Source organism: Mesorhizobium sp. M0029, from assembly GCF_040323735.1.
Classification (GTDB): Bacteria; Pseudomonadota; Alphaproteobacteria; order Rhizobiales; family Rhizobiaceae; genus Mesorhizobium.
Map to the genome: position 1 here is coordinate 169056 of NZ_JAMYVF010000007.1, position 112188 is coordinate 281243.

Below are 112188 nucleotides of genomic sequence, written 5' to 3' on the forward strand. Positions count from 1 at the left end.
GCGAGATGATCGCCGTGTTGATACCGATGACCTCGCCCAGGCTGTTGAACAGCGGCCCGCCGGAATTGCCGCGGTTGATGGCGGCGTCGGTCTGGATGAAGTCGTCGTAGGGGCCGGAATTGATGTCGCGGTTGCGGGCCGAGACGATGCCGACCGTCACCGTGCCGCCAAGGCCGAACGGATTGCCGATCGCCATCACCCAGTCGCCGACGCGCATCTTGTTGGAATCGCCGAACTTCACCGCCGTCAGCTTGTGGCCCTTCGGGTCGACCTTGAGCACCGCCACGTCGGTCTTGGTGTCGGTGCCGACCAGCGTCGCCTTGAGCGTCACGCCGTCGGAGAAATTCACCTCGATGTCGTCTGCATCGGCGATGACGTGGTTGTTGGTGACGACAATGCCTTGCTCGGCGTCGACCACGAAGCCGGAGCCCAGCGACTGCACCTTTTGCGCGCCGCCATCCTTGTCGCCGCCACGGTTCTTGAAGAAGTCGTCGAAGAAATCCTGGAACGGCGAACCCTCCGGCAGCTGCGGCATCGGCACCGCGCCCGGACCTTCCGTGCCCTTCACGGTCTGCGAGGTCGAGATGTTGACCACCGCACCGAGCAGGCCTTCGGCGAGGTCGGCAACCGAAGCCGGTCCGTCCGCGGCCACCGTCGGCGTCACCAAAGCCGGAACGGCAAGCGCGCCGACCATAAGTGCCGCAGCACCTGCGATGAACGTCCGCCGCGCCGCGCGCAGAAGGGTGTTGGATGTCATCGAAAGCCTCCCGGAATCTGAAAAGAAAAAGCGCTTCGGCAAAACGCCGCGTCGCGTCATGTTGGCAAGAAATACGGCACGTTTGCGGCTATGGCCACATCAGGAGGATAAATCCTCCGTTACACCTTAGAGCGGTTCGCCGTTTCGCGGAAACGGCGAACCGTTCAATCCCTTTGCTTTTACGCAATTCCGGACGGAAAACCGCTCACACTTTCCTGGAATTGCAGATCAGCGGTCCTCAGCCACGCACCAACCAGACGATGCCGACGCCGATGGCGATCGCCACCAGCCCGACGATGCGCAGCGCAATTTCCGGCGTCGACAGCACTTCGCCGGCAAGACGTTTGGCAAGGCCGGGAAAGCCGCCATAGACCAGACCCTCTACGACGAGGACCAGGCCTATTGCCGCAAGGAAATCCTGCACCGCCCTACTGGGCGGGTGCAGGTTGTGCAGCCGGCGCGGCAGGTGCCGTCGCCGGCGCGGCAGGTGCCGTCGCCGGAGCCGCAGGTGTCGCCGGCTTCGCGTCCGTACCGTCCGGATTGCGGAAGAAGCGGAAGAACTCCGAGTTCGGCGAAAGCACCATCGTCGTCCCGGAGTTGTCCAGCGCCGTGCCATAGGCATTCATCGACCGGTAGAAGTCGAAGAACGCCGGATCGCGTTTGTAGGCGTCGGCAAAGGTCGCACTGCGCTGGGCTTCACCTTCACCACGCAGGATTTCCGATTCCTTGCGCGCCTCGGCGACGATTTCCACCACTTCGCGGTCGGCGCGAGCGGTGATGCGCTGCGCGGCCTCTTTGCCGCGTGCCCTCAGCCGTTCGGCCTCGGCTAAACGTTCGGCTTTCATGCGGTCGAAGGTCTGCTGCGAAACCTCAGCCGTCAGATCGGTCCGGCGGATACGCACATCCTCGATCTGCAGGCCGAGGGAAGTGGCGTCGGGCCGCAGTTGATCGCGCACTTCGCGCATCATCACGGCCCGCTCTTCCGAGAGCGCCGCCTCGAAGTCGCGCAGACCGTAGACACGGCGCAGCGCCGCATCGAGACGCGTCCTCAGTCGTGCTTCGGCCAGTGTGATCTGACCGGACACCGCGGAGCGGAACACCCGCGGATCCGAGATGCGGTACGCGATGAAAGCGTCGACCTCATAGAACTTGCCGCCCGAAACCTGGACGCGGATGTTATCGAGATCGAAGCGCAGCACCCTGTTTTCGATCAACTGCACGCTGTCGGCGTCGAAGAAGGCGAAAGGCGCCTTGAAATAGATGCCGGGTTCATTCTTGACGTCGACGATCTCGCCGAACCGCAGCACGAGCGCCTGCTGGCGCGCGTTGACCACGAAGACCGAGGAGTAGAGCAGGAACAGAAGCACGGCCGCGATGACCGCGATGATGGGAAGACGATTGGCCATCACTGGGCTCCTCCCGTGGTCGCGCCGGCAGGCGCCGGCGCCTTCGGCTGCAGTGCCGGCAGCGGCAGATAGGGAACGACGCCTTGTCCATTGCCCTGTTCGACGATGACCTTGTTGGAATCCTTCAGCACCTTTTCCATCGTTTCCAGATAAAGCCGCCGGCGCGTCACATCGGGCGCCTTGGCGTATTCGTCATAGACCGAGATGAAGCGCTGCGCCTCACCTTCGGCTTCCTGGACGACACGGTTCTTGTAGGCTGCCGCGTCCTCGCGGATCTGCGCCGCGGCGCCACGCGCCTGGCCGAGCTTCTGGTTGGAATACTGGTTGGCCTGCTCGACGAACTTGTCTTCGTCCTGCTCAGCGCGCTGCACTTCGTCGAACGCGTCGGCCACTTCACGCGGCGGCGCCGCGTCCTCGATCGAAACTGCGTTGACGTTCAGGCCGGCCTTGTAGCCGTCCAGCGTCGTCTGGATGATTTCACGCACCGACGCCGCAATGCCCTGACGGTCGTCGCGGAAGATGTCCTGGGCCGGTCGCCGGCCGACCGCTTCGCGCATGGCGCTCTCTGCGACCTGCTGCAGCATGCCTTCTGGGTCGGAGACGTCGAACAGATAGGCCCGGGGATCGGAGACCTGGTAGGCCACCGAAAACTGGACGTTGACGATGTTCTGGTCGCCGGTAAGCATCAGCCCCGACGAGTTGCCGCTCGTCGCGCCGCCACCACCGATATCGACGAGTTGTTCGGCGATGTTGGCCGTCTCGACGGTTTCGACGGGCCACCAATGGAAATGCAGACCTGGCTGCGACAGCTCCGCCTTCGGCTTGCCGAAGCGCAGCTCGACCGCAACCTCGTCCGGCTGCACGGTGTAGACCGCCTTGAACGCCCACAGCACGATCAGAGCCGCTGCGATCAGCGCAAACACGGCCGGGCTGGCGCCGCCGCCACCGGGCAGCGCGCGCCGCAGCCGGTCCTGGCCGCGGCGGATGATGTCTTCGAGATCGGGAGGTGACCCCGGCGGGCCGCTGGGCCCCTTCGGTCCCTGCCCCCAGGGTCCCTGATTGTTGCCGCCGCCACCACCCCATGGGCCGCCGCCACCGCCGCTCTTGTCGTTCCAGGGCATGAATGTCCTTTCGCTTGGAATTCCCTCGGCGCCGGCGTTGCGGCGCAAAATCCAGTTGTTCTTCTATAGGGATGCCGCGATGCGCTTTCAACGCGATCCGCTGCCGAGCATGTCCGTTTTGGACGTTCGCGACCCTTTTATCGTCTCAATGCACGCCGCGGCGTCGCTCGTAAACCGAATAGCGCGTCGCATGGCTGTCCTTTTCACCGGCCGGAACGTCCTGAGCGCTGACAAGGCGCCACAAATCCGGATCGATGTCGGGAAAATGCGCGTCGCCATCGACCGCCGCCAGCACATGGGTGACGTGCAGCCGGTCTGCCAGCGGCAGCGCCTGCGCATAGATCTCGCCGCCGCCGATGATGCAGATTTCGTCGACGCCGGCCATGCAACGCCCGCGCACCGTGGCCAGCTGGATCGCGGCCTCCAGGGAGTGCGCTACCTCGATGCCCTCGGCGCGCCAGGCCTTGTCGCGGGTCACCACGATGTTCAACCTGCCCGGCAGCGGCCGGCCGATGCCTTCATAAGTCTTGCGGCCCATGATGACGGGCTTGCCCATCGTATCGGCCTTGAAGCGCTTGAGATCGGTGGACAGCCGCCACGGTAAGCCGCCGTCGCGCCCGATGACGCCGTTCTGCGCAATGGCGACATAGATCGCGACGTCCATCAGTTGGCTCCCCCGGCGCCGTCATCCGACGGCTCCAAAAGCAATATGTCGATGTTGTGCTCGGGATAGAGATCCTGCGCCGCCGTCTCGAAGGTCGTCGGCCCGACCTTCTTGACATTGTCGCCGCAAAACGAGATCAGCGCTTTCGGATTGCCCTTGTCGACGGTTAGCTTGAACTTGCCGATGCTGCCATTGGCCCAGTTGCCGCCAGTGGTCAGGATATAGGCTATGCGGTTCTCGTAAAAATGCGGATAACCGTCGGCCTTGGCGGCCTGCCGCACCGCATTCTCGAAGCTGTCGTCCATGCAGTAGCGGGTCTTGTAGGTCGTGTACTGGCTGCCCTCGGTGAACTTGCCGTCATAGAAGAAACTCACCGATGACGTGCCGCCGACGCTCGGTTTGTAGCGGTGCGAGACGTGGACATCCTTGTTGGCCGGAAATATCGCGCGCCACCAATAGGTCGAGCGCAACTGCCACCACGGCGTATAGACCTTGTTCGCCTCGGTACCGTCGCTGCCCGTATCCTCGATGATGATGCCGCGGTTTTCCCAATCCTCGGCGACCGTTTTCGGCAGCTTCGCCAGGGCCGCCTTGGCCGCATCGCCGAACGGATTGAACGGCACGTTCTGCGCCTTCAGATCGGCGCCGATATCGATGCCGACAGCGAACACTTTCTGCTCGAGCTGCGGCTTTGCCGGCGCTCCGTCGATCGTCACCTCGAAGCCAAGGAAATTGTCGCTCTGGTTTTCCGGGATGGCCGGCATTTCCTCCGGATTGCCTTCGATGTCCGGCAGCGGAAAAGCGACGATGGCATTTACATCCTTGTCGGTGTTGTTGTGGAAGACGTAGTCGACCGTGATCTTTTCCGGCGAGATATAGAGATCCTCGCTTTGCATCGACACCGCGTCGCTACGCGACAGGATCAGGCCACCTGTGCCGAGTTCGGCGGTCGTATCATTGGCCAGCGCGGGCACGGCAAAAAGCGCCAGCGCTACGAACAGAACATATTGCAACATCGAAGCCCCTCGCCAAGAATGCCGCGACCCTAGCCGTTTCAATGTGGCGTTTCAAAGCCTTCCGTCTCCCAGCAGGACGCCACAGTGTCTGGACACGCCAATCGGCGGTCTGGACTAACAGGTTTCGATCGGGCAGGAGTTCGCGTCATGCGCAAGCTTCTCGTCATCGGCATCGGCGCCGGCAATCCCGACCATATGACCGTGCAGGCCATATCAGGCCTAAACCGGGCGGACGTCCTGTTTATCCCCGACAAGGGGGCGAAGAAGAACGACCTTGCCGAATTGCGCCGCCATATCTGCGACCGTTTCGTCAGCAATCCGAAATCGCGCCGCGTCGAGTTCGACGTGCCGGTGCGCGCCGAGCCGGCGCCTTCCTATCGCTCGACCGTCGATGACTGGCACGAGGCCATCGCCCAGATCTATGAGAGCCTAGTCCGCGACGAACTTGCCGAGGACGGCTGCGGCGCCTTCCTGATCTGGGGCGACCCCTCGCTCTATGACAGCGCGCTGCGCATCCTCGCGCGCGTACGACTGAGGGGCAATGTCGCATTCGAACTGGAGGTCATTCCCGGCATCACCGCCGTCCAGGCGCTAGCCGCCGGCCACAAGATGGCGCTGAACCGCATCGGCGACCCCGTGCTGATCACCACCGGCCGCCGCCTCGCCGAACAAGGCATGCCGCACAATGCCGGCAGCGCCGTGGTCATGCTCGACGGCAAATGCGCCTTCAACACGCTGGCAGACAAGGATCTGATCATCCACTGGGGCGCCTATCTCGGCACACCGGACGAGATCCTCGTTTCCGGTCGCCTGGGTGATGTTGGCGAAGAGATTGAGAGGACGAGAGAAGAAGCCCGGAAAAGAAAGGGCTGGATCATGGATACGTATCTGCTGCGAAAGCGGGAGTAGGCAGTAAGGTTCTTCAGTTCTTCAGTTCTTCAGTTCTTCATTTCCTCCCCTCACCCAGCATCAATCTCGGCCTGCAAGGCGTCCATATGCGTGGCCGCCGCTGCCGCCGCAGCGCGCTCGATAGCGCGAAAACGGCTGACGACTGCAAGGCCAACTGATGTCAGCTGCGCGCCGCCGCCCTTTTTGCCGCCGGTCTGCGCCGCGACCAGCGGCTTGCCGAACACACGGTTCATATCTTCCACCAGATCCCAGGCGTGCTTGTAGGACATCTCCATGCCGCGTGCCGCAGCCGAGATCGAGCCGAAAGTGGCGATCTGCTCCAGCAATTCGATCTTGCCCGGACCTATGCGCCCGTCCGGATCGAGATTTATCCGCAGGCTCAGCGACGGCATCTCTTGTCCTCTACGGTCACACTAGCCCCTCTCGACCCATAGCGCTATTCCAAAACGATATAGCGGCTATCAGCCATCCGCTTCGGCCGGCAGCCCGGCGCCGGTGTTGGCGCGGTCGAAACTGACCGTCTTGATCACCGCGAACACCTTGCCGCCGAGTTGAAGGTTCAGTACCTGCCTGGATTGTTCGGTAATGCGCGCAAGCACGGTTGCGCCATTGCAGTCGATGCCGATTTCGACCGTCGGCCCCTCGCCCGAGCCGATTGCGACGATGGCGCCCGGCAGGATGTTGAGCGCACTGAGACCTTTCGGCTGTTCGGTGGCGATCATCACGTCGCGGGCGCGGATTCGGATGCGCACAGGCGCGCCGACCGAGACCGCCAATTGCGGCACCCGGATTTCGCCCGCCGCCGAGCCGAGCACGGTCATCCCGAAGATCTCATCATGGCGCAGCACCTTGGTGTCGAGAACCGCGCCGCCCTCGCCGCGTTCCTCCGCCGGCAGCAATTCGAGCCGTTGCATGATCGCGCCGGTCGGGCCTGAGGCAGCGACCTTGCCTTGCGCCATCACCACCACGTCGCTGGCCAGCCGCGCCACCTCGGCGACGGAGTGGCTGACATATACGATGGGCAGCTTGGTCTCGTCGCGCAGCCGCTCGATATAGGGCAGGATCTCGGCTTTGCGCGCATCGTCGAGCGAGGCCAGCGGCTCGTCCATCAACAGCAGTTTCGGGCTGGCAAGCAGCGCCCGGCCGATCGCCACGCGCTGCTTCTCGCCGCCCGAGAGCTTTGCCGGTCGCCGGTCGAGCAGAGGACCGATGCCGAGCAGTTCGACGACCGCGTCGATATCCGCATAGCGCTCCGCCGGTGGCGTGAACCAGCGGCCATAGCGCAGATTGCCGGCCACGCTCATATGCGGAAACAGCCGCGCGTCCTGGAACACCATGCCGATCCGGCGCTTGTGCTTCGGCACGAAAATGCCGGCATCGGTGTCGACCAGCACACAGCCGTCGACCGCGATACGGCCCTTGGTCGGCCGGATCAGGCCGGCGATCACGTTGATCAGCGTCGTCTTGCCGGAGCCCGATGGCCCGAACAGCGCCGTCAGCCGCCCGGCGCTTTCGAAACGCGCGTCGACGGCGAAACCGCCGAGCCGATGGCTGATGTCCACCAGCACGCTCATTCGATGTCCATCCGCCGGCCGACGCGCCGCGCCAGCACTTCCGAGGCGACCAATGCGGCCATCGAGATGACGATGGAGATCAGCGTCAGCCTGAGCGCCCCGTCATCGCCGCCAGGCACCTGCGTGAAGGTGTAGATCGCCGAAGGCAGCGTCTGCGTCTCGTTGGGAATGTTGGAGACGAAGGTGATGGTGGCGCCGAACTCGCCCATCGCCTTGGCGAAGGACAGGATCGAGCCGGCGATCAGCCCGGGCAGGATCAGCGGCAGCGTGATGGTGGCGAAGACCCAAATCGGGTTGGCGCCGAGCGTTCCCGCCGCTGCCTCCATTTTGCGGTCGACCGCCTCGATCGACAGCCGGATCGCCCGCACCATCAGGGGAAAGCCCATGATACCGCAGGCCAGTGCGGCGCCGGTCCAGCGAAACGAGAAGACGATGCCGAAATGCTCGGCCAGGAACGCTCCCGCCGGCCCGCGCCGGCCGAAGGTAAGCAGCAAGAGATAACCTGTCACCACCGGCGGCAGGATCAACGGCAGGTGAACCACACCGTTGAGCAGCGTCTTGCCCCAGAATTTTCCGCGGGCCAGCAAAAGCGCCATCAAGATGCCCGGCGGCAGGCTGAACAGCATCGCCACCGTCGCCACCTTGATCGACAGCCGGACCGCATTCCATTCGTCGGGAGTGAGGTCCAGCAGCCAGTTCATGCGTCAGCCGCTACCTTAATTGCTCGGCGTGAGCACGGTGAAACCCTGATCCCTAAACAGCTCCACCGCCTTGGCGGACTGCAGGCACTTCAGGAAAGCCGGGGTATCCTTGTCCTTCGAATCGGTGGTCTGGGCAACCGGATAGATGATCGGCGGGTGCGAATCCTCCGGGAAGGTGCCGACCACCTTGACTCCCTTGTCGGCATGCGCGTCGGTGGCATAGACGATGCCGAGCGCGGCCTCGCCCGTTGAAACCAGCTTCAGCGCGGCGCGCACATTCTCGGCCTGCGCCACCTTGCCTTCGACCGACGACCAGACGCCGAGCGATTCAAGTGCCGCCTTGCCATACTTGCCGGCCGGCACCGCCTTGACGTCGCCCATGGCGAGCTTGCCGTCGCCGATCAGCTTGGCGAGGTCGAAGCCTTTCTCGATCCTGGTTTCGACCTTGGAATCCTTCGGCGCCACCAGCACGATGTGGTTGCCGAGCAGTTTCACCTCGGTGTCCGGCTTGGTCAGTTTCTTGTCGGAGAGATATTTCATCCAGTCGAGGTCGGCCGAGATGAACACATCGGCGGGCGCCCCGCTTTCGATCTGCTTGGCCAGCGCCGAGCTCGCGGCGTAGGAGACGGTCGCCGCTTCACCGACATCGGCTTCGCAGGCCTTGGTGACGGCGTCGAGCCCGTCCTTGAGGCTGGCTGCGGCAAACACGATCACCTTGTCTCCCGCGTGAGCCGCCGGCATCACGGCCATCAGAGCTACGGCAAAGCCGCCAATCGCGATCGCCCTCAAACCAAAACCTTTGTGCCCCAACATGAAAACTCTCCCTGGGCTTGAAATCTGCTGGCTCGACTCCTGCCGACCGATATATCTGGATGAATATAACAAGGGAAGGCCGCCTCCTGCGAAAGCGTATGTTCGGCATGATTGTTGTGGTTTGGACGTGCACCGAAATCCCGGAAAGGAACTCCGATGAAGATCAGCGCCCGCAACATCCTCAAGGGAACGATCGTCGAGATCGCCAAAGCACCTCGCCTGTCCGCGGTGATGTCGGCGGCTCAGTCGTCACCGCTTCGATCACCAACGAGGCCGTTGCCGATCTCGAGCTCGAAAAAGGCAAGCAGGCCTATGCCGTGATCAAGGCATCGGGCGTCATGGTCGGCATTGATTGAAGGTGGGCGGATCAGACCGCGATCGGCGCCTTGATCGACGCGTCGGCAAAATAGTTTTCCAGCCGGAAATCCTCGAAGCGGAAGGCGAACAGGTCCTTCACTTCCGGATTGATCCACAGCGTCGGCAGCGCCTTGGGCGTGCGACGCAATTGCTCGCGCGCCTGCTCGAAATGGTTGGAATAGAGATGCGCATCGCCCAGCGTATGGACGAACTCGCCGGGCTTCAGCCCGGTCACCTGCGCCACCATCAAGGTCAGCAGCGCGTAGGAAGCGATGTTGAAGGGTACGCCGAGAAAAATGTCGGCCGAGCGCTGGTAGAGCTGGCAGGACAGCTTGCCCTCCGAGACGTAGAACTGGAACAGGCAGTGGCACGGTGGCAGCGCCATCGCCTCCACTTCGGCCGGGTTCCACGCCGAAACGATCAGCCGGCGTGAATTCGGATTTCTGCGTATCTCCTTCAGAACATTGGCAATCTGGTCGATCGACCCGCCATGGCCATCCGGCCAAGAGCGCCACTGCTTGCCATAGACCGGGCCGAGATCGCCATTCTCGTCGGCCCATTCGTCCCAGATCGAAACGCCATGATCTCTAAGGTATTTGATGTTGGTGTCGCCGGCCAGGAACCACAGGAGTTCATGGATGATCGACTTCAGATGCAGCTTCTTGGTGGTGGTGACGGGAAAGCCGCGCGACAGGTCGAAGCGCATCTGGTACCCGAACACCCCACGCGTGCCGGTGCCCGTGCGGTCGCCACGGTCGGCGCCATTGTCCAGCACATGCTGCAAAAGGTCGAGATACTGGCGCATCGGCTTCGCCTCGATTCGGGGTTACCGTCATCATAACCGACTGGCCGCCGGCCGAACACAGCAAAAGGGACCAGAACGCGGCTTGCCCCATCTCTCAAGAGGTGGCGCTGCCCCTCACCTGCCTGCCGTCATCCTCTCCTCCTATAGGGACGGGGAGAGGGGCGCTGTCATCAGCGGTTTCGCCAAATCACAAGCGTTCGAGAGAGAGAGAGAGAGCCAAGGCTGCGGTCAGCCCTTTCTCCCCGTCACTATACGGGGAGAAATGCCCGGCAGGGCAATGAGGGGCGGTGCTGATCTCCGGTGAGGAGCAAAATCAAACGCGCGCTCTGCCTATCGGCAATAATCTCTACAAAGAGCCGAGCTTGCCCAGATCCTTGGCGACCAGATAGTAGAAAGTCACGCGGCTCTTGGAGCTGTCGGCGGCCAACGCCTTGCAGGTCTTCTCGATCGCAGAGTCGGCTTTCGCCCCGTCGGTCACGCCGAGTTTCTTGGCAACCCAGTTGGTCTTGACGCGCTCCAATTCCTTGGGGTCGGTGCAGGATACCAGCGAGGAATCGCGGTTGCGCAGCGCGATGCCCAGATGTTTTACAATCTTGGCAACCACATCGGCATTTGCGGCGGCGTCGTATTTCTTCACGTCTGCGAGATAATCGGCCATCAAATTTCCCCATGTCGGCGCCACGGGATCCGATCGATGAGGGCTGTGGCGCGCTGCCGCAACTTGTGCGCTCGGTCGATACTCCTCACCATCGCAAAGCTTCGGTTGAGACCGCGCGCGAGTCAACCCTCGGCGCCGCAGTTTGGTGCGGCCAAGAAGTGTCATTGCGGCCTTTCATTTTGTGCGCCCGCCCCCTATATTCGTTTTGTCGGCTTGACCGACTATGGCGATAAATGGGCGATGTAATAAGCCGTTCGGACCCGGGGGCGGTACCCGGCGCCTCCACCAAGAACCGCTCTGTGATCAGAGCGGCTGTTGCTGGGGGCGAAATAGGATCGACGAAGGTGTAAAGATCGTACTTTTGCCCGGCATGGTACCACCGTCATCGGGCTAAACCTGTAGTTGCAAATGACAACTATGCGGAAGCACGTCTCGCCGCGTAAGCGGTGCGATAGCTTCAAATCAAGCCCTAGAGGTTCGCACTTCTAGGCGGGGTTCGGAGGTACCTGGCAACAGAAACCTCCACTTCTCCCCTCCTCGATATCGTATGCTCAATGCCGGCTGCCGCTGGCCGGATTTCGCATGACGATGGGCCGCGAAGCCTACACCAAATTGAGCCATGAGCTGGTGCAATTTGCCGCTGGCGTCGGTCGAAGGCCGTGGTTCTGGCCGGGGCCGGATTACCCCAGACGTGAAAAAGGCCGGGATGACCCGGCCTTTCCGGTCGATTGCGGTCAGCTTACTCGGCCGGCGCTTCAACGGCTTCGCGCGAGCGGCCAAGCGTCAGTTTGGCCAGCGTGAACGAGATTACGGCGCAGAGCGTGATGCCGGCCACCATGGGCAGCGGGGTGCCGTCGAAGAAGATGCCGGCGACGCCCATCGCCAGAGCGCCGATGGCGAAGTGCAGCGTGCCCATCAGCGCCGACGCCGTGCCGGCGATCTCGCCATGCTCTTCCATGGCCAGCACCGACGTCGTCGGGATGACCAGGCCGAGGAAGCCGTAGCCGACGAACAGCAGTGCCGCCATCACATCGAGCCGGTCGACGCCGGTCGCCATGACTGCGAACAGCACCACCATCGTCGTGGCATAGCCGGTCACCGCCACCCAGACGACGCGCTTCAGCCCGAAGCGCTCCGACAGCAGTCCCGTCAGCTGCGACATGCCGATGAAGGCGACCGCATTGATCGAGAAGAACACGCTGTAGACGGAAGGCGACAGCCCGTAATGGTCGATCAGGATGAAGGACGAACTCGAGAGGTAGACGAAGAAGCTGGCGATGCCGAAGCCGGCGATCGCCACCAGGCCGAGGAAATTGCGATCACCCATGAGGAAGCGATAGCCGGCGAGTGCGGTTCCGAAGGAGGAACCGACGCGTTCTTCCGCCGGCCGCGTCTCCTTCAGCGAGGTCGCCAGCAGAATGGTGGCCAGCAGGGCCGCGCCCGTCACCGTCCAGAACACGGCGCGCCAGCCGAGATTCTCGATGATCTGGCTGCCGGTCAGCGGCGCCAGGATCGGCGACACCGAAAACACCAGCATCAGCAGCGACATCAGCTTGGCGGCTTCGGTGCCGGTGTGCAGGTCGCGCACGATGGCGCGCGGCACCGCCATGCCGGCGCTGGCGCCCAGTCCCTGCAGGAAGCGGAAGGCGATCAGCCATTCGATGGTCGGGCTCATGGCCGAACCGATACCGCCGACCATGAACAGCGCGAGGCCGCCGTAAAGCGGCAGCTTGCGGCCGACCATGTCGGAGATCGGTCCGACGACGATCTGGCCGAAGCCCATCGACAGGAAGAAGATCAAAAGGCTCATCTGAACGGCGGCGGTGCCGGCATGCAGATCCTCGCCGATCGAAGGCAACGCCGGCAGATACATGTCGATGGCGAAGGGGCCGATAGCGGACAACAGGCCGAGCACGACCGCGATGCGGAGGAATTTGGGACTCATGATAAAGGCTTCTTTCAAGTCTGGTTGGCGCCGCCAACGCGACGACTAACCCTAGGACGTTCCATCCCGTTGAAATCCGACGGCTCAGAGCGAGATTATTCGTCTCTACGGAGCGAATTCCCATTTATTGTGTCCACAAATTTAGACAGCCTTGTCTAATTCGTCAATCACCTCTATATAGATTTCTATGAAGCTTGCCGTTTCTCCTGACATTTTCCCGCCACGCGGCCACGAGGCCAAGCGTATGTCGATTATCGATGCGGCGGCTTCGGTCTTCTGCCGGGAAGGCTTTGCCGGCGCCAATATCGACCTGATCGCGGTGGAGGCCGGCGTGTCGCGCCAGACCATCTACAATCACCACCGCGACAAGGAAAAGCTCTTCATGGCTGTGGTGCGCGATCTGACGGAGCGCTGCAATGCCGGCATCTTCGCCACCTTCGCCTCTTTCCCAGACCAGCCGAAGGATCTGGAAGCCGACCTGATCGGCTTTGCCGTGCGCATGAATCAGAACTGCATCTGCAACCGCGACGGACGCTTCCTGCGCAAGCTGATCCAGACCGAAGGCGAGCGCTATCCCGAGCTCTTCGCAGAATGGCGCGACCAGGGGCCGGGCCGAACCTGGCCCGCACTTGCCGCCCGTTTTGCCCGCCTCGCCCATGCCGGCCATCTCGCAGTCGACGATCCGGATGTCGCGGCGCGCCAGTTCCTGGCGCTGGCCAACGCCGAACTGCAGACCACCTTCATGCTAGGCGGCATGCCGTCGGAAGACGAAGTGTTGCAATCCGCCACCCACGGCGTGCGCACCTTCCTGCGCGCTTTTGGCAAGCGCAGATCCGCGGCAGCGGTGGAAAAACAGCTGGCCAGCGCCTGAACGTCAAAGCCGGCGATCAAATCGTTCGTCACGGGCTTCGCTTCGGCGCATCAGCGATCTATATCCGGTTTACGCCGCGCTCAAGCTTGATTACAGCTATGCGGACGATTCAACGGAACCCGACCAGCACATGGCCGACGACCACATCCGCTACGACATTCTGGCCCAGGAGGCATTGCGCGGCGTCATGCGCAAGGTTCTGGCCGAAGTCGCGCGCACCGGCCTTCCCGGCAATCATCATTTCTTCATCACATTCCTGACCGGCGCGCCGGGCGTGCGGGTGTCCTCCAGGCTGCGCGAGCGCTATCCCGAACAGATGACCATCGTCATCCAGTTCCAGTATTGGGACCTCAAGGTGACCGATACCGGCTTCGAGGTCGGGCTGTCCTTCTCCGACGTGCCGGAGAAGCTGGAAATCCCGTTCTCGGCCGTACGCGGCTTCTACGACCCATCGGTCAATTTCGAACTCGAATTCGACGTCAAGACCGACGTCCCGGCGGAAGACGATGCAGCCGCCCAGCCGGCTCCAGAGCCTTTGGCTATCGTCTCCGAGAAAAAGCCGAAGGCCGAGAAGAAGGCAGCTGCCACCGAGGCCGAGAAAAAGCCCGCCGTGGCCGATGCCGCCGCCGGCAAGGGCGCCGACGTCGTGTCGCTCGACGCCTTCCGCAAGAAGTAGCGGGACGGTCGGCGCGACATGGGCGAAATCGTCAACCTTCGCCAGGTCCGCAAGCAGAAGGCGCGCACCGAAAAGGAAAAGCTCGCCGGCGAGAACCGCGCTCTGCACGGCCGTTCCAAAGCCGAAAGAACTCGTGACCGTCTGACATCGGACAAGGCCGAAAAATTCGTCGCCGGCCACCGCCGCGAACGCCCGGAAGACCAGGGCGATTGATGGACCGCCTGCGGTGAGCCCGGTCGAAAAACGCTCCGTGACCATCCGCGGCCATCGCACCAGCTATTCCCTCGAAAAACCCTTTTATGACGATCTCGTCGCCATCGCCGCCGCGCGCAAGCTGACGCTTGCTGCCCTGGTCGCCGAAATCGACGAAACAAGGCCGCGCGATGCGAATCTGTCGTCGGCCCTCAGGCTCCACGTGCTGGACTGGGCCAAGCGCGGCGCCAGAACTTCTTAGGCCTTTATGACCGCATCCTGTTTCTTGCGGCGGGTGCCAAATCCCAGGAGCGTCGAGCGATCACGTTCCTCGGCAAGCTTCTTCGACCGGACGCGCATCAGATCTTTCCAGCCGACATAGCCGACCAGCCGCGCGTCCTCGCGCGCGACAACCGGCAGATGCGAGACATTGGCCATCAGCAGCTTGTCGGAAAGACCCTCGAGATACTCGTCCGGATAGGCAAGCGTGAGCTTGCCGCCGGCAAGCAATTCGCCAAGCGTCGTGGTGCGGTGCTCGCCCGCGCGCCTCCAGCGCAGGATCGCCGGCGGATCGATGACGCCAAGCACCTGGCCGTCTTCGCTGACGACGGGAAAGCTCGGATGCCGCGTCTGGGGCGCGGTCAGGAAGGCGGCTGCGCCATGTAGCGTCATCGTCGCCGGCACGCTCTCCACCTGCGCGGTCATGACCTCGCGCACCCTGGTGAGCGCGAACGGATCGACACGATATTCTCGAACCAGATGATGCCCTCGCCTGGCAATCTTTTCCGTCAGGATCGACCGCTTCATCAAAAGCACGGTGACGGCGTGAGCGGCCGCGCAAGCGGCGATCAACGGCACCAGCACATGGGTGTTGCCGGTGAGTTCGACCGCAAAGAAGGTCGCCGTCAGCGGCGCGCGCATGGTGCCGCCCATGGTCGCCGCCATCGCCAGCAACGGCCAGAAGCCGGGCGTCGCCTCAGGCAGGATGCCGGCGAGAACCGCGCCCATGGCGCCGCCCATGATCAGCAGCGGCGCCAGCACGCCACCGGACGTTCCAGAACCGAGCGCCACCGACCAGATGATCGCCTTGACCACCAATAGGACAAGTGCGGCCGTGGCGATCAAGCGGCCATCGAGCATGTCGGCGATGTTGTCATAGCCGACGCCCAATGCCTGCGGCTCGATCAGTCCGCCAATGCCGACCACCAGGCCACCGATCATCGGCCACCACATCCAGTGTATCGGCAGCTTCTGGAAAGCGTCTTCGCAGGCATAGACCATCTGGGTCAGCAGGCCGGACAGGAGCCCGGCGCATATCCCGATCAGCACCCAGCCGCCCAGACCGGTGAACGAAGCCTCCATGCTGCCTTGGAACGGGAAGATCGGCCCCGGCAAATGCAGCATGGTGCGCTCGACCTCGGCAATGATGGCGGCAACGGCCACGGGGATGAAGCTGCGCGGCGTCCATTCGAAGAGCAGCAGTTCCACCGCCAGCATGATGGCCGCGATCGGCGTTCCGAACACGGTGGTCATGCCTGCCGCCGCGCCCGCCACGAGCAGCGTCTTGCGCTCATTGTCGCTGACCGGCAGCATCTGCGCGATCAGCGAGCCGATGGCGCCGCCGGTCATGATGATCGGCCCTTCGGCGCCGAACGGACCGCCGCTGCCGATCGAGATCGCCGACGACAGCGGCTTGAGGATCGCCACCTTGGCATCAAGCCGTGAGCGACCGAGCAGGATTGCCTCGATGGCCTCGGGGATTCCGTGGCCGCGGATCTTCTCGCTGCCATATCTGGCCATCAAGCCGATGATCAGCGCGCCGATCACCGGAACGACGACCGCGGCGTAACCGAGCGGCGTGTGCTGCAGCTTCAGATTGGCGAATGAGAATTGGCCGAAATAAGCGAAGTTGGTGGCAAGCTGGATCAGCTTAAGCAGCGCAATACCGGCAAACAGTCCTGCGGTTGCAACCACCACGGCGATCGCCGCGATGAGCAGCACGCGCGCATCGGTAGTGAAGTCGCGCAGGTGAGTTTCCGAGGATTTCATGTGGCGTCCAGCTTTCCGACGACGCCGAGCGCGCCATCCTGTTGTCGGGCCGCTATGTATCGTAACACGACATAAATATTCAAGGTCGTTCTCGACCGATTTACCGCGTCATTTTGGACAACGACTGCGCGCCGGCCGTTGAGCTTTTCAGACAAAGGGCGATAGAGATCGGAAATGACCGTGCCAAAGAACCCACGCCCCGCCATCTCGCAGGCCGACTACCAGCGCCTGTCCGAATTCCGTTACCTGATCCGGCGCTTCCTCGAATTCAGCCAGACGCAGGCCAACGATGCCGGCCTGACGCCGCGCCAGCATCAGGCGCTGCTGGCGATCAAGGGGTTTCCGGATGGCGGGCCGGTCACGGTTGGCGACTTGGCCGAGCGCCTGCGCATCCGCCACCACAGCGCCGTCGAGCTGGTCAACCGCCTAGGCGAGGCAGGACTTGTGATCCGGCATCAGGACAAACACGACCAGCGGCGCGTGTTTTTGCGCTTGACCGAACACGCCGAAGACCGTCTTGCCGAATTGTCCGCCGCGCATCTCGATGAGCTCAAGCGCATCGAACCGATGCTGGAACGCCTGCTGACCCGTCACAAGCAATAGTCCGCAAGTCGTGGACCGGTGCGCCGGCAATGCGGATGCCTAATTGCCCAGCGACTTCAGCAGATTGTCGACGGAGAACGGATTTGTCCTGGGCTTCGGCGGCGCCGGGGCCGAACCGTCACTGACACCGGGAAGTGAGCGGTCGACCTTCGGCGCCTGCTCCTGAGCCTTGCGCTCGGCCTCCAGCCTGGCTTTTTCCTGCGAAGCGATCCGAGCCTGTTCGGCCTTCTTCCGTTCGTCCTCGGCCTTGGCGGCGTCTTCGGCAGCCTGCTCTTCCGCCTGGGCTTTCGCGTCCGCATCTGCCTTGGCCTTTGCGTCAGCCTCTGCCTGCGCTTTCGCATCGGCATCGGCCTTTGCTTCGGCATCCGCCTTGGCCTTGGCATCCGCTTCGGCCTGTGCCTTCGCATCGGCCTGTGCCTTCGCCTTGGCGTCGGCCTCGGCTTTGAGCCGTGCCGCTTCCTCCTGCTTGCGCAATTCCTCGGCGGCGTTGTCGCGCTCGGTCTGCAGGGCGGCGTAGTAGCGCACCTCGCGCCGCAGCCGCTGCTTCTCGAGCAGTGCGGCCTGCATCGCCTCGACCCGCTGCTGCTCCTTTTCCAGCGCGCGCTGGGTCAAAAATTGCGCCAGCGGCTCGCTGTCGAACTGCTTCTTCAGCGCCCCGAACGGCCCATCGACGCTGAAATTGACCGTCGGATCGGAGCCGATCAGCGCCTCGTCGCCAGGCTTGTAGGTGACAGCGCCCTTGGTGGCGACGGTGCCGGTGTTGAGGTCGGCCGTGATGTCGGCAGACAGCGTCGCCGCCTGGTTTTCGAGTTTCATCGGTGGTGCCCGCAACGTGCCGCCGGCGACCGTGAAGGCCATGTCGGCATCGCCGGCTGCAAAGCTGCCGTCGCCGGCAATCTGCGGCGCAAAGCCCGCGGTCTTGGCCACGTCGATGTCGCGCCCGATCGCATCAGCCTTGGCAATCAACGCGCCGAAGGCATCGGGATTGACGCCGGCAATGGTGAGGCCTTTCAGCGCCGCCGTGCCCGAGCCGGAGAGTGCGGCAATCATCGCGTCGACCGATTTGCCGCTGGTCGACAGCCCTGTCGAGAAGTCGCCGCTGCCACTCAAGCCGGCAGCCGGCAGCACGGTCGCCAGGTCAGCGCCGGCAAGCCTCATCTGGCCGGAGAACAGCCCCGTGCCGTCTGTGTTCTTCAACTCGAACAATCCGGTGAGCGCGCCGCCGAGCAGTTTTGCCTTCAGGTCCGAAACGCGGATGCCTTCCTGGTCCAGTTTCAACGACAGCGACGCGTCATAGGCTGTCGCCAGCGGTCCGGCGGCAAGCGTCGCCGTCGTCAGGTCGAGATCGGCGCTGAACGGCAGGCTGGATTTCTGGCTGAATGGCGCCGTCGGCCAGTTCGCGTTGCTGCTGAGTAACGACTGGTCACCGAACAGCGCAACCGCAATCGGGTCGAGGTCCAGTTCGTCGAGCGCCAGCGCACCGGCAAAATGCGGCAGCCCCTGCTTCGCATCGATGTTGACGTCGCCCGAAATCTCCGACTCGTTGATGGATCCGCTGAGGCCGCTCAACACCAGCAGGCCATTGCCGAAATCGGCATCCGCGCTGAGCGAGGTCGAGGTGCCCGTGCCCATTCCCGGCAGGCCGGCGCCGGTGGTCATCAGCCACGGCTCTATATCGGAGGCGTCGAGGCCGATCTTGCCCTTGGCGGTGGCGCCTTGCGGTGTCTGAGCAACGGTGCCGTCGAACGTCGCCCTGAAGTCGTCGGCGGCGAAATTGAAGCTCGTCGCCAGGCCGCCGCCAAACGTGCCTTTGGCCGAAATATCGGTGCTTGCCTGGCCGAGCATGCCGAGCGGCAGCGCCGGCAGGCCGTAGAGCGCCAGCAGCACGGTGGCGTCGGGATTTTTGGCGTTGAAGGTCAGCGTCACCGGCGCGTCGAGCAACTGGCCGACGGCACCCTTGCCCGACAGCGACGCCGAAAAGGCCGAACCGCCGGCCTTGCCTTGTCCGCTCACCGCCAGCCCGGTCGTGCCGTCGCCATTGTCGGCGGCGCTCGCCACCAGATCGACGCGCGCGTCCTGGAACAGTTCAGGATAGGCGGCCGTGCGGCCAGCCAGTCCCTTCAGCATCAGATTGTCGGGATAGTGTTGCGCGGCAATGTCGATCAGCGGCTTCAGATCGACGGCGACCACCGAGGCATCGAGCTTGCCGGTCGGGCTTGCCGGAAAATCCTTGATACGGCCGGTGGCGCTGATCGAGACGCCGGCAAGGCCGCCAATCGACAGCCGGTCGATTTCGAGCAGCCCGTCGCGGAGCCGGAGCGCGGTATCGACCGTGTCGGCGGTGAGCCCGCCGGCATTGACCGGCCCTGCCTTGATCTGAAAATCGAGGTCACGGTCGGAAAAGCGGTTGGCGCCCTTGTCGCTGACGAAGATCGAGGCGAAGGCCGTCAGCCCGTCGACATCGAGTTCGCCGCCCTCGAGCCGCATCAGCACCGAGGACTTGGCGTCGTCGGGCTGGTTGGAATCGATGCGGCCGGTGAACTTCGACTTGCCGAGGATCAGTTCGAGATCGCTGAACGCCTGGCGCTTCTCCGACAGGTCCACCTTGGCCTTGAAGCCGGCGGCCGGCAGCCGGCGGATCGCCTCGTCGACATCTTTCGACAACCAGGCAGCAAAGCCGGAAGGCTGCGCCACCGCCAGCAGCATGGAGCCGCTGAAACCGAAATGATCTTCGACGCTGAGCATGCCGCTGGCTTCCAGCGTCGTGCGCCCGGGCAAGGTCGCGGCCAGCGATTTCACCGACCAGCCGCCCTCGACCGGCTCGGCCGAGAGATGCACGTCGCGCACCGTGGTGTCGCCAGCCACCACCGCCGGCAGCTTGACCTCGACAGTGCCGGGGATACTCGGCTTCGGCAGTTCGAGCAGCGCCTGCTCGATCCCGGCAATGCGCTGGTCCAGCGTCAGGCCGGCGCCCTTCTCAGCGCCCACCGCCTCGTCCAGTTGCACCTGCGCGCCATTGGCCTCGATGGCGAAGTTCGGCCTAAGGCCGAGATCGACCGAAGCCTTGCCGTCGGCTGTGTAGGGATTGTCGAGCGGCCCGGTCTCGAAGCGGAATTCGTCGACGCCAAGCTTCTGATGGTCGAGCGAGAACTTGCCGTTCAGCCTGAACCCCGGATCGGGTTTGCCGGCGCTGATTTTGACGCTCTCGCCATCGCCGCCGCGCAGTTCGGCGCTGTTTTTGTCGTTGCCGGAAATCTTGAACTGGCCGGAATAGACGGCAGCCCCATTGACGATGCCGGCATTGCCGTCGGTTTCGATGACCAGTGGATAGGCATCGGGATCGACCTTGAGCCTCAGCCGCATCTGGCCGCTGCCTTCGGCCTTGCCGGTCGAAGCCGCAACAGTCGAACGCAGTCCGTCGAGCAGCAACGTTCCATCCATGCGCCACGGCCCGGCCAGCGACTTGGCAGAGATGGTCGAATTGATCTCGGAAATCAGATGGCTGCGCCCGCCTGCGGCATGGCGGAGCGCAATTTCTCCCTCCGTCACCGTGAGCTTCTCGATCGAGATCTGGTTGAGATCGAAGGGCGAGGACGGCCGTATCGCCCAGTCGACCGTGCCGTTATCGGCGATGTCGATCGTCGCCTTCGGATGCACCAGCCGCATGTCGAAAATCAGCACTTCGCCACGCAGGAACGGCGCCAGTTCCGCGTCCATCGAAAAGGTCTCGACGGTCATTGCCGGCTGGCCGCCGGGGCCGCCGGCGACCGTGACGTTTGAGAAGGTCACCGAGGGGAACGGCAACAGCCGCGCCGTGGCGTCGCCTTGCACCGTCACCTTGCGGCCGAGAATGGCGCTCGCCTCGCGCTCGAATTGGGCGCGGTACCCGGTCCAATCGACAAAATACGGCACCACCAGCGCCGCAACCAGCACCAGCACAAACAAGCCACCGAAGATCACGAACAGGCGTGCGAGCATCAGCTCCGAACGGGTTGATTGAAAGTCAGCCGCACTCTACCCGCATCAGCGTGTCGATAAAGAGGCAATTCATCCAGAGTTGCTTGATCTCTGATGTATCTGGAAGAGCAGAGATTTTTGGACGCCTTTGACCGCGGTCCGGCCTGTGCGTAAGAGACTATCCTGCCATGGCCCGTCGGCGATATTCGTTCAGCAGCACCACCATCTCCTCGGGGGACAATGTCCAGCCCTGGGGTAATGCGGCTTCGGCGCCCAGGCTTTTGGTCACGCTGCCCATGACGGAGCTTTTCTTGACCCCCGGTGCGAAATTGTACCCGATCATATCGCCGATTCTGCGCCGGCGATGGACGACGAAGAAGCTTTCGATATCCTTCCAGGGGACCAGCTTGGGCGATCGAACAAGGCCTCCGCCGAGACTGAAACCTTGTCCGTTCAGCACCAGAATCTGCGGCCGCACAAGCTGCCAGGCAAACACCAACGCGACCAGCCCGAAAAAGGCCACGCACCACCAAAGGCCGGCGGTGTCGCCGTCCTCGGAGACATAAATCAGGAAAGCGCAGGCCAGGACAAAGAAGAGGCTGGCCGACAGCAATAACAGTGTCTTGCCAAGCGATGCCCTTATAATCAGGGTATCCATTGCCGCTCCTCACATTTCGGCTATGCAGGTAATATCTTGCCTGGGTTCATGATGTCTTGCGGGTCGAGCGCTTTTTTTATGGAGCGCATGATGTCGACACCATGGCCGAGCTCATGGCGCAGGAAGCCGATCTTGCCCTGGCCGATGCCGTGTTCGCCGGTGCAGGTGCCGTCCATGGCGATCGCCCGCATGTTCAGCCGCGAGACGAATTTCTCCGCCAGCGCGATCTCTTTGGGGTCGTTGACATCCATCAGCACCAGCACATGGAAATTGCCGTCGCCGGCATGGCCGACGATCGGCGCAACCAGGCCCATCTCGGCAATGTCGGCCTCGGTTTCGGCAACGCATTCGGCCAGCCGCGAGATCGGCACGCAGACATCGGTCGAAAGACCCTTGGCGCCCGGCCGTAGCGTCAGCGACGCCCAATAAGCATCGTGCCTGGCTTTCCAGAGTTTCGTGCGCTCCTCGGCGACGCTGGTCCAAAGGAATGGCCCGCCGCCATTGTCTTCAGCAATGGCACCGAAGGTCTCGGCCTGTTCGGCGACGCCGGCATCGCTGCCGTGGAACTCGACGAACAGGCACGGGCTCTCGGGATAATCGAGCTTCGAGTAATTCTTCATCGCCCGCATCTGCAGCCCATTGACCAGTTCGATGCGCGCCACCGGAATGCCCATCTGGATGGTCGCGATGACCGCGTTGCAGGCCGCCTCGAGGTTTGGAAACGGGCAGACGCCGCCGGAGATCGCCTGCGGAATGCCTTGCAGCTTCAAGGTCAGCGAGGTGATGATGCCGAGCGTGCCTTCCGAGCCGACCAGAAGCCGCGTCAGATCGTAGCCGGCCGAACTCTTTTTCGCCCGCTTGCCGGTCGTCACCGTCTCGCCATCGGCCATGACGGCTTTCAGCGACAGCACGTTTTCACGCATCGTGCCGTAGCGCACCGCATTGGTGCCGGAGGCCCGCGTTGCCGCCATGCCGCCGAGCGAAGCATTGGCGCCGGGATCGATGGGGAAGAACAGGCCGGTATCGCGCAGGTGCCGATTCAAATCCTCGCGCGTTACGCCAGGCTCGACCGTGCAGTCGAGATCCTCGGGGTTGACCGACAGGATGCGGTTCATGCGCGAGGTGTCGACCGAGATGCCGCCACCCGGCGCGTTGGTGTGGCCCTCCAGCGAGGAACCGACGCCGAAGGCGATGACCGGCACGCGGTGCGCGGCGCAGGCACGTACGATCTCCTGCACCTCTTCTGTCGTCTCCGGGAACGCGACACCGTCAGGCGCCTGCGTCGGAATATAGGTGGTGGTATGCGCATGCTGCGAGCGGATCGCCGCGCCTGTCTGGAAGCGTTCGCCGAGCTGCTGCTTGAGAATGCCGAGCACGGCGGCGATGCCTTCCTCGTTGCGTTCGACCGGATTGAGGTCGCTCAGAGCCATGAATTCCTCCGCGAATGGACCAGCGTCCACGCTTGTTATGCGATTATGGATGCGTAGTCTCGACTGCCGCGCTCTGTCCAGCACCAGAACAAGGAACTTTCCATGCCTGTTCCCGCCCCCTTCGTTTCCAAACAGATGGACATCGAGAAGGACTGGATCGACTACAACGGCCATCTCAACATGGCCTATTACAACGTGTTGTTCGACCGCTGCTCGGATGAGGCGTTCGAGGCGATGGGCATGGGGCTGGACTATGTCAAAGAGCGGCGCCTGACCATCTACACGGCCGAAGTCCATGTTTGCTATGTCCAGGAACTGCACCTCGAACACAAGGTCGTCGTATCCTTCCAGCTGATCGATCACGACGACAAGCGGCTGCGGGCCTACCAGGAAATCCGCCATGTCGATGGCTGGCTCGCCGCCACTTCCGAAACCCTGTCGCTGCATGTCGACATGTCCGGGCCGAAAGTCGCGCCCTTCCCCGCCGACGTGCAGGCCAAGGTGGAAGCGATGCGCGCCGCCCACTCTGCACTGCCGATGCCCGAGCGCGCCGGCCGTTCGATCGGTATTCGCCGCAGGACCGCTTGAAGCGCTGCTGCGCCCGCGTTAACCTTACCAAGGTTTTAACGTGAACAAGCCATTTGGGCCATTGAACGACTCAGCGGACCGTTTGAGAACGGTGCCATGCGAGTTGCGATGCGGGCGGCGGGCAACAGGCGGTTCGAGGAACGTGCATGAAAACCGACATCAAGGTCGAGGTGGACAGGCTGGCTGCCGATCCGCGCATCACCGACTATGATTTCTGGCGCTCGTTGAAGAACGTCAACAACGAGATCTTCCACATCGCCAACAACAACGAGCCAATCCCCTTCGACATGATCCGCTGGCGCGCCATCCTGAAGCAGGCGCGCATGAAGCGTGGCCACGCCTGACGTTTCCCCTGCTCTGAGAAGCCGACACTGGCGAGCGCCGCCACGGACAATTGCGACCTGATCATTTCTATAGGTCGGCGCCACCCCTGCTTTCAGCGAATCGGCTACATCCGACAACCTTCAAGCTCATTTATTTCAATCCGTTGTGGAACCGGCGATTCGGTTCCGCAAATGGCTGCCCGCGACAAGAAGATCAAGATTGAACCAATTCCACGTCTAAGCCGTTGTGACCCCTGAAAAACGGCTTGGAGTGAAAGCATGGACTGGAAAAGGACCAGGGAACCGGCCGACGCATGGCACATGACGGACAATCTGCATGCCGAGCACGGCAAGGGCGATCCGTTCGCGGCTGCCATCCGCGCCACCCGCATGTCGATGGTCATCACCGATCCCCGTCAGGCGGACAATCCAATCGTCTTTGCCAATGACGCGTTCCTGCGCCTGACCGGCTATGAGCGCGACGAGGTCATGGGCAAGAACTGCCGCTTCCTGCAGGGGCCAGAGACAGACAAGGCAGCTGTGGCTAGCGTCCGCGACGCGATAGCAGCGGGAACCGATATCGCCATCGATCTGTTGAATTACCGCAAGGACGGCTCGACATTCTGGAATGCGCTCTACATCAGCCCGGTTTCCAACGACAAAGGCGAACTCCTGTTCTTCTTTGCCTCACAGCTCGATGTCTCCGATCGCAAGCGCTCCGAGGATCGCATCACCGCCGACAAGAACCGCTTTGAAAAGGCTGTCAAGGAACGCACGCGCGAGCTTGAGGCCGCCCTTGAGGCGCAGACCACGCTGCTGCACGAGGTCGACCATCGGGTGAAAAACAACCTGCAGATGATCTCCTCGCTGATCATCATGCAAAGCCGGGCAATCAAGGATGAAGCGACGAAGCGATCCCTGACCACCATGCTGGAGCGCATCGAGGCGCTGAGCACTGTGCATCGCCGTCTCTACCAGTCAAAGGATGTCAGCCGCTTCGATGTCTCGGATTTCGCCAGGGATCTGGTCACCGACCTGCTGACCGCATCGGGGCGCGCCGAGATCAAGCCGACGCTGGACCTCGAACCCATCGTCATTCCGGCCGAAAAAGCCACGCCTGTTGCCTTGATGGTCAATGAGCTTGTCACCAACGCGCTGAAGCATGCCTTCAAGGAAAAGCCGGACGGCACCACCGCGGGGCGCATCGGCATCAAGATGAGCCAGCCCGACGGCCACTTCAACATCGAGGTTTCCGATGACGGCGTCGGCATGGCCGAGGCCAGTGGCGATGCTTTCTTTCGGCATGCGGCTGATCAAGTCGCTTGCCCGTCAGTTGCATGCCGACATCGAATGGCGCGACGCCGGCCCGGGCACAAAGGTCGTCATCTCGATGCCGAACCAACCGCAGCAGAAAGGGAAGCTGTCATGAACGAACCGCTCAAGGTCCTGATCGTCGAGGATGAGGCGTTGCTGGCGATGGAACTGGAAAGCCTCGTCGAGGAAGCCGGCCACAGCGTTGTGGGTTGGGCGACATCGTTGGCCGAAGCAAGAGGTATGATTGATACCGCCGATGCCGATATTGCCTTTGTCGATATCCACCTCGCCGACGGACCAACCGGGGTCGAGGTTGCCGAGCATATCCGCGAGGGTAACCGTTCCATGGTGGTGTTCATGACCGCCAATCCAAAACGCATCCCCGACCATTTCGCCGGCGCGATCGGCGTCATCGCCAAGCCCTACACGATGAACGGACTGGTGTCGGCGTTGCGCTATCTGCAGGAGGGCGTGCGGCGCCCGCCCCCGGTCTCGGTGCTGCCGGCCGGTTTTACGCTGTCGCCGGCCTATGAAAGCGTATGGGCGTCGTCGGCGGCCTGAAGCTTACGCCAGCTTCTCCTTGAGGAAAGCGATCGTCCGTCCCCAGGCGAGATCGGCTGCCTTCTTGTCATAGCGCGCGGCCGAGGTGTCGTTGTTGAAGGCATGGTTGACGCCGTCATAGACATAGACGGTGTATTCGACATGGGCGGCGTCGAGCGCCTTCTTGTAGGCATCGATGCCGGCGTCGATGCGCTCGTCCAGCCCGGCATAGTGCAGCAACAGCGCCGCCTTGATCTTCGCCACATCCTCGGCCTTCGGCTGCATGCCGTAATAGGCGACGCCGGCGGCGAGATCGGGCGCGTTGACCGCCAGATTGTTGACCGTGCCGCCGCCCCAGCAGAAGCCGACAGCACCGACCTTGCCGTTGCCGTCCTTCTCGCCCTTGAGATAGGCGATGGTCGCCACACCATCGGCGGTGACATGGCTGGCGTCGAGCTTGGTGAACATGTCGCGCGCCTTGTCCTCGTCGGCGGGCGTGCCGCCGAGCGGCGACAGGAAATCCGGGGCCAGCGCCACGAACCCCTCCAGCGCAACGCGCCGCGCCACATCCTTGATATGCGGGTTGAGCCCCCTGTTCTCATGCACCACGATGACGGTGCCGAGCTTGCCGGACTGGTCCGCCGGCCTGACAAGATAGCCCTTCATCTCACCGCTGCTGCCGGAATAGGTGATATCTTCAGCCTTCACGCGCGGATCGTTGTCGGCGACGATTGCCGCCTGCGCCGAATTCGCCGCAAGCAGCGGCGCGATCGCGGCCGCCGCCGCGCCCGATCCGGCAAGCCTGGTCAGCTGTTCCATGAAGCGGCGGCGGTCGAGCGTCAGATGCGTGTATTCGTCATAGGCATCGATCATCGCCTGGGTGATGGCAGGTTTGGCAGGTTTGACGGCTTCGGCGGTAGGTTTCGTCATGGCGTGCTCCTCGTTAGGAGATGATCTCACGGTCACTCCGGGATGACCTCATGGTCACTCCGGGATGACCTCGCGGTCACTCCGGGATGACTCGCGGATCAAGATAGGGTGCAAGCTCGCACGGTCCAGTCTCGGATGGGTGACGCTTGCGCCATCGAACGATGCGGCGGCCCCGCGGAACGCGCCCATCACATTTTGGTCATTTCAGAGAATGTCGATGGTGCCGCCACAATATGGAAGGAAGCTGATGATGGTCTCGCTCGTAGCGGCGAGCCCGACGAGAAGGAACAACGCCATGACCTTGTCTACTCCGATCCTTGCAAGCGCGCTCGTGCTTGCTGTTGCTGCCTTGCTGGCAATGCGCTCCGCTGCTGCCGCAGCCGCCGCTCGGATGGTGAAGGTCCGCGTCGACCGGCGTCGGCCGGCACCACGCTGATCCAGCAGGCCGAAACAGGGCCGCAGCTAACCAATGAAGTACTGGGCTCCATGCCCAGCCTCAAAGGCCATCTCTTACGCAAGCTGACCAAGGCTGGTGCTGCCCCTCATCGCCCTGCCGGGCCCCTTCTCCCCGTATAGATGCCGGCAGGCAGATGAGGGGCGGCGCGACATTGCCAGAATATCTGCCGGGCCGATCACCTACCTAAGTCGCATCGCTGCTACTTCGGCAGCGTATAGGCCATCACATAGTCGCCCGGCTTGGTGCCGACCGAGCCGTGGCCGCCGGCGACGATGACCACGAACTGGCGACCGTCGGCGACAGTGTAGGTCATCGGCGTCGACTGCCCACCAGCCGGCAGCCTGGCCTGCCAGAGCTGCTTGCCCGATGTCAGGTCATAGGCGCGCAGATAGTCGTCGACCGCCGCGCCCAGGAAGACGACACCGCCGGCGGTGATCATCGGCCCGCCAATGCCGGGAACACCGACCTTCAGCGGCAAGGGCAACGGCGTCATGTCATAGACGGTGCCGTTGCGGTGCTTGTAGGCGATCTTGCCGGTTCTGAGGTCCGCTCCCGCCACATAGCCCCATGGCGGCGCCTGGCAGGGCACGCCGAGCGGCGACAGGAACGGCCCCATCACCACCGCATAGGGCGCGCCCTCATTGCGGTTCAGCCCCTGTTCGCTGCCGCGCCCCTCATCCGGGGGCGGCACCTGGTCGCGCGGAATGAGCTGCGATTTGAACGCCAGATAGGTCGGCATGCCGAACATCACCTGCCGTACCGGATCGACGGCGACGCCGCCCCAGTTGAAGGTGCCGAAATTACCGGGATAGACCAGCGAGCCCTGCACCGACGGCGGGGTATAGCGACCCTCGTAGCGCAGGCCCTGGAATTCGATCCGGCAGGCCAGCTGGTCGAACATGGTGATGCCCCACATGTCGGCGCCGGTCAGCGGCCTCGGATTGAAGGAGAGATCCGAGACCGGCTGCGTCGGCGACGTGTGATCGCCCTCGACAGCGCCGCCCGGCGCCGGCACTTCCTTGATCGGGATGATCGGCTCGCCGCTGCGCCGGTCGAGCACGTAGAGGTCGCCCTGCTTGGTCGGTCCAACCAGGCCCGGAACGACGCCGGCAGCGGTGGTGATGTCGACCAGGGTCGGCTGTGCCGGCACATCCATGTCCCAGAGGTCGTGATGCACGGTCTGCCGCACCCAGCGCACTTGTCCGGTGGCCAGATCGAGCGCGGTGATCGAGGAGGAAAACTTCTCGACATTGGCGCTGCGGCCCATCCCGAGCTGGTCCGGCGTCTGGTTGCCGAGCGGCACATAGAGCAGGCCGAGCTTCTCGTCGGCGCTTGCCGTCGACCACATGTTGGGCGAGTTGTGGGTGTAGGTCTGGCCTGCAGCCAGCGGCGTTGTCTGGTCCGGATTGCCGGAATCCCAGTTCCACACCAGGGCGCCGGTGTCGACGTCGAAGGCCCGGATGACGCCGGACGGCTCTTGCGTCGAATAATTGTCGTTGACCGCGCCGCCGATGATGATCTTGCCGCCGGCAATCAGCGGCGCCGAGGTCGAGTAATAATAGCCCGACTTCGGATACGGCATGTTGGTCAACAGATTGAGCGTGCCGGCCTCTGCGAAGGACGCGCAGACCTGGCCGTTGGCGGCGTCGAGCGCGATCAGCCGCGCATCCGAGGTCGGCAGATAGACGCGTGTCGCGCAAGGCTGGCCGGCGGCGATCTTGGCATCGGCATAATAGGACACGCCGCGGCAGGTCTGGTGCTGGCGGTCCTTGTCGAGCTTGATCTTGGGATCGAAACGCCATTTCTCCTTGCCGGTGGCGGCATCGATGGCGATGGCGAAATTGTGCGGCGTGCAGATATAGAGCGCGTCGCCCACCTTCAGCGGCGTCACCTGATAGGTGGTTTCGCCGACATCGTCCGGCCCTTTCACGTCGCCGGTCTGGTAGGTCCAGGCCGGCTGCAATTTGGCGACATTTTCGGGCGTGATCTGGTCGAGCGGCGAATAGCGCTGGCCAAATTGCGTGCGGCCGTAGAAGTGCCATTCGCCCGGAGGCACGTTGCCGCCGAGATCGGCAGTCGGCGTCACCTTGTCGGCGCTGAGGTCGCCGGCGATGTCCTTGGGATCGGCCGTCATCGAATAACCGGCGACGGCGAGCGAAGCGAGCACGGCCAGAATGAGCGGCGCTCGCGCGTCGGGGCCGGTCAGGCCCCGCCTTGCCCAAGGCGTCAGCAGCCACAGCGCCAGAAGCACGATGATGCCGCCGCGCGGTCCGAGTTCCCACCAGTCGAAGCCGATTTCCCACACCGCCCAGGCCAGCGTGCCGAGCACGATCGCCGCGTAGAGCCAGAGCGCCGTCGATTTGCGCCGGAAGAGCAGCCATGCGGCGATCAGGAAGGCGAGACCGGTGACGACATAGTACCAGCTGCCGCCCAGCATCGCGAGCCAGACGCCGCCGCCGCCAAGTGCGAGGCCGATGAGGAACAGGATGAGGGAGGTGATGACGACAGCCAAGACGATACTCCTTCGACTGATGCGCATTCCGCGACGCGGCCATGGGCAAAGGTATGCCAATCCTGCCCCGGCGGTACAACCTTCTCCCGCCCGCCGTGCCTGTCAAGCCGCCGGGGAGCGATCCATGGCGAAACCAAAAGGCCATGCCGCAGGCTCCCTTGCGTAACAGGGCGTTTTTCGAGGCCACACGCCCAGGTGGCAACCCCGCCTTGCCGGCATCCGGGTTTTCCAGCAGTCTGCTTTGGACCAACCATCAGGAGCAACCAGAGTGACGTCATTCGCCTCGCCTCTGACGCGCGTAGTCCTTGTCCTCTGTAGCTTCGTCGCGCTCACGGCCGGCACAGTGGCCGCGCCGGCACAGACGCTTAGCGAGATCAACAAGGCAAACGGCTTTCACGAGATGCTGATGGGCATCGGTCCCGGCATCGCCGCAGCGACGAAATCCATACCCGAACCGTTACCGGCAAATTTCCAGGACGCCTTGTCGGTCGCGCTGGAAGGCGCCTTCGACGCAGTCAAAATGGAGACTGCCATCGAATCGCGGATGGCGGACAGGCTGTCGGCCACCGATCTGTCCGACCTCGCAGCGTTTTACGCTTCCCCGTTGGGCAAGCACGTCACCGCTTTGGAAATTCAGTCGTCTGGCCCGGAAGGCAGGCAAAGCAAGAAGACAGAGGGCAAGCAAATCCTCGCCGGGCTTCCGACCAAGGATCCAGCCCGGCTCGAATTGTACCGCAAGATCATCGACGATATCAGCGCTGTCGACACCGGCGAGGCGATAGCGCTGAACATGAGCTACGCGATGGTTACGGGGATGCTGGGCGCAGCCGGAAAGCCTCTGTCGGACGAACAGATCATGGCGCTGGTGCGTCAGCAATCCGTGAAAATTCGCCAGAACATCGAACAGAATGCCATGCAGGGTAGCGCTTATACGTACCGGGATCTCTCGCTAGGCGATCTCAGACTGTACTCGACATTCCTGGCGTCACCCGCGGGCAGCCGCTATTACGACCAGATGCTGACGGCCTTTGGCATGGTGATGACAGAGGAAGCGCGCTCGTTCGGACATCGATTGTTCGTCGCGCTCGGTTACCGAAAGGCCTGAGCCGCGGTATCGGGCACTTTAGCAGAACAAAACGTAGACACTTCTGGTCTTTCGCTCCCGAATCACTACATTCGGGGGAGATGTCCGGCTTTGCGGAAGACATGCCCTTTTTTGACGAACCCAATGCGCGGCCCGCGGCCCCGTCGGGCATAGCCGCGCGCGCCATGGCGGCCCGCAGCGGCCCCAACAGCGCGCCCGATTATCTCAACGGCCTCAACCCCGAGCAGCGGCTGGCGGTGGAAACCACCGAAGGCCCGGTCCTGGTGCTGGCCGGCGCCGGCACCGGCAAGACCCGCGTGCTGACCACCCGCATCGCCCATATCCTGGCCACCGGCAGGGCTTTCCCCTCGCAGATCCTGGCGGTGACCTTCACCAACAAGGCCGCGCGCGAGATGAAGCAGCGCATCGGCCATCTCGTCGGCGAAGCCGTCGAGGGCATGCCGTGGCTCGGCACCTTCCACTCCATCGGCGTCAAGCTCTTGCGGCGGCACGCCGAGCTGGCCGGGCTCAAATCCGATTTCACCATCCTCGACACCGACGACGTCGTACGGCTGATCAAGCAGCTGATCCAGGCCGAAGGCCTCGACGACAAGCGCTGGCCGGCCAAGCAGTTCGCGCAGATGGTCGACGGCTGGAAGAACAAGGGCCAAGGCCCCGCCGACATTGCCGAGGGCGATGCCCGCAGCTTCGCCAACGGCAAGGGCCGGGAACTCTACAAGGCCTATCAGGAGCGGCTGAAGACGCTGAACGCCTGCGACTTCGGCGATCTGCTCTGCCACCCTATCCGCATCTTCCGCGCCAATCCGGACGTGCTGAAGGACTACCACAAGCGCTTCAAATACATCCTCGTCGACGAGTACCAGGACACCAACACCGCGCAATACATGTGGCTGCGGCTGCTGGCGCAAAGACCTACCTCCCCCTCGATGGGGGAGGTCGCGGCCCCGGGGGGGGCTGGGGGGGGGGGGGGCGCCCGGCCCCCGGACCCCCCCCCCCCGGGGGGGGCGGGGGCGGGCGGCCCCCCCCCCCCCCCCCCCCCCCCCCCGGGGGGGGGGGGCGCCGCCCCCCCGCCCCGGGGGGGGGGGGGGGGCGCCCCCGCGCCGGCGCCAGTCACCCCTCCCCGCCGCTTCGCGGCGACCCTCCCCATCCAGGGGAGGGTAAAGCGCGATCGGCCGAAGGCCGCAAGCCCGACCGGGCATCCGAGCCGTTGCGAGGCGACTCCCGCGACGCCGAAGGCGCGCAAAAAAGAGGGGGCGGAGGGCCTGCGCCGGCAGGCGCGGAACGGCCCGTGAGCGAAAACAAAGTCAACATCTGCTGCGTCGGCGACGACGACCAATCGATCTATGGCTGGCGTGGCGCCGAGGTCGACAACATCCTGCGCTTCGACAAGGATTTCCCGGGCGCCACCATCATCCGGCTGGAACGCAACTACCGCTCGACGGCGCACATCCTCGGCACCGCCTCGCACCTCATCGCCCACAATGAGGGTCGCTTCGGCAAGACGCTGTTCACCGAGAAGGTCGCCGAGGACGACGAGAAGGTGCATGTCCACGCCGCTTGGGATTCCGAGGAGGAAGCGCGCGCCGTCGGCGAAACCATCGAGACCTACCAGCGTGCCAAGCACAATCTCAACGACATGGCCATCCTGGTCCGCGCCTCCTTCCAGATGCGCGAATTCGAAGACCGCTTCGTCACGCTCGGCCTCAATTACCGCGTCATCGGCGGCCCGCGTTTTTATGAGCGCATGGAAATCCGCGATGCGCTGGCCTTCTTCCGCGTCGTCGCGCAGGGCGCCGACGACCTCGCCTTCGAGCGCATCGTCAATGTCCCCAAGCGCGGCCTGGGTGAAGCCACCATCCGGCAGATCCACGACACGGCGCGGAGCTTGCGCATCCCGATGCTGGAGGCCGCGGCCAAGCTCGCGGAAAGCGATGAGCTGAAGCCCAAGCCGCGCGCGGCCTTGCGCGAAGTGGCGGCCAATTTCGAGCGCTGGCAGAAGGCGCTGGAAACCACGCCACACACCGAGCTCGCCGAGACCATTCTGGAGGAGAGCGGCTACACCGACATGTGGAAGAACGACCGTTCGGTCGAGGCGCCGGGCCGGCTGGAAAACCTGAAAGAGCTGATCCGCTCGATGGAGGAATATGAATCGCTGCGCTCCTTCCTCGAGCATGTCGCGCTGGTCATGGACGCCGAGCAGAACGCCGAGCTTGACGCCGTCAACATCATGACGCTGCATTCGGCCAAGGGCCTCGAATTCGAGACCGTGTTCCTCCCCGGCTGGGAGGAAGGCCTGTTTCCGCACCAGCGCGCGCTGGACGAAGGCGGCCGCTCCGGCCTGGAGGAAGAGCGCCGTCTCGCCTATGTCGGCCTGACCCGGGCCAAGAAGAACCTGCATCTGTGGTTCGTCTCCAACCGCCGCATCCACGGCCTGTGGCAATCGACCATCCCGTCGCGCTTTCTGGACGAACTGCCGGAAGCCCATGTCGAGGTCGCCGAAAGCGGCAACTCCTATGGCGGCTACGGCAATTCCTATGGCGGCGGTTCTTTCGCGTCGGGCCGTGGCGGCCAGGGCGCAGGACGGCAGAACCCTTACGGCGCCTCGCGCTTCGACAATGTCGGTGCGGAAAAATCCGGCGCCTTTTCCAACACCTATGCGACGCCGGGCTGGCAGCGCGCGCAGGCCAACCGCACCGAGGCCACCGACCGCAACTGGGGCTCGCGCTCCGGCCATCAGGTCGAGCGCATCGGCTATGGCGAGACCGACAGCGGCTACGGCGCCGGCCGCACCTCGGTCAAAGGCCGCACCATCGACGGCGAACTGGTCGCCAAATCCGTCGCCGACACGCCGTCAGCCTTTAGTGTCGGCGACCGCGTCTTCCACCAGAAATTCGGCAACGGCAACATTTCCAACATCGAAGGCAACAAGCTGACCATCGACTTCGACAAGGCCGGCCAGAAACGCGTGCTCGACGGGTTCGTCGCGGCGGTGTGAGCGCCCGCTTGTCCTGTTGTCCTACAAGCGACCACATTGTTGTAGTCTGGCGGAGCCCTCCCGGCCTCGTCATCCACGGGCGGAGCAAGGAGCGTAGCGACGCAGCGTAGACCCCTGGAGCTGCTCCGCAGCCCAAGGGATCCATCCCGCGTCTTCAACGCGTTGCCACGGTGCGGAATCCTGCGCAGCTGCACTCCAAGGTCGCGGAATGGATCCAGGGTCTACACGACGGAGCTTCGCTCCTGCTCCGCCCTAGAATGACGAAGCGACGGGCGTCTGCCCAGTCGTCGGGGCATGCGGTCCGCAATATGAGCGTCCCCGTCAATTTAGCCCGCCCCTCACCTGTACCGCGCCTGGTTCCACTTGTGCCCCAGCAGCGACAGGATGATGATCAGCCCGTTGAAGAACTGGACGTAGAAGCCGCTCAGGCCCGCCGCCACGACGCCGGTCTGGATGAACGACACGGTGACCGCGCCGATCGCTCCACCGGCAACCGTACCGATGCCGCCCCAGGTCGGCGTGCCGCCGACGAACACCGAAGCCAGCACCGGCAAGAGATAGCCGTCGCCCGCCGTCGGCCACCAGGTGAAGTTGATCATCACCGAAAACGTGCCGGCGATCGCGGCCCCGATGCCGGTGAAGATGAACACTTTCACCCGCACACGCTTGACGTCGATGCCCATTTGCTGGGCGCTGTCGGGGTTGTCGCCGACGACCCTCACCTGCGCGCCGAAGCGGTGCCGGTTGTAGAGCATTGCCGACAAAATGACGAAGGCGAGTGCCCAGAAGACCTGTACCGGAAAACCCCACACCTGACCGGAGAAGATGGTGTACGCCCAGCTGTCGCTGAGACCGGTCAATGCCGTCGATCTGCCCTCGTTGATGATCTGGATCAGTCCCCGCAGCAGGAAATTCATGCCGAGGGTGGCGATCAGCGACGACAGCCCGCCATAAACGACCAGGGATCCGACGAGAAAGCCGAGCAGCGTGCCGGTGAGAATCGCCGCTGCGATGCCGAGAAACGGATCGTAGCCGGCCTGCACCACCAGCGCGAACACCCAGGAGGCAAAGCCCATGGTTGCGGGAAACGACAGGTCGATCTCGCCGCAGGTGACGACGAAGACCAGCGGCACCACCACGAACAGGGCAACCGGCAGCGTGGTCAGCACGGATCTGTAGAGATACCAGGTGGTGAACACGGTCGGGTTGGCGATCAGGAACGCCGCCATCATGATGATGAACACGGCGAGCGTGCCGAGCGCTGCGCGGTTGTCGATGACGAAACCGCGCAGCCAATGGTCGGACGGGTGCTTCCACTCAGGCCGGGCTGCCTTGCCGCCGAGCGGGCTCTGCAGATCGTGTTCCATGGTCTTGCTCATCGTGCTGCCCTCTCCGCGTCGCCGGCCTCGTGCAGCCCCGGCAATCCTCCGGGATGCGCAACGTCTTCCATGAAATTGATCAGCTCTTCGGCCGACTTGACCTCGGTGCGATCGGCGGTCAGCGCCACCTTGCCGCGGTCAATCACCACGAAGCGGTCGGCGATGTCGAAGACATGGTGGATGTTGTGGCCGATGAACAGGATCGAACGGCCGCTCGCCCGCACCTGGCGCACGAAATGGAAGACCTTGGCGGTCTCGGTCAGCGACAGCGCCGTCGTCGGCTCGTCGAGGATGATCAGCTCGGCCTGCTTGTAGATGGCGCGCGCGATCGCCACGCCCTGGCGCTCGCCGCCCGAGAGCTGGCCGACGATCGAGTGCGGCGTGAACACCTTCGAGGTGAAGCCGATCTCGCGCATCAGCCGGCTCGCCTCCTCTATCTCTTTATTGACCTTCAGAAAGCCCATGAAGCCGGTGAGTTCGCGGCCCATGAAGATGTTGCGCACAATGGTCTGCTGCACGGCCAGCGCCCGATCCTGGAAGACCGTCTCGATGCCGGCGTCGCGCGAGCGTGCCGCACTCCAGCCGGTCACCGGCTTGCCGCGCACCAGGATCTCGCCGCTGGTCGGCTTGACGACGCCGGACAGGATCTTGATCAGCGTCGATTTGCCGGCGCCATTGTCGCCGATCAGGCCAACCACCTCGCCGCGGTCGACCGAGAGATTGACCCCGCCCAGCGCATAGACCTGGCCATAGGATTTGCTGATGTCGCGCAGTTCGATGATGCGTTCGGCCATGGCGATCCTCGCTCCTGTGGTATCATCCGGCCTGGTGCCGGCGGTCCTGCCGGCCGGGCTTGCGCCCAGCCGGCAGTTTGGGAGGTCAGCGCAGCGCCTGCTTGGCGAGCTCGGCGACGATCTCGTAATTCTGCGGCGTGACGAAGCCGGCGCCAGTGTCGACATTCATCGGCGCCAGGCCCAGCACCACCTGCTGGCAAAGGCTGAGGATCGGCAGATAACCTTGCAGGAAAGGCTGCTGATCGGCCGTCAGTTGCACCCAGCCGCCCTTGAACGCCTCGACGATCTGCGGGCTGGTGTCGAAGCCGAAATTGAAGATGTCGCCCGGCTTGCGCCCCGCCGCCTGCATGTAGGTGGCGACGTTGCCCAGCATCTGGCCGCCGGGATAGCCGACCGCCTTAACATCGGGATTGTTGAGCAGGGCCGCGGTGATCACCGGGATCGCCAAATTGGGGTCGGACGCCCATTCGCCGCTCGGCGGCGACGACAGCTGGATGACCTCGACGCCGGCTTCCTTGAGTGCTGCCACCGTGCCGCGCTCGCGCGCGCCGCGGGCCTCGTTCTCGAACGGACCGATCATGATTGCCTTGTCGCCGGACTTGAGCTTCCCTAGCTTGAACGCCTCAGTGCCGAGCGCGCGGCCCTGCTGCTCCTGCTGGGCGCCGACATAGCCGCCGCCGAACGCAGCCACCACCGTCGGCACCGGCACGTTCTGGTACATCATCTTGATGCCGTCCTTGTGCGCCTGTTCGGCCAGCGGCATGATCGCGGCGTCGCCGGGATGGCCCATCATGGCAATGCCGTTGGGCTTCACGGCGACGGCCTCGCGCAATTGCTGAACCATCTTCTCGACGTCCCACTGCGAGAAGATGTAGTCGACCTTGGGTCCGAGATCGGACGCCGCCTGCTTGGCGCCATTGTAGACGATGGTGCCGAAAGCGTCGCCCTCGGCGCCGCCGACGAAAAAGCGGATGTGGACATCCTTGCACCACTGGGCGTCGAGCGCCTGCGCCGGCAGAGTGGAGATGGCAGCGCACAGCGCCGTGGCGGCGGCCACGACGGTCGAGCGCAGAAGTGTCGTTCTCATTGCGATGCTCATGCACGTTCCTCCCTTTTGTCCTCGGTGAGCCGAGGGGTTTCGTCGTTCGCCTGTCGGCAGTGCTTGTCGGCAGTGCTTGGCAATCTGTCAGGCCGGCTCCTCCCACCGGCCCTCGGTCACGCCGGGTTCGGCAGGTAGGTCGCTCCTCCCCGGCATTGCTTGAGGTATTCCAGCCCGCGCACCTGGCCTGTGATTTCGAGGTCACCGCGATAGACCGGGTCGTGCCAGCCCTCGATGTCGATGGCGCCCTTGTAACCGGCCAGCCGCAATTCGCTGATCACCCGCGTCCAGTCGCTGTCGCCAAACCCGGGCGTGCGCATCTGCACGAAGGGCAGCTTGCCGAACACGCCGTGCTCGCGGATCACATCCCAGCGCACCGTCGCGTCCTTGCCGTGGACATGGAAGATGCGCGGCGCCCATTTGCGGATCTGCGGCATCGGGTCGATGAGATAGACCAGCTGATGGCAGGGCTCCCATTCGAGGCCGAGATTGTCGTCGGGCAATTCGTTGAACATCAACTCCCAGGCATCGGGATTGTGGGCGATGTTCCAGTCGCCGGCCGCCCAGTTGCCATCCATCGCGCAATTCTCGAAGGCGATGCGCACGCCCTTGTCTGCGGCGCGCCTGGCCAGCGGACCCCAAACCTCACGGAAGCGCGGCAGGCTGTCTGTCAGCTTCTTGCCACGCAGGCGGCCGGTGAAGCCGCTGACCGTCGAGGCGCCGAACAGATGCGCATTGTCGATGACGGTTTCCCAGGCCGCGAGCACGCCGCGATCGAGCTCGCCGTCCTCCAGCGGATTGCCGAACACGCCGATCGACGACACGGCGACATCGGCATCGCCGATCGCCTCGCGAATCTCACCGGCGAGCCGCGGCAAATCCTTGCCGCCCAGCGTCTGCCAGAAGAAGGGCTGGATGCTCTCGAAGCCGAGAGGCAGAATCTCTTTGATGTAGGCGGCGGGGTCTTCGAGATTGGCCCGCACCATGGTGCCGATCCGGATGTCGAGAAGCGGGTTCGGCATCATGATGCTTCCTGTGTGATTGCGACGCGCCGCCCCGTCTCGGCGCTTTCGATGGCGCCGAAAACCATGGCCAGGCTTTTGATGTTGTCGCTGCCACGGGTTTCCGGCTCGCTGCCGGTCTCGATGGCGTGGATGAAATCCTTGATGATGCCGAGATGACCGCCGATGCGGTCGGCGGGATCGAGCGGCGGCACTGTGATGGGTTGGGTCAGGTCGAACAGGCCGTCGCGGACCGACAACACAACTTCGGCCTTCAGCCCGTCCTCGCCGTCCCAGACCAGGCTGCCGTGCTCGGCGACGATGCGCCACGTGCTCTCCCAGCTGGTGCGGAAGCCCGCCGCGCACCAAGAGCCTGCATAGGTGAACACCTTGCCGCCGCCGAGATCGAAGATAGCGCTGGCCGACGATCCCTGCCGGTACCAGGAATTGGCCGGCTCCCATTCCTGGCAAAAGACGCCGGCGGGATCGCCGCCGACCATGTAGCGGGCGGCGTCGAAAGTATGGATCGCCATGTCGAGCAAGAGCACATGCGCCATCTCCTCGCGGAAGCCGCCGAAATGCGGCGCGACGAAGAAATCGGCATGGATGCTGGTTGGCTTGCCGATGGCGCCGGAGTCGAGAAAGCGCCTGATGCGCCGGACGTTGGCGACGTAGCGGCGGTTCTGCACGACCGCATGGATACGCCCCGCGTTACGTGCCGCATCGACGATGGCGCGGGCATTTTCCGGAGTATCGGCGAGCGGCTTTTCCGTCAGCAGATGGCAATTATGGGCAAAGGCGGCAAAGGCGACGTCGCGCCGGGCGGCGGGAACCACGACATCGAACACCGCTTGCGGTTTGGTCTGGTCGAGCACCGCATCCAAGCTGGTGCCGATGACGGCGCCGTCAAGCCCGTATTCGCGCGCCCTCGCCTTCGCCCGTTCGGCGTCGAGATCGACCAAGCCGACAATGGCCAGCCCGTCGATCTGCCTCGCGGCATCGAGCCAGGCCTTGCTCATCGCACCACAGCCGACGAGGACGGCATTCATCATCCGGCATTCCTCCCGTCCGGTCCCTCCAGACCGAATGTCACGGCATTTCCGGCATCACCGTAAACGTTTCTCCGTAAACGTTTACGAGAACACACCCGATGGCGTAGAATGTCAATCGGCTGCCAGCGAATATCATCCCGAAGCCTTGGCCTGGGCGGCAGCCGGTGCTAGCCAAGACAGGGGGAGAACTGTCCTTGGCGTCCAGCATCCATGACCTTGCGCGTCACCTGAACATTTCGATCGGCACCGTGTCGCGGGCGCTGAACGGCCGCGCCGACGTCAATGCCGACACCCGCCAGCGCGTGCTCGCCGCCGCCAAGCAATTGAACTATTCGCCCAACCAGTCCGGCCGCAGCCTGCGGCAAGGCACCACCCATTCGATCGCCTTCATGCTGCAGCCGCATCCGGGCGACCAGCAATATGGCGAACCCTTCTTCATCCCGTTCCTGATCGGTCTGCAGGGCCGGCTGGCCGAGGATGACCTGGATCTGATGGTCGTCATGGGCGAGCCCGGCCAATATCAGCAGGAGAGGCTGCGCCGCGTGGTTGAGACGCGCCGGGCCGACGCGGTCGTGTTGGCCAACACACGGCGGGAAGACGATCGGATCGACTATCTCAGCAAGGCCGGCTTTCCCTTCGCCACGCTTGGCCGAAGTCAATCCGGCGACGACACCTATCCTTCGCTCGATATAGATTTCGAGAGGGCGGGTGATGAAGCCGTCGACCGGCTGGTCGCGCGCGGCCACCGCCGCATTGCCGCCATCCGCCCTTCGCTTGATCTCAACTTCGGCTACCTGTTCCTCGACGGCTACCGCAACGCGCTGGGGCGGCATGGCATCGAAGTCGACCCCGGCCTGATCGCCGACGGCTTCATCAACGAGGCCGGAGGCTACCAGGTGACGCCGCGCGTGATGCTCTCCAAGGACCGGCCCACAGCCATCATCTTCAACAATGACGCAATGGCGCTCGGCGGCTGCAAGGCACTGGCCGAAATGGGCATCAGGCCCGGCCACGACATCGCGGTGATCGTCATCGTCGACACGCCGCTCTGCCGTTATTTCTCGCCGGCGCTGACCGCCTTCCGTCCGTCGCTGGAGCCGATGGGCCGGAGGCTGGCCGAAATGCTGCTGGCCTCGCTTCCGGCCTTTGCCGGCCCGGAAGGTCCGCGCATCATCCGCGAAGTCTGGCCGCTGGAGCTGATCGCGCGCGACAGCGATTGAAAGTGCGTCTCTCCCTTCTCCCACAAGGGAGAAGGAAGAGGCCCGCTCTGTCACGCAACTATCATCTTCGCGTCCTAGACCGCTTTGCGAGAGGGCGACATCGTCGATGCGATGCGGTGGCCCCTTTGCGCCGCTCAAGGCTTGTCACAAAGAGGATCTCCATGAAAATCTCGCACCGAACCGTGTCGCTCGGCGCCGCGCTGGCGCTGTTTACCGCCCTGACCCCTGCCCTTGCCGACAGCACAGTCACCGTTGGTGGCTTCGTCAACAAGGGCCTGGTCGGCGTCGGCCGCATCCCGGCCGATCAGAAGGACAAGTTCGGCGAGACCTTCGGCTCCGGCTCCGGCATGTCCATCGACGCCGCAAGCTGGACCCGTGGCGCGGACGGCTACAAGGGCTCGCTCTGGTTGCTGCCGGACCGTGGCTACAATGTCGTCGGCACCACCGATTACCGGCCGCGCCTCAACACTATTCGCATCGAGTTCACGCCGGTAGCACTAGGCGCCACGCCCACCTCCGGCCAGGAACAGACAGGCGTCAAGGCGACGCTTGCCGATTCCCTGCTCCTCACCGACGACAAGGGCGCTGACGCCACCGGCCTCGATCCGCTCAACGGCGTGCGCGCGGCCAATGGCGACCTGCCGATCCTGCCCGAGGCCAATGGCAAGCTGGCGCTCGACAATGAGGCGATCGCGCGGCTGCCCGACGGCACCATGTTCATCTCTGACGAATACGGCCCCAACATCTACCGCTTCTCGGCCGACGGCCATCTGTTGTCGGCAACGCAGCCGCCGGCCGCTTTGGTGCCGATGCGCAAGGGCGGGCCGAACTTCGCCTCCGACAATCCAGGCCCCGGTGCAGCCGAACCCGATCCGAAGGATCCCGAAACCGGCCGCCAGAACAATCAAGGCCTCGAAGGCATGGCGCTGACGCCGGACGGCAAGTCGCTGATCACTGTGCTGCAGTCGGCGCCCCGCCAGGATGGCGGCGATTCGCCCGCGACGCGCCAGAACACCCGCGCGCTGGTCTACGACGCCTCCGACCCGGCCCATCTCAAGCTGGTGCATGAATATGCCGTGCCGCTGCCGGTGTTCAAGGACGCCAAGGACAAGACCAAGGTCGCCGCGCAGAGCGAAATCGTGGCGCTGTCCGACAAGACCTTCCTGATGCTGGCGCGCGACAGCGGAAACGGCCAGGGGGTGAAGGGCGATACTTCGCTGCTGCGCCAGATTTTCGTCGTCGACGTCTCTGGCGCCACCGACATTGCCGGCGGCGCCTTCGATGCCGCCGACAAGCCGCTGGCGCCCAAGGGCGTGCTCGACCCCTCGGTGACCCCGGCCAAGCTGACGCCGTTCATCGACATCAACGACAACAAGGAACTCGGCCGTTTCGGCCTGCATGACGGCAAGCCCAACGACAAGAACAATCTGTCGGAGAAGTGGGAAGCAATGTCGGTGGTCAGCGTGCTCGATCCGGCGCTGCCCGACGACTATTTCCTGTTCGTCGGCAACGACAACGACTTTCTCACCCATGACGGTTTTCAGGTCGGCGCGCCCTACAAGGCCGAAGACGGCGCCGATGTCGATACCATGTTCCTGGTCTATCAGGTCACGCTTCCGGGCCTCGCCAAGAAGTAGCCGTATACGGAAAGCGGACGCGCTCGGCGCGTCCGCCTCTAACCGTTTGTCGGCGATCAGCGATGCCGTGAAGGCACCTATTTCAAAATCTCCGCATCCCTTGGCACGCCGGCATCGATCGGCTCGGCGGTCCGGCTCGACACAGCCATGATCTTGCCCGCGGCCGACAGGTTCGGGCGCACATAGACCTGGGCTACGCCGTTGACCCGGCTGTAGAGGTCGATGATGTCCTGGTTCATGAAGCGCACGCAGCCTGACGACGCGTTCTTGCCGATGGAATCCCATTCCGGCGTGCCGTGCAGCCGGTACATCGTGTCCTTGCCGTCGCGGAACAGATAGAGCGCGCGCGCACCGAGCGGGCTCTGCGGTCCGGGCGGCATGCCGTCCTTGTATTTCGCCAGTTCCGGCCGGCGCTGGATCATTTCGGGCGGCGGCGTCCACACCGGCCATTTCTTGCGCGCCTGGATCACGGCGCTGCCGGTCCAGCCAAACCCGGCCTTGCCGAGGCTGACGCCATAGCGCATTGCCTTGCCGCCGTCGCGCACCAGATAGAGAAAATGCTCGGATGTATCGACGACGATCGTGCCGGGTTTTTCGCCGGTCGGATCGTCCACGATCTGGCGCACGAATTTCGGATCGAGCTTGGCGACGGGGATTGCCGGCAATGAAAAGCCCTCATCGACGCGCGCCGAATACATGGTGGCGGCATCGCCGAAAGCGGGCTCGGGTGCGGGTGCCGGCGCCGGCGTCGGCGGTACTGCCACATCAGTGGTTGTGCAGGCCGAAAGTGCCATGGCAGCGGCACCCAAAGCGGATGCTCCCAGAAACGCGCGCCTATTCAGGCGCTCGGAAAAAAGCGGATTGTCGGACATGATCCCCCCAGCCTATTCATCACATCCAACAGGATATGCGACCCCACGCGGCGACGACCCATATCCCATTCCGAATGTTTTGAGAACTGATTAGCGTGAAACCGCCAGGTGGCATGTTCCAATGCCGCATCGACCTTGTCCGTCAAATCGGCGATCATTGCCGGGCGGACTTTGAGATGAACCTTCGCCGAACAGCCCATGGACGAAAAAATACCACCGCGCCGGCGCACCGGCGACCTGACCAGCGGCCCGATTCCGCGCACGCTGCTTTTGTTCGCTCTGCCGGTGCTCGGCTCCAATGTGCTGCAATCGCTCAACGGTTCGATCAACGCCGTCTGGGTCGGCCGCTTCCTCGGTGAATCGGCGCTGACCGCCACCTCCAACGCCAATCTGGTGCTGTTCCTGATTCTCGGCACCGTGTTCGGCATCGGCATGGCCGCGACCATCCTGGTGGCGCAATCGGTCGGCGCCCGCGACCTGCCCGAGGCGCGGCGCATCGTCGGCACCAGCGCCAGCTTCTTCTTCCTCGTCTCGGCTATCTTCGCCGTCTGCGGCTGGATCTGGGTCGACGCCATCCTCAACACACTGGGCACCCCGCCCGATGCGCTGCCGCTGGCGCGCTCCTATCTGCGTATCATCTTCGTCGCCGTGCCGATGATGAACCTTCTGTCCTTCGTCATGACGGTGCTGCGCGGTGCGGGTGATTCGCGCACGCCATTCTTCTTCATGGCGCTCGCGGTCGTGCTCGACATCATCCTCAATCCGCTGCTCATTCGCGGCATCGGCCCCTTCCCCGAACTCGGCATCGCCGGCTCCGCCACCTCGACGCTGATCGGCCAGACGGTGAGCGTGATCGCCATCCTCGTCGTGCTTTATGCCAGAAAGCATCCGTTGCGGCTCGCCGGCGCGAACCTCGCTCTGCTGCGGCCGGATCCGGCGCTGCTCAGGATCGTCGTCTTCAAGGGCGTGCCGATGGGCCTGCAGATGATCGTCATTTCGGCGGCGGCGCTGACCGTGATGGGCATCGTCAACTCCTACGGCTCGCAGGTCGCCGCCGCCTACGGCATCGCGGCGCAGCTGTGGACCTATATCCAGATGCCTGCACTGGCGATCGGAGCCGCAGTCTCGTCGATGGCGGCCCAGAATGTCGGCGCCGGGCGCTGGGACCGCATCGGTCGCATCGCGGCGTCCGGCGTCGGCTTCAACCTGGTGCTCACCGGCGCCCTGGTGGCGCTGCTGTTCCTCTTCGACAGGCCGGTGCTCGGCCTGTTCCTCAGCGGCGACAGCACCGCAATCGACATTGCAGCCCACATCAACAAGGTGGCGTCCTGGTCGTTCATCCTGTTCGGCGTCACCATCGTGCTGTTCGCCACCGTGCGCGCCACCGGTGCCGTGATGCCGCCGCTGATCATTCTGGTGATTTCCGTGCTGGTCGTGCGTACCGGCTTTGCCTACTTCTTCAGGACCTACATCGGCGAGGAAGCGCTATGGTGGAGTTTTCCGGCGGGATCGATCACCTCGCTGCTGCTGGCCGCCGCCTATTATCGCTTCGGCCGCTGGCGCACCATGCACATGATCGAGGACCGGCCGGCCGCCGGCGAGCCGCCCGACACCGGCCTCGGCATCCCGCGCGGACGGGCAAACATGGCCGGGACGCCAAACGGGTGAGGCTCAGCGTGCATATTTGACGCCGAACCCCAACGCTACGACCGAGAACAGCGTGATCATGCCGGCGAAGGCCAGGCTTGCCGTCGTCGGAGTGGCCCAACTCGACAGCAGCCCAATGCCGATCACCGGCAGCGCATTGCCGCAGAAGCAGCAGATGAAGAATGCCGACACCAATTCGGCGCGACGCTCGGCAGGTGCGATCTGGTTCACCACCTGCAGGCCGCCGCGATACCCGAGCGCAGCCGCCACGCCGCACAGAGCGGTGGCGGCAATCATCAGCGACATCGAGGCGAAAAACTGCGCCGCAACCACCAGCCCCACCGCAGGGATCATCAGCGCCAGCGCGGCCAGCATGCCGGCGCGACTGGACAGTCGGGTCGTGGCCAGAATGGTCGCGGCCGCAACGATCGACAGTTCGAAGAACAGCGCGCCGGCCTCGGCATGGTTGGCCACATGCAGCTGCTGCGCCAGGATGCTCGGCGCCAGGGCTGCATAGAAGCCGACCAGCGCCATGGCGCCGAAACCGGTGACCGCCGGCGCCACGAAGGCAGCGCGGATATCGCTCGGCACCGATAGCCGTGGCCGCAACGAAACGTCGGTCAGCCTGCCCGGCCGGGACACGGTTTCGCGGGTACGCCAGATCAGCAGCGTCACCACCACCAGCAAGACAAGATAGACCGCAAACGTTAGTCTCAACGGCCAGGGCGCATATTCGGCGAGCAGGCCCGATGCCAGCGCGCCGAGGCCAAGGCCAACGAAGTTGGTGCTGGTGGCGATGATTGCCGCGCGCGATTTGTCCTTACCTTCGATCAATTCGGCAAGCCAGGCCGTGCCGGTTCCCGCGCCGACGCCGATGCCAAGGCCGCTCAATATGCGGGCGACATCGAGCCATGCAACATTCTCGGCCAGCAGGAACACCACCGCGCTGACCACCGCTATGGCCATCGACGCCAGCGCCGCTGGACGGCGGCCAATGCCGTCGGACAAGCGCCCGAACATCAGCAATGCGCCGAGATTGCCGACGACATAGACAGCGTAGACCAGCGTCAGCGTGATCTGCGAGAAACCGAAGGCCTGCTTGTAGATGACGTAAAGCGGCGTCAGCACCGTGCTGCCGGCGAACAGCGCGGCGATCATGGCGGCAACCGCGGCCATCGCGGGCCGGCCATCGAGTCCATTGTCGCGCGTTATGGTCTCGGCATAGCTGGTCATGGCAACCTCCGGCCAATCGCCCAACGCCCAATTGCGCCCCAACGTCCATGTAAGGACGGCCGTTCCACGCGCCGAACTTCATCCTGACAACCTTGTCAGGATGGTCTTGCCCGAAATCCTCCCTTAACGTCTTTCCATCGAGAGGGAGAATCCATGGGAAAAGGCAGAGTCGAGGCATTCACCGATGGCGTCGTCGCCATCATCATCACCATCATGGTGCTGGAGCTGAAAGTGCCGCATGGCGAGGATTTTTCAGCGCTTCTGCCGCTGTGGCCGATCTTTTTCAGCTATGTCTTGTCGTTCATCAACGTCGGTATCTACTGGAACAATCTGCACAACATGTTCCACACCGTCCAAAGGGTCGACGGCCGCGTGCTGTGGGCCAACCTCAACCTTCTGTTCTGGTTGTCGCTGATGCCGGCAACGACGGCCTTCATGGGCGAGAACCATTTCGCGCCGGTCCCCGTCGCCGTCTATGGCATCGACCTGGTGCTGTGCGCGGTCGCCTACACCTTTCTCGCCACCAAGCTGCACCATTTGCACGGCAACGACACCGCCTTCGCCAAGGCGCTGGGCAATGACCGCAAGGGCAAGATCTCGGTGGCCCTCTACGCCGCCGCCGTCCCGCTTGCCTTCGTCAACCAATGGATCGGCGTTGCGATCTTCGTGCTGGTGGCCGCCGTCTGGTTCGTGCCGGACACGCGTTTTTCGCGGGTGCTGGAAAAGTAGCGTAGGACGCCTCTACTTGCGCATCGCCTTCAGCTTTTCGGCAACCGACGCGGCCAGGTCGGCATAGCGCTCCTCCAGCCGCTCGGCCGCCTTGATGATCGAAAAATCATGGCCGAATTTTTCCAGCGCCATGCGCAATTTCTCGACGAACTCGGCCTGTTTTTCGAGTGCCGAAAACAAGGTCTTCACCTGTGCTTCGCTTATGTCCGGATTGGCAAGCATCTGTGGCACCTCGCGGCCCATCTGGTCGCCGGTGGCGGTCTGCTCCTTCAGGATCGCAACCCAGTCGGTCAATCGGCAGTCTCCTGTTCAGCCGCAGCATGCACAGCCGCCGTTGATGCGGTCAACCCGAACACGCGGGACGGCCTTGCACGATGCGCGTCCCGCGCTAAGTTCGGCGCCACCCGAACCCTAGGAAAAAGATCATGACCTCCGACGCCGAAATCCAGTCCGCTTTGCCCGCCCTCAGCCGAGGCAACGTCGCCGTCATCACCGGGGGCGCCAGCGGCATCGGGCTTGCCGCTGCCAAAAGGCTGGCGGCTATGGGCATGAGACTGGTGCTGGCCGACATTGGCGGCGCGCGCCTCGATGCGGCCCGCCAGGCAGTCGCCGCGATCGCCGGCGAGAATGCCGTGCTTGCCGTCGCCACCGACGTATCGAAGGCCGACGAACTCGGCCGGCTGGCAGAAAAGACGCATGCCGCTTTCGGCGCCGTATCGCTGCTGATGAACAATGCCGGCGTCGGCAACAATCCGGGAAAACCGTGGGAGAACGGCGACGCCTGGAAGCGGCTGATCGACATCAATTTCTGGGGCGTCGTACATGGCGTCGAGGCCTTTGCGCCGGCCATGCTGGCCTCCGGAGAGCCGGGCCTGATCATCAACACCGGCTCCAAGCAAGGCATCACCACGCCACCCGGCAATCTCGCCTACAACGTCTCCAAATCGGCGTTGAAGACGTTCACCGAAGGCTTGGCGCACGCATTGCGCAACGAGCCGGGCGCGAAGGTCGCGGCGCATCTTCTCATTCCCGGCTTCACCTTCACTGGCCTCACCGAAGGAGCGGTCGAAAAACCGGCTGGCGCCTGGACCGGCGAGCAGGTGGTCGACTTCATGCTGGCTTCGCTGGCGCGTGGGGACTTCTACATCCTCTGCCCCGACAATGAGGTGATGCGCCCGACCGATGAAAAGCGCATGGCCTGGGCGATCGGCGACATCATCGAGAACCGGCCTGCTCTCTCGCGCTGGCACCCCGACCATAAGGACGCTTTCGCGGCCTTTATGGGAAACTGATCGTCGAACTCAGCCAAAGCCGAGACTCAGGCGTGCGCGCGTTTTTTCGCGGTGCGCTTTTGCGCGACGGCCTTCTTGGCCGCGAGTTCGGCGAGCTCGTGGTCATGGCGTTTTGCCGCCCGCTCGCATTTGTCTCTGATCTCCTCGACCTCGGATTCGGTCAGGTGCTCGATGCCGATGAAATGATTGTGGCCCTCGCTGACGCGGATCAGTTCGTCGAGCTTGGCCTGAACCGCGGCGCCGTCGCGGTTCTGGGTGTTCTGGATCAGGAACACCATCAGAAAGGTGATGATCGTCGTTCCCGTGTTGATGACGAGCTGCCACGTATCGGAAAAGCCGAAGAATGGCCCGCTTACCGCCCAGACGATAACGATGGCGCAGCAGGCGATGAAAGTCGGCGGCAGGCCCGCCAAGTGCGAAACGGTGTTGGCGATTCTGGTAAACAGCTTTTCGATCATTCACATCCTCAACGGGTCAAAGCGCGATGAGCTGACCAAGGCCGCATTCATCGCTCCAACAATAAACAACCGGCAGCCGCTTCCGGTTCCCTGTCGCAGATGGCATCCTTGATGCAATTGAATGCACGCCAAAGGCGCAGCGCCGTGAAAAGCCGCCTTATCGGTTTGTTGCCATAGTCGCCCTGCAGGCCAAAACCTGTTCGTTCCGCTTCACGGCGGATTTGTCTCCAAGCCCCTTCCGCTGCGCCACCCCCGCATGGCGGAAGGGGTTCGTTGCGTTGCCGCAGACCGGCGGAACTCTTCCCGACACGTGCCGTTCAGAATTTTGGCGCCAGGATTTCGGCCAGCCAGTCGATGAAACCGCGCACGCGCGGCGAGCTCTCAGGAATGCTCTTGCTCCCAGCGATCGAGGAAATCCTCAATCGGCAAAGCCTGCATGTCGGGAACCGCTTTGGCGAGTTTCTCCGGCGGCCAGTCCCACCAGGCAAGGCTTTCGATCCGCGCCGCGATCTCGGAGGGAAAGCGCATGCGCAACGGCTTCGCCGGTACGCCGGCGACGATTGCGTAGGCCGGTACATTCCGCGTCACCACCGCATTGGCGCCGACGATGGCGCCATTGCCGATGCTGATGCCGGGCATGATGACGGCGCCATGGCCGATCCAGACATCGTTGCCGATGCTGACCGCCTTGGCCTGCCGCCGCGCGCGGAACGCCGCGTCGACGCCCAGCCAGCGGAAATACTCGTTCGGCCGGTAGCTGAGCTTGTGCTGCGTGATCCGCTCGATCGGATGCTCCAGCGCATTGATGCGGCTGTTGGCGGCGATCGAGCAGAATTTTCCGATCGTCGTGTAGATCGCCTCGGCGTGGCGCTCGAAATAGGAGAAATCGCCGACACTGACCTCGCGCAGCACCACCCGTTCGCCGATCGAGGCATAGCGGCCAAGCTTGCACGCTTTGAGCTCCGCGGTCGGATGGATGCGCGGCTCGGGATCTTTCAGGACGAGGTTTTCGGTACGGTCCATCTGGCGGATTTACCCCCGCACAATTGCGGAAGCAATTGTCGCGTTGCGCCCGGAGAATCCGCTATTTCGGCTTGCCGCCGGTCCACACCACGTTCTGGCTGAACAGCGGCACGGTCGTCACCGACATTTTCGCCGAGCCGTCCTGCACCTGGCGCGAATGCGAGAGATAGATCAGCGTCTCGTTCTTCTTGTCGTAGATGCGGTTCACCACCTGCTTCTTCCAGATCAGGCTGATGCCTTGCTTGAACACCTCTTCGCCGCCCTCGCTCATGTCGATGTCGCCGATGGTGATCGGCCCGGTCTGGCGGCAGGAGATCGAGGAATCAGACGGATCCTCGAACCAGTTGCCCTTGTGCAAGCGGTCGATGACGCTGCGGTCGAAATAGGAGACATGGCAGGTCACGCCGTCGATCTTGGGGTCCTTGATCGCCTCGACGATGATGTCGTTGCCGACCCAATCGACGCCGACCTTGCCGACCTCCTCTGCCGCGGCGGCACCGGCGCCAAGGGCAATGCATGCGGCCAGCGCGCCGCCGATCAGTTTCTGCCCAATCCGTCTCTGCCCAGTCCGTCTTTGCAAGGGAGCCTCCTCAGGTTCGGTTTGCCGGTCTCAGGTGGGATAAGGGCCAGCTGTTTGCAAGGTAGCGTCCAGCCCGGTTGCGGCAACGCGGCATCTTTGCCTTGCTCCCTGCGACCGGCTAAGACTGCTCGCCAACAGGAGCGCCGATCCGGCGCTCGATTTCTGCGACGGACACTTCCTGATGATGCGTTCAATTCTGGTCGGCATTCTGGTTCTGATGGCGGCGGGCATCGGCTGGCTCACCTTTGACTTCTATCGCGGCCATTATGGTGGCGAGCCGTATGGTGCGCCATTCACGCTGGTCGACCAGAAAGGCGCGCCAATCACCGAAGCCGCCTTCCGGGGAAAACCCAGCATCGTCTTCTTCGGCTTCACCCATTGCCCGGAAGTCTGCCCGACCACTTTGTTCGAAATGGCCGGCTGGCTGAAGACGCTGGGCGACGACGGCAAGAACCTCAACGCCTACTTCGTTACCGTCGATCCAGAGCGCGACACGCCGCCGGTGATGAACACTTACGTCAGCAATTTCTCCGACCGCATCGTCGGCATATCGGGCGATCCCGACAAGGTGCACGCCATGGCGAAGTCCTTCAACATCTACTGGAAGAAGGTCGACACCGGCGACGGCGATTACACGATGGACCACACCGCCTCCGCGCTGCTGCTCAACGCCAAGGGCGAGTTTTCGGGCACCATAGCCTATGGCGAAAGCGCCGATACCGCGATCGCCAAGCTGAAGCGGCTGGCGGCAGGCTAGGCATGATCCCGAAATGTGGAATCCGGTTTTCTCGGACAGAAAAGTGTTGTCCAGAGATCATGCTCAAACAAGAGACCAGCTGATGGGTCAGACCAGGCTCCACTTCATCGCTGGGAAGATCGAGGCCGACCGCATCTTTGCCGCGCTCGAACCGGCTTTCGAGGATGAAGGCCTGCCGATCGCCGTGCTCGAAGTCGATGAAGACCGCGACATCTATGAGGTTTCGCTCTACACCGACGGCAATGTCGACGCGGTTGAGGCGCGGCTAAGGGACAGCCTTGCCGGACTGTCCCTGTCGAAGCCGATCGAGCGCGAGGTTCTGCCCGACATCGATTGGGTGGCGCGCTCGCTGGAGGGACTGAAGCCGGTGCGCGCCGGACGTTTCTTCGTCCATGGCGCGCATGACCGCCGGAAGCGCCACAGCGGCGAACTCGCCATCGAGATCGAGGCCGGCCTTGCCTTCGGCACCGGCCATCACGGCACCACTGCCGGCTGCCTCGAAATGCTGGAACGGGTCGTGCGCCGCGAACGTCCCAGGAATGCCCTCGACCTCGGCACCGGCAGCGCGGTGCTCGCGATCGCGGTCGCCAAGCTGGCGCATATTCCGGTGCTGGCGACCGACATCGATCCGATCGCCGTCAGGGTCGCCGCCGCCAACGCCCGCCTCAACCACGTCAAGGCGCTGGTTGAAACGGTGACGGCGCCCGGCTTCCACCACCCGATCTTCGGCAAGCGGGCGCCTTTCGACCTCATCGTCGCCAACATATTGGCGCGGCCGCTGATGCGGCTGGCGCCTGAGATGGCCAGGCACATCAGCCTCGGCGGCTCGATCGTGTTGTCCGGCATCCTCGAGCGCCAGTGCAATGCGGTGATCTCGGCCTATGTCGGCCAGAATTTCCGGCATGTCAGGACCTTGCATCGCGAAGGCTGGGTGACGATCCACCTGAAGCACTGAGACGCAACGCGCTTTGGACCAATCCGAGCCTGTTGCGATTGGCGAAAATCGATTCCGGTTTTCCTGGTCATGCGCTACGGTCGCGCCCGATACAGGAGGCATACCATGTTCCAGACCTTCGATTCCGCAGGCGACCCCAGCGTCGGCAAGCCGCGCGTGACGTTGCTGCGGCGATGGCTGGCGGAGAATGGCCTCGACGGTTTCCTGGTGCCGCGCGCCGACGAGCACCAGGGCGAGTATGTCGCCGATCGCTCGGCGCGGCTGAAATGGTTGACCGGATTCAGCGGCTCGGCCGGCGTAGCACTTGTGCAGCGTGACCGCGCCTTCATGTTCGTCGATGGCCGCTATACCTTGCAAGTGCGCCACGAGGTCGATCTCGACATTTTTGCGATCGAGAGTCTCGTCGACAACCCGCCGGCCTCCTGGATCAAGGACAATCTCGGCAAGGGCGCCAGGCTTGGCTTCGACCCGTGGCTGCACACGATCGCTGAGGTCAAGGCGCTGAAAACCTCGGCCGAGCAATCCGGCGCGACGCTGGTGCCGCTCGACAGGAACCCGATCGACATCATCTGGAAGGATCAGCCGGCGCCGCCCGTGGCGCCGGTCGAAATCCACCCGATCGGCTTTGCCGGGGAACTCGCCAAGGACAAGCTGGCGCGGCTGGTGGCGGCAATCGGCAAGGAGGGCGCGACGCACGCCGTGCTCACCGACCCCTCCTCGATCGCCTGGGCCTTCAACATCCGTGGCGGTGACGTGCCGCACACGCCGCTGGCGCTCGGCTTCGCGATCCTTGCCGCCGACGGCAAGCACCAGCTGTTCATGGACCAGCGCAAGTTTTCGCGCACGGTCGCCGCCTATCTCACCCAACTCGCCGATCTGCACGAGCCCGGCGAATTCGAGGCGGCGGTCGTTACCCTTGCCAAGGGCGGCGCCAAGATCGCGCTCGACCCGGTGCTGGCGGCGGAGAAGCTGAGAATGCTGGTCGAGGACAATGGCGGCGCATTTGTTTCAGCGGCCGATCCCGCCCGCATTCCGCGCGCCACCAAGAACCAGGCGGAAATCGCCGGCAGCCGCGCCGCGCACCGCCGAGACGGGGCGGCGGTGGCGAAACTGCTGTGCTGGCTGGAACGGCAGAAGCCGGGCACGCTCGACGAAATAACCGTTGTCACCAAGCTGGAGGAGGTGCGCCGGCAGACCGGCGAGGAAACGCAGATGCCGCTGCGCGATGTCTCCTTCGACACCATTTCCGGCAGCGGTCCGAACGGCGCCATCATGCACTACCGCGTGTCGCGCGCCACCAACCGCGAGCTGGCAAAGGGCGAGCTGTTCCTGCTCGATTCCGGTGCCCAGTATCAGGATGGCACCACCGACATCACCCGCACCGTGCCGATCGGCCAGCCGACCGAGGAGATGCGCGAGCGCTTCACGCTGGTGTTGAAGGGCATGATCGGCATTTCCACGCTGCGCTTTCCCGCCGGCACGCGCGGCTCGGAAATCGACGCGGTGGCGCGCATGGCGCTGTGGAAGCATGGCTGCGACTTTGCCCACGGCACCGGCCACGGCGTCGGCTCGTATCTGGCCGTGCATGAAGGGCCGCAGCGCATCGCCCGCACCGGCACCGAAAAGCTGCTGGCCGGCATGATGCTCTCCAACGAGCCCGGCTATTACAAGGAGGGCTCCTACGGCATCCGCATCGAGAACCTGATCCTGGTGGCGCCGGCCGAACAAGTTGAAGGCGGCGACATCGCCATGCACGGTTTCGAGACGCTGACACTGGCGCCGATCGATATCAGGCTGATCCGCACCGACCTGCTGACGCGCGAGGAGTTGCACTGGCTGGATACTTACCATGCCTGGGTGCTGGCCGAGATCAGCCCGATGCTCGACGGCGAGACGCTGGCCTGGCTGGAGAAGGCAACAGCGCCGCTGCCGCACGACGCCAAGATCTGAAATGAGCTTCTTTCTCCCCGTCACTATACGGGGAGGTGAGGAGCGGTCCGCGAAGCGGACGAAAAGCCAATTGCTTGGCTTTTCGAGTGACGAACGCCCGGCAGGGCAATGAGGGGCGGCGCCGACCGTTCGAAACTGTTCTGCCCGGCAGGCGCCCTATGCCACAAACTGCCGCGCTAGGATCAGCACCACCGCCCCGGCCAGAAACATCGCCATCAGGCCGCCGCGCAGCGAGACCACAGCGGCGACGACCAGCGCCGCCCATTCCGCCGGTCCGGCGCTAAGTGCGGCGGGCGCCACCAGCGTCGTCAACACCGCGGCCGGCACGGCATTCAAACCCGCCTCGACGCGTGGATGGATGTGGTCGAAGCGCGAGATCACCAGATGGCCGCCGACGCGGGTGAGATAGGTGGCGATCGCGCCGGCAATGATGATCCACAAGGTCGCGCTCATCGTTTTGCCTCCACACCGCTATGGTGCGGCGGCAGGATGACGGCCAGAAGCACGCCTGCAACGGCGCCGATGGAGACGTGCCATGGCGATCCCACAGTTTTGTAGGCAATGATCGACGCCGCGGCGCTGGCGATCACCACCGGCAGCCACAGTGGCCGGTTGCGAAAGCCCATGACCAGCCCGAGGAAATAGATCGGCAGCAGGAAATCGATGCCCAGCGCATGCGTGTCGGGGATCAGCTTGCCGAACACCGCGCCCAGCGCGCTTTCGATCCCCCAGAACACATAGACCGGCAGGCCAAGGCCCATATACCAGGCAAAGCCAACGGTCTCGCCGGCTTCGGCCCTGCGCTCGGCCACCGCGAACTGCGGATCGGTGAGCACGAAATAGCCCAGCGCTTGGCTGATAACCGGCCAGTGCGCGATTCGCCGGCCGATGCTGGCGGAGTAAAGCACGTGGCGGAAATTCACCGCGAAGATCGACAGCACGACCAGCCATGGCGCGACATGCTGGCCGAACAATTCGATGCCTACCATCTGGCTGGCGCCGCCGAAGATCAGCGCGCTCATTAAAAAAGCTTCGAGAACGGAAAAGCCGTTGTCGACGGCGATGGCGCCGAACAGCAGCCCAAATGGCGCCGCGGCGACAACCACCGGCATCGACAGCCGCACGCCGTCCCAGAATTCGCTGGCCACGGAATTTTCGCTTAAGGTCTCTGCCGACATGTCACATTCCCATCTCGCGCTGCTATGTAGGAGCCGGCGTTTGAAAAGTCAGACGAATTCGCTTGAGCCAACAAATCAGCGAAACTGATGTTGTAAAAAATGAGGGGTTCGGATGATCGCTTATGATTTCACCGGCAGGCACGCGGTCGTCACCGGCGCCGGTGGCGGTATGGGCGAGGCGATCTCGCTGGCGCTGCTCGAGGCCGGCGCCTCGGTCACCGCCATCGACGTCAAGCCGCGTCCGGCGTCGCTTGCCGCCTATGACGACCGGCTCACCTTTGCCCAGGGCGACCTCACCGACGCCGCCTTTGTCGAGCAGACCATCAACGCCGCGGGCCGCAAGCGCGGCGGCATCGATTATCTCGCCAATGTCGCAGGCGTGCTCTGGTTCGGCCGCGACAAGTCGGCCCTCGAGATGGACCTTGATGTCTGGGATCAGGTCTTCAACATCAATCTGAAATCCTTCGTCCACACCGCGCGGGCGGTGGTTCCGCATATGCGGGCCGGCGGACGCGGCGGCGCCATGGTGCACTTCTCCACCATCCAGTGGTATCGCGGCGATCCGACCCCGCAGGATGCCTACCAGGCATCGAAGGCCGGCGTCTGTGCGCTGTCGAAGTCGCTCGCCATGCAGTTGGCGGGCGATGGCATCCGCTCCAATTCGATCTGCCCGGGAATGGCGTTGACGCCGCTGCAGGCGCGCTGGGACACCGAAGAGAAACGCGCGGCCGTTGCCAATTATGCGCCGCTCGGCCGGATCGGCACGCCGCAGGACATGGCCAATGCCGCGCTATTCCTGCTTTCCGATGCGGCAAGCTACATCACCGGCATCGAACTGGCAGTCGACGGCGGTCTTTTGATGCGGATGTAGCCGTGCAGTGCGCCGGGCTGATTTAGCTCCGCGGTGCCGTGCCCTGGATCGCCCTGCCCCAGTCAAGCAGCGGCTTGGCGCGCAAGGCGAAATCGACAAGCTCGTCGACCAGCGTCGGCGCGTGAATTCCAGCCGGATCGATCATGTGCTGGACATAGAAGTGCCGGTTGCGGATGGCGTCGACAAGATCGGGTTCGTTGACCTGCTCGAAGCCGCGCGGCGTGCGCTTCATGCGGCCCTCGGTTTCAAGTTCGAAGCCGTTTTTCTTCAGCGTTGAGAGCAGTTTTCGGAACTCGGCCGGCCGGGCGACGATCGCCTTGCGCATCGCCAGCAGCAGGGACGGCTCCGGATTCCACCAGGCGACATCGGCAAAGCAGCGGTCGATCCCGACATAGACGAAGAACACGCCCTGCTCCATCTTGGTGCCATCCGGCGACAGCATGGCCGACAAATGCTGGTTGTAGGGCCGCTTGTCCTTGGCGAAGCGCACGTCGCGGTTGATGCGAAACAGTGACTTCTTGCGGTCTCCGCGCAAGCCCAGACCCGCCGCCGCGAAGCGCTCGGTCAGCGTCTCGACCAGATCGCAGAACGGCTCATGCAACTCGCTGTCGTAAAGCGCGCGGTTTTCCTGGAACCATTCGCGGCTCTGGTGGAAGTCGAGCGCCTTGAGGAACGGTATGGCCTTTTGCCCGAACCCTTTGAACGAACCGGCGGTCATGCCTTGCCGACCCGTTGCAGCCATGTGTCCTCGTCGATGACTTCGACGCCGAGTTCGCTGGCCTGCTTCAGTTTGGAGCCAGCGCCCGGCCCGGCCACCAGCAGATCGGTCTTCGCCGACACCGAACCCGCCACCTTGGCGCCCAGCCGTTCGGCCATCGCCTTGGCTTCGGAGCGTGTCATCTTTTCCAGCGTGCCGGTGAAGACGATGGTCTTGCCGGCAACCTCGCTGTCGGTCGACACGGTGACGACATACGGCTTCGGCTTGACCTGTTCGAGCAGTCTGTCGAGCACGTCGTCATTGCGTTCATTGCCGAAGAAATCGCGCAACGCGTCGATCACCGTGTCGCCAATGCCGTTGATGGAGGGGAAGACGCTGTGCGGATCCTCAGCCGCCGCCGTTTCCTTGCCGACGCGGATCAGCTCCTCGATGGTCGAAAACGTCCGGGCAAGCACGGCCGCCGTCGTTTCGCCGATATGGCGGATGCCGAGTGCGAAGATGAAGCGGTCGAGCTCCGGCTCGCGGCGCGAATCGATGGCCGCGAACAGCTTGTCGAGGCCTTCATAATTGCGGTTCTCGACACCGCGCACATTCTTGCGCGCCTTGCCCGATGCCGCCTCGCGCTGCCTAGCCTGCTCCTCGCGCCGCTCGGCCAGCGCCCTGGTGACGGCCGGGCGGCGATCCCTGAGGGTGAAGATATCGGCGGCGGTCTTGACCAGTCCCGAATTGAAGAACAGGTCGATATTCTCGGCGCCCAGCCCCTCGATGTCGAGCGCGCCGCGCGACACGAAATGACGCAGCCGCTCCACGGCCTGCGCGGCGCAGATCAGCTCGCCGGTGCAGCGCCGGCGCGAATCCTCCTTGCCGGTCTTCTCGTTGATTTCGCGCGTCGCCGGCGAGCCGCAGACCGGACAAATGTGCGGGAATTCGTAAGGCACCGCATCAGCCGGCCGCTTGTCGACGACGACGCTGACGATCTGCGGAATGACATCGCCCGCCCGTTGTATGACAACCGTGTCACCGATGCGGACATCGATGCCGTCGCGAATCGGCAAGCCGTTGCTGTCAAAACCCTTGATGTAGTCCTCATTGTGCAGCGTGACGTTTTCGACCACCACGCCGCCGACCGTGACCGGCGCTAGCCGCGCCACCGGCGCCAGCGTACCGGTACGGCCGACCTGGATGTCGATCTTCTGCACCGTCGTCATCGCCTGTTCGGCCGGGAATTTGTGCGCAACGGCCCAGCGCGGCTCGCCGGTGACAAAGCCCCAGCGACGCTGCAATTCCAGCTGGTCGACCTTGTAGACGACACCGTCGATGTCGTAGCCGAGCGACGAACGCAGCTCCTCGATCTTGTGGTAGTGCGCGATCAACTCCTCGACAGACTTCGCCCGCACCATCAGCGGGCTGACCTTGAACCCCCATTCGGCGAATTTCTGCACCGAATCATATTGGGTCGGCGCCGGATCCGCTGTCGTGTAGCCCCAGGCATAGGCAAAAAATTTAAGATTGCGGCTGGCGGTGACGGACGCATCCTTCTGTCGCAAGGAGCCCGCTGCCGTGTTGCGCGGATTGACATAGTCCTGGCCGCCCACCGCCGCCGAGCGTACCTTCAGTGCCTCGAATTCCGCATAGGTCATGTAGACCTCGCCGCGGATCTCGATGGTCTCGGGCCAGCCCGATCCTTCCAGCTTGGCGGGGATGTCGGCGATGGTCCTGAGATTGGCGGTAATATCCTCGCCGACAGTGCCGTCGCCGCGCGTAGCACCCTGCACGAACACACCGCGTTCATAGCGCAGCGACGCCGACAGGCCGTCGATCTTCGGTTCGGCCGTAAACGCGATGTCGAGATCCTTGTCGCGGTCGAAGAAGCGCCGGCCACGCTCGATGAAATCGGTGACGTCCTCGTCTGTGTAGGCCTTGGCGAGGCTGAGCATCGGCACCGCATGGCGCACTTTGGCAAAGCCTTCCGCCGGCGCGGCGCCGACCCGCAGCGAGGGCGAATCCTCGCGCACCAGACCGGGAAAGCGCTCCTCGATGGCAAGATTGCGCCGCCGCAGCGCGTCATATTCCGCGTCCGTAATCGTCGGCGCGTCCTCGGCATGATAGCGCCTGTCATGACCGGCGATCTCCTCGGCCAGCCGCTGGAGCTCATCCGCGGCTTCGCTTTCGCTCAACGATTCGACTGGTTTTTCAGACATGCAGCGGTCCTGGAGAGTGGCGCGACACCATAAATCAGGATTTCGGAAATAGCATTCCTGAACAGCGGGATGGAGCCATATCCTGACTCAGTCCGAAAGCCTTGCGACGACTACGCTGCAGCAATATTCTCGCGCAGCAGCCGTTCCGCGGCTGCGCGCGCCTCTTCGGTGATGGTGGCGCCGGCCAGCATGCGCGCAATCTCTTCCTGGCGCGCCGCCCGGTCCATCTCGGCAATGCCGGTGGCGACCCTGTCGGTGCCACCGGATTTGGAAATCAGGAAATGCGTTGCCGCGCGCGCCGCCACTTGCGGAGCATGCGTGACCGACAGCACCTGCACGCGCTTCGACAGCCTGGCCAGCCTTTGGCCGATCGCATCGGCCACGGCGCCGCCGACGCCGGTGTCGATCTCGTCGAAGACCAATGTCGGCGCCGAGCCACGGTCGGCCAGCGCCACCTTGAGCGCCAGCAGGAAGCGCGACAGCTCGCCGCCGGAAGCGACCTTCATCATCGGGCCGGGCCTGGTACCGGGATTGGTGCGCACCCAGAACTCGACCTGGTCGATGCCCTCTTCCGTGCGGTTTTCGCCATCGCTGGCCAGTTCGACGATGAACTCGGCCCGTTCGAGCTTCAGCGCTGGCAGCTCGGCCATGACAGCCTTGGTCAGCCCGACCGCCGCGGCATGGCGAAGCGAGGACAGCTGGGCTGCGGAGATATCGTAGGCCTCGCGCGCCGCCGCGGCCTGCTTTTCCAGGACATGCAGGCGCCCCTCACCGGCATCGAGATCGGCAAGGTCGGCCAACATGGTGTCGCGCAGTTGCGCCAGATCGTCGACGGCCACACTGTGCTTACGTGAGGCCGCACGCAGCGAAAACAGCCGCTCCTCCGCCTTCTCCAGCCGCTGCGGGTCGTATTCGGTAGCGCGCAGTGCCGCCTCGACGCCCGATTGCGCGGCATCCAGCGACAGCATCGCCTCATCCAGCGACTTCACCACATCCTCGAGCAGGCCCGGCGCTTCGCTGGCCTTGCGCTGCAGGCGCCGGAGCAAACTGGCCAATTGCGGCAGTGGCGAGGACGGGCCTGACAGCACATCCTGCGCATCGTGTATTTCCGAGGCGATCTTTTCGGCCCGCATCATCGTGGCGCGCAATTCGGCCAGTTGCGTCTCTTCGCCGGGCTGCGGATCGAGCTTTGCCAGTTCCGCCACCGAGGCCCTGAGGTAATCGGCCTCGCGCGCCGCTGCCTCGACCTTGGCGCGGTGCCTGGCAAACTCCTGCTCGGCGCCGCGCCAGTAGCGCCACGCCTCGCCGGTCGCGCGGGCGGCGCCGAGATGGCCGCCAAAACTGTCCAGCAATTCGCGATGCGCGCCGGGATCGACCAGGGCGCGCTCGTCATGCTGGCCGTGGATCTCGACCAGCGCGTGGCCGATGTCGCGCATCAGCGTGACGCTGGACGGCTGGTCGTTGACGAAGACACGGGTACGGCCATCCGCCGTCTGCAGCCGGCGCAGGATGATGTCGCCGTCATCCTCGATGGCGTTTTCGGCCAGCAGCGCGCGCACCGGGTGGTTGCGCGGCACATCGAAGACGGCAATGACCTGGCCCTGGGCAGCACCGTGCCGCACCAGCGAGGCGTCGCCGCGCGCGCCAAGCGCCAGCGACAGCGCGTCGAGAAGGATGGATTTGCCGGCGCCGGTTTCACCGGTCAGCACGGAAAGGCCGGGCTGGAAGTCGATATCCAGCTTCTCGATCAGGACGATATCGCGGATCGACAGTCTGGAAAGCATCAGAACCCGGACCTCAAGCAATTCCAGGAAAAGTGCGTAGCGGTTTTCCGTCCGGAATTGCGTAGAACAAAAAGTTAGAACGGTTCAGCGCCTCAATCAAACCACTGAACCGCTGTGAAGCGGCATGCGACCGATGGAGTCGCAGCGCCGCACTATCTTTTTGTTTGAGCGTCGGATCAATCCGAAAAGCGCGTTCCGCCTCAGTCGATGCTCGGGCGTCAGGCGCCGGTGATCAGCTTGCCGGCCTTGGATATCCACGATCCGGCATTCTCGCGCGGCTCAAGCCCGTTGCTCTGCAACAGCTTGTAGGTATCCTTGTACCATTGGCTGTCGGGATAATTGGTGCCGAGCACCGCAGCGGCGGTTTGCGCTTCCGAGGTCAAGCCCATCGCGTAGTAGCTTTCGGCCAGACGCGCCAGCGCCTCTTCGACATGGCGGGTGTTGGAATAGTTCTCGACCACGTTGCGGAAGCGCTTGACGGCAGCAATGTATTCGCGCCGCTCGAGATAATAGCGGCCGATCTGCATCTCTTTGCCGGCCAGCTGGTCGTTGGCGAAACGGATCTTTTCCTTGGCGTCGTCGACATATTCCGACGTCGGCCAGCGCGTCACCAGATCCTGCATCGTCTGCACGGTCTGGCGTGCTTCCTTCTGATCCTGGGTGACGTCCTTGATCTGCTTGTAGTAGCTCAGCCCGATAATATACTGGGCGTAAGCCGCGTCGTCGGTCGACGGATAGAGCGTGAGATAGCGCTTGGCCGAGCCGATCGCTTCGTCATAACGGCCGGCGCGATAGTCGGCGAAGGCGCCCATCACCATCGATTTGCGGGCGAATTCCGAATAGGGGTGCTGGCGGTCGACGGCGTCGAACTTCTTGCTCGCCTCATCCAGGCGGCCGGCATTGAGATTGGCAAGGCCTTGATTGTAAAGGACGTCGGCCGGTTCGGTCTGGTCGACATAGGTCGACAGGTCGACGTCTTTCTCGGACGACATGCAGGCCGAGAGGAACAGCGATGGCACAACCACCGAAAGCGCCAGGAAAACAGCCCGATACGGCGCTTTCGATTGACCAACTCGCTTGAAGAACATGATTGGATTGCGCCCTTTCGGCGTTAGTTCAATGCCTTTCGCATGGCGTTCCCTCAAAACTGATCCCCACCTTTGAGCGACATGCGCCTAACAGACGGCAGCAGCCATAAACCATAACTGCCTTGCCCAGCAACGCTATGTCTAGCCAATCGCACATTTTTGTGGCGGCTTGGTGTTGCCCGGAAAGCTATGCACTTTCACGGCCGGTGATGCATCCGTGCAACACCGGCCAGCGTTCAGAAAGCCAGAAATACGTTAAGAATCAGATCACCCAAGGTGCAAAGACAGGGCCGGTGACGGCGCTCATCTGGGCGGTGCGGCCGCGCTCGCGGCGCGTGGTCTCGACGACCTCGAAGGCCGAACGGTCGGACAGAAGCCGCCGCAAAGCAGCCGCATTCATCCGGTGACCGCCGCGATAGGAGCGGAAACAACCGATGAAACGGGCGCCGGCCAGCGCCAGATCGCCCATCGCGTCCATCGTCTTGTGGCGAGCGAACTCATTGGGGTAGCGCAGGCCGCCCATGTTGATCACCCGGTTGTCGTCGCCGATCACCAGCGAGTTCTCCAGCGAGGAGCCCAGCGCATAGCCGGCCGCCCACAGCCGCTCGACATCCTTCATGAAGCCGAAGGTGCGGGCGCGCGCGATATCCTGGCGAAAGATGTCGGGGTTGATGTCGGAGGCGAACAGCTGGCGGCCGATCGCCGGGCTTTCGAAATCGATCTCGACCTCGAAGCGCGTGCCGCTATAGGGCCTGAACTCGGCCCAGGACGCGCCATTCTCGATGCGGACGGGCTTGACCACCCTGATGTAGCGGCGCTTGACCGCCAGCGTCTCGATGCCGGCCTGGTCGATGGCTTCCACGAACGCCACCGCACTGCCATCGAGGATCGGAACCTCATGACCGTCGATCTCGATGACGATGTTGTCGATGCCGAGCCCGAAAAGCGTCGCCATCAGATGTTCGACGGTGGCGATATGCTCGCCTGCCGGATCGCCGAGCATGGTGCAGAGATCGGTCGCGCCGACTTCAGCAACCAGCGCGCGGAACTCGCGGCTCTCGCTTCCGTTCGAAAGGTGGAAGAGCACGCCGGTGTCGGCGTCCGCAGGGAGGAAATTGACGGTGACCGGTTTGCCGCTGTGAACGCCGGTACCGGTCAGCGTTGCACGCGATTTCAGTGTCGTCTGATAGTCTTGCAAGACAAACCCCATAGCCCAAACGCCTAAGTCCGCTTTAACCCAAAAGGCGCGGCTCTTTTTTATCGGCAGGCAGGGCCACTTCCCCGAATCCCAGCACACCGAAAGTGCTGCGGCAAAGATAATGGTCTGTCAGGGAGACTCCAAATCACGGTTTCTTACTCTGTGTAACCGCGACAGACCTTGAGTGTCACATCGTAACGCCTTGTTATTAAACCACTTTAAATGTTAACAGGCAGACAATCTCTCGTCTGCCTGTTAACAAGTGTTACATACCGTTAACGGCTCAGTTGGCCTGGCGGCGCAGGAAAGCCGGTATCTCCAGCTGGTCGTCTTCCTGGGTCGACCTGGTCTGCGGCGTCAACCGGCCCTGATCGTCGAGCTGGCCGCGGCGCGGCGCGTAAAGCTGCGGATCCTGGCTGGCAAGGCGGCGCATTTCCGGCGCCGCCTGGCGCAGTTTCGGTTCGCGCGGCTGTGCCGGCTGCAACCGGGCCGGCTCTTCTTCGCGGCGCGTCAGCCCGTTGGTCAGCCGCTTGAGCAGCCCCATCGGCCCGCTGTTTTCATGGTCGGCCGGACGGCCCTTGGCTTCCACCTCGGCCCGCACCACAGGCGGAAAATCCTCCACCCGCGGCATGCGCTGCGGTGCGGCAGCCACCGGCTGCGGCATTTCCCGCATCGGCGCCGGTTGCGTCACCTGCTGCACGACAGGCTGCGGCTGGGCAGGCGGGGCCTGGAAGATCTTGCTCTGCGGGCGGAAATCTTCCGCCTGGGCCATCGGCGCCGGACGAGCCATTGCCGCCGCATTGGCCTCGGCAAGCTGGATCGCCTCGGCCACCGGATCGGCCGCGCGCTGCTCATAGGTCTGCTGCTGGACCGGTGCCGGACGGCCTTCCGCCCCCGGAGCCGCTGGGCGGCTGACCGGCTTCTGCTGCGGCGGCACGGCCCGGATCGAGATCGGCGCCGCGGCAATTTCAGCTGCCGATTTGTCGATGCCGGTGGCGACCACCGAGACGCGGATGACGCCTTCGAGTTCCTCGTCGAAGGTGGCGCCGAGGATGATGTTGGCGTCCTGATCGACTTCCTCGCGGATGCGGGTCGCGGCCTCGTCGACTTCGAACAGGGTTAGGTCGCGGCCGCCGGTGATCGAGATCAGCAGGCCCTTGGCGCCCCTCATCGAGGTCTCGTCGAGCAACGGATTGGCGATCGCCGCCTCGGCGGCGGCCATCGCGCGGCCCTCGCCCGAAGCTTCGCCGGTGCCCATCATCGCCTTGCCCATTTCGCGCATCACCGAACGCACGTCGGCGAAGTCGAGATTGATCAGACCTTCCTTGACCATCAGGTCGGTGATGCAGGCAACACCGGAGTAGAGCACCTGGTCGGCCATGGCGAAGGCGTCGGCAAAGGTGGTCTTGTCATTGGCCAGCCGGAACAGGTTCTGGTTGGGGATGACGATCAGGGTATCGACACATTTCTGCAGCTCCTCGATGCCGAGATCCGCCGTCTTCATGCGGCGCTGGCCTTCGAAATGGAACGGCTTGGTGACGACGCCGACGGTGAGGATACCCCGTTCGCGCGCCGCGCGGGCAACCACGGGAGCCGCACCGGTTCCGGTGCCGCCACCCATACCGGCGGTGACGAAGCACATATGGGTGTTGGAGAGATGATCGATGATCTCATCGATGCACTCTTCCGCCGCCGCACGGCCCACTTCAGGCTGCGAGCCGGCGCCGAGCCCCTCGGTGACATGCGCGCCGAGCTGGATCAGCCGCTCGGCCTTCGACATGGTCAGCGCCTGTGCATCGGTGTTGGCCACGACGAACTCGACACCGCGCAAGCCCGCGGTGATCATGTTGTTGACGGCATTGCCGCCGCCGCCGCCGACACCGAATACGGTGATCCGCGGCTTGAGCTCGGTGATGTCCGGCTTTTGCAGATTGATCGTCATTGTCTCCGTCCTTTGCCTTTCCCGCCGCTTCGCCGCCGCGGCCGCCTATGGGGCTGTCCCCGTCAATTAGAAACTGTCTCTCAACCACTGACTCATGCGATGCAGTTTTCCGCCCGTCCCGGTCATCCTGAGACCGGAAATTCCTTTCGCCGGATGGCTCTCGAAGCTCGCCATCTGCGGATAGATCAGAAGCCCGACCGCCGTCGAGAAGGCCGGCCCCTTGGCAGCTTCCGGCAGGCCCGCCACGCCGAGCGGGCGTCCGATGCGCACATTGCGTCCCAGAATGCGGCGCGCCGCCTCGGGGAGACCCGCAAGCTGGCTGGCGCCGCCGGTCAGCACGACGCGTTTTCCCACGGCATTGCCGTAGCCCGACTTGTTCAGCCGGTCGCGCAACAGTTCCAGTGTCTCGTCGATGCGGGCGCGGATGACGCGCGTCATCACCGAGCGCGGGATCTGCAGCGGCATCTCGCCGTCTTCGCCGATCGGCTGGATCGAGACCAGGTCGCGATCGTCGGCACTGCCGGGCAGCGCCGAACCATGCATCACCTTCAGCCGCTCGGCGGCGTCGAGCGAGGTCGACAGGCCCTTGGCCATATCGAGCGTCACATGATTGCCGCCGATGGCAATGGCATCGGCGTGGACGAATTTGCCTTCCGAAAACACCGAGATGGTCGTCGTGCCGCCGCCCATGTCGATGCAGGCCGCGCCCATTTCCAGTTCGTCGTCGACCAGGGCCGCAAGCCCGCTGGCATAGGGCGTCGCCACCATGCGCTCGACCGAAAGATGCGAGCGGTTGATGCAGAGCTCCAGATTGCGCAGCGGCGCGGCATCGCCCGTCAGTACATGCATATCGACGCCGAGTTGGTCGCCGACCATGCCGCGCGGATCGCGCACGCCGCGCTCGGCGTCCAGCGAAAAGCCGACGGGCAGCGAATGGATCACGTCGCGTTCGGCCTTGAGGGCCTGCTTGGCGCCGGCGGCAAGCACGCGCTTGATGTCGGCTTCGTCGGCCTGATGGCCACCGAGATTGATGGTGGCCGAATAGGTTTCGCTCTTCAGCCGGCCGGCCGTCATGTTGACGATCAGCGAATCCACGGTCAGTCCCGCCATGCGTTCGGCTGCGTCGACGGACAGGCGAATGGCGTGCTCCGCGCGGTCGAGATCGACGACCACGCCCGACTTCACGCCTTGCGATTTCTGGTGGCCGATGCCGATCACCTGGATGCGGTGCGAGCGGCCGCGCAACAGCTTGCCGTCCTCGCGCGGCTTCAGTTTCGCCACCACGCAGCAAACCTTGCTCGAGCCGACATCCAGCACGGTGAGCGTGCCGGAACGCCGCGAAGAGGCATCGCTGTTGCCGCCAAGCCAGCTCATATCTTCGTCCCCGACTTGCGCATCAGATTTTGCGGCTTTTCATTGAGCGCGGCCTGGCGCTGCGTCGCCGCTTCCGGCGTCAGCTGCACCACCAGGCGATCGGAGATGCGCATGTCGACGGCGGCGATGTCCCGCGTCAGAAGCCCGTTGTCGTGGTCCATCCGAACCAGATCGGCGATCGCCTGATCCTCGCCATCCTCGGGCAGCTTGATCGTGATGCCGTTTTCCAGCTTAAGATCCCAGCGCCGTTCGCCGATGCGGATATAGCCTTTGACCCGAGCCGCGAGCTCGGGAAATTTGTTGATCTTGGCCACGAAGTCGGGCGCCTTGGCCGGTGCGCCGGTGCCGATGATCAGCGGCAGCAGCGCCTGCTTGCCGCCGGAGAACGGCGCGATCACCGCGCCGGAGCGTTCGATGACCGAAAGCTCCGCGCCCTGCTGCCAGAGCGCGAAGGGCTCGCGCTCCTCGACACGCACTTCCAGCGTATGTGGATAGACCTTGCGCACCGCCGCCACTTCGACCCAGGGCAAGGTATCAATACGTTCACGCGCGGCCTCGGCATCGAAGCCGATCAGTGACGTCCAGCCGTCGAGCTCGAGCCGGTCCAGTATGTCGATCTCCGAAGTCTGGCGGTTGCCGACCACCTTGATCTGGTCGACGGCAAAGCCGGTCCGGGCGGTGATGCTCTGGACGATGTCGTCGGCATGACCGCCGAGAATGGCGCCATAGAGGCTGCTTGATGCAATGAGCGAAGCCGACAGGATGGCCGCGGAAAAGCGCGGCGCGACGAAGTCGCCGCCGCCCAGGCGCGCCAGCACGCGCACCGGCCGGCGCAGCACGCGCGGCAGCACGAAATGGTCGAACGACAACGGCATGCCGAACAGCGCCGGCCCGGCGCCGCCCCTGCCCTTGTCCTGTCCCCATTTCAACGCAGACACGAAGCGTCCTCCACCATCCAACTCAACAATTCGCCAAACGAGTGCCCGGCCTGGGCGGCGATTTCAGGCACCAAAGACGTCGGCGTCATGCCCGGCTGAGTGTTGATCTCGAGCCAGACAATCTCGCCGTTTTCGGAGTGACGGTCGTCATAGCGGAAGTCCGATCGGGAAACGCCCCGGCAGCCGATAGCCAGATGTGCCTTGAGCGCCAGTGTCTGTATTTTTTGGTAAATATTTGATGAAATTTTAGCAGGGATTTCGTGTTTTGATCCGCCGGCGACGTATTTTGAATCATAGTCGTAGAAGGAATGGCCGGTCGGAATGATCTCGCAGACGCCGAGCGCCACGTCGCCCATGACGGCGCAGGTCAGCTCGCGCCCATGGATGTAGCGCTCGACCATGACGGCCTCGCCATATTTCCATTCGGACGAGCCGATGACCTGCGGCGGATGCGACTGCCCTTCATGCACGATGACGACGCCGAAGCTTGAGCCTTCATTGACCGGCTTGACCACGTAGGGCGGCTTCATCGGATGCTTGTTCTGGATGGCAAAGCGGCTGGCAACCTTCGATTCCGCCACCGCGATGCCGGCAGCCTTGGCGACCTTCTTGGCTTGCTCCTTGTTCATGGCGAGCGCCGAGGCGAGCACGCCCGAATGGGTGTAGGGAATGGCCAGATATTCGAGGATGCCCTGGATGGTGCCGTCTTCACCGAACGGGCCGTGCAGTGCGTTGAAGACGACATCGGGCTTGAGTTCGGTGAGCACGGCGCCGACATCGCGCGCAACATCGACGCGGGTAACCTGGTAGCCTTCATTCTCAAGCGCATCCGCACACGCCTTTCCCGAAGACAGAGACACGGGCCGCTCGGACGAGAATCCGCCCAGGAGGACAGCCACATGCTTGTTCTTCATATCCCGTCATCCCTCTCACGGCGGGCCCGCAACCACGCATTCAGCGACCAGATTGAGTCCGAGTCTCCCGGCAGGTTGCCCCCCAGACGGAAAACGCGGTCGACGCGTCGAACGACTCAAATCAGGAAACGCTTTAAGGCAGAGAATCAGAGAGTTGATTCGCTGGCAAGTGCTTATGATTCCGACAGATTCACTTTCCGCGAAAACGGCCGGAAAAAGCGTGTTGTGAGTCTTTGGAGCAACGGTGGCGCTGTTGTTTCAGACCGTTTGAAGTTCAAGCATCACATGAACTTCAGCTTGCGCTAAAGAAGCTGTCCGAGGAATTCCTGCACGGCATGGCCGGGGCGGAAATTGCCGAGCCGCTTGATTTCCCACTGCAGGCGGATGCCTGAATTTTCAAGCACGCGGGCGCGCACCGTCTCGCCGAGATATTCGAGGTCGTATCCGGTCGCTGTTCCGGTGTTGATCATGAAGTTGCAGTGCATCGGCGACATCTGCGCGCCGCCGATCATCAGCCCGCGGCAGCCGGCCTTGTCGATTTCCTTCCAGGCCGAGGTGCCTTCCGGATTCTTGAAGGTCGAGCCGCCGGTCTTCTCGCGGATCGGCTGCACCGTCTCGCGATGCGTCTGGACGGCGTCCATGGCCGCCTTGATCGCCTCCGGGTCTTCCAGAACACCTTCGAAAACGGCGGAGGTGAAGATCAGCCCGGCAGGTGCGGCCGAGTGACGATAGGCATAGCCCATGTCGTCATTGCTGAGGGTGTGGAGATTGCCCTTGCGGTCGAGCGCCCGCACCTCGACGACACGTTCCCGCGTCTCGACGCCATTGGCGCCGGCATTCATCCTCAGCGCCCCGCCGATGGCGCCGGGAATGCCGTGATAGAAATGAAAGCCGCCAATGCCGGCCTCATAAGCGACGGCCGCGACGCGCTTGTCGGGCGTCGCAGCACCGGCCTTGATGACGGTCGGCGAAACCACCTCGGCCTCGCCAAAACCCTTGGCCGAAAGCCGGATGACGAAACCCGGAATGCCGCCGTCACGCACCAGGAGGTTGGAGCCGACACCGACGATGGTGAGCGGGATGTCCTCCGGCACGGCGCGCAGGAAGGCAGCCAGATCCTCCTCGTCGGCCGGCTGGAACAGGGCGTCCGCCAGACCGCCGGCGCGGAACCATGTGATCTTGTCCATCTCGGCATTGGGCGTGATGCGGCCGCGCAGGCCGGCAAGCCGGTCGCCAAGTTTGTCGAGCAGGTCCTGGCCGCGCATCATGAGACGGTACCGCCGAGTTCCCCAGGCAGCGCATAGGCCCATTGGGTGATGTTGCCGGCGCCCAGGAAGATGACGAAGTCGCCCGGTTTCGCCAACGCGCGGATGACGGGCGAAATCGCGGCAGGGGTTTCGACGTAGCGCGCATCGCGATGGCCCCCGGAGCGGATGCGCGACACCAGCGCCTCCGAGGTCACGCCGTCGATCGGCTCCTCGCCCGCCGCATAGACCGGCGCCACCATCACCGTGTCGGCATCGTTGAAACAGACCGAAAATTCGTCGAACAGATCGTGCAGCCGAGTGAAGCGGTGCGGCTGCGCAATTGCGATGACGCGGCCCTTGGTGGCACTGCGCGCCGCTTTCAACACCGCCGTGATCTCGACCGGGTGGTGGCCGTAATCGTCGAAGATGTCGACGCCGTTCCACGAGCCGGTGTGGGTGAAGCGCCGCTTGACGCCGGCAAAGGACGACAGCCCTTTCTTGATCGCTTCGGCCGACAGGCCGAGTTCATGCGCGACCGCGATTGCGGCGGTGGCGTTGGAGACGTTGTGGCGGCCGGGCATCGGCAGCCGCAGATCAGATATCGTCGTCTGGCCGCCGGTCTTGCGGTCGCGGATCACCACGTCGAATGCCGAGACGGCACCGGCCATGCGGTGGTTGGTGAAACGCACATCGGCCTGCGCGTTCTCGCCATAGGTGATGACGCGGCGGTCCTCGATGCGGCTGACCAACGCCTGCACCTCGGGATGGTCGGTGCACATCACGCCAAAGCCGTAGAACGGCACGTTCTCGACGAATTGCCGGAACGCCTCGCGCACCTTGTCGAAACTGCCATAATGGTCGAGATGCTCGGGATCGATGTTGGTGACGACGGCGATCTCGGCCGGCAGCTTGAGGAAGGTGCCGTCGCTTTCGTCGGCTTCGACCACCATCCACTCGCCATCGCCCATACGGGCATTGGTGCCATAGGCATTGATGATGCCGCCATTGATCACCGTCGGGTCGAGCCCGCCGGCATCGAGCAGCGTCGCCACCATCGACGTGGTTGTGGTCTTGCCATGCGTGCCACCGATCGCGACCGCCTGGCGGAAGCGCATCAGTTCGGCCAGCATCTCGGCCCGGCGCACGATCGGCAGCAGTTTTTCGCGCGCGGCCTTCAGCTCGGGATTGGATTTCTTGATCGCGGTGGAGACGACCACCACTTCGGCCGCGCCGATATTCTCGGCCTTGTGGCCGACAAAGCATTCGATGCCCTTGTCGCGCAGCCGCTGGACATTGGCGCTGTCGGCCTGGTCCGAACCCTGCACCTTGTAGCCGAGATTGTGCAGAACCTCGGCGATGCCGCTCATGCCGATGCCGCCAATGCCGATGAAATGCACAAGGCCGATGGTCTGCGGCATCTTCATCAATGCGTCCCTTTCCTGAAATCCGAAACGGTTTTTCTGGACGCAATAGCCTCTGTGAGATCAGCGAGCAACCGTGCCGCGTTCGGCCGGCCAGCCGACTTCGCTCCGGCAGCCATGGCCGTCAGCCGCTCGGGAGTGTCCATCAGCCCGCCAATGAGAGCCGCGATGCGCTCCGGCGACAGTGACGATTGCGGATGCACCTCGCCGCCGCCCGCCGCGGCAAGGGCGGCTGCGTTCGCCGCCTGGTCGTGATCCAGCGCATAGGGATAAGGCACCAGCAGCGCCGGCCGGCCGATGACGGCGATCTCCGAAACCGTCGAGGCGCCGGAGCGCGAGATCACCAGATGCGCCGCGCCCATGCGCTGTGCCATATCGGTGAAGAAGGGCGAGACCTCGACATGGACGCCGAGTGCCGCATAGCCAGCCTTCACCCGCGCCACGTCGTCGGCGCGGGCCTGCTGGGTGATCACCAGCCGCTTGCGCTGCGCCTCCGGCAGAAGTGCGATCGCCGTCGGCATGGCGTCGGAAAAGAACTGCGCGCCCTGGCTGCCGCCGAACACCAGGAGCCTGAACGGATCCGCCCCTTTGGATGCGGTGTAGGGCGTCTTGGCCGCCTCCAGGATTGGCGGCCTGACCGGATTGCCTGTCGTCACCGTCTTGGCGCCTGTGGCACTTTCATCTTGCGGCAGGAAGCCGCCGGCAATGGCATCGACGCGCCCGGACAGCGCCCGGTTGGCGCGGCCCATCACTGCGTTCTGCTCATGGATCAGCGTCGGCAGCTTGCGCCGCGTCGCGGCATAGAGCGGTGGCAAGGTCGGATAACCGCCAAAGCCGACGACCGCATCAGGCTTGATCCTGGCGATGACGGCGGAGGCCTGGCGCACGCCGCGCCAGATCTTCCAGAACGCGCCAAGCAGCGCGACAGGGTTTTTCGAGCCCATCGTCGCCGACTGGATCGGATGGATGGCGGCGGCCGGGAAATGGCCGGCAAAGCGCTCGGCGCGGTCGTCCGTCGCCAGATGCACGCCCCAGCCGCGCTCGATCAGCTCATGCGCCAGCGCCTCGGCCGGAAACAGATGTCCACCGGTTCCGCCAGCCGCGAGAAGGATGACACCCCGCGCCATATCACTCCGCCGGCAGGGCGCGCTGCGACAGGGCAAAGCCCATCTGCTTGCGCTTTTCCGGTCGCTTGCGCGTCAGCGCCAGCACCATGCCCATCGAGATGGCAATGGCGATCTGCGAGGAGCCGCCATAGGAGATGAAAGGCAGCGTCATGCCCTTGGCCGGCATCAGTTGCAGGTTGACGCACATGTTGATGACCGACTGCAGGCCGAACACGGTGACGAGACCGCCGACGGCGTAGCGGGTGAAATCATCATGTTCCTTCAATGCCGTGCTCAACCCGCGCAGCACGATGAAGGCGAAGATCGACATGATGAAGAAGCACATGATCAGCCCGAACTCTTCGCCGGCGACCGAAAACACGAAGTCGGCATGCGCGTCGGGGATGACGCGCTTGACCGTGCCCTCGCCCGGGCCGACGCCGAACCAGTGGCCGTTGATCAGCGCCTCGCGGCCCATGTCGACCTGGAACGTGTCGCCTTCGCCGGTCAGGAATTTGTCGATGCGGGCGGCGACGTGCGGGAACACCGTATAAGCGGCAAACAGGCCGCCGGCGCCGGTGGCGCCAAGCGCGATGATCCATAGCCAGGGCAGGCCGGCCATGAAGAACATGACGCCCCAGGTGCCGGTCACCAGCATGGTCTGGCCGAGATCGGGCTGCGCCACCAGAAGCGAGATGACCAGGATCAGTAGCAGCATGGCAAACAAATTGCCCGGAATGTCGGGCTGGCGCTTGTGTTCGGCGAACAGCCAGGCGCAGACGATGACGAAAGCGGGTTTCAGGAATTCCGACGGCTGGATCGACATGCCGACAAACGACACCCAGCGCCGCGCGCCCTTCACCTCGACGCCAATGTAGAGCACGGCCACCATCAGCACCAGCATGATGCCCAGGATGATCAGCGCCATGCGCCGGATCTGCCGCGATTCCAGGAAGGACACCGCCAGCATCACGCCGAGGGCCGGCACGGTGAAGATGATCTGCCTGGTGGCAAAGTGGAAACTGTCGAGGCCGATGCGTTCGGCCACCGCCGGGCTTGCCGCAAAGGACAAGACGATGCCAAGCCCCATCAGCGACAGGAACGCCGCCAGGAACCAGCGATCGATCGTCCACCACCAGGTTGCAACCGGGCTTTTGTCGAGACGGCTTTGCATTATCGTGCCCCTCCGATGGGTTTCACGCCCTCGATAGCATTCGCAGCTTGCCTGAAGGCTTCGCCGCGAACTTCGAAATTCTTGAACTGGTCGAAACTGGCGCAGGCCGGCGACAGCAGCACCACGGCCTCGCCGCTGTCATCCTTGGCCGCGTCTTTCGCGGCATGGTCGACCGCGGCGGCCAGGGTGCCCGAGATTTCATAGGGCACGGCTTCGCCGAGCGTCGCCGAGAACGCGGGCGCCGCCTCGCCGATCAGATAGGCCTTGGCGATGCGCGGGAAGAAACCGCGCAGCGGCTCGATCCCGCCTTCCTTGGGCAGTCCGCCGGCGATCCAGTAAATGCGCGAAAAACTCGACAGCGCCGGTGCCGCCGCATCGGCATTGGTCGCCTTGGAATCGTTGACGAACAGCACATGATCCTTGCGGCCGACCTGCTCCATGCGATGCGCCAACCCGGGAAAGCTTTCCAGTCCCGCCTGGATCTCGCCGAGGCTCAAGCCGACCCTGAGGCAGGCGGCGACGGCGGCAAGCGCGTTCTGCGCATTGTGCTGGCCGCGCAACGAACCGATGCCTTCGAGGAAGGCGACGCGGCTGTAACGGCCATGCACGGCTTCCATCAGATCGGAGCCATCGGCGAAATAACCGTCGGTCAGCGGCAGCCGCTTGGAGATGCGGATCACCTGTCGGCCCGCCCTCTCCAGCCGGTCGGCGATCTGCGCGCACCAGGAATCGTCAACGCCGACGATCGCCGTCTCGCTGCCGGCAACCAGCCGCTCCTTGATCGAAGCGTAATGCTGCATAGTGCCGTGGCGGTCGAGATGGTCGGGCGTCAGGTTGAGCAGGATGCCGGCCGTCGGGTTGATCGAGGGCGCGAGATCGATCTGGTAGGACGAACACTCGACGACATAGTCCCGGTCAGCCTGCGGTGGATCGAGCGTCATGATGGCCCGGCCGATATTGCCGCCCATCTGCGTGTCGCGCCCTGCCGATTTGAGGATATGCGCGGTCAGCGCCGTGGTCGTCGACTTGCCGTTGGTGCCGGTGATAGCGATGAACGGCGCATCAGGCGCGCGCGCAATCCGCTCGCGGCAGAACAATTCGATATCGCCGATCACCTCGACGCCGGAGCCACGCGCCAACTCCACCGTCCAGTGCGGCTTGGGATGCGTCAGCGGCACGCCGGGCGAGAGCACGAAGGCCGAGAATTTCGACCAGTCGGCGCCGCGCAGATCGGCGGTCGCAATGCCTTGGTCAGCAGCCTTGGCGACGCTATCGGGATTGTCGTCCCAGGCAAGCACGTCGGCGCCGCCCTCGATCAGCGCGCGCGCCGTGGCGATCCCCGAGCCACCGAGCCCGAAGAGCGAAACGCGTTTGCCCGAAAAGGATGCGGCGGGGATCAAGCGGGTTCCTATCTCAGCTTGAGGGTCGACAGGCCGACCAGCGCCAGGATGACGGCGATGATCCAGAAGCGGATCACCACCTGGCTTTCGGTCCAGCCGAGCTTTTCGAAATGATGATGGATAGGCGCCATCAGGAAGACGCGCTTGCCGGTCATCTTGAAGTAGCCGACCTGGATGATGACCGACAGGATTTCCACGACGAACAATCCGCCGACGATGACCAGCACGATCTCGTGCTTGGTGGCGACCGCGACCGTACCGATCAGGCCACCCATGGCCAGCGAACCGGTGTCGCCCATGAAGATCGCCGCCGGCGGGGCGTTGAACCAGAGGAAGCCGAGGCCGGCGCCGATGACGGCGCCAAGCACGACAGCCAGCTCGCCGGTGCCGGGCACGAAATGGATCTGCAGATATTCGGCGAACACCGCATTGCCGGAGAGGTAGGCGATGACGCCAAAGGATGCCGCCGCAATCATGATCGGCACGATCGCCAGCCCGTCGAGGCCATCGGTCAAATTCACCGCATTGCCGGCGCCGACAATGACGAAGCAGGAGAACGGCACGAAGAACCAGCCGAGATTGATGATGAATTCCTTGGCGAAGGGGAAGGTCAGCGACGACGAGAACGGCGCCTGGCCATTATGCATGATCGCCCAGGCGGCGATGCCGGCGATGACGAATTCCAACGCCAGCCGCGCCTTGCCGGAAAAGCCGAGATGCGACTCCTTGGTTACCTTGAGATAGTCGTCGTAAAAGCCGATCGAACCGAAGCCCAGCGTCACCAAGAGCACCACCCAGACATAGATCGAGGAGAGGTTCGCCCATAGAAGCGACGAGCCGACGATGCCGCACAGGATCATCAGCCCGCCCATCGTCGGCGTGCCGGCCTTCTTGAAATGCGTCTGCGGGCCATCGGCGCGGATCGGCTGGCCCTTGCCTTGCCGCAGCCTAAGCGAATTGATGATGGTCGGCCCGAAGATGAAGACGATCAGCGCCGAGGTGATCAGCGCACCGCCGGTGCGGAAAGTTATGTAGCGGAAGACATTGAAGACCGAGACCTTGTCCGCAAAATCGACGAGCAATGTAAACATACGATTCCGTTCCCCGGACTAGTTCTGTTTCGTGCCTGCGGCTTCCGCCGGATATTTGCCGAGCAAGGCCTCGACCAGCTTTGAAAAGCCGATGCCTTTCGACGATTTGATCATCACCACGTCGCCGGCCTTCAGCGCCGACAACAGCAGCGGCTTCAATTCCTCGGCGCCGGCGCGGTATTCCGTTTTGATCTCGTCGGGCAGGATGTCTGCCAGCGCCCGCATTTCCGGACCGCCGAGAAAGACCGTGTTTGTGCCGGTGCCGACGATCAACTCGGCAAGGGCTGCATGGAGCTTGGCCGAATGGTCGCCGAGCTCGAGCATGTCGCCGAGCACGGCGATGCGCCGGCCCTCGCCCGTGACAGGCGTCGCGTTGAGCAGCGCCATGGCAGCAGCCATCGAGGCCGGATTGGCGTTGTAGCTCTCGTCGATCAGTGTGATCGGTCCCTTGGGGTGGCGAAGCATATGGCGCTTGCCACGGCCGCGTTCGGCGGAGAGATCGGCCAGCGCTTCCGCCACCTTTGCGATGTCAGCTTCAACGAGATGCGCCGCGCCAAGAACGGCGAGCACATTCTGCACCATGTGGCGGCCGGGCGCGCCGATCCGGGCAACGACATCCTGACCGCCGATCCTGGCGGTGATATCGGAATGATCGGCATGCAGCTCGCATTTGGTCAGCTTGTAGGTCGACCGTGTATTCTCGCCGAAGCCAAAGACATGTTCGACGCCGGCGGCCCGCGCCATCTTGTCTAGCAGCTTCCAGCGCGCATCGTCGCGGTTGAGCAAGGCCGCACCGCCGGGCTCGATGCCTTCGAAAATCTCAGCCTTGGCCTTGGCGATCTCGTCGAGATTTCTAAAGAAGCCGAGATGCGCCGCGGCAATCATCGTGACGATGGCCACATGTGGCCGGACCATCTTGACCAGCGGCCGGATCTCGCCCGGATGGTTCATGCCGATCTCGAACACCGCATAGTCGCAATCGCCGGGCATGCGCGCCAGCGTCAGCGGCACGCCCCAATGATTGTTGAAGGACTGCGCCGAGGCATGCACCGTGCCGACGGCCGACAGCACATGGCGCAGCGCCTCCTTGGTGGTGGTCTTGCCGGCCGATCCTGTCACCGCGATGATCTTTGCATTGGACCGGGCGCGTGCGGCGACGCCCAGTTTTTCGAGTGCGGCAAGCACATCCTGCACGACGATCATCGGCGCCGTCAGCCGCCCGAGCGACGGCAACTTGCCCTCAGCAACGACCAGCACGCCGGCGCCGGCCTTGATCGCCGCGGTCGCGAAGTCATGGCCGTCCATCGCCTCGCCCTTGATGGCGAAGAAGGCGTCGCCCGGCTGCAGGCTGCGGCTGTCGATCGAGATCCCCGAAATTCCCTCCGGCATCGGCCCGAGCGGCCGACCGCCCATGGCGTCGACCAGCGCCTCGGAAGTCCAGAGCACGCTCATGCGGCCCGCTCCCGCAGCGCCGACCGGACTTCCTCGTGGTCGGAGAACGGAAAAGTCTCGGCGCCGATGGTCTGGCCCTCTTCATGGCCCTTGCCTGCAACGATCAGCGTATCGCCCGCTTTCAGCATGGCGACCGCTTCGTGGATCGCCTTGCGGCGGTCGCCGATTTCGATGGCGCCGGGTGCGGCTGCCAGGATCGCGGCACGGATCGTTTCCGGCACTTCCGAGCGCGGATTGTCGTCGGTGACGATGACGACGTCGGCGAGCCGCGTGGCGATTCCGCCCATGATCGGCCGCTTGCCCCGGTCGCGGTCGCCGCCGCAGCCGAACACGACGATGACGCGGCCGGTGGTGAACGGGCGCACGGCGGCCAGCACATTTTCCAGCGCATCCGGCTTGTGGGCATAGTCGACATAGACGGGCGCGCCATTGGCGGTGGCGCCGACAAGGTCGAGCCGTCCCGGTGCCCCCTGAAGTTTCTCCAACGCCATCAAAGCTTTGGCGACCGGCGTTCCGGTGGAAATGGCCAGCCCGGCCGAAACCAGGGCATTGGCGATCTGGAAGTCGCCGGCGAGCGGCAGGTCGATCTCGTAGAGCACGCCGTCAGCTTCGACCTCGGCGCGCTGGCGGTGGCGCTCGTGCTCGACCCGCTTCAGGCGCAGGAAATCGCCATGGCGGCCGACAGTCAGCACATTGAGCCCCGCGGCCTGCGCAGCCTGGATGGTCGGCGCCGACCACGGATCGTCGGCAAAGATGACCGCCGGCGCGCCTTTCGGCAGCAGCGTGTCGAACAGGCGCAATTTGGCGCGATGGTAGTCCTCGACCGTCGGATGATAGTCCATATGGTCGCGGCCGAGATTGGTGAAACCGCCCGCGGCGAGCTTGACGCCATCGAGACGGCGCTGGTCGAGACCATGGCTGGAAGCCTCCATCGAGGCGTGTGTGACGCCGGCCTCCGCCAATTCCTTGAGCAACTGGTGCAAAGCCACTGGATCGGGTGTGGTCAACGAACCGTAATCGTTGCGGCCCGGCGCCACCACGCCGGTGGTGCCAATGGACGCGGCGGCAAAGCCGGCCTGCTCCCAGATCTGCCTGGTGAAGGCGGCGACCGAGGTCTTGCCTGCGGTGCCGGTAACCGCGACCATGGTCTCCGGCTGGCTGCCGAAGAAACGTGCCGCGCTCAGCGCCAGCGCCAGGCGTGGGTCGTCGACGCTGAGCACCGGGACGGACAGACCGGAAATGGCGCCGGCCTTGCCCACGACAACCGCCGCTGCGCCGCGCTTTGCCACATCGGCGGCATAGGCCGAACCATCCGCCTTGCTGCCGGCGAGCGCGAAAAAGACCACGCCGGTCTTGACCGTGCGGGAATCCGACGAAATCCCGGTTACCTCCACATCGCGGGAAGATGTTCCCTCGACAGGCAGGATACCGGCTAAATCTCTCAGGTGCATCGAACCCCGTTTATCTCAACAAAATGGCGCGCAGTTGCCGGCGCGCCCTAAGAATCACTGATAGGAAACCAGCGTTGCGCCATTTTCATGGCTGAAATCTGGCTTCACGCCAAGCATGGCGGCTGCCCGCCTGATGATGTTTCCGGCCATGACACCCGCATTGTTGGCGGCGACGTCGGTCATCCCGGGCTTTTCCGGGTGCGGAGCGTCAGCGATCGTAAACACCAGATATTGCGGATCGTCCATCGGGAAGGCAGCGACGAAGGTGTTGAAATTCAGTTCCTTCGAGTAGCGGCCATTGATCACCTTCTCGGCGGTTCCGGTCTTGCCGCCAACGCGGTAGCCGGGGGCCCTGGCGTTTCTGGCCGAGCCCTTCTCGGCATTGAGCGTATAGAGGTAGCGCATGCCCTCCACAGTCTTTTCGCTGACCACTCTCTTGGCCACCGCCATGGCATCCTGCTCGCTGCGGACCAGGAAAGTCGGCGGGATCAGGTAGCCCTGCATCAGCGCCGCGCAGCCGACGGCCGCCTGCAGCGGCGTCGTCGACACGCCATGGCCGAAGGCGATGGTGAAGGAGTTGACCTGCTTCCAGACCTTCGGTTCGGTCGGGCGCGCGACCTCAGGCAGTTCGGTCTGCATCCTGTCCAGAAGGCCAAGGCGATGCAGGAATTCGCGGTGCCCCTCGATGCCGACCATTTCGGCCTCACGCGCCGATCCGATGTTGGAGGAGTAAAGGAACACCTCCGGCAATGACAGCACGCGGTTCTTGCCGTGGAAATCGTGAATGGCCTGATGGCCGACCCGGATCGGATGCGAGGCGTCGAAACGGCTGTTCATGTTCGCCTTGCCGGAATCGAGCGCCATGGCCGAGGTAAAGCTCTTGAAGGTCGAGCCCATCTCGTAGAGGCCGGCCGACATGCGGTTCAGGCGGTCCTTGTCCTGCGCATTGAAGGGATTGTTCGGATCGAAATCCGGCACCGAGGCCATCGCCACCACTTCGCCGGTCTTGATGTTGAGCACGACGGCGCCGGCGCCCATGGCGCGATAGCGCTCGAGGCCGGCGGCAATCTCGTCGCGCACCACATGCTGGACGCGCAGGTCGATCGACAGCTGAACCGGCTTCAGATCCCTGGCGATCGCAAGGCCTGAGGCCTGCAGGTCGCTTAAGCCCTGCTCGTCAATGTATTTCTCCATGCCGGAGATGCCCTGATTGTCGATGTTGGTGAGGCCGACAATGTAGGACGAGGTCACGCCGGCCGGATAGAAGCGGCGCTTTTCGGTGCGAAAGCCGATTCCGGGAATGCCGAGCTGCATGATGTCGGCCTGCTGCTTGGGCGTCAGCTGCCGCTGCAGCCAGACGAAGCCGGCGCCGCTCTTCAGCTTGTGATAGGTCTGCTCGGGGTCGATATCTGGCAGAATGGTCGACAGCTTTTCGATCGCCTCGTCGGCATCGACGATGCGGCGCGGCTCGGCAAATAGCGATGCCGTCTTGATGTCGGTCGCCAGCACCTCGCCGTTGCGGTCGACGATGTCGGGACGCGACGCCGTCACCCGGCTTTGCGGCCCATTCGACATGTCGGGGGACTGGAAACCGAGATAGACCAGCCGCCCGGCGATGGTCGAATAGATGCCGAAGAACACCGCCATCGTCATCACGATGCGGGTCTTGGCCTTGCCGCCGGTCGCCTTGCGCGCGCCTTCGACCACGATGGAGCCGTCCTCGCCGGTCCGTGCGCGGCGCTTCAGCAATTTGCCGACCGACGGAAGTTTGGCGCGCATTGGAAATCCAGCGATCATTGGACGATGGCTCCGGTGACCACGGGATCCTTATCGGCTGGTCCTTTGCCGGAATTGTCGGCCATGCCGCCAAGCCGTTGCGACGACAAGTCCTCGATGTTGAGCGGTTTTGCCGGCAGGTCGTCGAGCCCGACGATCTGCCGCGCATTGACCGGCTCGAGTGCGAGCTGCGCTTTGTAGATTTCAGCCAGCTTCTGCAGGCGCGACGGCTGGGTCAGCAGGCTCCAGTCGGCCTTGAGCAGGTCGATCGTGTCCTCCTCATAGCGGATCTGCGCCTCGATCTTCTGCACCGAAGCCAGCTGTTCCTCGGCCTCGCGCTTGGCCTTGTAGGTTAGGGCCGCGGCCGAGACCATGACGGCGATCAGGACTATGTCGCTGGTTCGAAACACGTATTCACCTCTCTCGCGGCGCCTGGATGCCGGGAAGTTTTGGAAGTCCGAAAATGGTGAGATCACCGGCGCGCGCTGGCGCCTCGGTGCGGATGGCGGTACGCAGCCTGGCCGAGCGCGCCCGCGGATTGGCAGCGACCTCGGCATCGCCTGCCGTCACGCCGCCACCAGCCTTGCGGAAGGTCGCGGTGCGCGCGTGCGCCTCAGGCAAATGACGTGAGCCGGTGGCGACGTCGGCGCGGTCGGCGATGAAGCGCTTGACGATGCGGTCCTCCAGCGAGTGGAACGTCACCACGGCAAGCCGCCCGCCAGGCTTCAATACCCGCTCGGACGCCACCAGAGCCTTGGCCAATTCGCCCAGCTCGTCATTGACGAAAATGCGCAACGCCTGGAAGACGCGGGTGGCCGGATGAATCTTGTCCTTCGGCGCGCGGCCGATATGCGTTTCGATAGCGTCGGCGAGATCGAGCGTGCGCTCGAACGGACGTTTTTCGCGCCGTGACTCGATCATGCGGGCGATGCGGCCGGCATTCCGCTCTTCGCCGAGGAAGCCGAAGATGCGGGCAAGGTCGCCTATCTTGAACGAATTGACGACGTCGGCAGCACTCAAGCCCGCCTGCGCCATGCGCATGTCGAGCGGCCCGTCCGTGCGGAATGAAAAGCCGCGCTCGGGCTGGTCGACCTGCATGGAGGAAATGCCGATGTCGAGCACCACGCCGTCGGCGCTTTCGACCTGCTCGTCCAGCGTCGAGAACGGCGCCTGCACCAGCCTCAGCCTGCCGCCGGATTGCTGTTCCAGGCCGCGTCCGGCGGCAATCGCATCGGGATCGCGATCGATCGCCACCACCGAGGCGCCGCTCGCCAGGATCGCCTTGGTGTAGCCGCCGGCGCCAAACGTGCCGTCGACGATCACATCGCCTTCTCTGGGCGAGAGCGCCTCCAGCACTTCGGCGAGGAGGACCGGAATGTGGCGGACCGGTCCGCCAACGGCGCTGAGATCATCGCCGTGATCCGCCATCATTCCGGTCGCTCCCCAGCCTTGCCCTCGTGAGCCTTCGTCCCTTGCCGAAGCTGCAAAAGCCTGGCGCGCGCCTGCGCCCCATAGGCGGCAAGCCGCCCGGGTTCCCAAACTTGAAAGAAATTGCCGCGGCCGACAAAGGCCACTTCGCTCGTGATGCCCGTATGCTCGCGGATGAATTCGCTCATCGTGATGCGGCCATCCTGATCGAGCTTCAGGAACGTCCCGTCGCCATGGCAGAAGAACGACATATCGTCCGCCGTCTGCAAAAAAGGGTCTTCCAGCGCGATGCGCTGTTCGTAGCGGTCGAGCAGATCGAGGCCGCCGACGTCCATCGCAGGCACGTCCAGTCCGCGCAGCGCGTAGAGCTCCGAATAGCCGCGTTTCTGCACGACAGCGCGGAAATGCGCCGGAACGGAGACCCGCCCCTTCGCATCGATCCTGTTCACCGCGCTTGACAGAAACCGGTCCATGACACGCTGCAGCCGCTTCCGCCGCCGCACCCCTCTCCATGTTTTCGTCCGCGCCGAAGCGCGTCCCCTGCCGAAAATCCGCTTCGGTCCCAGCGGCAAAACCCCGCAAACGCACAGCCGCCGCGGCTGCCCGATTGGCGTACGCTTTACCCTGACGCGGAACGAAGGCTTTGGTATCGAAATGGGATATCATGGGGCACTATGGGCGTCAACGGGAACAGGCTTCACAAACGCGCGCGCCACAACCGATGAGAGCAGCTCTGACAACACTCCCGTCTTTATCTCCCATTAAGCCTAACGAACCGTTTAGAGCGGGCTGGCCCAAGCGGAAGCGGCTTGCCGCGCATCACTGCCGCGAATAGCGTCGTCAGTCTTTTCGCTGAGCAACAAGGTCAGAAATCCATGTCCGAAACAGCCAGGTCCCGCGCGGCCTCCCTTGCCCATCTGCGTCGCGACGGACTTGCCAAAGGCGACCCCATCCCATTGCCGCTGACCATGGCCGCTATTTTCCACAACCCGGGCGACGGCGCCGGCTACAGTCAGTACGGCCGTTACAGCAACGCCACCTGGGATGCGGTCGAGCACATGCTGGCGCATCTGGAAGACGCGCCATGCGTCGGCTTCCCATCCGGAATGGCGGCAATCTCGGCGGTGTTTTTCGGCCTGTTGAAATCCGGCGATCGCGTGCTTTTGCCTTCGGACGGCTACCATGCCACACGCGCGCTGGCCGACCGTTTCCTCAAGCCCTTCGGCGTCGCCTATGATCTGCGGCCGACATCGACCTTTCTCGATGGCGGCTCTGACGGCTACCGCCTTGTCTACGTTGAAACCCCGTCGAATCCGCGATTGGACATTTGCGACATCACAGCGGTCGCCGAGGCCGCGCACCAAGCGGGCGCGATCGTCGTCGTCGACAACACCACGATGACGCCGTTCGGCCAGCGCCCGCTCGATCTCGGCGCCGACATCGTCGTTGCTGCCGACACCAAGGCGGCCAACGGGCATTCCGACGTGCTGTTCGGCCATGTCGCCAGCCGCAATCCAGACATCATCGCGGACGTCACCGGCTGGCGCGAGACCGCGGGCGGCATTCCCGGCCCGTTCGAGGCTTGGCTGGTGCATCGCGGCCTGGAGACGCTGGAGGTACGCTTCGACCGCATGTGTTCTTCTGCCGAGGTGATCGCGAAGCGCCTGAAAAACCATCGCGCCGTTAGCGGCTTGCGCTACCCCGGGCTGGAGGGCGACCCGTCGCACAACCTCGCCCGGGCGCAGATGGAGCGCTTCGGCTTCCTCATGTCCTTCGAACTCCTCTCCCAGGAAAAGGCCGAGGATTTCATCAACAACTGCACGCTGATGCAGGCGGCAACGTCGTTCGGGGGTGTCCACACCTCCGCCGAGCGGCGGGCCAAGCGAGGAGATTCGGTTCCGCCCGGCTTCGTGCGCCTGTCGGTGGGCTGCGAGCCGGTGGAAGAACTCTGGCAGGCGATCGAGGCATCGCTGGACAACATCGGCATCTGAGCTGGCGGTTAGGTCACCAAGTCGTCGGCGCCAATATCGCGCCTGCCGTGCAAAACGCGGACGATCTCGATCGCGTCTTCGCCCATGCGATACAGAGTGACATATTCGCCGACGATCAGATGACGAATGCCGGGCGCGATATCATCGCGCGGCGCACCTGAGAACGGGTGCAAGGTGAGCAGTGTCCAGCGCCTCTCCAAAGCGTCCACAAGGCGCATGGCTCCCTTTGGGCTATGTTCCGCAATGTAGTCACCGATGCCTTCGACATCTGATATCGCCTGAGGAAGCAGCCGATATTTCACTCTTCCGAGCCTGCAGCTTCCGACATCCTCTGATATTTGGCTCGCAGCCGGTCCATGAAGGGCTGGCCGTCCACCGCCGGTCCGCTGTCGATCCCCTCCTGAACCAGCCTGCGCAATTCCTCGACCGTGTAGCCGAGAAGATCGCGGCGGTCTTTCCATTGCCGCAGCGCATCACGGATGACTTCGCTGGCCGAGGCATATTCGCCGGCGGCCACGACATCGTCGACCGCCGCCGCCAGTTCCGGCGAAAGCGTGATGCTGCGTTTGTCGACGTGACCCATGATGCGCTCCTGATCAAACCATGACAATCATGGTACGATTAAATCGTACCAGCTTCAAGGATGCGTTTGTCTCGACCCCAGCATGCGTACTTGATTCAATCGCTCAAGCACCTGAATCGTCAGCTGCGCCCGAAGGCGCAGACTGCTGATCCCAAAGGATTAATCGCGATATGGGGAGAAATTGCCAGCTGGCCTGTAAGCCGGGTTTTGTATGGCCCTCGCCCCTTTCGGGGCGAGAACGTGGCGGCCATTCGTCTTGGGCGCATGTTGCCATGCGCCTCACGCAACCTACCCGGACGGTGAGCCGGAAACAGCCCTCGAAGGTTTCCCCTCGCACCGTCCCTATTCGGTCTTGCTCCCGGTGGGGTTTACCGTGCCGCTCCTGTTGCCAGTCGCGCGGTGGGCTCTTACCCCACCCTTTCACCCTTGCCCCGATAAATCGTGGCGGTTTGCTTTCTGTGGCACTTTCCCTGGGGTCGCCCCCGCCGGCCATTAACCGGCACCGTGTCTCCATGGAGCCCGGACTTTCCTCACCCGCAGCCTTTCGGCTTTGCGGGTGCGGCCGCCCGGCCAGCTGGCAGAGCGTATAAAGGGGTTCACGTTCCAAAACGCAAATGAAAAAGCAGACTTATGCCGGCGATCCCAATGCCGCCAACTGCACCTTGACCTTGCCGCAATACGCCGCCGACACCGGGTTCATCCGCGTCGCGGCATGGCCGGCATTGTATTTCAGGATCGTGCCGCAGGTGGTGCCGCCGCCGAGATTGCGCGCCATGGCAAGGTACTTCATGCCGTATTTGATGTTGGTGTTGGGATCGAACAGACCCTTGGCGGAGCCGCTATATCCCATCATCCGCGCTGTTGCCGGCTTGATCTGCATCAGGCCGATTTCACCCGCGCTGCCGACGATGTTCGGCCGGTAGTTGCTCTCGATCTTGATGACCGCCTGGGCCAGCGACACCGGCACGCCTTCGGCCGCGGCATAGCGGGCAATGATCGCCGAATACTGGCCGCCAAGCGCGGCTGCCGCAGTCGACTCCGCAGCGGTGCTTGGGCGGATCGATGCGGTCGTCGTCAGGTCGACGCTCTTCCTGTTGCGCTTAAAATGCCTCTTGGCCGTTGCTTTTCTGGCTTTCACCACGGCTGCTTTGCGCACTTTCGCGGTGGTTGCCCTTTTTGTTTTTGGGTTTGCCTTCGTCATGGTGGCTTTGGCGGGTGCGGCGATGAAGCCCTGGTCTGCCCTCTGGCTCAGTGGTGCGGCATCGGCCGTGCTGAAGGCAAAAGTCATTACGCCGGCAGCAATAGCTGCCGTTACAACGGTCAATTTCTGCATGTGGTCCTGTTCTGTTTGGCCGCGCGAAGATCTCACGCAGCAACGCCTAATCAATATCGGAGCATCCGGGGGGCTGGAGGTCCGATAACTTGCACGAACTGCCTTTGAGGGCGGAATTTGTGTCGAACAAGGCGAGGCAATTCACTTTCAGTGACAGGCTGTAACTTGAATATCAGGAAAAGACTATTTAGACGCAACTGACCTAAGGGAAGTCAGCAGGCTTTGCAGCGTGCTAGACGTAGAGCCGTCGGCGACCCCATCCACCAGGCGTGGTCGGAAATGCCGCTGAAAAGCTTCGACGACGATTTCGGTCTGGCGGTCGAAGACACCTGATATCTCGACGCCATAGCCATAGAGCGCCAGCATCGACTGCAGTGCCTCGACCTCGGCGCCGGTATCGCCGGCTTTCAGCACCGCGCCGCGCCGGACCGGCGCCGCAGGCACGAGATGGCCGACCCCGGCCGCAAACAGCGCATTCCAGGGGAATTTCTCGCCCGGGTCGATCTTGCGCCCCGGCGCGATGTCGGAATGGGCAAGCACCCTTTGCGCCGTAATGGAATGGCGTTCGATGATACCAAGGCAAAGCCCGATCACCGCTTCCACCTGCCGCTTGGGAAAGGCCGAATAGCCGAGCGAATGGCCGGGATTGACGATTTCGATGCCGACCGAACAGGAGTTGATGTCGCGACGACCGAACCAGGAACTTGCACCGGCATGCCAGGCGCGGTCGCTTTCTCGCACCATCTGGATGATGCGGCCATCCTCATGGACGAGGTAGTGCGACGAGACTTCGCTTTTGGGGTTGCACAACCAGGCTTCCGCGGCAGCACCCGTCGCCATGCCGGTATAGTGCAGCACGATCATGTCGGGCCTGAGCGTTTCGCGCCGCGGGCCGAAATTCGGCGATACCCTGACCTCCGCGCTTGGCTCGTCGGGCGAGAAGCCGGTCATGCGTGCCTGAGGCCCCGCTCGATCATTTCATAGGCCGCGTTGATAGCCGCGACCCTGGTCGTTGCAATCTTGATGAATTCCTGCGGCAGGCCGCGCGCGATCAGGCGGTCCGGATGATTGTCGGAGACCAGCTTGCGGTACCGCTTCCTGACCTCCTCGAACGGCTTGCCGCGCTCAATGCCGAGCACGATATAGGGATCGCCGGCCCCGAGATTGACGTGCCTGGCCAGGATGGCTTCGTAGTGCACCTCGTCGATGCGAAAAATCTCGGCAATACGGTGCAGGAAAACGCCTTCGCGCTCATGCACCAGCCCGTCCGCCTTGGCGATGTGGAACAGACCGTCGAGTATGTCTTCCAGCATGACGCAGTTCGAATGGCCCGAGCCGCACATCTGCGCCATACTCTCGGCATAGGTCTCGAACCCGGCGACGTCGCGCTTGGCCAGATCGTAAAGCCGCGCCACATTGCGGGTCTGTTCTCGCGGCACCTCAAATATTTCCTGGAACGCGCGAACCTCGTCCTGGGTGACGATGCCATCGGCCTTGGCCATCTTGGCTGACAGCGCAATCATTGCCACAGAGAAGGCGACGCGCCGGCGCAGATCGGCGTCACCGGAGAAAACCGTGCGCACGGCCTCGACCACATCGGCTACACCGGACGTGGCTGAAGATGAAACGCGGTTGATGAAGTCGCCGAGGCGATCCCAAATTGACATGAGCGCTTATTAGGGCCGCCGGCCATTGCTATCAAGCCAAGACAGCGCCGCAGAGTGGATCGATTTACGCAAGCAACGACGCGCCAGATCCCAAACCGTAGGAAAGAGCCGGTTCAAGGCCCTTGAGCCCCGAATCGACCTAAACGCAGGAAGGCCGGCGCGAAGCCGGCCTCCTCTCTCGTCACGTCAAAGTGACCGGGACTGCTGCTACTGCGCGGGGGCAGGAGCAGGTGTTGCCGGAGCCGGTTCTGCAGGCTTCGGTGCATCCGGCGTCGCCGGCTTCATGGGCTCGGCGGCTGGCGGATTGGTGCTCTGGGTGGTGGTGTTATCCGTAGCGCTGTCGCTGCAGGCGGCAACGCCGAACAGGGCCAGGGCGGAAACGGAAGCAAGAATGAGCTTTTTCATGACATCTCTCCTTCAACACACGCTCACGTTGCGGTGAACGGTCGAAGGCAAAATGCATCAAACGGCCATGAGTTTCGTAACGTTGCGTTTCCTGATGTAACATCCGCGCACTACCGATTGCGGGCCGGGCGATGCCGAACTAACAGTCTGGACCCAAATGCAATGCCGGAGTTCTGCGTGGACAAGAAATGGGATTTTTGGATCGACCGCGGCGGCACCTTCACCGACGTGATCGGACGTGATCCGCAAGGCGGTTTGCATCCCAGGAAATTCCTGTCGGAAAATCCCGAAGCCTATCCCGACGCGGCCATAGCCGGCATCCGCGAGCTTCTGGGGCTGAAATCCGGCACCGCTATTCCTCCGGGCCTGGTCGGTGACGTCAAGATGGGTACCACCGTTGCCACGAATGCGCTGCTGGAGCGCAAGGGCGACCGTGTGCTTTTGCTCATCACCAAGGGCTTTCGCGATGCGCTGAAGATCGCCTATCAGGCGCGGCCAGACATCTTCGCCAAGGAGATCATCCTTCCGGAACAGCTCTACGAGCGGGTCATCGAGATCGACGAACGCGTGCGCGCCAATGGCGAGGTCGAGCGCTTGCTCGACATCGCCGCCTGCCGCCCCGCCATCGAACAGGCGAAGGCTGACGGGATCGATGCGGCGGCCATCGTCTTCATGCATGCCTGGAAATATCCCGACCACGAGAAGGCGGTGGCGAAAGTCTGCCGCAAGATCGGGTTCAGCCAAGTCTCGGTCAGCCATGAGGTCTCGCCGCTGATCAAGCTGGTCGGCCGCGGCGACACTACCGTGGTCGATGCTTATCTGTCGCCGATCCTGTCGCGCTATGTGCAAAGGGTGGCGGGAGAACTGGGCGCGACGCCAATCTCCCCACTTGTGGGGGGTGAGGAGCGGTCGGCCAAAGGCCGAGGAAAAGCCAACGATTTGGCTTTTTCAGCGACGAACGCCCGGAGCCATAGCGAAGGGCAGTCCGCAAAGCGGCCAGGGGGGGTCCTCTCGGAAGGCACCGCCAATGCGCTGAGCCCGGATCCAACCCCACCCGGCGGCTTCGCCGCCACCCTCCCCTCGAGGGGGAGGGAAAACCCTCGCCTGATGTTCATGATGTCGTCGGGCGGGCTCACCGCCGCCGACATGTTTCAGGGCAAGGACGCGCTGCTGTCCGGCCCGGCTGGCGGTGTCGTCGGCATGGTCGAAACGGCGAAACTCGCCGGTTTCGAGAAAGTCATCGGCTTCGACATGGGCGGCACCTCCACCGATGTCGCCCATTTTGACGGCGAGTATGAGCGCGCCTTCGACACCGAGGTTGCCGGGGTGCGCATCCGTGCGCCGATGATGCGCATCCATACCGTCGCTGCCGGCGGCGGCTCGATCCTGCATTACGAAGCCGGCCGTTTCCGCGCCGGCCCGGATTCCGCCGGCGCCAATCCCGGCCCCGCCGCCTACCGGCGCGGCGGCCCGCTTGCCGTCACCGACGCCAATGTCATGCTGGGCAAGCTGCAGCCCGATTTCTTTCCGGCGATTTTCGGACCCGGCCAGGACCAGCCGCTGGACGTCGCCGCCGTGCATAAAAAATTCGCTGCGCTGGCCGCCGAAATCGGCGATGGCCGCACGCCGGAAGCCGTCGCCGAAGGGTTCGTTACCATCGCGGTGGAAAACATGGCAAACGCCATCAAGAAGATTTCCGTGCAGCGCGGCTACGATGTCACCGAATATCTCTTGAACTGTTTTGGCGGCGCCGGCGGCCAGCATGCCTGCCTGGTTGCCGACGCGCTCGGCATGGAGGCGGTACTGATCCACCCCTTCTCCGGTCTGCTCTCAGCCTATGGTATCGGCCTGTCGTCGGTTTTCGCGTCGCGCCAGCAGGCGCTCCTGAAGCCGCTTGCCGAAGAATCCAGGACCGAGATCGGCAGCCTCATCGGCACGTTGAAAAAAGCCGTCATCGCCGAATTGGCAGCGCAAGGCATTGCGCAGGACAAGATTGCGGCAAAGCCGGTGCTGCACATCCGCTATGACGGCACCGACACCACGCTGCCGGTGAATTTCGAAGGCGACTCGATCTTCCAGGCCAGGCGCGATTTCGAAATCGCCCACAAGGCGCAGTTCGGGTTCGTCTATGATGACAAGCCGATGATCGTCGAGACCGTTGGCGTGGAAGGCGCCGAGATCGTCGAGACCACGGCCGAAGCCGTTGCGCCCGCCGGACCGGCAATGGTTGAAGCGGGTGCGTCGGGAACGCGGCGCATCTACACCGAGGGCCGCTGGCATGAGGCCGGCATCCATCGCCGCGAAAACCTGCGCCCATCCAATCTGGTCCCAGGCCCCGCTTTGATCATCGAGCCGAACCAGACCATCGTCGTCGAGCCGGGCTGGCAGGCCGAAATCACCAACCTCAATCACGTCGTCATTCGCCGCACGGAACGGAAAGTTCGCACGGCTGCCCTCGGTACCGAAGCCGATCCGGTGATGCTGGAGGTCTTCAACAACCTCTTCATGTCGATCGCCGAGCAGATGGGCGTCACGCTGCAGAACACCGCCTATTCCGTCAACATCAAGGAAAGGCTGGACTTTTCCTGCGCCGTCTTCGACCGTCATGGAGCGCTGGTCGCCAACGCGCCGCACATGCCGGTGCATCTCGGCTCCATGGACCGCTCGGTCGAAACCATCATCCGGCTGAACTCCGGCGACATCCATCCCGGCGACGTCTTTGCGCTGAACGCCCCCTACAATGGCGGCACGCATTTGCCTGATATCACCGTGGTGACGCCGGTGTTCGATGATGCGCGCCCGATCTCCCCCCTTGTGGGGGAGATGTCGGCGAAGCCGACAGAGGGGGGCGCTGTCCCGCCAACCTCTCGCTCTGTCACGCCCCCCTCTGCCCTGCCGGGCATCTCCCCCACAAGGGGGGAGATTAGCCAATCACCCAAGATCCTCTTCTACGTAGCCTCGCGCGGCCACCATGCCGACATTGGCGGCACGGCACCGGGCTCGATGACGCCGCTTGCCACCACGGTCGACGAGGAAGGCGTGCTGTTCGACAATTTCCGCGTTGTCGATCGTGGAAAATTCCGCGAGACGGACTTGCACACGCTGCTCACCGACCACCCCTATCCTGCCCGCAACCCACACCAGAACATCGCCGACCTCAAGGCGCAGATCGCCGCGAATGAAAAGGGCGTGGCGGAATTGCGCAAGATGGTCGCCCATTTCGGCCTCGACGTCGTCGAAGCCTATATGGGCCATGTCCAGGACAACGCCGCCGAAAGCGTGCGCCGCGTGCTGGAGCGGCTGCCCGATAGTTCTGAGTACGAATACCCGACCGACACCGGCCAGGTGATCAAGGTGAAGATTACCGTCGATCGGCAAAAGCGCGAGGCGACCGTGGACTTCACCGGAACGTCGAAGGTCGAGAAGAACAATTTCAATGCGCCGGAGCCCGTCGCCCGTGCAGCCGTGCTCTATGCCTTCCGTGTCATGGTCGAGGACATGATCCCGATGAATGCCGGCTGCCTGCGGCCGATCAACATCATCATCCCCGACGGCTCGATGCTGAAGCCCGCCTACCCCGCCGCGGTCGTCGCCGGCAATGTCGAGACCTCGCAGCATGTCACCAACGCCCTGTTCGGCGCCATGGGTGCCATGGCCAATGCGCAAGGGACGATGAACAACCTGACCTTCGGCAACAAGCAGTACCAGTATTACGAGACCATCTGCTCCGGCTCGCCGTCAGGCCGGATGAACTCCGGCCGCGGCTTTGCCGGGACATCCGGCGTCCACACCCACATGACCAATTCGCGCCTGACCGACCCGGAGGTGCTGGAATTGCGCTTTCCCGTGCTGCTCGAGGATTTTCACATTCGCGAAGGCTCCGGCGGCAAAGGCAAATGGGATGCCGGCGACGGCACCAGGCGGACGATCCGTTTCCTCGAAAAGATGGAATGCGCCATCCTGTCCTCGCACCGCAACCGCCCGCCGCAAGGCCTCGACGGCGGCGGTGACGGCGAGGTCGGCTCGACCAAGGTCCGCCGCCAGGACGGCAGCGTCGAGACGCTGAAGGCCTGCGACCAGACCGTGCTCGACGCCGGCGACGCCGTTATCCTGACGACGCCGACACCGGGGGGATTTGGCAAGGCCTGAACTCGCGTCAACAGGCTGTCACCCGCCTGTCATGCCCCTGAGTTACCCGCTTGCGGCAAAGCAAATGGGGAATCACTTTGCCATGACGGACGTCTCCTCGGATCTCGTTTTTCGCCGCGGCAAGGAAGTTGGAAAAGCCGTCTACCAGAACCGCCCGCTTTCGCAGGCCGGCCTTTCCGAACGACTGTTTGCGCTGCTGTTTTCCGGCCTTGTCTATCCGCAGATCTGGGAAGACCCTGAAGTCGACATGGAGGCCATGCAGCTTGGCCAGGGCCACCGCCTCGTCACCATAGCGTCGGGCGGCTGCAACATCCTCGCCTACCTCACCCGCTCGCCTGAACGCGTCGATGCGGTCGACCTCAACGCCGCCCACATCGCCTTGAACCGGATGAAGCTGGAGGCGGTGCGGCATCTGCCCTCGCAGGGCGATCTGTTCCGTTTCTTCGGCGCCGCCGACACCAACCACAATTCGCAAGCCTATGATCGCTTCATCGCGCCGCATCTCGACCCGGTCAGCCGCCACTATTGGGAGCGTCGCAGCTGGCGCGGCCGCCGGCGCATCACCGTCTTCGACCGCAATTTCTACCAGACCGGCCTGCTCGGCCTGTTCATCGCCATGGGCCACCGCATCGCCAAATTCTTCGGCGTCGATCCCGCCGGTCTCATGGCGTCGAAGAGCCTCGCCGACCAGCGCCGCTTCTTCACCGAAGAGCTGGCGCCGGTCTTCGACAAGAAGCTGTTGCGCTGGGCTACCTCGCGCAAGGCTTCGCTGTTCGGCCTCGGCATTCCGCCGGCGCAGTACGATTCGCTGATCACCTCGGGCGATGGTTCGATGGCCAGCGTGCTGAAGGCCCGGCTGGAAAAGCTCGCTTGCGATTTTCCGCTGAAGAACAACTACTTCGCTTGGCAAGCCTTCGCCCGTCGCTATCCCAATCCGGGTGAGGCCGCCCTGCCCGCCTATCTAGAAGAGGCCAACTACAAGGCGATCCGCAACAATGTCGATCGCGTCGGCATCCACCACGCCAATCTGATCGAATTTCTGGCCGGCAAGGACGCAGGCACCGTCGACCGTTTCGTCCTGCTCGACGCGCAGGACTGGATGACGAACGACCAGCTCAATGCCCTTTGGTCGGAGATCACCCGCACCGCCTCGGTCGGCGCCCGAGTCATCTTCCGTACCGCCGCCGAGCCCAGCCTGCTGCCGGGCCGCGTCTCGATCTCGCTGCTCGACCAGTGGACCTACGAGGACGAGGCCTCGCGCGACTGTTTGGCCCGCGACCGCTCGGCCATCTATGGCGGCTTCCACCTCTATGTGAAGCGCGCGGCGTGAGCGCGAGCGAGCTGCCGGCCGACCATGCCGAACTGATGGACGGCGTCTATCGCTGGCAACGCCATATCTACGACCTGACCCGCAAATACTATCTGCTTGGCCGCGACCAGATGATATCCGGGCTGGATGTGCCGGCGAATGGCAGAGTGCTCGAACTTGGCTGCGGCACCGGCCGCAACATCGCGCTTGCCGCCCGCCGCTATCCCGACGCCCGCCTCTACGGGCTCGACATCTCGGCCGAGATGCTGGAGACGGCGAGCAAGGCGATCGGCCGCGACGGCCTGTCCGGCCGCGCCGTGCTGGCGCGCGGCGACGCCACCGATTTCGACGCCAAGACGCTGTTCGGCGTCGAGCGCTTCGACCGCATCTTCGTGTCCTATTCGCTGTCGATGATCCCCGGTTGGGAAAAGACGGTTTCGGCAGCCCTTGCGGCACTCGCGCCCGGCGGCTCGCTGCATGTCGTCGATTTCGGCCAGCAGGAAGGCTTGCCCAACTGGTTCCGGACATTGCTGCGCGGCTGGCTCAAGAAATTCCATGTCACGCCACGTGAATCATTGCGCGAAGTCTTGGAATCGGAATCTCGGCGAACCGGCGCAAGCTTCTGTTTCCGCGCGCTTTATCGCGGCTATGCCTGGCTGGCGGTCGTCAAGATCGCGCACTCTTACCTCCCCCTCGATGGGGGAGGTCGCGCCGAAGGCGCCGGTGGCCAGGCACCCCGCCCCGGCGCTACGCGCCGACCCTCCCCATCAAGGGGAGGGTAAAGGGAGCTAGCGCAGTGCCTTCATCAGCGCGCCGACCATCACCTGCGGCCGGTAGCCGAGCTTGGCCGGCGTCAACCCCAGCCGCACCACCACCAGTTGCTCCGACGGGATGATGGCGACCGTCTGGCCGTCATGGCCCTCCATCCAGTAGGTATCGTTGGGCAGGCCGGCGGCGACGCCGGCGCCGGGATTTCCTTCGTCCCCCGGGGCTTCGATCCAAAGTTGCCCCTTGCCGTAGACTTTCGAGGCCGGTGCCGGTTCGCGCATCCAGTCGACGAAACCGGCCGGCAGGATCTGGTTGCCGTTCCAGACGCCGCCCTGCAGCAGGAATTGGCCGAACCGCGCCCAGTCATGCCCCGTGGCATAGAGGTAGGATGAGCCGACAAAGGTACCCTCCTCGTCGGTTTCGAGCACCGCGCTTTGCATGCCGAGCGGCCCGAACAGCGCTGCCCTTGGCCACATCAGCGCCTTGTCCTTGTCGCCGATAGCATCCTGCCACAGCCGCGACAGCATCACCGCCGTGCCGCTCGAATAGGAAAAGACCTTGCCGACGTCGCCGGTCAGCGGCTTGGCCTCGGCGAAGCCCGCCATATCCGGTTCGAGGTAGAGCATGCGCGTCACATCGGCAACGTCGCCATAATCCTCGTTGAACTCGAGTCCGCTCGACATCGCCATCATATCGGCAAGGCTGATGGCGGCGCGGCCGTCCGCCTTCCATGAGCCGAACAGGCCCTGATTGGTCACCGCCATCTTGCCGTCCTTGACCAGCGTGCCGACGAGCGCGGCGTTGACTGTCTTGGTCATAGACCAGCCGAGCAGCGGCGTTTTCGCCGAAAAGCCGCCGCCATAACGCTCCGCAACAATGCGGCCATTTTTGACCACCACCACGGCGCGCATGCCGATGCCGGTCATCGCCGCACCGTCGAGGATCTTGTTGATTTCGGGATTTTGCGAGGCATCGACTCGATCTCCCTCGGGCCACAGATCGCCCTTGGTGGCCGCCGACGCCTCGGCAGGGATTGACGTGCGCCGTGCCTTGCGGACGTCGCCATCGGGAACCGAGGCGCAACCCAGGCCGGCGCGCGCAACGGCAACGCTCTTGCCGAGGAAGCCAAGCAGCCCGGCCGAGACGGTCCCCCTGTTCTTGTCGACCGACACCTTCATCAACCTGAGCAGCGGATGGCCGGGCGCCTGCACGTCGATGGCCAGCACCTCATTGGGATCACGGCCGGCGATAAAAACATTCGAGCAGACAATCTTGGCGGAATAGCCGGAACCGACGCGGATCAGGTCGGGCGGCGCGACGTAGAGCCAGGCAAACAGGGCGGCAACCGCCAGAACGATCAGGCCGAGCAGCCATTTGATGATCTTCACGGCGATCCGCATCTTTCCGCCCCTGCTTTTCCGCTGCCCGTGGCTTGCGGCCCGATTTATGTCATCGATTTGCCGCCATTGCTTCCGCAAAATCGGTGTTCTTGTCGAGCGCCGTCAACCTGTTATCAACCATGATCGGCGATCACTGGTGCATGTCGCCCAAAAGTGCTCAGCGGTTTTGGAACAACGACATGCACGAAAATAACGTATCAGGCGATGCTGTGGGGCGATCGCCTGAGGGGCACCTGCAACGACAACCCAACAGCGACCGGCTGATTCCGGCTCGGGAAATGCGATGCGCCGTTTCGCGGCCCTCATCACGTTGACGCTGCTGGCCGCCTGCTCGACCGCCGGCGATCTCGTGCCCTCGATGTCGCCATCCAGCAGCCCGACGGTTACCGTGCGCGCACCGCGTTTCGAAGATTCCAAGCCGCATGAATGGGATAGCGGCGCGCCTTGGAACTATGCCGTTCACGGCACCGACGTCTCCAAATACCAGACCTCGGTCGACTGGCCGACGGCCAAGGCCAGCGGCATCTCCTTCGCCTTCATCAAGGCGACCGAGGGCGGCGACCGTTTCGACGAGTATTTCAACGAGCATTGGTCGCGCACCAAGGCCAATGGCATTCCGCGCGCGGCCTACCATTTCTTCTATTTCTGCACGCCTGCCGCCACCCAGGCGCGCTGGTTCATCCAGAACGTGCCCGTCGACCGCTCGGCCATGCCGCCGGTGCTCGACATGGAGTGGAACCCGCAATCGCCGACCTGCCGGCTGCGCCCGGATTCGGCGACGGTGCGGGCCGAAATGACCACCTTTCTCGAGATGATCGAGCGGCACTATGGCAAGAAGCCGATCATCTACACCTCGGTCGACTTCTTCGACGATAACGACCTTTCGACGTTCCGCGACTATCCCTACTGGCTGCGCTCGGTGGCCGGCCACCCCCGCCAAAAGTACGGCAGCCACCCTTTCACCTTCTGGCAATACACCGGAACCGGTATCGTTCCCGGCATGACCGGCAAGTCCGATATCAACGTCTTCAACGGCACTGAGGCAGCCTGGAAAAAGTGGCTGCGGCAGAACACCCGTTGACACCGGCTCTGCCGCCTGCTTTTCGACGTCCCATGCGCACCTACCTGCAACCACTGCGATATCCACGCCGGAAACAGTCGAGGAGCCGATTGCGCTCCGGGCTGCTCGCGGGCCTGCTGCTCGGCGCTACGGCGATGCCGGCGGGGGCGCAGGAATGCGGCGGCGACTTCGAAGCCTGGAAGCAAGGCGTGGCGGCGGAAGCCAAGGCGGCCGGTGTCGGCGCTGTCGGCCTTGACGCACTGGAAGCCGCCACCGTCGACGACAAGGTGCTGGCGCGTGACCGCGCCCAGGGCGTCTTCGCCCAGACCTTCATCCAGTTCTCCAACCGCATGATCTCGGCCTACCGGCTGAAGCAGGGCGCGGCCAATCTGAAGAAATACGCCGAAATCTTTGCGCGCGCCGACCAGCAGTTCGGTGTCCAGGCGCCGATCATCACCGCCTTCTGGGGGCTGGAGACCGATTTCGGCGCCGTACAGGGCGATTTCCACACGCTGAGCGCATTGGTGACGCTGTCGCATGACTGCCGCCGGCCGCAGCTGTTTCGGCCGCAACTGGTGCCGCTGTTGACGCTGATCGATCGCGCCGTCGTTCCGGCCGACGTCACCGGCGCCTGGGCCGGCGAGATCGGCCAGACGCAGATCCTGCCTTCCGACTATCTCGCGCGCGGCGTCGACGGCGATGGCGACGGCATCGTCGATCTCAGGCGCAGTGTGCCCGACGTGATCATGACCACGGCCAACAAGGTGCTGTCGCGCGGCTGGAAACGCGACCAGCCCTGGATCGAGGAAGTGCGCGTGCCCGAGGACATGCCTTGGGAGCAGACCGGCCGCACCAACAAGCTGCCGCTGTCGCAATGGGCCGCCTGGGGCGTCACCAATCCCGATGGCACGCCGCTGATCGACAATGGCCTGAAGGCCGGCCTGGCGCTGCCGATGGGCCGCAAAGGTCCGGCCTTCCTCGCCTACGACAATTTCGACGTCTATCTCGAATGGAACCAGTCCTTCACCTACGCGCTGACCGCCGCCAACTTCGCCAGCCGGCTGGCCGGGGCAAAGCAGTTCGACCCGCGCAATCCCGAAACCGGGCTCAATGGCGACCAGATGAAGGAATTGCAGACCAAGCTCGAAGCCAGGGGCTATGACGTCGGCACCGTCGACGGCATTCTGGGCACCAACACCCGCGAAGCCATCCGCAAGGAACAGATGCGGCTCGGCATGCCGGTCGACGGCTGGCCAACGCCGGAGCTGTTGGGGAAACTGTAGCGCTCCTTGCCTTCTCCCCTTGTGGGGTGAGCAGCCGGTTTCGCGGAGCGAATTCATCGGCATGAAGGCTGGCGAACGCCGGGACGCTGCGAAGCAGCGGGGACCCGGCAGGTGGATCGGCCACCACCCCGGCCCTTCGCATAGCTCAGGGCGTCGAAGGCTCGAAAAGCCAAGCAATTGGCTTTTCGTCCGCTGAAGCGGAGAAGGAAGAAACCTAATCCGCCATCGTCTCCAAACTCGCGAATCCCTGCGGCGCATCGCCTTCATCGAAGGGTGTCGTCACCTCGACGAAGGTATCGGGATAAAAGCCGTTGAAGCGGGTTCTTAGCGACAGCGAATAGGCGCCGATATGGCCGATCTCGATCCAGTCGCCGGTGTCGACGGTTTCCGGCAGCCAGAACGGCCGGGATAGAATGTCGACGGAATCGCAAGTCGCGCCGCAGACCTTGAACGGCACGATGTTCTTTTCCTCGCCATTGCGCGAGCGGATGGCCGGATCGGGGATGAAGCGCGCCGGCAGGGTGATCTTGCCGGTCCATGAATCCGACAGCGAAGCCCAGATGCCGTCATTGATGTAGAGCCGCTTGCCCTTGCGCAGCAGCACGCGCACGATCAGCGACAGGCAGCGCGCCACGATCACCCGGCCGGGCTCGGCCACCAACGGGATCTGGTCGAACTGGTATTCCCTGAGGTCGCCCGACAGCCGCGACATGATCTGGCCGAGCGACGGCATCTCGATCTGCTTGCGATTGGGGTCATGGCCGTACTCGGCGGGAAAGCCGCCGCCGACATCGAGCCCCGCAATGTCGAAGGTCAGCCGGTTGCGCACCCAATCGGCGGAGGCCAGCGCCCGTTCATAGGTGTCGGGATCCTCGATCTGGCTGCCGACATGGAAGCATAGGCCGACCTTGTAGCCGGTGCGGTTGAGCCGCTCGGCGAGTTCCACCGCATAGGCCGGCCCGGCGCCGAATTTCTTCGACAGTTCATAGGCCGCCGAACCCTTGGTCTGGATTCGCACGAACACGCTGATGGAGCCCGGATCGATGTCAAGCGCCCGCACCACCCGCGTCAGCTTGGTGATCTCGTCCTCATGGTCGAGCGAAATGACGCGGATGGCGTATTTTTCGAGCGCAAGCTTGATGTCCGACTGCGCCTTGACCGGATGCATGTAGAGCATCTCGGCGTCGGGTGAGACGGCGCGCACTGCGGCGAACTCGCCGGGCGAGGCCACATCGAAGGCGGTGACGCCGGCTTCGACCAGCGCCTTCAGCACGATCTGCTCGCCATTGGTCTTGACTGCGTAGGCTGTCTTGCCGGGAAACATGCCCATGAACTGTTTGGCATCCGCCTTCAGCACCTGCGGGCGAAAGCAGTAGACCGGATCGTCCGGCCGAAGCGCCAGCGCCGCCTCGCGGGCATTCTCGAATCGCTGCATGGACGAATCCCCTGACTTCTCGGCTGCGCACAATTAATCCAAGCTAGCGGCCAAAGAAAACAATTCTGTGTCTGGCGGGCACTGACCCAGCGGCGCACCCTCTGGCAGCACTGTTGCCAGCAATCAGGTTTCGGGTGGCTCTTGTCGCCGGACCCGATATGCCTTCTGCCTGAGTGGCTGGCATTGATGCCGCGGGGAAGGACGTTCACGATGGCAATAGCCACGACAGCCGTGCAGCGCGGACCGATGACGCTGAGGGACTGGGGACAGCTTCTGCTGCTCGGCGCCATCTGGGGCGGCTCGTTCTTCTTTGCCCGCATCGCCGTTGCCGAAATGCACCCGCTGGTGCTGGTGCTGTTTCGCGTTGCCATTGCGGCCATTGCACTGCAGCTCTATCTCGGCATTCGCGGTCCGTCCTTCCGCCTCGCCTTCCCGCATGCCGGCCTGTTTTTCCTTTTGGCGCTCGCCAACAATGTCGTCCCGTTCTCGCTGATCTTTGCCGGCCAGACCGCGCTTGGCGCCGGCGTCGCCTCGGTGCTCAATGCGACGACGCCGTTCTGGACGCTGATCCTCGCCAACGCGCTGACAGCGGACGAAAAGCTCTCCTGGAACAAGCTTGCCGGCATCGGGCTCGGCATCGCCGGCACCGCTGTCATGATCGGCCCCGGCCTGCTGGCCGGGCTCGGCGGCCCGGTCTGGGCGAAATTCGCGCTGATCGGCGCCTCGCTGTCATACGCCGTCGCGCTGATGATTGCCCGCCGCTTCAAGGGCGTGCCCTCGCCGGTCATCGCCACCGGACAATTGACGGCGTCGACCATCATCATGATCCCGGTGGTGCTGCTCACCTATGGCCCGGCCGGCCTGTTCTCGGCCTCGCCGCCGGTCTGGACGGCGGTGCTGGCGCTGGCGCTGCTCTCCACCGCCTTCGCCTACATCCTCTATTTCAACCTCGTCGCCTCGGCCGGCGCCACCAACGCCTCGCTGGTCACGCTCATCGTCCCGGCCAGCGCCATCCTGCTCGGCCTCCTGTTCCTCGGCGAGCGGCTCGCTCTGTTCGAGTTCTGCGGCATGGCACTGATCGCGCTTGGCCTGTTGACGATCGACGGGCGGTTGTTTGGTCGGCGCTAATGCCTGTCGACCAAAAGTGCGCAGCGGTTTTGGGACAACGACGCGCTTTAGGTCTGGTAGCGCTGCCATGCCTCGCTTTCGCCACGGCCGCGCCACAATTTATTCACAGGCTGCCAGCGGCTTTTGCCGAAGAGTTTCAACGCTTAACGACAGGTGGCAGGTCGCAAATTCCACAATCGCGTCGCATTGCAGCATATTTTCCGCTTGCCTGTGGCACAAATGCCCCTAGACTCCACCCATAGCTCTTGAAGAGGAGACTATGACATGGGACTTACGAGGCCAATCAACGCATTGATGATCTGTGCTGCATTTGCCTTCATTGGCGCCCTTATCATAGGTGTTCTTCCGTAACCACCGGAGCGGAAGAACAGCAGCAATAGCCCACAAATTCGAAAGGCCGGGTGTTTCGCCCGGCCTTTTGCATTTCAGATTTCATACCACGATGAAGCTCAGGCGGCGGCGGATCCAGCTGCCTCTGTTTCGTGGGAGCGGATGCCGATCATATGGCAGATGGCAAACACCAGGTCGGCCCGGTTCATGGTGTAGAAATGGAAGTCGCTGACGCCGCGCTCGACGAGATCGAGCACCTGCTCGGCCGCCACGGCAGACGCCACGAGCGCATGCGTCTGCGGATCGTTGTGCAGCCCTTCGAAACGCTCGGCCAGCCATGCCGGCACCAGCGCGCCGCAGCGCGCCGAGAAATTGGCGACCTGGGTGAAATTGTGCACCGGCAGGATGCCAGGCACGATCGGGATGTAGATGCCGGCACGGCGCGCCTTCTCGACATAACGCTCGTAGAGATCGTTGTCGAAGAAGAACTGGGTGATCGCCCGCGTCGCGCCATTGTCGGCCTTGCGCTTCAGCATGTCGAAGTCGGTGGCAAAGTCCGGACTTTCCGGATGCTTTTCGGGATAGGCCGAGACCGAGATGTCGAAATCGCCGGCGTCCTTCAGCGCTCCGACAAGTTCGGCGCCATTGGCATAGCCATCGGGATGCGGCCGGTAGGCGGTGCCGACGCCGGCCGCCGGATCGCCACGCAAGGCGACGAAGCGCTTCACGCCCATATCGGCGAATTCGCGGACGACGGCGTCGACCTCATGGCGGGCAGCGTCGACGCAGGTCATGTGCGCCGCCGGCGTCAGCGTCGTCTCGTTCAGGATGCGCTTGACCGTGCGGGCCGTGCGCTCACGCGTCGAACCGCCGGCGCCATAGGTCACCGAGACGAATCTCGGCCTCAGCGGCTCCAGCCTGGTGACGGTGTCCCAGAGCCTGGCTTCCATCTCATCGGTCTTCGGCGGGAAGAACTCGAAGGAGACGCGGACCTTGTCGCCAATGTCGGGACGGCGGGAAAAGCGGAACTGGTTCATCAGGCGATTTCCCCCATAGGGTACGCTTTGGTGGGTTGGGTATCATTGGAAGGCTCGGCCATCAGCATGCGGCGGTCCCGGCCGAGCCACAGCTTGACGGTCAGCCTGGCTTCGTTGCCGCCGCGCGGCTCGAATTCCTGGGCATCCTCGAGATCGAGCCCGGCCTCGGCAAACCATTCGGAGATCTGCCGGTCGGAAAAGCCCAGCCTGACATGCGCGTGCTGGTCGCGCAGGAACTCCAGCGCATGCGGCGCGAAGTCGACGATCACCAGCCGGCCCGCCGGGCGCAGCAGCCGCGCCGCCTCGCGAATGGCGCGTGCCGGATCGTCCAGATAGTGCAGCACCTGATGGATGGTGACGAGGTCGAAGGCGTCGCGCTCGACCGGCGGCGCGAAAATGTCGCCTTGGCGGACCTGCGCATTGGCGATGCCTGCCTTGTCGAGATTGGCCCGCGCCACCGTCAGCATTTCGCGCGACATGTCGATGCCGACGCCGCGCCGGTAGAGCGGCGAAAATATCTCCAGCAGCCGCCCGGTACCGGTGCCGAGGTCTAGCATCGACTGGAATGGCCGCTTGCCGACCAGCTTGAGGAGTGCGGCTTCCACGGCGCGGTCCGGCACATGCAGCGAGCGGATGTGATCCCAGCTGGCGGCGTTCTCGGAGAAATACTCGGCGGCACGGTCCTGCCGCTTGCGCTTGACCGATGCCAACCGCTCGAGATCGCGCTCGACCTGCGGATCGGCGCCATGAATGCCGGAGACCAGCCGCAGCACGAAGTCGCGCGCGGAATCCGTATCCGACAGCCGGAAGAAGGCCCAGGAGCCCTCCTGGTAGCGGCCGATCAACCCGGCCTCCAGCAGCAGCTTCAAATGCCGCGACACCCGCGGTTGCGACTGGCTGAGGATCTCGGTGAGGTCGGACACGGTGAGATCGCCGCGCGACAGCAGCGCCAGGATGCGGAGCCGGCTCGATTCGGCCGCAGCCTTCAACGTATCAACCATCGTATCGAGCGAAACATGCATCGGCGCGTTCTCGTTGAAAAAGATATAAACATATGTTTATGTCAGCTTTGACGACATGGCAAGGCCTATGTCGCTTCCTGACAAGAAAATGCCGCACACATGATCCCCGCCTGAGAGAACCGCTTTTCCCTGACGATCGGCTGGAAACTTGTGCTAGGGCGAAAGCCATGTTCGAGAAGCGCGACGGCGAAAAGCTCCTGCAGACTGACCCGGCTGACATGCCGGCGGATGGCCATATCGTGTTCATCGGCCGCATCGCCTCGCCATGGACATCCAGGCAAACCTGCCCAAAGAACATGCGCGCGGCGCGCGAGGCCGGACAGGCGACCACGGTTCTCATCGACCCTGCCTATCGCGACGGCCTGCTTGCGCTGGAGCGGGCCAGCCACATCGTCATCCTGTCCTGGCTGCATCACGCGCCGCGGGCACTGATTGTCCAGAGACCCCGCCATGCGGCTGAGCCGAAAGGCGTTTTCTCGCTGCGCTCCCCTGCCCGGCCGAACCCAGTCGGGCTGCATATCGCCAGGCTGATCGCCGTCGACATCGACCACGGCCGCATCGCCATCGACGCCATCGATGTGCTCGACGGCACCCCGGTGATCGACATCAAGCCCTATTTCGCCTCGACCGACGCCTTTCCCGAGGCGACCATTGCCGGGCGTGACGAAAAATGAGCGCGCCCACCGGCCGCCGCCGCGCCATCGCCAAGGCGCTGACCGCACTGCTGCCCCTGGCGCCCTATGCCGATATGGAGAAAATCCGCACCGAGGCCGGCGCCGTGCACATGAAGACGCTGCCGCCGGGCATCGCGGTCTGGCTGGCGACGATCGCCCATATCAGGCACGGCCATACCGACTATGAAAAGCTGCTGGCCGAGGGCTATGACCGCGACTCGGCGCGGTTCTTCGTCATCGAGCAAACAAACATGGTGCTGACCCGTTGGCGCGCCACGCGCCTGCTCGATGCAGAGGACGAAGAGGAATAATTTCAGCTACCGTCGCTTCAATACGGCAACCGCATTGTAGGGCTGGCCGTCCGCCTGCCCAACCCAGGTCCAGGACAGGTTCCCTTTGAAGAACCGGACGGTGATGCCGCCACCGTCGATGCACTTGTCCTGGCCGTAGCTGATGCTTTCCCGGTATTCCGCCGAACTGTCGTCGCGAGAAATCTGGGTCAACGGTCCGCCGCAGCCGAGCGACGGATAGTCGATCGACGCGGCGCCATCGCCGATGGTCATGGCGATCGCCCAATCGGCGCCGGCAGCCCCGGCCGGACTTTGATGGCCGCTGCCGGTCCAGATCCCGTTGAGCCCCGTCGCGTTGACCACGCAAGGCACGTTCTGAAAGATCGGCGTCAGTTCGCTGCCCGTCTTCTCGCAACGATAGGTCTGGCCGTTCTGGCACAGCGCCTCGCCCTCGCGAGCGCATTGCGCGAAGGCATCGCCAGTGACGAAGACGACGAAAATTGCAAAGCTGATGGTCCGAAAAGATTTGCCCATTTTGCCCCTCCCGGCCGGATATTTTCAAGCCGGACCATAGGGCATATCGAATGTGCTACCTAGGACAAACAGCGATGGTTGGGTGGCCCTATGCCGCCTGCAGGGGACCACTAGCTTGACTCTGCCGCATCAAGCCGAAGGGACCAATCGCCATGAACCGAAGCGCAGCAGCCGGTAGCATCGTGCCATTGCCGGCTTTGTCGGATCGCCATATCGATCCGCATTCCTATCCCGACGGCGTCGCCTTTCTCGATGGTCAGTATCTGCCGATGTCGCAAGCCAAAATCTCGGTGCTGGATTGGGGCTTTCTGCATTCCGACGCCACCTACGACACCGTGCATGTCTGGGACGGGAGCTTCTTCCGACTCGACCTGCATCTCGACCGCTTCTTCGCCGGCTTGCAAAAACTGCGCATGACGATCCCGTCCGACCGCGATGGCGTGGCCGAGATTCTGCACAATTGCGTGGCGCTGTCGGGCCATCGCGCCGCCTATGTCGAAATGCTGTGCACGCGCGGCGCCTCGCCGACCTTCAGCCGCGATCCGCGCCAGGCGGTCAACCGCTTCATGGCCTTCGCAGTTCCCTTCGGCTCGGTCGCCAATGCCGAGCAGTTGCGGCGCGGCCTGCATGTCGCCATTAGCGACAAGGTGCGCATTCCGCCGGTCTCGATCGATCCGGCGATCAAGAACTACCACTGGCTCGACCTCGTGCGCGGCCTCTACGACGCTTATGATCGTGGGGCCGAAACCGCATTGATTCTCGACTTCAACGGCAATGTCGCCGAAGGCCCCGGCTTCAACGTGTTCTGCGTCAAGGACGGCAGGCTGTCGACGCCCGCTGTCGGCGTGCTGCCCGGCATCACCAGGCGCACCGTCTTCGACCTCTGCGCCGAGGCAGCGCTTCCCACCACGGCCGTCGACGTCAGCGTTGCCGCGCTGAAGGCTGCCGACGAAGTCTTCATCACTTCCACCGCCGGCGGCATCATGCCGGTGACAGTGATCGACGGCGCTGCTGTCGCCGACGGCAAGATAGGCGGGATCACAAAGCGCTTGATGGCGCTCTACTGGCAAAAGCATGACGACCCGGCCTGGTCGAGCCCGGTGCGCTATCCCTGACCGGCGAAGGTCCTGCTCCACACGATGTCGTGACCAAAAAGATTCCCCCTCGCCTCTGGAAATTCGCTCGACGCACCGTATATCGCGGAAGCGGAGAAGCCTCCGCTTCCAGTTCACGGCCCGCATGGGCAAGGATTCCACGTCATGACAAGCAAGGTTTGGTTCATCACCGGATCGTCGAAAGGCTTTGGCCGAGTCTGGGCCGAGGCCGCACTCGCTCGCGGCGACCGTGTCGCCGCAACCGCGCGCGATGCCGGCACGCTCGCCGACCTCGTCGCGAAATACGGCGATAATGTCGCCGCGATCAAGCTCGACGTCACCGACAAGAAGGCTGTCGATGCGGCCATCGCCGAGGCGCACAAGCGCTTTGGCCGGCTCGACGTCGTCATCAACAATGCCGGCTATGGCCATTTCGGCGCCATCGAGGAAGTCAGCGAACAGGAAGCCCGCGACCAGATCGAAACGAATGTGTTCGGCGCGCTCTGGGTCACCCAGGCGGCTTTGCCGATCATGCGGGCGCAGGGCTCCGGCCACATCATCCAGATCTCGTCGATCGGCGGCGTCAACGCCTTTGCGTCGCTCGGCCTTTACCATGCCTCGAAATGGGCGCTCGAAGCCTTCAGCCAGTCGCTCAGCATCGAGGTCGCCGAATTCGGCATCCATGTGACGCTTGTCGAACCGGGAGGCTTCTCCACCGATTGGTCCGGCGCCTCGGCCAAGGTCTCCAAAGCGATCGAGGCTTACGCGCCGGCCCGCGCCAAGATGGCGGAACGCCGCGCCAACTCGGTCGCCGGGGACCCCGATGCCACCGGACCGGCGATGCTTGAAATCGTCGACGCGGCCGAGCCGCCGCTGCGCGTCTTCTTCGGCGATGGCGGCCTGCCGATGATCAAGCAGGAATACGCCAACCGCATCGCGCTGTGGGAAAAGTGGGACTACGTTTCCGTCGAGGCGCAGGGCGCCAAGAAGAACCGCAAGGCGGCCTGAGCGCGTCTTGAAATCCGGCTGCGTCGCCCCGGCGGCGCAGCCCTTGCCCTAGCCCGGTGCTAGGATCGATAAATCCACTGCTCGGGCACGCGCACCGAGATCTCTTCCCCTGTTGTCATACGACCCGGTTTCTCGACCCAGGCAACGAGGCCGCGCAGCCGTTTCGCCGCCTTCGGGAAGGCCAGCGCGCCGGCCTCCGGATCGGCCATCCCGGCGTTTTCGGCAATCGAACGTCCGGCAAGCCGGCAAGGTCCGTTCTGCGCATCGACCTTGATCGTCACGCCACCTCTGAAGAACAGCAGCGTGCCTGACGGCAGCATCGAGAGATGCGGCACGCCTTCGATCAGCAGATTGGCGCCGATCCATTCCGGCTTGATCTCGGCCAGCCCCATCCGCTCGGCAACGACGCCGAGTTCATTCGCTGCTACGATTGATATCTGCCGCTCGTTGCGGATTTCGGTGCCGCGCGGATACCAGGGTTCGCGACCGCCGGAACGACGGGTGGCGCCGGCGTGGAAGTCGCCGTCGATGCCTTCGAAACCGAGCTGCAATGCTTCCACCGGGCGCGTCTGGAACTGATTCGAAGGTGCGACGTACAAAGCGGCCACTTTGGCGGACAGCTTCCTGGCGGGGATGATGTCGACCGGCTTCTCAGACTCCGGGAAGAGGTCCAGCATGGCTTCGTTCCTTCTGCAGGATGACGTCGCAAATAGCCGTAGCCGTGGGCTCGGGTCCAGTCGAAAGCGATGATGATTCGATCAAACCGGCTGATAGCGTCCATCGGCATCGTCATGAAGGCAAGGCTGGAGGAACGCTTTCTGCGCGGAGAACTCGGCAACGCCTATGACGACTATGCCCGCAGCGTACCGATGCTGGTGCCGTTCATGCCGGCCTGATTACAGCATCCGCAAAAGCGCGCCGCCGATCGAATAGCCGGCGCCGAAGGCGCACAGCACGCCGAAATCGCCGGGCTTCATGTCGGCGTGGTTTTCCGACAGCGCGATGATGGCGCCAGCGCCGGCGGTGTTGCCGAGCCGCTCCAGCACCATCGGCGCGCGGTCATGGTCGACCTCGTGGCCGAAGGCCAGTTTCAGGATCATGGCGTTCATTCGCGCATTGGCCTGATGCAGCCAGAATCGCCTGATGGCTTGCGGCGTCAGCCCGTGCTCGGCGAGGAATTCGACAATGAATTTGTGGCCGGCGACGGTGACTTCCTTGAACACCTTGTTGCCGACCTGTTTGATCAGATTGCCTTCGAGGTTGATCATGTAAGGATCGTCCTGGGCGGTGCGGGTGTGATAGCCCAGATTGGTGCGGATATTGTTCGACATCTGGGTCCAGGTGCGCGTGTCCAGCACCTCGAAACGCCCCGGCCGCCTCTCGCCCTCGCCCAGCCCCTCGACCACCATCGCCACCGATGCATCGCCGAAGATGAAATGCGTCTGCCGGTCGCGGAAATTGAGATGGCCGGTGATGATCTCCGGCGTGACCACCAGCACGCGCTTGTGCGCGCCCGCCCGGACCAGATTGGCCGCAATGTGCAAGGCGGCCGCGGCCGATGAACAACCAAGCCCCATGTCGAAGCCGGCGCCCTTGGTGCCCAGCGCCTCCTGCATTTCGATGGCGATCGCCGGATAGGGCCGCTGCTGGTGCGAGGCCGAGCAGATCACCAGGTCGATGTCGGAGGCTTTCAGCCCGGCATGGTCGAGCGCCTTCCGGGCCGCGGCCACGCCGAATTCGGCCTGCAGCGACAGTGCATCGTCCGGTCGCGCCGGGATGCGCGGCGCCATGCGAGTCGGATCGAGAATGCCTTCGCGCTCGATCACATGCCGGGTCTGGACGCCCGAGGCATGGACGATGAAGGCGCTGTCGGATTTCTGCAGCAGCGTCTCATCCGTGCCTTGCCGGCGCGCATTCTCGGTGTCGACCCAGGCATTGAAACTGGCGACCAGTTCTTCATTGGTGATCTTGGCTTCAGGGATTTCAACGCCAATGCCGCTGATGATGACGCGATGCATATCCAGTCCGTCCATGCGCAGGCGTTGTCGTTCTCATGTGAACGACCAGGGGGCGCGACACAACACTTTTCTCACCCCACCGGTTTACGCCGGCTTAAACCACAGGCTGTGGCCGGATGTCATCGGGAGTGCTAGCCGGCCCGCTTGGCGACGATGAAAATGCGCGGGAAGCGCAGCAGCACCTTGCCGTTTGCGGTCTTCGGATAGGCCTTGGCGATCTTGGCCGTGTAGCTGTCGAGGAAGATCTTGCGCTCGTCGGCGTCGAGCGGATCGAGGAAAGGTTTCAGCCCCGTCGACTTCACCCATTCGACGATCGCCTCGGCGTCGGTCAGCGGATGATTGTAGGCTGTATGCCAGATATCCACCCGGTCGGAGAGCGGCGACAAGAGATCATAATAGAACGACACCGCCGGCAGCGGTCCGCGCGCAGCACCTGCCATCTTGGCGGCGAACGGCATTTCGGCGGCCGTCTCGCGCATCACCTGATGCGACGGCTCAAGCAGATTGTCGGGCATCTGGACGGCGAGCGCGCCACCGGGGGCGAGAAAGCCCATCAGCCGCTGGAACACTACCGGGTGGGTGGGCAGCCACTGGAATACCGCGTTGGCGAAGATGACGTTGACCGGCTCGGCCGGTCGCCATGTCGAGACATCGGCGAGGTCGAAATTGACGCTGGGCAGGCGCGCCTTCGCCTTCTCGATCATGTCGGGAGAGGTGTCGAAGCCGCTGATATCAGCATCCGGCCAGCGCTCGACCAGCAGCTCGGTCGAATTACCCGGGCCGCAGCCGATGTCGACCACCCGGCGCGGGAAATCCACCGGCACCTGCGCAACAAGATCGCGCGCGGGCCGCGTCCGCTCATCCTCGAATTTCAGATATTGGGCGGCGGACCAGTCAGGTTTTGCGGCTGTGCTGTTCATCGATAAACCTCACGACGGTTGCCAACCTCCACGACCAGCACGACAAGCCGGCTGTCCTGGAACTGAGTAATGATCCTGTGGTCACCGACACGAAACCGCCAAGCTTCTTCCTTTGTGCCCGTCAGGCGCTTGGCAAGGGCTCTCGGATTGGGATGCGCTGAAACTCTCTGATTCAGGAACTCCAGGATGCGCCGTTGATCTTTCGTCGAAAGCCGTTCGATGTCTTTCTCGGCGCGCGGCGTGAACTCGACACGCCAGGTCATTCAGCGGCAGGCTTCTTGCGACGCTCCTCGGCTTCACGACGTTCGAGCTTCCGGATCACTTCATCCAGCGGAATGCGCACACCGTCATCATCTCTCAGGCGTTCGTCCGCAATTGCGGCGTCGTGCCAATCTTCGATGGCCTCGAGGATCGCTTCGGCTGCAACCTGGTCGGCGGTGCGACCGCTGGCCTTGGCCATTTCGGCCAGCAGTTTCTCGGCTTTTTGCGGCAGTTTGACTGTGATCATGGACGACTCCATCCGATCAATTTAGGTCAAACGCACACCGCCTGCAACGGATCGCCGCAGCCCTACCGCGTCAGCCTCTTGTAGGTCATCCTGTGCGGGTTGACGGCCTCGGGGCCGAGCCGGCGGATCTTGTCCTGCTCATAATCCTCGAAATTGCCCTCGAACCATTCGACATGACTGTCACCTTCAAAGGCCAGGATGTGGGTGGCCAGACGGTCGAGGAACATACGATCGTGCGAGATGATGACGGCGCAGCCGCCAAAGTTTTCCAGCGCGTCTTCGAGCGCCGCCAGCGTTTCCGTGTCAAGGTCGTTGGTCGGTTCGTCGAGCAGCAGCACATTGCCGCCGGTCTTCAGCATCTTTGCCAAATGCACGCGGTTGCGCTGGCCGCCGGAGAGGTTGCCGACCTTCTGCTGCTGGTCGCCGCCACGGAAGTTGAACGATGCGCAATAGGCGCGGGTGTTGGCTTCGAACTTGCCGAGCTTGACCACTTCGGCGCCGCCCGAGATTTCTTCCCAGACGGTCTTTGACGGATCGAGCGCATCGCGGCTCTGATCGACATAGCCGAGCTTCACCGTTTCGCCGATGCGGACAGAGCCGGCATCCGGCGTTTCCTGGCCGGTGATCATGCGGAACAGCGTCGTCTTGCCGGCGCCGTTCGGGCCGATGACGCCGACGATGCCGCCTGGCGGCAGCTTGAATTCCAGGCCTTCGATCAACAGCGTGTCGCCAAAGCCCTTCGACAGGCCTTCCGCCTCGATCACCACATTGCCGAGCCGCTCGCCATGCGGAATGACGATCTGCGTATCGCTCGGACGCCGCTTGTCGGCTGCATCGAGCAGCTCCTGGAACGCCTGGATACGCGCCTTGGACTTGGTCTGGCGAGCTTTCGGGCTGGACTGGATCCACTCGCGTTCGCGACCGATGGCACGCTGGCGGGCGTCGTCCTCGCGGCCTTCCTGCTTGAGGCGCTTGGCCTTGGCTTCGAGGTATTTGGTGTAGTTGCCCTCATAGGGAATGCCGCGGCCGCGATCGAGCTCGAGGATCCATCCCGTGACATTGTCGAGGAAGTAGCGATCGTGGGTGATGATCATCACGGCGCCCGGATAGGCGCGCAGATGCTTTTCGAGCCACGCCGTGGTTTCGGCGTCGAGATGGTTGGTCGGTTCGTCGAGCAGCAAGAGGTCGGGCTGACGCAGCAGCAGCTGGCAGAGCGCGACGCGGCGGCGCTCACCGCCCGAAAGCTTGGTGACTTCGGAATCCTTGGGCGGGCAGCCCAGCGCTTCCATCGCCATCTCGACCTGCTGTTCGAGATCCCACAAATTGAGCCGGTCCATCTCGTCCTGGAGCTTGGCCGACTCATCGGCCGTCTCGTCGGAGTAGTTCATCATCAATTCGTTGTAGCGCTCGATGATGGCGGTCTTGGCGGCGACACCTTCCATGATGTTCTCGAACACCGTCTTGTTGGCATCGAGCGCCGGCTCCTGCGCGAGATAGCCGACGGTGGCGCCTTCGGCGAGCCAAGCTTCGCCGTTCCACTCCTTGTCGAGCCCGGCCATGATCTTGAGGATCGTCGACTTGCCCGAGCCGTTGGGGCCGAGGATGCCGATCTTGGCGTCGGGATAGAAGGAGAGATGGACATTCTCAAGCACCTTCTTGGTGCCATAGGCCTTGTTGAGGCCGGCCATGTGATAGATGAACTGGCGTGCCACGCGCGCTTTCCTTGATGATTGACCGAAAATGTCGGATTGAATGGAGGTTGGCCGCTATGTAGGCGATGCCGGGCCGAACGGCAATCGCTTTTGCCATTTCAAGCCGGGTGTACACCGCACGTTATGTTTTCCGCCGGTTGTGGGGAGCGTTGAAATCCCCGGTTAACCCTTCAGCGTCAAAACAGGATCGATCGCTGGCCTGTCGCGATCGAAAGTAGAGATCGGACCGAAGGTAGTGCTGAACAGTTTCCTGCTCCTTGCCGAAGCGGTCGTCTACTTCAGCGTCATGGTCACGCTGTTCCGCTTCAGGGATCGCATCGGCCTCGGCGTCTTCGTCTGCGCGCTCGGCGCCATGCATTTCCTCGAAACCTATCTCGCCAGCGTCTTCTATGTCGCCCTGCCCTTCGGCATGGTCTCGCCAGGCTCGGCGGTGCTGTTTTCCGGCAAGCTGGTGATGCTGCTTCTGCTCTACATGAAGGAAGATGCGGCCACGGTGCGCCAGCCGATCTATGGCCTTTTGCTCGGCAACGCCTTGATGATCGGGCTGGTCCTGATCCTGCGCCTGCACGATATTTCAGCCCTTTCCGACGGCAAGCTTCCCGATATCGGTTTCATCGACCAGTTGGGCTGGCTCATGGTGTGGGGCACGACGCTGCTCTTCATCGACGCCATCCTGATCATCCTGCTCTACGAAAAGCTCGGGCGTTATCTGCGCAAGGCGCCGTTCTCCCGCATCCTGATTTGCGTCGCCTGCGTGCTCACCTTCGACCAGGCCGGATTTTTCACCGCCCTGCATTTCGTCGCAGGCGCACCCATTGCGGTCTTCTTCGGTGGCTGGTTGGCCAAGATGGGTGCCGCTTTTGCCTACAGCGCCATGCTTGTCGCCTACCTCAGGTGGTTCGAAACGCGTCAGGTCGTGGCACCCCGCGGGCTGTCCGACGTCTTCGACACCTTGACCTATCGCGAGCGCTACGAAGCCCTGGTCGAACATGTCGGCCGCGACGGCCTCACCGGCCTCTTGCACAGGGGACGCTTTGACAGCGACGGCGAACGTCTGGTCGCCGTCAGCCTGCGCACGGCCCAGCCGCTCAGCCTGCTGATCGTCGACGTCGATCATTTCAAGTCGATCAACGATCGCTTCGGCCATGCCGAGGGCGACAGGGTGCTGAGATCG

The 112188-nt window shown here is 63.6% G+C and carries 103 protein-coding genes, 2 other RNA genes and 3 pseudogenes (2 of these 108 running past the window's edge); 37 read left to right on the forward strand and 71 right to left on the reverse strand.

The window, feature by feature from the left end; all coding sequences use genetic code 11:
- From NKJ76_RS14575 to NKJ76_RS14600, 6 genes are all read right to left on the reverse strand, one after another.
- Window positions 1-757, reverse strand: the 5' portion of a protein-coding gene (locus NKJ76_RS14575) for a DegQ family serine endoprotease (RefSeq protein WP_023753511.1). The gene continues 761 nt to the left of window position 1, outside the view; only the first 757 of its 1518 coding nucleotides appear in the window; it begins with the start codon at window positions 755-757; its stop codon lies beyond the left edge, outside the window.
- A gap of 238 nt (window positions 758-995) precedes the next feature.
- Window positions 996-1181 (reverse strand): DUF2065 domain-containing protein, encoded by a 186-nt coding sequence (locus tag NKJ76_RS14580; RefSeq protein ID WP_023668333.1) that lies wholly within the window; start codon window positions 1179-1181, stop codon window positions 996-998.
- A gap of 4 nt (window positions 1182-1185) precedes the next feature.
- Window positions 1186-2163 carry a protease modulator HflC gene (gene hflC / locus NKJ76_RS14585; protein WP_023668332.1) on the reverse strand — a complete coding sequence of 326 codons (978 nt, stop codon included), beginning with the start codon at window positions 2161-2163 and terminating at the stop codon, window positions 1186-1188.
- Complete coding sequence (hflK, locus tag NKJ76_RS14590) at window positions 2163-3284, reverse strand: FtsH protease activity modulator HflK (RefSeq protein ID WP_023714743.1); 1122 nt, start codon at window positions 3282-3284, stop codon at window positions 2163-2165. The genes hflC and hflK overlap by 1 nt, the downstream gene beginning before the upstream one ends.
- 145 nt (window positions 3285-3429) lie before the next feature.
- On the reverse strand, window positions 3430-3948 hold the full coding sequence (locus tag NKJ76_RS14595) for a dihydrofolate reductase (RefSeq protein ID WP_023667408.1): 519 nt from the start codon (window positions 3946-3948) through the stop codon (window positions 3430-3432).
- Complete coding sequence (locus NKJ76_RS14600; RefSeq protein ID WP_352537727.1) at window positions 3948-4964, reverse strand: DUF4424 domain-containing protein; 1017 nt, start codon at window positions 4962-4964, stop codon at window positions 3948-3950. Before NKJ76_RS14600 ends, NKJ76_RS14595 begins: the two co-directional genes overlap by 1 nt.
- A 147-nt stretch (window positions 4965-5111) precedes the next feature.
- On the opposite strand from NKJ76_RS14600, the gene cobF reads away from it, so the two are divergent.
- Window positions 5112-5873: a precorrin-6A synthase (deacetylating) gene (gene cobF, locus NKJ76_RS14605; RefSeq protein WP_352537728.1), complete on the forward strand. Its 762-nt coding sequence runs from the start codon at window positions 5112-5114 to the stop codon at window positions 5871-5873.
- Window positions 5874-5923: 50 nt separating this feature from the next.
- On the opposite strand, the gene NKJ76_RS14610 is transcribed toward cobF, so the two are convergent.
- From NKJ76_RS14610 to modA, 4 genes are all read right to left on the reverse strand, one after another.
- A complete protein-coding gene (locus NKJ76_RS14610) occupies window positions 5924-6265 on the reverse strand; it encodes a winged helix-turn-helix domain-containing protein (protein ID WP_023667411.1) in 342 nt (113 codons plus the stop codon).
- Window positions 6266-6334: 69 nt separating this feature from the next.
- Window positions 6335-7447, reverse strand: a complete 1113-nt coding sequence (gene modC / locus NKJ76_RS14615) for a molybdenum ABC transporter ATP-binding protein (RefSeq protein ID WP_023668327.1) — start codon at window positions 7445-7447, stop codon at window positions 6335-6337.
- Complete coding sequence (gene modB, locus NKJ76_RS14620) at window positions 7444-8148, reverse strand: molybdate ABC transporter permease subunit (protein ID WP_023667413.1); 705 nt, start codon at window positions 8146-8148, stop codon at window positions 7444-7446. Before modB ends, modC begins: the two co-directional genes overlap by 4 nt.
- Before the next feature lie 15 nt (window positions 8149-8163).
- Entirely contained in the window at window positions 8164-8961 is a 798-nt protein-coding gene (modA, locus tag NKJ76_RS14625; protein WP_023735950.1) for a molybdate ABC transporter substrate-binding protein, read from the reverse strand.
- Window positions 8962-9117: 156 nt separating this feature from the next.
- On the opposite strand from modA, the pseudogene NKJ76_RS14630 reads away from it, so the two are divergent.
- Window positions 9118-9317: pseudogene (locus NKJ76_RS14630) on the forward strand (TOBE domain-containing protein).
- 11 nt (window positions 9318-9328) lie between these two features.
- On the opposite strand, the gene NKJ76_RS14635 reads toward NKJ76_RS14630, so the two are convergent.
- Window positions 9329-10123, reverse strand: coding sequence for a thymidylate synthase (locus NKJ76_RS14635; RefSeq protein WP_023682098.1), 795 nt, complete (start codon window positions 10121-10123; stop codon window positions 9329-9331).
- 346 nt (window positions 10124-10469) lie between these two features.
- Window positions 10470-10781, reverse strand: coding sequence for a DUF2853 family protein (locus NKJ76_RS14640; protein WP_023668323.1), 312 nt, complete (start codon window positions 10779-10781; stop codon window positions 10470-10472).
- A gap of 168 nt (window positions 10782-10949) precedes the next feature.
- Between NKJ76_RS14640 and ssrA the strand changes: the two genes are divergently transcribed.
- Window positions 10950-11308, forward strand: a transfer-messenger RNA (tmRNA) gene (gene ssrA / locus NKJ76_RS14645).
- Window positions 11309-11520: 212 nt separating this feature from the next.
- Here ssrA and NKJ76_RS14650 read toward each other — a convergent pair.
- Window positions 11521-12726: a multidrug effflux MFS transporter gene (locus NKJ76_RS14650; RefSeq protein ID WP_352537729.1), complete on the reverse strand. Its 1206-nt coding sequence runs from the start codon at window positions 12724-12726 to the stop codon at window positions 11521-11523.
- A gap of 187 nt (window positions 12727-12913) precedes the next feature.
- Between NKJ76_RS14650 and NKJ76_RS14655 the strand changes: the two genes are divergently transcribed.
- From NKJ76_RS14655 to NKJ76_RS14670, 4 genes are all read left to right on the forward strand, one after another.
- Window positions 12914-13597 (forward strand): TetR/AcrR family transcriptional regulator, encoded by a 684-nt coding sequence (locus NKJ76_RS14655; RefSeq protein ID WP_023668320.1) that lies wholly within the window; start codon window positions 12914-12916, stop codon window positions 13595-13597.
- Between the two features lie 130 nt (window positions 13598-13727).
- Window positions 13728-14273, forward strand: coding sequence for an SspB family protein (locus NKJ76_RS14660; protein WP_023699585.1), 546 nt, complete (start codon window positions 13728-13730; stop codon window positions 14271-14273).
- An 18-nt stretch (window positions 14274-14291) separates the two neighbouring features.
- Window positions 14292-14486, forward strand: coding sequence for a DUF4169 family protein (locus tag NKJ76_RS14665; protein ID WP_023667420.1), 195 nt, complete (start codon window positions 14292-14294; stop codon window positions 14484-14486).
- A 13-nt stretch (window positions 14487-14499) separates the two neighbouring features.
- Window positions 14500-14727: a ribbon-helix-helix domain-containing protein gene (locus NKJ76_RS14670; RefSeq protein WP_352537730.1), complete on the forward strand. Its 228-nt coding sequence runs from the start codon at window positions 14500-14502 to the stop codon at window positions 14725-14727.
- On the opposite strand, the gene NKJ76_RS14675 is transcribed toward NKJ76_RS14670, so the two are convergent.
- A complete protein-coding gene (locus NKJ76_RS14675) occupies window positions 14724-16514 on the reverse strand; it encodes a chloride channel protein (protein WP_352537731.1) in 1791 nt (596 codons plus the stop codon). The two genes, NKJ76_RS14670 and NKJ76_RS14675, sit on opposite strands and share 4 nt — an antisense overlap.
- Before the next feature lie 174 nt (window positions 16515-16688).
- Between NKJ76_RS14675 and NKJ76_RS14680 the strand changes: the two genes are divergently transcribed.
- Window positions 16689-17117, forward strand: coding sequence for a MarR family winged helix-turn-helix transcriptional regulator (locus NKJ76_RS14680; RefSeq protein WP_352537732.1), 429 nt, complete (start codon window positions 16689-16691; stop codon window positions 17115-17117).
- 39 nt (window positions 17118-17156) lie between these two features.
- Here the strand turns inward: NKJ76_RS14680 and NKJ76_RS14685 are convergent, their stop codons facing one another.
- The 3 genes from NKJ76_RS14685 to NKJ76_RS14695 all read right to left on the reverse strand — a co-directional run bounded on the left by NKJ76_RS14685 (window position 17157) and on the right by NKJ76_RS14695 (window position 23162).
- Window positions 17157-21095 (reverse strand): AsmA family protein, encoded by a 3939-nt coding sequence (locus NKJ76_RS14685; protein WP_352537733.1) that lies wholly within the window; start codon window positions 21093-21095, stop codon window positions 17157-17159.
- Between the two features lie 157 nt (window positions 21096-21252).
- A complete protein-coding gene (locus NKJ76_RS14690; RefSeq protein WP_023682104.1) occupies window positions 21253-21732 on the reverse strand; it encodes a hypothetical protein in 480 nt (159 codons plus the stop codon).
- Between the two features lie 20 nt (window positions 21733-21752).
- Window positions 21753-23162 carry an FAD-binding oxidoreductase gene (locus tag NKJ76_RS14695; RefSeq protein ID WP_352498816.1) on the reverse strand — a complete coding sequence of 470 codons (1410 nt, stop codon included), beginning with the start codon at window positions 23160-23162 and terminating at the stop codon, window positions 21753-21755.
- Between the two features lie 102 nt (window positions 23163-23264).
- On the opposite strand from NKJ76_RS14695, the gene NKJ76_RS14700 reads away from it, so the two are divergent.
- The 3 genes from NKJ76_RS14700 (at window position 23265) to NKJ76_RS14710 (ending at window position 25948) form a co-directional block, all read left to right on the forward strand.
- Window positions 23265-23750, forward strand: a complete 486-nt coding sequence (locus tag NKJ76_RS14700) for a thioesterase family protein (RefSeq protein WP_023805532.1) — start codon at window positions 23265-23267, stop codon at window positions 23748-23750.
- A gap of 146 nt (window positions 23751-23896) precedes the next feature.
- Window positions 23897-24094 (forward strand): hypothetical protein, encoded by a 198-nt coding sequence (locus tag NKJ76_RS14705; RefSeq protein ID WP_013531006.1) that lies wholly within the window; start codon window positions 23897-23899, stop codon window positions 24092-24094.
- Between the two features lie 258 nt (window positions 24095-24352).
- Entirely contained in the window at window positions 24353-25948 is a 1596-nt protein-coding gene (locus NKJ76_RS14710) for a histidine kinase dimerization/phosphoacceptor domain -containing protein (protein WP_352537734.1), read from the forward strand.
- Window positions 25949-25951: 3 nt separating this feature from the next.
- Here NKJ76_RS14710 and NKJ76_RS14715 read toward each other — a convergent pair whose 3' ends face one another.
- A complete protein-coding gene (locus tag NKJ76_RS14715) occupies window positions 25952-26857 on the reverse strand; it encodes a dienelactone hydrolase family protein (RefSeq protein WP_023735955.1) in 906 nt (301 codons plus the stop codon).
- 295 nt (window positions 26858-27152) lie between these two features.
- Between NKJ76_RS14715 and NKJ76_RS14720 the strand changes: the two genes are divergently transcribed.
- On the forward strand, window positions 27153-27293 hold the full coding sequence (locus tag NKJ76_RS14720) for a hypothetical protein (RefSeq protein WP_023713551.1): 141 nt from the start codon (window positions 27153-27155) through the stop codon (window positions 27291-27293).
- A gap of 220 nt (window positions 27294-27513) precedes the next feature.
- Here NKJ76_RS14720 and NKJ76_RS14725 read toward each other — a convergent pair whose 3' ends face one another.
- Window positions 27514-29853 carry a glucose/quinate/shikimate family membrane-bound PQQ-dependent dehydrogenase gene (locus NKJ76_RS14725; protein WP_502902305.1) on the reverse strand — a complete coding sequence of 780 codons (2340 nt, stop codon included), beginning with the start codon at window positions 29851-29853 and terminating at the stop codon, window positions 27514-27516.
- Window positions 29854-30094: 241 nt separating this feature from the next.
- On the opposite strand from NKJ76_RS14725, the gene NKJ76_RS14730 reads away from it, so the two are divergent.
- From NKJ76_RS14730 to NKJ76_RS14740, 3 genes and pseudogenes are all read left to right on the forward strand, one after another.
- Window positions 30095-30931 carry a DUF2059 domain-containing protein gene (locus NKJ76_RS14730; RefSeq protein WP_352537736.1) on the forward strand — a complete coding sequence of 279 codons (837 nt, stop codon included), beginning with the start codon at window positions 30095-30097 and terminating at the stop codon, window positions 30929-30931.
- A gap of 80 nt (window positions 30932-31011) precedes the next feature.
- A pseudogene (locus NKJ76_RS14735) lies at window positions 31012-31941 on the forward strand (ATP-dependent helicase); the annotation flags it as partial.
- Window positions 31942-32085: 144 nt separating this feature from the next.
- Window positions 32086-33926 (forward strand): annotated as a pseudogene (locus NKJ76_RS14740) (ATP-dependent helicase); the annotation flags it as partial.
- 338 nt (window positions 33927-34264) lie between these two features.
- On the opposite strand, the gene NKJ76_RS14745 reads toward NKJ76_RS14740, so the two are convergent.
- The 5 genes from NKJ76_RS14745 to NKJ76_RS14765 form a co-directional block, all read right to left on the reverse strand.
- A complete protein-coding gene (locus NKJ76_RS14745) occupies window positions 34265-35305 on the reverse strand; it encodes an ABC transporter permease (RefSeq protein WP_352537737.1) in 1041 nt (346 codons plus the stop codon).
- On the reverse strand, window positions 35302-36099 hold the full coding sequence (locus tag NKJ76_RS14750) for an ATP-binding cassette domain-containing protein (RefSeq protein ID WP_023668308.1): 798 nt from the start codon (window positions 36097-36099) through the stop codon (window positions 35302-35304). Before NKJ76_RS14750 ends, NKJ76_RS14745 begins: the two co-directional genes overlap by 4 nt.
- An 85-nt stretch (window positions 36100-36184) precedes the next feature.
- Entirely contained in the window at window positions 36185-37198 is a 1014-nt protein-coding gene (locus NKJ76_RS14755; RefSeq protein WP_023668307.1) for a substrate-binding domain-containing protein, read from the reverse strand.
- 116 nt (window positions 37199-37314) lie between these two features.
- Entirely contained in the window at window positions 37315-38223 is a 909-nt protein-coding gene (locus NKJ76_RS14760) for a sugar phosphate isomerase/epimerase family protein (RefSeq protein WP_023753109.1), read from the reverse strand.
- Window positions 38220-39251, reverse strand: a complete 1032-nt coding sequence (locus tag NKJ76_RS14765; RefSeq protein ID WP_352537738.1) for a Gfo/Idh/MocA family protein — start codon at window positions 39249-39251, stop codon at window positions 38220-38222. The genes NKJ76_RS14760 and NKJ76_RS14765 overlap by 4 nt, the downstream gene beginning before the upstream one ends.
- A 194-nt stretch (window positions 39252-39445) precedes the next feature.
- On the opposite strand from NKJ76_RS14765, the gene NKJ76_RS14770 reads away from it, so the two are divergent.
- Window positions 39446-40471 carry a LacI family DNA-binding transcriptional regulator gene (locus NKJ76_RS14770; RefSeq protein WP_352537739.1) on the forward strand — a complete coding sequence of 342 codons (1026 nt, stop codon included), beginning with the start codon at window positions 39446-39448 and terminating at the stop codon, window positions 40469-40471.
- A 161-nt stretch (window positions 40472-40632) separates the two neighbouring features.
- Window positions 40633-42108 (forward strand): esterase-like activity of phytase family protein, encoded by a 1476-nt coding sequence (locus tag NKJ76_RS14775; protein ID WP_352537740.1) that lies wholly within the window; start codon window positions 40633-40635, stop codon window positions 42106-42108.
- 77 nt (window positions 42109-42185) lie between these two features.
- Here the strand turns inward: NKJ76_RS14775 and NKJ76_RS14780 are convergent, their stop codons facing one another.
- Window positions 42186-42980, reverse strand: coding sequence for a L,D-transpeptidase (locus NKJ76_RS14780; protein WP_023705536.1), 795 nt, complete (start codon window positions 42978-42980; stop codon window positions 42186-42188).
- 198 nt (window positions 42981-43178) lie between these two features.
- On the opposite strand from NKJ76_RS14780, the gene NKJ76_RS14785 reads away from it, so the two are divergent.
- Window positions 43179-44648 carry an MATE family efflux transporter gene (locus NKJ76_RS14785; RefSeq protein ID WP_352537741.1) on the forward strand — a complete coding sequence of 490 codons (1470 nt, stop codon included), beginning with the start codon at window positions 43179-43181 and terminating at the stop codon, window positions 44646-44648.
- Between the two features lie 3 nt (window positions 44649-44651).
- Here NKJ76_RS14785 and NKJ76_RS14790 read toward each other — a convergent pair whose 3' ends face one another.
- A complete protein-coding gene (locus NKJ76_RS14790; RefSeq protein WP_352537742.1) occupies window positions 44652-45860 on the reverse strand; it encodes an MFS transporter in 1209 nt (402 codons plus the stop codon).
- A gap of 153 nt (window positions 45861-46013) precedes the next feature.
- On the opposite strand from NKJ76_RS14790, the gene NKJ76_RS14795 reads away from it, so the two are divergent.
- Window positions 46014-46589, forward strand: coding sequence for a TMEM175 family protein (locus NKJ76_RS14795; protein ID WP_023682120.1), 576 nt, complete (start codon window positions 46014-46016; stop codon window positions 46587-46589).
- Between the two features lie 12 nt (window positions 46590-46601).
- On the opposite strand, the gene NKJ76_RS14800 is transcribed toward NKJ76_RS14795, so the two are convergent.
- Window positions 46602-46883 (reverse strand): hypothetical protein, encoded by a 282-nt coding sequence (locus NKJ76_RS14800; RefSeq protein WP_023668298.1) that lies wholly within the window; start codon window positions 46881-46883, stop codon window positions 46602-46604.
- A 131-nt stretch (window positions 46884-47014) separates the two neighbouring features.
- Between NKJ76_RS14800 and NKJ76_RS14805 the strand changes: the two genes are divergently transcribed.
- Window positions 47015-47881, forward strand: a complete 867-nt coding sequence (locus NKJ76_RS14805) for an SDR family NAD(P)-dependent oxidoreductase (RefSeq protein ID WP_023682121.1) — start codon at window positions 47015-47017, stop codon at window positions 47879-47881.
- 26 nt (window positions 47882-47907) lie between these two features.
- On the opposite strand, the gene NKJ76_RS14810 is transcribed toward NKJ76_RS14805, so the two are convergent.
- The 3 genes from NKJ76_RS14810 to NKJ76_RS14820 form a co-directional block, all read right to left on the reverse strand.
- Window positions 47908-48339, reverse strand: coding sequence for a low affinity iron permease family protein (locus NKJ76_RS14810; RefSeq protein ID WP_352537743.1), 432 nt, complete (start codon window positions 48337-48339; stop codon window positions 47908-47910).
- Window positions 48340-48720: 381 nt separating this feature from the next.
- The gene (locus NKJ76_RS14815) at window positions 48721-49362 is read right to left on the reverse strand and encodes a DapH/DapD/GlmU-related protein (protein WP_352537744.1); all 642 of its coding nucleotides are present in this window, start codon (window positions 49360-49362) and stop codon (window positions 48721-48723) included.
- A gap of 61 nt (window positions 49363-49423) precedes the next feature.
- A complete protein-coding gene (locus tag NKJ76_RS14820) occupies window positions 49424-49942 on the reverse strand; it encodes a CreA family protein (protein WP_031204048.1) in 519 nt (172 codons plus the stop codon).
- A 181-nt stretch (window positions 49943-50123) separates the two neighbouring features.
- Between NKJ76_RS14820 and NKJ76_RS14825 the strand changes: the two genes are divergently transcribed.
- The 3 genes from NKJ76_RS14825 (at window position 50124) to NKJ76_RS14835 (ending at window position 53604) form a co-directional block, all read left to right on the forward strand.
- Window positions 50124-50699, forward strand: coding sequence for an SCO family protein (locus NKJ76_RS14825; RefSeq protein WP_023697009.1), 576 nt, complete (start codon window positions 50124-50126; stop codon window positions 50697-50699).
- 82 nt (window positions 50700-50781) lie between these two features.
- On the forward strand, window positions 50782-51654 hold the full coding sequence (locus NKJ76_RS14830; RefSeq protein ID WP_023682125.1) for a 50S ribosomal protein L11 methyltransferase: 873 nt from the start codon (window positions 50782-50784) through the stop codon (window positions 51652-51654).
- A 105-nt stretch (window positions 51655-51759) separates the two neighbouring features.
- The gene (locus NKJ76_RS14835; RefSeq protein ID WP_352537745.1) at window positions 51760-53604 is read left to right on the forward strand and encodes an aminopeptidase P family protein; all 1845 of its coding nucleotides are present in this window, start codon (window positions 51760-51762) and stop codon (window positions 53602-53604) included.
- A gap of 156 nt (window positions 53605-53760) precedes the next feature.
- On the opposite strand, the gene NKJ76_RS14840 is transcribed toward NKJ76_RS14835, so the two are convergent.
- Window positions 53761-54057 (reverse strand): AzlD family protein, encoded by a 297-nt coding sequence (locus NKJ76_RS14840; protein ID WP_023690882.1) that lies wholly within the window; start codon window positions 54055-54057, stop codon window positions 53761-53763.
- Window positions 54054-54782 carry an AzlC family ABC transporter permease gene (locus NKJ76_RS14845; protein WP_023804334.1) on the reverse strand — a complete coding sequence of 243 codons (729 nt, stop codon included), beginning with the start codon at window positions 54780-54782 and terminating at the stop codon, window positions 54054-54056. Before NKJ76_RS14845 ends, NKJ76_RS14840 begins: the two co-directional genes overlap by 4 nt.
- Before the next feature lie 112 nt (window positions 54783-54894).
- Here NKJ76_RS14845 and NKJ76_RS14850 point away from each other — a divergent pair, with 112 nt between their 5' ends.
- The gene (locus tag NKJ76_RS14850; RefSeq protein WP_023688040.1) at window positions 54895-55653 is read left to right on the forward strand and encodes an SDR family NAD(P)-dependent oxidoreductase; all 759 of its coding nucleotides are present in this window, start codon (window positions 54895-54897) and stop codon (window positions 55651-55653) included.
- Window positions 55654-55675: 22 nt separating this feature from the next.
- Here NKJ76_RS14850 and NKJ76_RS14855 read toward each other — a convergent pair whose 3' ends face one another.
- From NKJ76_RS14855 to mraZ, 21 genes are all read right to left on the reverse strand, one after another.
- Entirely contained in the window at window positions 55676-56371 is a 696-nt protein-coding gene (locus NKJ76_RS14855; RefSeq protein WP_023682130.1) for a DUF2461 domain-containing protein, read from the reverse strand.
- Entirely contained in the window at window positions 56368-58572 is a 2205-nt protein-coding gene (gene ligA, locus NKJ76_RS14860; protein WP_352522172.1) for an NAD-dependent DNA ligase LigA, read from the reverse strand. Before ligA ends, NKJ76_RS14855 begins: the two co-directional genes overlap by 4 nt.
- 110 nt (window positions 58573-58682) lie before the next feature.
- On the reverse strand, window positions 58683-60356 hold the full coding sequence (gene recN, locus NKJ76_RS14865) for a DNA repair protein RecN (RefSeq protein ID WP_352537746.1): 1674 nt from the start codon (window positions 60354-60356) through the stop codon (window positions 58683-58685).
- Between the two features lie 218 nt (window positions 60357-60574).
- Entirely contained in the window at window positions 60575-61444 is an 870-nt protein-coding gene (locus tag NKJ76_RS14870; RefSeq protein WP_023668284.1) for an outer membrane protein assembly factor BamD, read from the reverse strand.
- A 262-nt stretch (window positions 61445-61706) separates the two neighbouring features.
- Window positions 61707-62654, reverse strand: coding sequence for a UDP-3-O-acyl-N-acetylglucosamine deacetylase (lpxC, locus tag NKJ76_RS14875; RefSeq protein ID WP_352537747.1), 948 nt, complete (start codon window positions 62652-62654; stop codon window positions 61707-61709).
- A gap of 271 nt (window positions 62655-62925) precedes the next feature.
- Complete coding sequence (gene ftsZ / locus NKJ76_RS14880) at window positions 62926-64584, reverse strand: cell division protein FtsZ (protein ID WP_352537748.1); 1659 nt, start codon at window positions 64582-64584, stop codon at window positions 62926-62928.
- Window positions 64585-64650: 66 nt separating this feature from the next.
- Window positions 64651-65958: a cell division protein FtsA gene (gene ftsA, locus NKJ76_RS14885; RefSeq protein WP_023688034.1), complete on the reverse strand. Its 1308-nt coding sequence runs from the start codon at window positions 65956-65958 to the stop codon at window positions 64651-64653.
- Window positions 65955-66896 (reverse strand): cell division protein FtsQ/DivIB, encoded by a 942-nt coding sequence (locus NKJ76_RS14890; protein WP_352537749.1) that lies wholly within the window; start codon window positions 66894-66896, stop codon window positions 65955-65957. The genes ftsA and NKJ76_RS14890 overlap by 4 nt, the downstream gene beginning before the upstream one ends.
- On the reverse strand, window positions 66884-67810 hold the full coding sequence (locus NKJ76_RS14895) for a D-alanine--D-alanine ligase (protein ID WP_352537750.1): 927 nt from the start codon (window positions 67808-67810) through the stop codon (window positions 66884-66886). Before NKJ76_RS14895 ends, NKJ76_RS14890 begins: the two co-directional genes overlap by 13 nt.
- Before the next feature lie 302 nt (window positions 67811-68112).
- A complete protein-coding gene (gene murB / locus NKJ76_RS14900; RefSeq protein WP_031197918.1) occupies window positions 68113-69078 on the reverse strand; it encodes a UDP-N-acetylmuramate dehydrogenase in 966 nt (321 codons plus the stop codon).
- Window positions 69075-70481 carry a UDP-N-acetylmuramate--L-alanine ligase gene (gene murC, locus NKJ76_RS14905; protein ID WP_023668277.1) on the reverse strand — a complete coding sequence of 469 codons (1407 nt, stop codon included), beginning with the start codon at window positions 70479-70481 and terminating at the stop codon, window positions 69075-69077. Before murC ends, murB begins: the two co-directional genes overlap by 4 nt.
- Window positions 70481-71605 (reverse strand): undecaprenyldiphospho-muramoylpentapeptide beta-N-acetylglucosaminyltransferase, encoded by a 1125-nt coding sequence (murG, locus tag NKJ76_RS14910; protein WP_023668276.1) that lies wholly within the window; start codon window positions 71603-71605, stop codon window positions 70481-70483. The genes murC and murG overlap by 1 nt, the downstream gene beginning before the upstream one ends.
- A gap of 1 nt (window position 71606) precedes the next feature.
- Window positions 71607-72758 carry a putative lipid II flippase FtsW gene (ftsW, locus tag NKJ76_RS14915; protein WP_023668275.1) on the reverse strand — a complete coding sequence of 384 codons (1152 nt, stop codon included), beginning with the start codon at window positions 72756-72758 and terminating at the stop codon, window positions 71607-71609.
- Window positions 72758-74158, reverse strand: a complete 1401-nt coding sequence (gene murD / locus NKJ76_RS14920) for a UDP-N-acetylmuramoyl-L-alanine--D-glutamate ligase (protein ID WP_352537751.1) — start codon at window positions 74156-74158, stop codon at window positions 72758-72760. Before murD ends, ftsW begins: the two co-directional genes overlap by 1 nt.
- An 8-nt stretch (window positions 74159-74166) precedes the next feature.
- A complete protein-coding gene (gene mraY, locus NKJ76_RS14925; RefSeq protein WP_023682138.1) occupies window positions 74167-75249 on the reverse strand; it encodes a phospho-N-acetylmuramoyl-pentapeptide-transferase in 1083 nt (360 codons plus the stop codon).
- Between the two features lie 18 nt (window positions 75250-75267).
- Window positions 75268-76701: a UDP-N-acetylmuramoylalanyl-D-glutamyl-2,6-diaminopimelate--D-alanyl-D-alanine ligase gene (locus NKJ76_RS14930; protein WP_352537752.1), complete on the reverse strand. Its 1434-nt coding sequence runs from the start codon at window positions 76699-76701 to the stop codon at window positions 75268-75270.
- Complete coding sequence (locus tag NKJ76_RS14935; RefSeq protein WP_352537753.1) at window positions 76698-78152, reverse strand: UDP-N-acetylmuramoyl-L-alanyl-D-glutamate--2,6-diaminopimelate ligase; 1455 nt, start codon at window positions 78150-78152, stop codon at window positions 76698-76700. The genes NKJ76_RS14930 and NKJ76_RS14935 overlap by 4 nt, the downstream gene beginning before the upstream one ends.
- A gap of 54 nt (window positions 78153-78206) precedes the next feature.
- Window positions 78207-79931, reverse strand: a complete 1725-nt coding sequence (locus tag NKJ76_RS14940) for a peptidoglycan D,D-transpeptidase FtsI family protein (protein ID WP_023668270.1) — start codon at window positions 79929-79931, stop codon at window positions 78207-78209.
- Window positions 79932-79945: 14 nt separating this feature from the next.
- Complete coding sequence (gene ftsL, locus NKJ76_RS14945) at window positions 79946-80338, reverse strand: cell division protein FtsL (protein ID WP_023668269.1); 393 nt, start codon at window positions 80336-80338, stop codon at window positions 79946-79948.
- A 4-nt stretch (window positions 80339-80342) separates the two neighbouring features.
- Window positions 80343-81359: a 16S rRNA (cytosine(1402)-N(4))-methyltransferase RsmH gene (gene rsmH, locus NKJ76_RS14950; RefSeq protein ID WP_352537754.1), complete on the reverse strand. Its 1017-nt coding sequence runs from the start codon at window positions 81357-81359 to the stop codon at window positions 80343-80345.
- Window positions 81356-81829 carry a division/cell wall cluster transcriptional repressor MraZ gene (gene mraZ / locus NKJ76_RS14955; protein ID WP_352537755.1) on the reverse strand — a complete coding sequence of 158 codons (474 nt, stop codon included), beginning with the start codon at window positions 81827-81829 and terminating at the stop codon, window positions 81356-81358. Before mraZ ends, rsmH begins: the two co-directional genes overlap by 4 nt.
- Window positions 81830-82231: 402 nt before the next feature.
- On the opposite strand from mraZ, the gene NKJ76_RS14960 reads away from it, so the two are divergent.
- On the forward strand, window positions 82232-83347 hold the full coding sequence (locus NKJ76_RS14960; RefSeq protein WP_352537756.1) for a cystathionine gamma-lyase: 1116 nt from the start codon (window positions 82232-82234) through the stop codon (window positions 83345-83347).
- An 8-nt stretch (window positions 83348-83355) separates the two neighbouring features.
- On the opposite strand, the gene NKJ76_RS14965 is transcribed toward NKJ76_RS14960, so the two are convergent.
- The 7 genes from NKJ76_RS14965 to NKJ76_RS14995 form a co-directional block, all read right to left on the reverse strand.
- The gene (locus NKJ76_RS14965) at window positions 83356-83649 is read right to left on the reverse strand and encodes a type II toxin-antitoxin system RelE/ParE family toxin (RefSeq protein WP_023668265.1); all 294 of its coding nucleotides are present in this window, start codon (window positions 83647-83649) and stop codon (window positions 83356-83358) included.
- Window positions 83646-83930, reverse strand: a complete 285-nt coding sequence (locus NKJ76_RS14970) for a type II toxin-antitoxin system ParD family antitoxin (protein WP_023688026.1) — start codon at window positions 83928-83930, stop codon at window positions 83646-83648. The genes NKJ76_RS14965 and NKJ76_RS14970 overlap by 4 nt, the downstream gene beginning before the upstream one ends.
- A gap of 180 nt (window positions 83931-84110) precedes the next feature.
- Window positions 84111-84508, reverse strand: an RNA gene (rnpB, locus tag NKJ76_RS14975) — RNase P RNA component class A.
- 50 nt (window positions 84509-84558) lie between these two features.
- The gene (locus NKJ76_RS14980; RefSeq protein WP_352537757.1) at window positions 84559-85263 is read right to left on the reverse strand and encodes a lytic transglycosylase domain-containing protein; all 705 of its coding nucleotides are present in this window, start codon (window positions 85261-85263) and stop codon (window positions 84559-84561) included.
- Window positions 85264-85446: 183 nt separating this feature from the next.
- Complete coding sequence (locus tag NKJ76_RS14985) at window positions 85447-86214, reverse strand: N-acetylmuramoyl-L-alanine amidase (protein ID WP_352537758.1); 768 nt, start codon at window positions 86212-86214, stop codon at window positions 85447-85449.
- Window positions 86211-86930 (reverse strand): J domain-containing protein, encoded by a 720-nt coding sequence (locus tag NKJ76_RS14990; RefSeq protein WP_023739868.1) that lies wholly within the window; start codon window positions 86928-86930, stop codon window positions 86211-86213. The genes NKJ76_RS14985 and NKJ76_RS14990 overlap by 4 nt, the downstream gene beginning before the upstream one ends.
- Window positions 86931-87137: 207 nt before the next feature.
- Window positions 87138-87335 carry a hypothetical protein gene (locus tag NKJ76_RS14995; protein WP_023729355.1) on the reverse strand — a complete coding sequence of 66 codons (198 nt, stop codon included), beginning with the start codon at window positions 87333-87335 and terminating at the stop codon, window positions 87138-87140.
- Window positions 87336-87512: 177 nt separating this feature from the next.
- Here NKJ76_RS14995 and NKJ76_RS15000 point away from each other — a divergent pair, with 177 nt between their 5' ends.
- The 3 genes from NKJ76_RS15000 to NKJ76_RS15010 are packed head-to-tail and all read left to right on the forward strand — an operon-like array spanning window position 87513 to window position 93575.
- Window positions 87513-91484, forward strand: coding sequence for a hydantoinase B/oxoprolinase family protein (locus tag NKJ76_RS15000; protein ID WP_352537759.1), 3972 nt, complete (start codon window positions 87513-87515; stop codon window positions 91482-91484).
- A gap of 31 nt (window positions 91485-91515) precedes the next feature.
- Window positions 91516-92814: a BtaA family protein gene (locus NKJ76_RS15005; RefSeq protein WP_031244262.1), complete on the forward strand. Its 1299-nt coding sequence runs from the start codon at window positions 91516-91518 to the stop codon at window positions 92812-92814.
- Window positions 92811-93575 carry a class I SAM-dependent methyltransferase gene (locus tag NKJ76_RS15010; protein ID WP_023753066.1) on the forward strand — a complete coding sequence of 255 codons (765 nt, stop codon included), beginning with the start codon at window positions 92811-92813 and terminating at the stop codon, window positions 93573-93575. The genes NKJ76_RS15005 and NKJ76_RS15010 overlap by 4 nt, the downstream gene beginning before the upstream one ends.
- 6 nt (window positions 93576-93581) lie before the next feature.
- Here the strand turns inward: NKJ76_RS15010 and NKJ76_RS15015 are convergent, their stop codons facing one another.
- A complete protein-coding gene (locus NKJ76_RS15015; protein WP_352537760.1) occupies window positions 93582-94961 on the reverse strand; it encodes a serine hydrolase domain-containing protein in 1380 nt (459 codons plus the stop codon).
- A 283-nt stretch (window positions 94962-95244) separates the two neighbouring features.
- On the opposite strand from NKJ76_RS15015, the gene NKJ76_RS15020 reads away from it, so the two are divergent.
- Window positions 95245-96042 (forward strand): glycoside hydrolase family 25 protein, encoded by a 798-nt coding sequence (locus NKJ76_RS15020; RefSeq protein WP_502902306.1) that lies wholly within the window; start codon window positions 95245-95247, stop codon window positions 96040-96042.
- A gap of 32 nt (window positions 96043-96074) precedes the next feature.
- On the forward strand, window positions 96075-97304 hold the full coding sequence (locus NKJ76_RS15025; protein WP_502902307.1) for a lytic murein transglycosylase: 1230 nt from the start codon (window positions 96075-96077) through the stop codon (window positions 97302-97304).
- 214 nt (window positions 97305-97518) lie between these two features.
- Here NKJ76_RS15025 and NKJ76_RS15030 read toward each other — a convergent pair whose 3' ends face one another.
- Window positions 97519-98739 (reverse strand): alanine racemase, encoded by a 1221-nt coding sequence (locus NKJ76_RS15030; protein WP_023668250.1) that lies wholly within the window; start codon window positions 98737-98739, stop codon window positions 97519-97521.
- A 210-nt stretch (window positions 98740-98949) separates the two neighbouring features.
- Between NKJ76_RS15030 and NKJ76_RS15035 the strand changes: the two genes are divergently transcribed.
- A complete protein-coding gene (locus NKJ76_RS15035) occupies window positions 98950-99867 on the forward strand; it encodes a DMT family transporter (RefSeq protein WP_023699616.1) in 918 nt (305 codons plus the stop codon).
- A gap of 449 nt (window positions 99868-100316) precedes the next feature.
- Here the strand turns inward: NKJ76_RS15035 and metF are convergent, their stop codons facing one another.
- Together metF and NKJ76_RS15045 are read right to left on the reverse strand one after the other, a co-directional pair.
- Window positions 100317-101234, reverse strand: a complete 918-nt coding sequence (metF, locus tag NKJ76_RS15040) for a methylenetetrahydrofolate reductase [NAD(P)H] (RefSeq protein WP_023668248.1) — start codon at window positions 101232-101234, stop codon at window positions 100317-100319.
- A complete protein-coding gene (locus tag NKJ76_RS15045) occupies window positions 101234-102256 on the reverse strand; it encodes an ArsR/SmtB family transcription factor (RefSeq protein WP_352463550.1) in 1023 nt (340 codons plus the stop codon). Before NKJ76_RS15045 ends, metF begins: the two co-directional genes overlap by 1 nt.
- A 167-nt stretch (window positions 102257-102423) precedes the next feature.
- On the opposite strand from NKJ76_RS15045, the gene tsaA reads away from it, so the two are divergent.
- Window positions 102424-102930: a tRNA (N6-threonylcarbamoyladenosine(37)-N6)-methyltransferase TrmO gene (gene tsaA, locus NKJ76_RS15050; RefSeq protein ID WP_352463551.1), complete on the forward strand. Its 507-nt coding sequence runs from the start codon at window positions 102424-102426 to the stop codon at window positions 102928-102930.
- The gene (locus NKJ76_RS15055; protein ID WP_023668245.1) at window positions 102927-103241 is read left to right on the forward strand and encodes a DUF2293 domain-containing protein; all 315 of its coding nucleotides are present in this window, start codon (window positions 102927-102929) and stop codon (window positions 103239-103241) included. Before tsaA ends, NKJ76_RS15055 begins: the two co-directional genes overlap by 4 nt.
- 6 nt (window positions 103242-103247) lie before the next feature.
- Here NKJ76_RS15055 and NKJ76_RS15060 read toward each other — a convergent pair whose 3' ends face one another.
- Entirely contained in the window at window positions 103248-103754 is a 507-nt protein-coding gene (locus tag NKJ76_RS15060) for a hypothetical protein (protein WP_023733083.1), read from the reverse strand.
- 152 nt (window positions 103755-103906) lie between these two features.
- Here NKJ76_RS15060 and NKJ76_RS15065 point away from each other — a divergent pair, with 152 nt between their 5' ends.
- Together NKJ76_RS15065 and NKJ76_RS15070 are read left to right on the forward strand one after the other, a co-directional pair.
- Window positions 103907-104869, forward strand: a complete 963-nt coding sequence (locus NKJ76_RS15065; protein WP_352463552.1) for a D-amino acid aminotransferase — start codon at window positions 103907-103909, stop codon at window positions 104867-104869.
- Between the two features lie 144 nt (window positions 104870-105013).
- Entirely contained in the window at window positions 105014-105856 is an 843-nt protein-coding gene (locus tag NKJ76_RS15070; protein WP_023705567.1) for an SDR family oxidoreductase, read from the forward strand.
- A gap of 59 nt (window positions 105857-105915) precedes the next feature.
- Here NKJ76_RS15070 and NKJ76_RS15075 read toward each other — a convergent pair whose 3' ends face one another.
- A complete protein-coding gene (locus NKJ76_RS15075; RefSeq protein WP_352537761.1) occupies window positions 105916-106533 on the reverse strand; it encodes an MOSC domain-containing protein in 618 nt (205 codons plus the stop codon).
- 69 nt (window positions 106534-106602) lie between these two features.
- Here NKJ76_RS15075 and NKJ76_RS15080 point away from each other — a divergent pair, with 69 nt between their 5' ends.
- Window positions 106603-106752: a hypothetical protein gene (locus tag NKJ76_RS15080; protein ID WP_023688011.1), complete on the forward strand. Its 150-nt coding sequence runs from the start codon at window positions 106603-106605 to the stop codon at window positions 106750-106752.
- Here NKJ76_RS15080 and NKJ76_RS15085 read toward each other — a convergent pair whose 3' ends face one another.
- The 5 genes from NKJ76_RS15085 to ettA all read right to left on the reverse strand — a co-directional run bounded on the left by NKJ76_RS15085 (window position 106753) and on the right by ettA (window position 111014).
- Window positions 106753-107874 carry a beta-ketoacyl-ACP synthase III gene (locus NKJ76_RS15085; protein WP_023690850.1) on the reverse strand — a complete coding sequence of 374 codons (1122 nt, stop codon included), beginning with the start codon at window positions 107872-107874 and terminating at the stop codon, window positions 106753-106755.
- Window positions 107875-108005: 131 nt separating this feature from the next.
- Window positions 108006-108794: a trans-aconitate 2-methyltransferase gene (gene tam, locus NKJ76_RS15090; protein WP_023830782.1), complete on the reverse strand. Its 789-nt coding sequence runs from the start codon at window positions 108792-108794 to the stop codon at window positions 108006-108008.
- Window positions 108791-109057, reverse strand: coding sequence for a type II toxin-antitoxin system RelE family toxin (locus tag NKJ76_RS15095; RefSeq protein WP_023668237.1), 267 nt, complete (start codon window positions 109055-109057; stop codon window positions 108791-108793). The genes tam and NKJ76_RS15095 overlap by 4 nt, the downstream gene beginning before the upstream one ends.
- Window positions 109054-109302 (reverse strand): DUF6290 family protein, encoded by a 249-nt coding sequence (locus NKJ76_RS15100; protein WP_023668236.1) that lies wholly within the window; start codon window positions 109300-109302, stop codon window positions 109054-109056. Before NKJ76_RS15100 ends, NKJ76_RS15095 begins: the two co-directional genes overlap by 4 nt.
- A gap of 62 nt (window positions 109303-109364) precedes the next feature.
- Window positions 109365-111014 (reverse strand): energy-dependent translational throttle protein EttA, encoded by a 1650-nt coding sequence (gene ettA / locus NKJ76_RS15105; RefSeq protein WP_023725379.1) that lies wholly within the window; start codon window positions 111012-111014, stop codon window positions 109365-109367.
- Between the two features lie 235 nt (window positions 111015-111249).
- Here ettA and NKJ76_RS15110 point away from each other — a divergent pair, with 235 nt between their 5' ends.
- Window positions 111250-112188, forward strand: the 5' portion of a protein-coding gene (locus NKJ76_RS15110) for a GGDEF domain-containing protein (protein WP_352537762.1). 348 nt of this gene lie beyond the right edge of the window; the window shows 939 of its 1287 coding nt (coding positions 1-939); its start codon is at window positions 111250-111252; its stop codon lies beyond the right edge, outside the window.

Bases quoted from the DNA above. Each gene is read 5' to 3' on its own strand.
- ligA (WP_352522172.1), bottom strand. From the start codon at position 58,572: ATGTCTGAAAAACCAGTCGAATCGTTGAGCGAAAGCGAAGCCGCGGAT.
- NKJ76_RS14750 (WP_023668308.1), bottom strand. From the start codon at position 36,099: ATGGCCGAACGCATCATCGAACTGCGCGACATCAGCAAATCCTATGGC.
- NKJ76_RS15005 (WP_031244262.1), top strand. From the start codon at position 91,516: ATGCCCCTGAGTTACCCGCTTGCGGCAAAGCAAATGGGGAATCACTTT.
- NKJ76_RS15085 (WP_023690850.1), bottom strand. From the start codon at position 107,874: ATGCATCGCGTCATCATCAGCGGCATTGGCGTTGAAATCCCTGAAGCC.
- NKJ76_RS14985 (WP_352537758.1), bottom strand. From the start codon at position 86,214: ATGACCGGCTTCTCGCCCGACGAGCCAAGCGCGGAGGTCAGGGTATCG.
- NKJ76_RS14660 (WP_023699585.1), top strand. From the start codon at position 13,728: ATGGCCGACGACCACATCCGCTACGACATTCTGGCCCAGGAGGCATTG.
- NKJ76_RS14830 (WP_023682125.1), top strand. From the start codon at position 50,782: ATGGGTCAGACCAGGCTCCACTTCATCGCTGGGAAGATCGAGGCCGAC.
- NKJ76_RS14600 (WP_352537727.1), bottom strand. From the start codon at position 4,964: ATGTTGCAATATGTTCTGTTCGTAGCGCTGGCGCTTTTTGCCGTGCCC.
- NKJ76_RS14810 (WP_352537743.1), bottom strand. From the start codon at position 48,339: ATGATCGAAAAGCTGTTTACCAGAATCGCCAACACCGTTTCGCACTTG.
- NKJ76_RS14780 (WP_023705536.1), bottom strand. From the start codon at position 42,980: ATGTCCGACAATCCGCTTTTTTCCGAGCGCCTGAATAGGCGCGCGTTT.
- hflK (WP_023714743.1), bottom strand. From the start codon at position 3,284: ATGCCCTGGAACGACAAGAGCGGCGGTGGCGGCGGCCCATGGGGTGGT.
- NKJ76_RS15030 (WP_023668250.1), bottom strand. From the start codon at position 98,739: ATGCAGCGATTCGAGAATGCCCGCGAGGCGGCGCTGGCGCTTCGGCCG.
- NKJ76_RS14665 (WP_023667420.1), top strand. From the start codon at position 14,292: ATGGGCGAAATCGTCAACCTTCGCCAGGTCCGCAAGCAGAAGGCGCGC.
- NKJ76_RS14815 (WP_352537744.1), bottom strand. From the start codon at position 49,362: ATGGACCGTACCGAAAACCTCGTCCTGAAAGATCCCGAGCCGCGCATC.
- NKJ76_RS14755 (WP_023668307.1), bottom strand. From the start codon at position 37,198: ATGAGCATCGCAATGAGAACGACACTTCTGCGCTCGACCGTCGTGGCC.
- NKJ76_RS14720 (WP_023713551.1), top strand. From the start codon at position 27,153: ATGACCTTGTCTACTCCGATCCTTGCAAGCGCGCTCGTGCTTGCTGTT.
- NKJ76_RS14595 (WP_023667408.1), bottom strand. From the start codon at position 3,948: ATGGACGTCGCGATCTATGTCGCCATTGCGCAGAACGGCGTCATCGGG.
- NKJ76_RS14695 (WP_352498816.1), bottom strand. From the start codon at position 23,162: ATGGCTCTGAGCGACCTCAATCCGGTCGAACGCAACGAGGAAGGCATC.
- murC (WP_023668277.1), bottom strand. From the start codon at position 70,481: ATGAAGATGCCGCAGACCATCGGCCTTGTGCATTTCATCGGCATTGGC.
- NKJ76_RS15020 (WP_502902306.1), top strand. From the start codon at position 95,245: ATGCGCCGTTTCGCGGCCCTCATCACGTTGACGCTGCTGGCCGCCTGC.
- ftsA (WP_023688034.1), bottom strand. From the start codon at position 65,958: ATGAGCTGGCTTGGCGGCAACAGCGATGCCTCTTCGCGGCGTTCCGGC.
- NKJ76_RS14895 (WP_352537750.1), bottom strand. From the start codon at position 67,810: ATGAAGAACAAGCATGTGGCTGTCCTCCTGGGCGGATTCTCGTCCGAG.
- lpxC (WP_352537747.1), bottom strand. From the start codon at position 62,654: ATGGGGTTTGTCTTGCAAGACTATCAGACGACACTGAAATCGCGTGCA.
- NKJ76_RS15015 (WP_352537760.1), bottom strand. From the start codon at position 94,961: ATGCGGATCGCCGTGAAGATCATCAAATGGCTGCTCGGCCTGATCGTT.
- NKJ76_RS14845 (WP_023804334.1), bottom strand. From the start codon at position 54,782: ATGTCGGCAGAGACCTTAAGCGAAAATTCCGTGGCCAGCGAATTCTGG.
- modA (WP_023735950.1), bottom strand. From the start codon at position 8,961: ATGTTGGGGCACAAAGGTTTTGGTTTGAGGGCGATCGCGATTGGCGGC.
- NKJ76_RS14930 (WP_352537752.1), bottom strand. From the start codon at position 76,701: ATGAGCGTGCTCTGGACTTCCGAGGCGCTGGTCGACGCCATGGGCGGT.
- NKJ76_RS15100 (WP_023668236.1), bottom strand. From the start codon at position 109,302: ATGATCACAGTCAAACTGCCGCAAAAAGCCGAGAAACTGCTGGCCGAA.
- NKJ76_RS14850 (WP_023688040.1), top strand. From the start codon at position 54,895: ATGATCGCTTATGATTTCACCGGCAGGCACGCGGTCGTCACCGGCGCC.
- mraZ (WP_352537755.1), bottom strand. From the start codon at position 81,829: ATGGACCGGTTTCTGTCAAGCGCGGTGAACAGGATCGATGCGAAGGGG.
- NKJ76_RS14745 (WP_352537737.1), bottom strand. From the start codon at position 35,305: ATGAGCAAGACCATGGAACACGATCTGCAGAGCCCGCTCGGCGGCAAG.
- NKJ76_RS14855 (WP_023682130.1), bottom strand. From the start codon at position 56,371: ATGACCGCCGGTTCGTTCAAAGGGTTCGGGCAAAAGGCCATACCGTTC.
- NKJ76_RS14700 (WP_023805532.1), top strand. From the start codon at position 23,265: ATGCCTGTTCCCGCCCCCTTCGTTTCCAAACAGATGGACATCGAGAAG.
- NKJ76_RS14715 (WP_023735955.1), bottom strand. From the start codon at position 26,857: ATGACGAAACCTACCGCCGAAGCCGTCAAACCTGCCAAACCTGCCATC.
- NKJ76_RS14725 (WP_502902305.1), bottom strand. From the start codon at position 29,853: ATGCGCATCAGTCGAAGGAGTATCGTCTTGGCTGTCGTCATCACCTCC.
- NKJ76_RS15065 (WP_352463552.1), top strand. From the start codon at position 103,907: ATGAACCGAAGCGCAGCAGCCGGTAGCATCGTGCCATTGCCGGCTTTG.
- NKJ76_RS14685 (WP_352537733.1), bottom strand. From the start codon at position 21,095: ATGCTCGCACGCCTGTTCGTGATCTTCGGTGGCTTGTTTGTGCTGGTG.
- NKJ76_RS14705 (WP_013531006.1), top strand. From the start codon at position 23,897: ATGAAAACCGACATCAAGGTCGAGGTGGACAGGCTGGCTGCCGATCCG.
- NKJ76_RS15075 (WP_352537761.1), bottom strand. From the start codon at position 106,533: ATGCTGGACCTCTTCCCGGAGTCTGAGAAGCCGGTCGACATCATCCCC.
- NKJ76_RS14805 (WP_023682121.1), top strand. From the start codon at position 47,015: ATGACCTCCGACGCCGAAATCCAGTCCGCTTTGCCCGCCCTCAGCCGA.
- NKJ76_RS15035 (WP_023699616.1), top strand. From the start codon at position 98,950: ATGGCAATAGCCACGACAGCCGTGCAGCGCGGACCGATGACGCTGAGG.
- NKJ76_RS14610 (WP_023667411.1), bottom strand. From the start codon at position 6,265: ATGCCGTCGCTGAGCCTGCGGATAAATCTCGATCCGGACGGGCGCATA.
- NKJ76_RS14710 (WP_352537734.1), top strand. From the start codon at position 24,353: ATGGACTGGAAAAGGACCAGGGAACCGGCCGACGCATGGCACATGACG.
- cobF (WP_352537728.1), top strand. From the start codon at position 5,112: ATGCGCAAGCTTCTCGTCATCGGCATCGGCGCCGGCAATCCCGACCAT.
- NKJ76_RS14640 (WP_023668323.1), bottom strand. From the start codon at position 10,781: ATGGCCGATTATCTCGCAGACGTGAAGAAATACGACGCCGCCGCAAAT.
- tam (WP_023830782.1), bottom strand. From the start codon at position 108,794: ATGAACAGCACAGCCGCAAAACCTGACTGGTCCGCCGCCCAATATCTG.
- NKJ76_RS14870 (WP_023668284.1), bottom strand. From the start codon at position 61,444: ATGTTCTTCAAGCGAGTTGGTCAATCGAAAGCGCCGTATCGGGCTGTT.
- NKJ76_RS15045 (WP_352463550.1), bottom strand. From the start codon at position 102,256: ATGCATGTTTCGCTCGATACGATGGTTGATACGTTGAAGGCTGCGGCC.
- NKJ76_RS15025 (WP_502902307.1), top strand. From the start codon at position 96,075: ATGCGCACCTACCTGCAACCACTGCGATATCCACGCCGGAAACAGTCG.
- NKJ76_RS14675 (WP_352537731.1), bottom strand. From the start codon at position 16,514: ATGAAATCCTCGGAAACTCACCTGCGCGACTTCACTACCGATGCGCGC.
- mraY (WP_023682138.1), bottom strand. From the start codon at position 75,249: ATGTTTACATTGCTCGTCGATTTTGCGGACAAGGTCTCGGTCTTCAAT.
- NKJ76_RS14795 (WP_023682120.1), top strand. From the start codon at position 46,014: ATGGGAAAAGGCAGAGTCGAGGCATTCACCGATGGCGTCGTCGCCATC.
- NKJ76_RS14650 (WP_352537729.1), bottom strand. From the start codon at position 12,726: ATGAGTCCCAAATTCCTCCGCATCGCGGTCGTGCTCGGCCTGTTGTCC.
- NKJ76_RS14785 (WP_352537741.1), top strand. From the start codon at position 43,179: ATGGACGAAAAAATACCACCGCGCCGGCGCACCGGCGACCTGACCAGC.
- ftsZ (WP_352537748.1), bottom strand. From the start codon at position 64,584: ATGACGATCAATCTGCAAAAGCCGGACATCACCGAGCTCAAGCCGCGG.
- metF (WP_023668248.1), bottom strand. From the start codon at position 101,234: ATGAACCAGTTCCGCTTTTCCCGCCGTCCCGACATTGGCGACAAGGTC.
- NKJ76_RS15060 (WP_023733083.1), bottom strand. From the start codon at position 103,754: ATGGGCAAATCTTTTCGGACCATCAGCTTTGCAATTTTCGTCGTCTTC.
- NKJ76_RS15080 (WP_023688011.1), top strand. From the start codon at position 106,603: ATGATGATTCGATCAAACCGGCTGATAGCGTCCATCGGCATCGTCATG.
- NKJ76_RS14835 (WP_352537745.1), top strand. From the start codon at position 51,760: ATGTTCCAGACCTTCGATTCCGCAGGCGACCCCAGCGTCGGCAAGCCG.
- NKJ76_RS14760 (WP_023753109.1), bottom strand. From the start codon at position 38,223: ATGATGCCGAACCCGCTTCTCGACATCCGGATCGGCACCATGGTGCGG.
- NKJ76_RS14790 (WP_352537742.1), bottom strand. From the start codon at position 45,860: ATGACCAGCTATGCCGAGACCATAACGCGCGACAATGGACTCGATGGC.
- NKJ76_RS14825 (WP_023697009.1), top strand. From the start codon at position 50,124: ATGATGCGTTCAATTCTGGTCGGCATTCTGGTTCTGATGGCGGCGGGC.
- NKJ76_RS14935 (WP_352537753.1), bottom strand. From the start codon at position 78,152: ATGCACCTGAGAGATTTAGCCGGTATCCTGCCTGTCGAGGGAACATCT.
- NKJ76_RS14635 (WP_023682098.1), bottom strand. From the start codon at position 10,123: ATGCGCCAGTATCTCGACCTTTTGCAGCATGTGCTGGACAATGGCGCC.
- NKJ76_RS14940 (WP_023668270.1), bottom strand. From the start codon at position 79,931: ATGCGCGCCAAACTTCCGTCGGTCGGCAAATTGCTGAAGCGCCGCGCA.
- NKJ76_RS15070 (WP_023705567.1), top strand. From the start codon at position 105,014: ATGACAAGCAAGGTTTGGTTCATCACCGGATCGTCGAAAGGCTTTGGC.
- NKJ76_RS14990 (WP_023739868.1), bottom strand. From the start codon at position 86,930: ATGTCAATTTGGGATCGCCTCGGCGACTTCATCAACCGCGTTTCATCT.
- NKJ76_RS15095 (WP_023668237.1), bottom strand. From the start codon at position 109,057: ATGACCTGGCGTGTCGAGTTCACGCCGCGCGCCGAGAAAGACATCGAA.
- NKJ76_RS14995 (WP_023729355.1), bottom strand. From the start codon at position 87,335: ATGAAAAAGCTCATTCTTGCTTCCGTTTCCGCCCTGGCCCTGTTCGGC.
- NKJ76_RS14765 (WP_352537738.1), bottom strand. From the start codon at position 39,251: ATGATGAATGCCGTCCTCGTCGGCTGTGGTGCGATGAGCAAGGCCTGG.
- NKJ76_RS14980 (WP_352537757.1), bottom strand. From the start codon at position 85,263: ATGCAGAAATTGACCGTTGTAACGGCAGCTATTGCTGCCGGCGTAATG.
- NKJ76_RS14960 (WP_352537756.1), top strand. From the start codon at position 82,232: ATGTCCGAAACAGCCAGGTCCCGCGCGGCCTCCCTTGCCCATCTGCGT.
- NKJ76_RS14680 (WP_352537732.1), top strand. From the start codon at position 16,689: ATGACCGTGCCAAAGAACCCACGCCCCGCCATCTCGCAGGCCGACTAC.
- ftsW (WP_023668275.1), bottom strand. From the start codon at position 72,758: ATGCAAAGCCGTCTCGACAAAAGCCCGGTTGCAACCTGGTGGTGGACG.
- murG (WP_023668276.1), bottom strand. From the start codon at position 71,605: ATGGCGCGGGGTGTCATCCTTCTCGCGGCTGGCGGAACCGGTGGACAT.
- modB (WP_023667413.1), bottom strand. From the start codon at position 8,148: ATGAACTGGCTGCTGGACCTCACTCCCGACGAATGGAATGCGGTCCGG.
- recN (WP_352537746.1), bottom strand. From the start codon at position 60,356: ATGCTTTCCAGACTGTCGATCCGCGATATCGTCCTGATCGAGAAGCTG.
- hflC (WP_023668332.1), bottom strand. From the start codon at position 2,163: ATGGCCAATCGTCTTCCCATCATCGCGGTCATCGCGGCCGTGCTTCTG.
- NKJ76_RS14840 (WP_023690882.1), bottom strand. From the start codon at position 54,057: ATGAGCGCGACCTTGTGGATCATCATTGCCGGCGCGATCGCCACCTAT.
- NKJ76_RS14970 (WP_023688026.1), bottom strand. From the start codon at position 83,930: ATGGGTCACGTCGACAAACGCAGCATCACGCTTTCGCCGGAACTGGCG.
- murB (WP_031197918.1), bottom strand. From the start codon at position 69,078: ATGATGCGCGGCCAGGACCTGCTCGACAAACTTGGCGACCGGCTTGCC.
- NKJ76_RS14775 (WP_352537740.1), top strand. From the start codon at position 40,633: ATGAAAATCTCGCACCGAACCGTGTCGCTCGGCGCCGCGCTGGCGCTG.
- NKJ76_RS14655 (WP_023668320.1), top strand. From the start codon at position 12,914: ATGAAGCTTGCCGTTTCTCCTGACATTTTCCCGCCACGCGGCCACGAG.
- tsaA (WP_352463551.1), top strand. From the start codon at position 102,424: ATGTTCGAGAAGCGCGACGGCGAAAAGCTCCTGCAGACTGACCCGGCT.
- rsmH (WP_352537754.1), bottom strand. From the start codon at position 81,359: ATGATGGCGGATCACGGCGATGATCTCAGCGCCGTTGGCGGACCGGTC.
- modC (WP_023668327.1), bottom strand. From the start codon at position 7,447: ATGAGCGTGCTGGTGGACATCAGCCATCGGCTCGGCGGTTTCGCCGTC.
- NKJ76_RS15055 (WP_023668245.1), top strand. From the start codon at position 102,927: ATGAGCGCGCCCACCGGCCGCCGCCGCGCCATCGCCAAGGCGCTGACC.
- NKJ76_RS14690 (WP_023682104.1), bottom strand. From the start codon at position 21,732: ATGGATACCCTGATTATAAGGGCATCGCTTGGCAAGACACTGTTATTG.